107 protein-coding genes and 4 tRNA genes (1 of these 111 running past the window's edge) are annotated in these 115,343 nt (G+C 71.1%); 80 read left to right on the top strand and 31 right to left on the bottom strand.

Annotated features, from left to right (window positions below; translation table 11 throughout):
- Positions 1 to 111, top strand: partial view of an Fpg/Nei family DNA glycosylase gene (locus AC0682_RS19030; RefSeq protein ID WP_478534021.1) — the 3' end only. It extends 717 nt beyond the left edge of the window; 111 of the gene's 828 nt are visible here — the last part of the coding sequence; its start codon lies off the left edge, out of view; its stop codon occupies positions 109 to 111.
- 45 nt (positions 112 to 156) lie between these two features.
- Here the strand turns inward: AC0682_RS19030 and AC0682_RS19025 are convergent, their stop codons facing one another.
- Positions 157 to 1,392, bottom strand: a complete 1,236-nt coding sequence (locus AC0682_RS19025) for a GNAT family N-acetyltransferase (protein WP_478534020.1) — start codon at positions 1,390 to 1,392, stop codon at positions 157 to 159.
- A gap of 105 nt (positions 1,393 to 1,497) precedes the next feature.
- On the opposite strand from AC0682_RS19025, the gene AC0682_RS19020 reads away from it, so the two are divergent.
- A complete protein-coding gene (locus tag AC0682_RS19020; protein ID WP_478534018.1) occupies positions 1,498 to 2,643 on the top strand; it encodes a SpoIIE family protein phosphatase in 1,146 nt (381 codons plus the stop codon).
- A gap of 174 nt (positions 2,644 to 2,817) precedes the next feature.
- On the opposite strand, the gene AC0682_RS19015 is transcribed toward AC0682_RS19020, so the two are convergent.
- On the bottom strand, positions 2,818 to 3,957 hold the full coding sequence (locus tag AC0682_RS19015) for an acyltransferase family protein (protein ID WP_478534016.1): 1,140 nt from the start codon (positions 3,955 to 3,957) through the stop codon (positions 2,818 to 2,820).
- A 458-nt stretch (positions 3,958 to 4,415) separates the two neighbouring features.
- Between AC0682_RS19015 and AC0682_RS19010 the strand changes: the two genes are divergently transcribed.
- Entirely contained in the window at positions 4,416 to 4,610 is a 195-nt protein-coding gene (locus AC0682_RS19010) for a hypothetical protein (RefSeq protein ID WP_478534075.1), read from the top strand.
- A gap of 121 nt (positions 4,611 to 4,731) precedes the next feature.
- Here AC0682_RS19010 and AC0682_RS19005 read toward each other — a convergent pair.
- A tRNA-Gly gene (locus AC0682_RS19005) sits at positions 4,732 to 4,805 on the bottom strand.
- Between the two features lie 165 nt (positions 4,806 to 4,970).
- On the opposite strand from AC0682_RS19005, the gene AC0682_RS19000 reads away from it, so the two are divergent.
- From AC0682_RS19000 to clpX, 5 genes are all read left to right on the top strand, one after another.
- Positions 4,971 to 5,047 (top strand) — tRNA-Pro (locus AC0682_RS19000).
- Positions 5,048 to 5,197: 150 nt separating this feature from the next.
- Positions 5,198 to 6,574, top strand: a complete 1,377-nt coding sequence (gene tig / locus AC0682_RS18995) for a trigger factor (RefSeq protein WP_254812555.1) — start codon at positions 5,198 to 5,200, stop codon at positions 6,572 to 6,574.
- A gap of 274 nt (positions 6,575 to 6,848) precedes the next feature.
- Positions 6,849 to 7,454: an ATP-dependent Clp protease proteolytic subunit gene (locus AC0682_RS18990; protein WP_018487168.1), complete on the top strand. Its 606-nt coding sequence runs from the start codon at positions 6,849 to 6,851 to the stop codon at positions 7,452 to 7,454.
- A gap of 79 nt (positions 7,455 to 7,533) precedes the next feature.
- Positions 7,534 to 8,217, top strand: coding sequence for an ATP-dependent Clp protease proteolytic subunit (locus AC0682_RS18985; protein WP_018487167.1), 684 nt, complete (start codon positions 7,534 to 7,536; stop codon positions 8,215 to 8,217).
- A 157-nt stretch (positions 8,218 to 8,374) separates the two neighbouring features.
- Entirely contained in the window at positions 8,375 to 9,673 is a 1,299-nt protein-coding gene (gene clpX, locus AC0682_RS18980) for an ATP-dependent Clp protease ATP-binding subunit ClpX (RefSeq protein WP_254812556.1), read from the top strand.
- 83 nt (positions 9,674 to 9,756) lie between these two features.
- On the opposite strand, the gene AC0682_RS18975 is transcribed toward clpX, so the two are convergent.
- On the bottom strand, positions 9,757 to 10,788 hold the full coding sequence (locus tag AC0682_RS18975; RefSeq protein ID WP_478534014.1) for a hypothetical protein: 1,032 nt from the start codon (positions 10,786 to 10,788) through the stop codon (positions 9,757 to 9,759).
- 298 nt (positions 10,789 to 11,086) lie between these two features.
- Between AC0682_RS18975 and AC0682_RS18970 the strand changes: the two genes are divergently transcribed.
- From AC0682_RS18970 to AC0682_RS18870, 21 genes are all read left to right on the top strand, one after another.
- Positions 11,087 to 13,708 (top strand): valine--tRNA ligase, encoded by a 2,622-nt coding sequence (locus tag AC0682_RS18970; protein ID WP_478534012.1) that lies wholly within the window; start codon positions 11,087 to 11,089, stop codon positions 13,706 to 13,708.
- A gap of 188 nt (positions 13,709 to 13,896) precedes the next feature.
- On the top strand, positions 13,897 to 15,420 hold the full coding sequence (folC, locus tag AC0682_RS18965) for a bifunctional tetrahydrofolate synthase/dihydrofolate synthase (RefSeq protein WP_478534011.1): 1,524 nt from the start codon (positions 13,897 to 13,899) through the stop codon (positions 15,418 to 15,420).
- 8 nt (positions 15,421 to 15,428) lie between these two features.
- Entirely contained in the window at positions 15,429 to 15,782 is a 354-nt protein-coding gene (locus AC0682_RS18960; protein WP_254812558.1) for a DUF4233 domain-containing protein, read from the top strand.
- 114 nt (positions 15,783 to 15,896) lie between these two features.
- The gene (gene ndk / locus AC0682_RS18955) at positions 15,897 to 16,310 is read left to right on the top strand and encodes a nucleoside-diphosphate kinase (RefSeq protein ID WP_254812559.1); all 414 of its coding nucleotides are present in this window, start codon (positions 15,897 to 15,899) and stop codon (positions 16,308 to 16,310) included.
- A gap of 287 nt (positions 16,311 to 16,597) precedes the next feature.
- Positions 16,598 to 17,617, top strand: a complete 1,020-nt coding sequence (locus tag AC0682_RS18950) for a rod shape-determining protein (RefSeq protein ID WP_018487160.1) — start codon at positions 16,598 to 16,600, stop codon at positions 17,615 to 17,617.
- Positions 17,618 to 17,793: 176 nt separating this feature from the next.
- Entirely contained in the window at positions 17,794 to 18,849 is a 1,056-nt protein-coding gene (gene mreC / locus AC0682_RS18945) for a rod shape-determining protein MreC (protein ID WP_254812560.1), read from the top strand.
- A gap of 11 nt (positions 18,850 to 18,860) precedes the next feature.
- Positions 18,861 to 19,526 (top strand): rod shape-determining protein MreD, encoded by a 666-nt coding sequence (mreD, locus tag AC0682_RS18940; RefSeq protein ID WP_254812561.1) that lies wholly within the window; start codon positions 18,861 to 18,863, stop codon positions 19,524 to 19,526.
- 99 nt (positions 19,527 to 19,625) lie between these two features.
- Positions 19,626 to 21,845, top strand: a complete 2,220-nt coding sequence (gene mrdA / locus AC0682_RS18935) for a penicillin-binding protein 2 (RefSeq protein ID WP_478534009.1) — start codon at positions 19,626 to 19,628, stop codon at positions 21,843 to 21,845.
- The gene (rodA, locus tag AC0682_RS18930) at positions 21,845 to 23,038 is read left to right on the top strand and encodes a rod shape-determining protein RodA (RefSeq protein WP_254812563.1); all 1,194 of its coding nucleotides are present in this window, start codon (positions 21,845 to 21,847) and stop codon (positions 23,036 to 23,038) included. Before mrdA ends, rodA begins: the two co-directional genes overlap by 1 nt.
- Positions 23,039 to 23,067: 29 nt before the next feature.
- On the top strand, positions 23,068 to 24,591 hold the full coding sequence (locus AC0682_RS18925) for a CYTH and CHAD domain-containing protein (RefSeq protein WP_478534007.1): 1,524 nt from the start codon (positions 23,068 to 23,070) through the stop codon (positions 24,589 to 24,591).
- An 88-nt stretch (positions 24,592 to 24,679) separates the two neighbouring features.
- Positions 24,680 to 26,608, top strand: coding sequence for a TIGR03960 family B12-binding radical SAM protein (locus AC0682_RS18920; RefSeq protein ID WP_478534006.1), 1,929 nt, complete (start codon positions 24,680 to 24,682; stop codon positions 26,606 to 26,608).
- 70 nt (positions 26,609 to 26,678) lie between these two features.
- Positions 26,679 to 27,836 carry a hypothetical protein gene (locus AC0682_RS18915; protein ID WP_254812566.1) on the top strand — a complete coding sequence of 386 codons (1,158 nt, stop codon included), beginning with the start codon at positions 26,679 to 26,681 and terminating at the stop codon, positions 27,834 to 27,836.
- A 124-nt stretch (positions 27,837 to 27,960) separates the two neighbouring features.
- Positions 27,961 to 28,740: a TIGR03936 family radical SAM-associated protein gene (locus AC0682_RS18910; protein WP_254812567.1), complete on the top strand. Its 780-nt coding sequence runs from the start codon at positions 27,961 to 27,963 to the stop codon at positions 28,738 to 28,740.
- Between the two features lie 231 nt (positions 28,741 to 28,971).
- Positions 28,972 to 33,129, top strand: coding sequence for an Rne/Rng family ribonuclease (locus AC0682_RS18905; RefSeq protein ID WP_478534004.1), 4,158 nt, complete (start codon positions 28,972 to 28,974; stop codon positions 33,127 to 33,129).
- Positions 33,130 to 33,472: 343 nt separating this feature from the next.
- Positions 33,473 to 34,591, top strand: coding sequence for a DegT/DnrJ/EryC1/StrS family aminotransferase (locus tag AC0682_RS18900; protein ID WP_478534003.1), 1,119 nt, complete (start codon positions 33,473 to 33,475; stop codon positions 34,589 to 34,591).
- Positions 34,588 to 35,607: a Gfo/Idh/MocA family protein gene (locus tag AC0682_RS18895; protein ID WP_478534002.1), complete on the top strand. Its 1,020-nt coding sequence runs from the start codon at positions 34,588 to 34,590 to the stop codon at positions 35,605 to 35,607. Before AC0682_RS18900 ends, AC0682_RS18895 begins: the two co-directional genes overlap by 4 nt.
- Entirely contained in the window at positions 35,597 to 37,252 is a 1,656-nt protein-coding gene (locus AC0682_RS18890; RefSeq protein WP_478534001.1) for a glycosyltransferase family 4 protein, read from the top strand. The genes AC0682_RS18895 and AC0682_RS18890 overlap by 11 nt, the downstream gene beginning before the upstream one ends.
- The gene (locus AC0682_RS18885) at positions 37,236 to 38,873 is read left to right on the top strand and encodes a glycosyltransferase family 2 protein (RefSeq protein WP_478534000.1); all 1,638 of its coding nucleotides are present in this window, start codon (positions 37,236 to 37,238) and stop codon (positions 38,871 to 38,873) included. Before AC0682_RS18890 ends, AC0682_RS18885 begins: the two co-directional genes overlap by 17 nt.
- A complete protein-coding gene (locus AC0682_RS18880; RefSeq protein WP_478533998.1) occupies positions 38,870 to 40,156 on the top strand; it encodes a nucleotide sugar dehydrogenase in 1,287 nt (428 codons plus the stop codon). Before AC0682_RS18885 ends, AC0682_RS18880 begins: the two co-directional genes overlap by 4 nt.
- A 236-nt stretch (positions 40,157 to 40,392) precedes the next feature.
- Positions 40,393 to 41,703 (top strand): glycosyltransferase family protein, encoded by a 1,311-nt coding sequence (locus tag AC0682_RS18875; protein WP_478534067.1) that lies wholly within the window; start codon positions 40,393 to 40,395, stop codon positions 41,701 to 41,703.
- Positions 41,700 to 43,835 (top strand): glycosyltransferase, encoded by a 2,136-nt coding sequence (locus AC0682_RS18870; RefSeq protein WP_478533996.1) that lies wholly within the window; start codon positions 41,700 to 41,702, stop codon positions 43,833 to 43,835. The genes AC0682_RS18875 and AC0682_RS18870 overlap by 4 nt, the downstream gene beginning before the upstream one ends.
- 124 nt (positions 43,836 to 43,959) lie before the next feature.
- Here AC0682_RS18870 and AC0682_RS18865 read toward each other — a convergent pair whose 3' ends face one another.
- Positions 43,960 to 44,568, bottom strand: coding sequence for an acyltransferase (locus tag AC0682_RS18865; RefSeq protein WP_478533995.1), 609 nt, complete (start codon positions 44,566 to 44,568; stop codon positions 43,960 to 43,962).
- Between the two features lie 305 nt (positions 44,569 to 44,873).
- Between AC0682_RS18865 and rplU the strand changes: the two genes are divergently transcribed.
- The 6 genes from rplU to AC0682_RS18835 all read left to right on the top strand — a co-directional run bounded on the left by rplU (position 44,874) and on the right by AC0682_RS18835 (position 52,675).
- On the top strand, positions 44,874 to 45,194 hold the full coding sequence (rplU, locus tag AC0682_RS18860; protein WP_042812502.1) for a 50S ribosomal protein L21: 321 nt from the start codon (positions 44,874 to 44,876) through the stop codon (positions 45,192 to 45,194).
- A 14-nt stretch (positions 45,195 to 45,208) separates the two neighbouring features.
- Positions 45,209 to 45,466 (top strand): 50S ribosomal protein L27, encoded by a 258-nt coding sequence (gene rpmA / locus AC0682_RS18855; protein WP_015608479.1) that lies wholly within the window; start codon positions 45,209 to 45,211, stop codon positions 45,464 to 45,466.
- Positions 45,467 to 45,613: 147 nt separating this feature from the next.
- Positions 45,614 to 47,050 carry a GTPase ObgE gene (gene obgE, locus AC0682_RS18850; RefSeq protein WP_478533993.1) on the top strand — a complete coding sequence of 479 codons (1,437 nt, stop codon included), beginning with the start codon at positions 45,614 to 45,616 and terminating at the stop codon, positions 47,048 to 47,050.
- Between the two features lie 310 nt (positions 47,051 to 47,360).
- Positions 47,361 to 48,860: an SDR family NAD(P)-dependent oxidoreductase gene (locus tag AC0682_RS18845; protein WP_478533992.1), complete on the top strand. Its 1,500-nt coding sequence runs from the start codon at positions 47,361 to 47,363 to the stop codon at positions 48,858 to 48,860.
- A 241-nt stretch (positions 48,861 to 49,101) separates the two neighbouring features.
- Positions 49,102 to 51,240, top strand: a complete 2,139-nt coding sequence (locus AC0682_RS18840; protein WP_478533991.1) for a hypothetical protein — start codon at positions 49,102 to 49,104, stop codon at positions 51,238 to 51,240.
- Between the two features lie 184 nt (positions 51,241 to 51,424).
- On the top strand, positions 51,425 to 52,675 hold the full coding sequence (locus AC0682_RS18835) for a glycosyltransferase family 2 protein (RefSeq protein WP_478534065.1): 1,251 nt from the start codon (positions 51,425 to 51,427) through the stop codon (positions 52,673 to 52,675).
- A 104-nt stretch (positions 52,676 to 52,779) separates the two neighbouring features.
- Here AC0682_RS18835 and AC0682_RS18830 read toward each other — a convergent pair whose 3' ends face one another.
- A complete protein-coding gene (locus AC0682_RS18830) occupies positions 52,780 to 54,132 on the bottom strand; it encodes a polysaccharide pyruvyl transferase family protein (protein WP_478533990.1) in 1,353 nt (450 codons plus the stop codon).
- 281 nt (positions 54,133 to 54,413) lie between these two features.
- Here AC0682_RS18830 and proB point away from each other — a divergent pair, with 281 nt between their 5' ends.
- From proB to AC0682_RS18805, 5 genes are all read left to right on the top strand, one after another.
- Positions 54,414 to 55,532: a glutamate 5-kinase gene (gene proB, locus AC0682_RS18825; RefSeq protein ID WP_254812575.1), complete on the top strand. Its 1,119-nt coding sequence runs from the start codon at positions 54,414 to 54,416 to the stop codon at positions 55,530 to 55,532.
- Positions 55,533 to 55,659: 127 nt separating this feature from the next.
- Entirely contained in the window at positions 55,660 to 56,151 is a 492-nt protein-coding gene (locus AC0682_RS18820) for a hypothetical protein (RefSeq protein ID WP_254812576.1), read from the top strand.
- A 142-nt stretch (positions 56,152 to 56,293) separates the two neighbouring features.
- A complete protein-coding gene (locus AC0682_RS18815; protein ID WP_478533988.1) occupies positions 56,294 to 57,577 on the top strand; it encodes a glutamate-5-semialdehyde dehydrogenase in 1,284 nt (427 codons plus the stop codon).
- A gap of 54 nt (positions 57,578 to 57,631) precedes the next feature.
- Positions 57,632 to 58,189: an SCO2584 family spore wall biosynthesis protein gene (locus AC0682_RS18810; protein WP_254812578.1), complete on the top strand. Its 558-nt coding sequence runs from the start codon at positions 57,632 to 57,634 to the stop codon at positions 58,187 to 58,189.
- 235 nt (positions 58,190 to 58,424) lie between these two features.
- On the top strand, positions 58,425 to 59,591 hold the full coding sequence (locus tag AC0682_RS18805; protein ID WP_254812579.1) for an SCO2583 family membrane protein: 1,167 nt from the start codon (positions 58,425 to 58,427) through the stop codon (positions 59,589 to 59,591).
- Here the strand turns inward: AC0682_RS18805 and AC0682_RS18800 are convergent.
- Entirely contained in the window at positions 59,524 to 60,642 is a 1,119-nt protein-coding gene (locus tag AC0682_RS18800) for a M48 family metallopeptidase (RefSeq protein WP_254812580.1), read from the bottom strand. The two genes, AC0682_RS18805 and AC0682_RS18800, sit on opposite strands and share 68 nt — an antisense overlap.
- A gap of 111 nt (positions 60,643 to 60,753) precedes the next feature.
- On the opposite strand from AC0682_RS18800, the gene AC0682_RS18795 reads away from it, so the two are divergent.
- The 10 genes from AC0682_RS18795 to AC0682_RS18750 all read left to right on the top strand — a co-directional run bounded on the left by AC0682_RS18795 (position 60,754) and on the right by AC0682_RS18750 (position 65,944).
- The gene (locus AC0682_RS18795; RefSeq protein WP_018487131.1) at positions 60,754 to 60,906 is read left to right on the top strand and encodes a hypothetical protein; all 153 of its coding nucleotides are present in this window, start codon (positions 60,754 to 60,756) and stop codon (positions 60,904 to 60,906) included.
- An 84-nt stretch (positions 60,907 to 60,990) separates the two neighbouring features.
- Positions 60,991 to 61,152 carry a hypothetical protein gene (locus AC0682_RS18790; RefSeq protein WP_019763133.1) on the top strand — a complete coding sequence of 54 codons (162 nt, stop codon included), beginning with the start codon at positions 60,991 to 60,993 and terminating at the stop codon, positions 61,150 to 61,152.
- 38 nt (positions 61,153 to 61,190) lie between these two features.
- Complete coding sequence (gene nadD, locus AC0682_RS18785) at positions 61,191 to 61,808, top strand: nicotinate-nucleotide adenylyltransferase (RefSeq protein WP_029395131.1); 618 nt, start codon at positions 61,191 to 61,193, stop codon at positions 61,806 to 61,808.
- 19 nt (positions 61,809 to 61,827) lie between these two features.
- Positions 61,828 to 63,681 (top strand): LCP family protein, encoded by a 1,854-nt coding sequence (locus AC0682_RS18780; RefSeq protein ID WP_478533987.1) that lies wholly within the window; start codon positions 61,828 to 61,830, stop codon positions 63,679 to 63,681.
- Between the two features lie 96 nt (positions 63,682 to 63,777).
- Entirely contained in the window at positions 63,778 to 64,209 is a 432-nt protein-coding gene (gene rsfS / locus AC0682_RS18775) for a ribosome silencing factor (RefSeq protein WP_053563007.1), read from the top strand.
- The gene (locus tag AC0682_RS18770; protein ID WP_254813270.1) at positions 64,206 to 64,859 is read left to right on the top strand and encodes a histidine phosphatase family protein; all 654 of its coding nucleotides are present in this window, start codon (positions 64,206 to 64,208) and stop codon (positions 64,857 to 64,859) included. Before rsfS ends, AC0682_RS18770 begins: the two co-directional genes overlap by 4 nt.
- A 204-nt stretch (positions 64,860 to 65,063) precedes the next feature.
- Positions 65,064 to 65,136: transfer RNA gene (locus AC0682_RS18765), tRNA-Ala, on the top strand.
- 161 nt (positions 65,137 to 65,297) lie between these two features.
- Positions 65,298 to 65,486: a hypothetical protein gene (locus tag AC0682_RS18760; RefSeq protein WP_254812582.1), complete on the top strand. Its 189-nt coding sequence runs from the start codon at positions 65,298 to 65,300 to the stop codon at positions 65,484 to 65,486.
- A gap of 3 nt (positions 65,487 to 65,489) precedes the next feature.
- Positions 65,490 to 65,723: a hypothetical protein gene (locus AC0682_RS18755; protein WP_018487125.1), complete on the top strand. Its 234-nt coding sequence runs from the start codon at positions 65,490 to 65,492 to the stop codon at positions 65,721 to 65,723.
- 148 nt (positions 65,724 to 65,871) lie between these two features.
- Positions 65,872 to 65,944 (top strand) — tRNA-Ala (locus AC0682_RS18750).
- A 69-nt stretch (positions 65,945 to 66,013) separates the two neighbouring features.
- On the opposite strand, the gene AC0682_RS18745 is transcribed toward AC0682_RS18750, so the two are convergent.
- Together AC0682_RS18745 and AC0682_RS18740 are read right to left on the bottom strand one after the other, a co-directional pair.
- Entirely contained in the window at positions 66,014 to 67,594 is a 1,581-nt protein-coding gene (locus tag AC0682_RS18745) for an NADH-quinone oxidoreductase subunit NuoF family protein (RefSeq protein WP_254812583.1), read from the bottom strand.
- Positions 67,591 to 69,159, bottom strand: coding sequence for a ferric reductase-like transmembrane domain-containing protein (locus AC0682_RS18740; protein WP_478533985.1), 1,569 nt, complete (start codon positions 69,157 to 69,159; stop codon positions 67,591 to 67,593). The genes AC0682_RS18745 and AC0682_RS18740 overlap by 4 nt, the downstream gene beginning before the upstream one ends.
- Positions 69,160 to 69,625: 466 nt before the next feature.
- Between AC0682_RS18740 and leuS the strand changes: the two genes are divergently transcribed.
- From leuS to AC0682_RS18715, 5 genes are all read left to right on the top strand, one after another.
- Complete coding sequence (leuS, locus tag AC0682_RS18735; RefSeq protein ID WP_478533983.1) at positions 69,626 to 72,493, top strand: leucine--tRNA ligase; 2,868 nt, start codon at positions 69,626 to 69,628, stop codon at positions 72,491 to 72,493.
- A gap of 208 nt (positions 72,494 to 72,701) precedes the next feature.
- The gene (locus tag AC0682_RS18730; RefSeq protein WP_478533981.1) at positions 72,702 to 73,490 is read left to right on the top strand and encodes a hypothetical protein; all 789 of its coding nucleotides are present in this window, start codon (positions 72,702 to 72,704) and stop codon (positions 73,488 to 73,490) included.
- A 250-nt stretch (positions 73,491 to 73,740) separates the two neighbouring features.
- A complete protein-coding gene (locus tag AC0682_RS18725) occupies positions 73,741 to 74,586 on the top strand; it encodes a DegV family protein (protein ID WP_478533979.1) in 846 nt (281 codons plus the stop codon).
- 419 nt (positions 74,587 to 75,005) lie between these two features.
- Complete coding sequence (locus tag AC0682_RS18720; protein WP_478533978.1) at positions 75,006 to 75,851, top strand: ComEA family DNA-binding protein; 846 nt, start codon at positions 75,006 to 75,008, stop codon at positions 75,849 to 75,851.
- A 10-nt stretch (positions 75,852 to 75,861) separates the two neighbouring features.
- Positions 75,862 to 77,427, top strand: coding sequence for a recombinase family protein (locus tag AC0682_RS18715; protein ID WP_478533977.1), 1,566 nt, complete (start codon positions 75,862 to 75,864; stop codon positions 77,425 to 77,427).
- A 72-nt stretch (positions 77,428 to 77,499) separates the two neighbouring features.
- Here the strand turns inward: AC0682_RS18715 and AC0682_RS18710 are convergent, their stop codons facing one another.
- Positions 77,500 to 78,198 carry a hypothetical protein gene (locus AC0682_RS18710; RefSeq protein ID WP_478533975.1) on the bottom strand — a complete coding sequence of 233 codons (699 nt, stop codon included), beginning with the start codon at positions 78,196 to 78,198 and terminating at the stop codon, positions 77,500 to 77,502.
- Positions 78,199 to 78,314: 116 nt separating this feature from the next.
- On the opposite strand from AC0682_RS18710, the gene AC0682_RS18705 reads away from it, so the two are divergent.
- From AC0682_RS18705 to AC0682_RS18630, 16 genes are all read left to right on the top strand, one after another.
- On the top strand, positions 78,315 to 78,542 hold the full coding sequence (locus AC0682_RS18705) for a helix-turn-helix transcriptional regulator (protein WP_478533973.1): 228 nt from the start codon (positions 78,315 to 78,317) through the stop codon (positions 78,540 to 78,542).
- The gene (locus AC0682_RS18700; RefSeq protein ID WP_478533971.1) at positions 78,542 to 78,703 is read left to right on the top strand and encodes a hypothetical protein; all 162 of its coding nucleotides are present in this window, start codon (positions 78,542 to 78,544) and stop codon (positions 78,701 to 78,703) included. The genes AC0682_RS18705 and AC0682_RS18700 overlap by 1 nt, the downstream gene beginning before the upstream one ends.
- Positions 78,704 to 78,829: 126 nt before the next feature.
- Positions 78,830 to 79,270, top strand: a complete 441-nt coding sequence (locus AC0682_RS18695; protein WP_478533969.1) for a hypothetical protein — start codon at positions 78,830 to 78,832, stop codon at positions 79,268 to 79,270.
- A 110-nt stretch (positions 79,271 to 79,380) separates the two neighbouring features.
- Entirely contained in the window at positions 79,381 to 79,686 is a 306-nt protein-coding gene (locus tag AC0682_RS18690) for a hypothetical protein (protein ID WP_478533967.1), read from the top strand.
- Complete coding sequence (locus AC0682_RS18685; protein WP_478533965.1) at positions 79,683 to 80,717, top strand: bifunctional DNA primase/polymerase; 1,035 nt, start codon at positions 79,683 to 79,685, stop codon at positions 80,715 to 80,717. Before AC0682_RS18690 ends, AC0682_RS18685 begins: the two co-directional genes overlap by 4 nt.
- Entirely contained in the window at positions 80,714 to 82,405 is a 1,692-nt protein-coding gene (locus AC0682_RS18680; RefSeq protein ID WP_478533963.1) for a hypothetical protein, read from the top strand. Before AC0682_RS18685 ends, AC0682_RS18680 begins: the two co-directional genes overlap by 4 nt.
- Before the next feature lie 405 nt (positions 82,406 to 82,810).
- The gene (locus tag AC0682_RS18675; protein ID WP_478533961.1) at positions 82,811 to 83,158 is read left to right on the top strand and encodes a hypothetical protein; all 348 of its coding nucleotides are present in this window, start codon (positions 82,811 to 82,813) and stop codon (positions 83,156 to 83,158) included.
- Between the two features lie 83 nt (positions 83,159 to 83,241).
- Complete coding sequence (locus AC0682_RS18670; protein ID WP_478533959.1) at positions 83,242 to 83,619, top strand: hypothetical protein; 378 nt, start codon at positions 83,242 to 83,244, stop codon at positions 83,617 to 83,619.
- 459 nt (positions 83,620 to 84,078) lie between these two features.
- Positions 84,079 to 84,393, top strand: a complete 315-nt coding sequence (locus tag AC0682_RS18665; protein ID WP_478533957.1) for a hypothetical protein — start codon at positions 84,079 to 84,081, stop codon at positions 84,391 to 84,393.
- On the top strand, positions 84,383 to 84,793 hold the full coding sequence (locus AC0682_RS18660; RefSeq protein WP_478533955.1) for a helix-turn-helix domain-containing protein: 411 nt from the start codon (positions 84,383 to 84,385) through the stop codon (positions 84,791 to 84,793). Before AC0682_RS18665 ends, AC0682_RS18660 begins: the two co-directional genes overlap by 11 nt.
- Positions 84,790 to 85,488 (top strand): hypothetical protein, encoded by a 699-nt coding sequence (locus AC0682_RS18655; RefSeq protein WP_478533954.1) that lies wholly within the window; start codon positions 84,790 to 84,792, stop codon positions 85,486 to 85,488. The genes AC0682_RS18660 and AC0682_RS18655 overlap by 4 nt, the downstream gene beginning before the upstream one ends.
- A complete protein-coding gene (locus AC0682_RS18650; RefSeq protein ID WP_478533952.1) occupies positions 85,485 to 85,910 on the top strand; it encodes a hypothetical protein in 426 nt (141 codons plus the stop codon). The genes AC0682_RS18655 and AC0682_RS18650 overlap by 4 nt, the downstream gene beginning before the upstream one ends.
- Positions 85,907 to 86,176 (top strand): hypothetical protein, encoded by a 270-nt coding sequence (locus tag AC0682_RS18645; RefSeq protein ID WP_478533950.1) that lies wholly within the window; start codon positions 85,907 to 85,909, stop codon positions 86,174 to 86,176. The genes AC0682_RS18650 and AC0682_RS18645 overlap by 4 nt, the downstream gene beginning before the upstream one ends.
- Positions 86,177 to 86,377: 201 nt before the next feature.
- Complete coding sequence (locus tag AC0682_RS18640; protein WP_478533948.1) at positions 86,378 to 86,656, top strand: hypothetical protein; 279 nt, start codon at positions 86,378 to 86,380, stop codon at positions 86,654 to 86,656.
- A 1-nt stretch (position 86,657) separates the two neighbouring features.
- A complete protein-coding gene (locus AC0682_RS18635) occupies positions 86,658 to 86,987 on the top strand; it encodes a hypothetical protein (protein WP_478533947.1) in 330 nt (109 codons plus the stop codon).
- A 124-nt stretch (positions 86,988 to 87,111) separates the two neighbouring features.
- Positions 87,112 to 88,155, top strand: a complete 1,044-nt coding sequence (locus AC0682_RS18630; protein WP_478533945.1) for a tyrosine-type recombinase/integrase — start codon at positions 87,112 to 87,114, stop codon at positions 88,153 to 88,155.
- Positions 88,156 to 88,209: 54 nt separating this feature from the next.
- On the opposite strand, the gene AC0682_RS18625 is transcribed toward AC0682_RS18630, so the two are convergent.
- Together AC0682_RS18625 and AC0682_RS18620 are read right to left on the bottom strand one after the other, a co-directional pair.
- Positions 88,210 to 88,500: a hypothetical protein gene (locus AC0682_RS18625; RefSeq protein WP_478533943.1), complete on the bottom strand. Its 291-nt coding sequence runs from the start codon at positions 88,498 to 88,500 to the stop codon at positions 88,210 to 88,212.
- 31 nt (positions 88,501 to 88,531) lie between these two features.
- Entirely contained in the window at positions 88,532 to 88,822 is a 291-nt protein-coding gene (locus AC0682_RS18620) for a helix-turn-helix domain-containing protein (RefSeq protein WP_478533941.1), read from the bottom strand.
- Between the two features lie 136 nt (positions 88,823 to 88,958).
- Here AC0682_RS18620 and AC0682_RS18615 point away from each other — a divergent pair, with 136 nt between their 5' ends.
- Complete coding sequence (locus AC0682_RS18615) at positions 88,959 to 94,757, top strand: peptidoglycan DD-metalloendopeptidase family protein (protein WP_478533939.1); 5,799 nt, start codon at positions 88,959 to 88,961, stop codon at positions 94,755 to 94,757.
- 94 nt (positions 94,758 to 94,851) lie between these two features.
- Here AC0682_RS18615 and AC0682_RS18610 read toward each other — a convergent pair whose 3' ends face one another.
- The 3 genes from AC0682_RS18610 to AC0682_RS18600 form a co-directional block, all read right to left on the bottom strand.
- Positions 94,852 to 94,989 carry a hypothetical protein gene (locus AC0682_RS18610; RefSeq protein WP_478533938.1) on the bottom strand — a complete coding sequence of 46 codons (138 nt, stop codon included), beginning with the start codon at positions 94,987 to 94,989 and terminating at the stop codon, positions 94,852 to 94,854.
- 22 nt (positions 94,990 to 95,011) lie between these two features.
- Positions 95,012 to 95,491, bottom strand: a complete 480-nt coding sequence (locus tag AC0682_RS18605; protein ID WP_478533937.1) for a glycine-rich domain-containing protein — start codon at positions 95,489 to 95,491, stop codon at positions 95,012 to 95,014.
- Between the two features lie 209 nt (positions 95,492 to 95,700).
- A complete protein-coding gene (locus AC0682_RS18600; RefSeq protein WP_478534073.1) occupies positions 95,701 to 95,853 on the bottom strand; it encodes a hypothetical protein in 153 nt (50 codons plus the stop codon).
- Between the two features lie 169 nt (positions 95,854 to 96,022).
- On the opposite strand from AC0682_RS18600, the gene AC0682_RS18595 reads away from it, so the two are divergent.
- Positions 96,023 to 97,267, top strand: coding sequence for a Twin-arginine translocation pathway signal (locus AC0682_RS18595; protein WP_478533935.1), 1,245 nt, complete (start codon positions 96,023 to 96,025; stop codon positions 97,265 to 97,267).
- Between the two features lie 2 nt (positions 97,268 to 97,269).
- Positions 97,270 to 97,584, top strand: a complete 315-nt coding sequence (locus AC0682_RS18590; protein ID WP_478533933.1) for a 4a-hydroxytetrahydrobiopterin dehydratase — start codon at positions 97,270 to 97,272, stop codon at positions 97,582 to 97,584.
- Between the two features lie 82 nt (positions 97,585 to 97,666).
- Here AC0682_RS18590 and AC0682_RS18585 read toward each other — a convergent pair whose 3' ends face one another.
- The 14 genes from AC0682_RS18585 to AC0682_RS18520 form a co-directional block, all read right to left on the bottom strand.
- Positions 97,667 to 97,852, bottom strand: coding sequence for a DUF397 domain-containing protein (locus tag AC0682_RS18585; RefSeq protein ID WP_478533931.1), 186 nt, complete (start codon positions 97,850 to 97,852; stop codon positions 97,667 to 97,669).
- Positions 97,845 to 98,441 carry a DUF5753 domain-containing protein gene (locus AC0682_RS18580; protein WP_478533929.1) on the bottom strand — a complete coding sequence of 199 codons (597 nt, stop codon included), beginning with the start codon at positions 98,439 to 98,441 and terminating at the stop codon, positions 97,845 to 97,847. Before AC0682_RS18580 ends, AC0682_RS18585 begins: the two co-directional genes overlap by 8 nt.
- Positions 98,442 to 99,115: 674 nt before the next feature.
- The gene (locus AC0682_RS18575; RefSeq protein WP_478448636.1) at positions 99,116 to 99,502 is read right to left on the bottom strand and encodes a DUF6907 domain-containing protein; all 387 of its coding nucleotides are present in this window, start codon (positions 99,500 to 99,502) and stop codon (positions 99,116 to 99,118) included.
- Entirely contained in the window at positions 99,502 to 99,735 is a 234-nt protein-coding gene (locus AC0682_RS18570) for a hypothetical protein (RefSeq protein ID WP_084995747.1), read from the bottom strand. Before AC0682_RS18570 ends, AC0682_RS18575 begins: the two co-directional genes overlap by 1 nt.
- Positions 99,735 to 100,136 (bottom strand): hypothetical protein, encoded by a 402-nt coding sequence (locus AC0682_RS18565; RefSeq protein WP_175513521.1) that lies wholly within the window; start codon positions 100,134 to 100,136, stop codon positions 99,735 to 99,737. The genes AC0682_RS18570 and AC0682_RS18565 overlap by 1 nt, the downstream gene beginning before the upstream one ends.
- A gap of 308 nt (positions 100,137 to 100,444) precedes the next feature.
- Complete coding sequence (locus AC0682_RS18560) at positions 100,445 to 100,741, bottom strand: HNH endonuclease (protein ID WP_478448638.1); 297 nt, start codon at positions 100,739 to 100,741, stop codon at positions 100,445 to 100,447.
- A complete protein-coding gene (locus AC0682_RS18555; protein WP_478533927.1) occupies positions 100,738 to 101,043 on the bottom strand; it encodes a hypothetical protein in 306 nt (101 codons plus the stop codon). Before AC0682_RS18555 ends, AC0682_RS18560 begins: the two co-directional genes overlap by 4 nt.
- The gene (locus AC0682_RS18550; RefSeq protein ID WP_175513524.1) at positions 101,040 to 101,198 is read right to left on the bottom strand and encodes a hypothetical protein; all 159 of its coding nucleotides are present in this window, start codon (positions 101,196 to 101,198) and stop codon (positions 101,040 to 101,042) included. The genes AC0682_RS18555 and AC0682_RS18550 overlap by 4 nt, the downstream gene beginning before the upstream one ends.
- Entirely contained in the window at positions 101,195 to 101,392 is a 198-nt protein-coding gene (locus tag AC0682_RS18545; RefSeq protein ID WP_175513525.1) for a hypothetical protein, read from the bottom strand. Before AC0682_RS18545 ends, AC0682_RS18550 begins: the two co-directional genes overlap by 4 nt.
- Positions 101,389 to 101,805, bottom strand: coding sequence for a DUF6907 domain-containing protein (locus AC0682_RS18540; RefSeq protein WP_478533926.1), 417 nt, complete (start codon positions 101,803 to 101,805; stop codon positions 101,389 to 101,391). Before AC0682_RS18540 ends, AC0682_RS18545 begins: the two co-directional genes overlap by 4 nt.
- The gene (locus AC0682_RS18535) at positions 101,802 to 102,521 is read right to left on the bottom strand and encodes a DUF6907 domain-containing protein (protein ID WP_478533924.1); all 720 of its coding nucleotides are present in this window, start codon (positions 102,519 to 102,521) and stop codon (positions 101,802 to 101,804) included. The genes AC0682_RS18540 and AC0682_RS18535 overlap by 4 nt, the downstream gene beginning before the upstream one ends.
- Positions 102,522 to 102,625: 104 nt before the next feature.
- A complete protein-coding gene (locus tag AC0682_RS18530; RefSeq protein ID WP_478533923.1) occupies positions 102,626 to 103,441 on the bottom strand; it encodes a sigma factor in 816 nt (271 codons plus the stop codon).
- Complete coding sequence (locus AC0682_RS18525; protein WP_478533921.1) at positions 103,438 to 103,689, bottom strand: hypothetical protein; 252 nt, start codon at positions 103,687 to 103,689, stop codon at positions 103,438 to 103,440. The genes AC0682_RS18530 and AC0682_RS18525 overlap by 4 nt, the downstream gene beginning before the upstream one ends.
- A complete protein-coding gene (locus tag AC0682_RS18520; protein ID WP_018489408.1) occupies positions 103,686 to 104,090 on the bottom strand; it encodes a hypothetical protein in 405 nt (134 codons plus the stop codon). Before AC0682_RS18520 ends, AC0682_RS18525 begins: the two co-directional genes overlap by 4 nt.
- Positions 104,091 to 104,326: 236 nt before the next feature.
- Here AC0682_RS18520 and AC0682_RS18515 point away from each other — a divergent pair, with 236 nt between their 5' ends.
- The 3 genes from AC0682_RS18515 to AC0682_RS18505 all read left to right on the top strand — a co-directional run bounded on the left by AC0682_RS18515 (position 104,327) and on the right by AC0682_RS18505 (position 108,815).
- The gene (locus tag AC0682_RS18515; protein WP_478533920.1) at positions 104,327 to 104,617 is read left to right on the top strand and encodes a helix-turn-helix transcriptional regulator; all 291 of its coding nucleotides are present in this window, start codon (positions 104,327 to 104,329) and stop codon (positions 104,615 to 104,617) included.
- Positions 104,618 to 104,822: 205 nt separating this feature from the next.
- Positions 104,823 to 107,651: a ComEC/Rec2 family competence protein gene (locus AC0682_RS18510; RefSeq protein WP_478533919.1), complete on the top strand. Its 2,829-nt coding sequence runs from the start codon at positions 104,823 to 104,825 to the stop codon at positions 107,649 to 107,651.
- A gap of 279 nt (positions 107,652 to 107,930) precedes the next feature.
- Entirely contained in the window at positions 107,931 to 108,815 is an 885-nt protein-coding gene (locus tag AC0682_RS18505) for a YceI family protein (protein WP_478533917.1), read from the top strand.
- A gap of 51 nt (positions 108,816 to 108,866) precedes the next feature.
- Here AC0682_RS18505 and AC0682_RS18500 read toward each other — a convergent pair whose 3' ends face one another.
- Positions 108,867 to 109,112, bottom strand: coding sequence for a hypothetical protein (locus AC0682_RS18500; protein WP_254812587.1), 246 nt, complete (start codon positions 109,110 to 109,112; stop codon positions 108,867 to 108,869).
- 92 nt (positions 109,113 to 109,204) lie between these two features.
- Between AC0682_RS18500 and holA the strand changes: the two genes are divergently transcribed.
- Entirely contained in the window at positions 109,205 to 110,194 is a 990-nt protein-coding gene (holA, locus tag AC0682_RS18495; RefSeq protein ID WP_478533916.1) for a DNA polymerase III subunit delta, read from the top strand.
- 497 nt (positions 110,195 to 110,691) lie between these two features.
- Here holA and rpsT read toward each other — a convergent pair whose 3' ends face one another.
- Entirely contained in the window at positions 110,692 to 110,958 is a 267-nt protein-coding gene (rpsT, locus tag AC0682_RS18490) for a 30S ribosomal protein S20 (protein ID WP_018487114.1), read from the bottom strand.
- 227 nt (positions 110,959 to 111,185) lie between these two features.
- Between rpsT and lepA the strand changes: the two genes are divergently transcribed.
- Together lepA and AC0682_RS18480 are read left to right on the top strand one after the other, a co-directional pair.
- Positions 111,186 to 113,060: a translation elongation factor 4 gene (gene lepA / locus AC0682_RS18485; RefSeq protein WP_478533915.1), complete on the top strand. Its 1,875-nt coding sequence runs from the start codon at positions 111,186 to 111,188 to the stop codon at positions 113,058 to 113,060.
- Between the two features lie 263 nt (positions 113,061 to 113,323).
- Positions 113,324 to 115,213, top strand: a complete 1,890-nt coding sequence (locus tag AC0682_RS18480; protein ID WP_478533914.1) for an AMP-dependent synthetase/ligase — start codon at positions 113,324 to 113,326, stop codon at positions 115,211 to 115,213.
- Positions 115,214 to 115,343: the final 130 nt, after the last annotated feature.

Raw genomic sequence — 115,343 nt, 5'->3', positions numbered from 1 at the left:
CATCTGCCCTGCCACATCTGCTCCACCGGGATCCGGACGGCGGACCTCGCCGCCCGCAACCTCTTCTGGTGCCCGAGGTGCCAGGCCCCGGGCGGCCGGGCCGCCACCTGACGGCTCACGCCCCGACGGCCCCCTCGAAAGGCTCCGGCGCGCGCCTCAGAAGCCGTGCGGCAGCCACGGCTCCACATGCCACGAGAACGCCGACGAGACCTCCGCCAGCGCCCCCGGCCGCACTTCGCGCACCCGTCCGGCCGCCGCCAGCGAGGCGAACGGCACCCCGCCCAGATAGGCCGCGCCCAGCTCCCGTACCGACAGCTCCAGATCCGGCGCGCGATCCGGCGCACGCCGGCACGAGGCGCCGCCCTTCGCATCCGCCACCAGGTGCCAGCGCCCCGCGTTCCACGGGCAGAAGGCGTCCTCGACCTCCAGCACCACATCCACCGGCGTGCGGTACGCGCGCGCCTCCAGGGCCGCGCCGACCTCCACCAGCCGTACGTGCAGCGAGTCCTGCACCCGCGCCCCGCACCGCCGCACGTCCGAGACCAGATGCATCAGCGGCTCGTCCACCGGCCGCGACCCCGTCTCCAGGGCCGACGTCAGGTCGATGCCGAAGAGGAACCGCCACAGCGCCGCGTAGGACGCCGGGTCCAGCGCCCCCAGATCCCGGAGCGCCACCGTGCCCTTGGGCCCCGCCCGGTCCCAGTCGGGCCGCACCCGGAAGGTGGCGTACCCCGTCACCTCGCCGTCCCGCTCGGCCAGCACGCACTGCAGGGGCGAGGCGCCCGCCCGGTCCTGTGCCGGGTCCACCACCGCGGTCCGCTCCCACTTCGGCTGCCGCACCGGCGTGCCCGGACGCTCCGCGGCGAGCCGCCCGTACACCTCCTCGCACGCGGGCAGCGCCGCCACGGGGTCCGTGTACCGCACCCGCACCCCGTCGGTGCCCGGCGGCACCGCCAGACTCACACGGGCGGTGTCGATGTCCAGGTTCAGGGCGCGGGTCGCCGCTCCGTAGCCGAAGCGCCCGTAGATGGCCGGTTCCGACGCCGTCAGCACGGCGAGCGGCTCACCCCAGGACCGTACGTCGTCCAGCTGGCGGCGCATCATCGACCGCAGCAGCCCGCGCCGCCGGTGCGTCCCCGCGACGCTCACCATCGTCACCCCCGCCGTGGGCACCGCGGCGCCGCCCGGCACCGTCAGCCGGAAGCTGTACGCCCCCGCCGTACCGACACACGCCTCCCCCTCCCAGAGGCCGATGCACCTCTCGTGCTCGGTCAGCTCCTGCCAGAGTTCGCGCGACTCCGGAGCACTTTCCGCGCCCCCGAAGGCGCGCTCCAGACAGGAGAACCAGGGGTCCCATTCAGCAGGTCGCAGCACACGTAGTTCGGAAGCCATGACCCATGCCTACCAGGGCGGGCGGAAACGGACGACCCGATTTCGCGCGCCTTGTCACCGGGGTCCCCCTGCACCGGAGCCGCCCGGGTGGATAGGGTCCGGGCAATGGCACGTCGCGCAGGAGTGGACGACTTCTGGGCCCGGTGGCGGAGATCGGCGCACCGGGCCCGTATCGGGCTGCGCAGATCCGGGGTGGACTACTTCCGGGGCGACGGCTCCGACTGGATCGCGCTGGCCGGTCTCCTGCTGACGATTCCGGCCATCACCCTCGCCACCATGACCAGCCCGGTCTGGGTCGACCCGGCCGCCCTCGCCCTGCCCATCGTCGCGGGCGGCCTGCTCCTGCGCCCCGCCAGCCTGCTCGGTCTGTACGCCACGGCCGCGGCCGCCCTGATCGTCGAGGCGCTCACGCTGGGGCCGTACGCGGACGGGCCGGCCCGGGTCACCCCGGGCACCGTCCTCGTGGTCGCCGCCTGCGGGTTCTTCGGGCTGATCCTCGCCCAGTTCCGGGCCCGGGTCGGCGTGCCCTGGCGTCGTGGCGGCACCATGCTCTTCGACCTGCGCGAACGCATCCGGGTCCAGAGCGCCCTGCCCCGGCTGCCCCAGGGGTGGCACCGTGAGATGGCCCTCCGCCCGGCCGGCGGCCAGTCCTTCTCCGGGGACTTCGTCGTCGCGGCCCGCACCAACGGCGGCCGGACCCTGGAGGCCGTCCTCACCGACGTCTCCGGCAAGGGCATGGACGCGGGCTCCCGGGCCCTGCTGCTCTCCGGCGCCTTCGGCGGGCTGCTCGGCTCGCTGCCGCCGCACGGCTTCCTCGCCGCCGCCAACGGCTACCTGCTGCGCCAGGACTGGGACGAGGGATTCGCGACCTCGATCCACCTGGTGCTGGACCTGGAATCCGGCGACTACGAGATCTACTCGGCGGGCCACCCGCCCGCCGTCCAGCTGCACTCCGGCAGCGGAGAGTGGGAGGAGAAGTCGGGGGAGGGCCCGCTCCTCGGGGTCTACGACGGGGCCGAGTTCGACGCGGTCAAGGGATCGCTGGCGCCGGGGGACGTGCTGATGCTCTTCACGGACGGCCTGGTGGAGGCGTCCGACCGGGATATCGCCGAGGGTATCGACCGGCTGACCGGCGAGGCCGACCGCTATGTCTCCACCGGCTTCGAGGGGGCGGCCTGGCATCTGATCGAGGCCTGCGCCAAGGACGTCAACGACGACCGGGCACTCCTGCTGCTCTCGCGCAAGCCCTGAGGGGCGACGGCCGCAGGGGCGAGCAGCGGCGCATCGCCGGGCCGTTCCGCGCACCGGCGGCCCCGAGGGCCGGCACCGCCGATGGACCGAAAGGATTCGGCCAACCCGGAAACACGACGATCCACCCGCGGCGGGTGCCGCGGGTGGATCGGGAACCGGGGAGCGGGGGAGGGGTCAGCGCTTGGCGGGGTCCTTCCGGAAGGCCCACCGCATGTCCGGTTCGGTGGCGAACTTCAGGGCCCGGCGCACCGGCGGCGAGCACATGAGCGTCACCGCCACCGCGGCGGCGATCGAGACGACGACCAGGCCGACGGGTTTCGAGAGCCAGGGGTACTCGTCGAACAGGCCCGAGTACCGGGCGCCCTTGATCAGGAAGCCGTGCAGCAGATAGCCGCAGATCGTCCCGGCGCCCAGCACCGTGAACCAGGTCCTCCGGCCCGGCACCAGGGCCAGGAAGGCGATGGTCAGCACCAGGCCGCAGCCGAACAGGATCACCGTGATGACCGGGCCGGACCACCACGGCGCACTCAGCTCCTGGGCGCTGTTGGCGCGGTAGAGCCAGCTGAGCCAGACATGCGGGGCGATCCAGTAGGCGAGGACCAGCGTGCCCGCGAAGAGCGGCAGGGCGAGCAACCGCACCTCACGGCGCCGCACCAGTTGGAAGTGCTCGGGCTTCAGCAGCAGGCCGAGGACGAAGAACGGCAGGAACTGGAAGACGCGTTGGAGGTCCAGGTCGTCGCCGATCGTGGGGGAGACCGTGGCCAGCATGGCGATGGCGAGCGCCACCGGCAGCGGATGGCGCAGGGTGAGCCAGATCGGCGTGGTGATCCGCCAGATGAACAGGGCGGCCAGGAACCAGGTCAGGTACCACGGGTCCGTCAGGCTGACCTCCGCGTCCGTCTGGCCCCCCGCGTACCGCCGGAAGACCGTGTAGGCCGTCTCGAACAGGATGTACGGCACCACGACACCGGTGAGCAGCCGCTTCACCTTCGGCGCGGACATGTCGAACGTACGGGAGAAGTAGCCGGAGACGAGGATGAAGGCCGGCATGTGGAACGTGTACACGATCATGTAGAGCGCCCGGGTGGCCCGGCTGCCGTCCATCACCGGTTCCCAGGCGTGCGCCACCGCGACCAGCACGATGGCCAGGTACTTCACGTTGTCGAAGTAGGGGTCCCGCTTCCCCGCCGCCGCGGCGGGAGCGGGCGCGGAGGCCGGAGCGGTGGCCTTCGGCGGCTGCTCGCGTCTGGGCTCCGACTCCGGGGTCGCCGGGGGGAGCGGGGCCCTTGTGAATACGCTCGGAGCTTGGAACATCTAAGGCACCTTAGACCTGTCGATTGCGCCGCGTAAAACCACGACGGGATATCGCGTGTTCCCCTCCATTTGAATGCGAAACCGTCGAACAGTGTCCGTTATGGCATGCTTGATCCATCTTAAACAGGGCATATGGGTCCGAGAGTTGGGTGTGTGGATTATCTCCCTCGTGACGCCGCGAATTACCTGTGAACGACCTGTGAGGAAAAGGAAACGGGTGACGCCGCGGAGGGTCGGCGGCGTTCGATGAATATGTGCCGCAAAGGATTGGGCGACCCGGGCCCGGCCGGCCCGGCGTAGACCACCCGTGAGCTGGGCATGATGGCGGGATCCGGTCAGTGTGATCCGTCACCCGGCAGCAGACACCGGGGAGTTGGTGGCACGATGGACGCGACGGGGCGTGCGCTCGTGCACGTTTCCGGGCCGGCAAGGCGGACCGACCGAGGGTGTGATCAGACGTGGCTGTTTCGCTGTCTATGGTGCTGCTGTTCGCGGTCATCCTGGTGGTGCTGATCCGCGGCGGCTCCATCAAGCCCGGCCCCGCGCTCGTCGCCGCCCTCTTCGGCTTCTTCCTGGCCTCGACCGGCATGGCCCCGTCGATCAACAGGTTCATGAACTCGATAGCGGACACCATCAACCAGATCAGCTTCTGAGGCCGCGCCAGCCCTCCGCGCCCGGCCGCGTCCGCCACGCGGCCCGCGGCGCTCGCCCGCGCCCGGACGGCCCCCGAACGCGAGAGGCCCGGTCCGACGTGAGTCGGACCGGGCCTCGGCATGGAGCGGGCGACGGGAATCGAACCCGCGTAGCTAGTTTGGAAGACTAGGGCTCTACCATTGAGCTACGCCCGCGAACGCGCACCGCGGGTCCGTCGGACCGCGGCACGAAGAGCATCGTAGCGGGTCGGCGGCGGTGTCCGCACACCCGTTGGTCCCGGCCCCGGCCACCGCGGCCCGGACCCCGCGCAAAGCGGCCGACGGGCGGCTCCGGCCCATGTACCCTACGTCTCGCACCGACGGGGTGTGGCGCAGCTTGGTAGCGCGTCCGCTTTGGGAGCGGAAGGTCGTCGGTTCGAATCCGGCCACCCCGACCACCGGCAAGATCGCATTGTGGGAGTCCTCCCCCTTGCCGTTACTATGCAAATTGCGTGCCCGTGTGTCTGATGTACCGGGCTCGGTCCGCGAAGCCGCCGATCGGCGGCCCAGCAGAACCCCAAGAAGTCAGCCACCAAGGAGACCGAACCGTGAAGAGCGCCGTGGAGACCCTGAACCCGACCCGGGTTCGGCTCAGCATCGAGGTGCCCTTCGAGGAGCTCAAGGACAGCCTCGACGCGGCGTACAAGAAGATCAACCAGCAGGTCACGGTGAAGGGCTTCCGCAAGGGCAAGATCCCCGCCCGGGTCATCGACCAGCGGTTCGGCCGCGGTGCTGTGCTGGAGGAGGCCGTCAACGACGCCCTTCCGAAGTTCTACACCGAGGCGGTCAACGAGGGTGAGCTGAACGTCCTCGGCCAGCCCGAGGTCGACATCACCGAGCTGAAGGACGGCGAGCTGCTGGCCTTCACCGCCGAGGTCGACGTGCGCCCCGAGATCGAGATCCCGGACTACTCCGGCATCGAGGTCACCGTCGACGCCCTCGAGGTCACCGACGAAGAGGTCGAGAAGGCCGTGCAGCAGCTGCGCGAGCGCTTCGCCTCCACCAACCCGGTCGAGCGTGCCGCCGCCGAGGGCGACGTCGTCACGATCGACCTGGAGGCCAAGGTCGACGGCGAGGTCCTGGAGGACGGCGTGGCCGCGGGTGTCTCGTACACCATCGGTTCCGGCGAGCTCCTCGACGGCATCGACGAGGCCGTGACCGGTCTGGAGGCCGGTGGCGAGGCCACCTTCAGCTCGCAGCTGAAGGGCGGCTCCGCCGAGGGCAAGGACGCCGAGGTCACCGTCAAGGTCACCGCCGTCGCCGCCCGCGAGCTTCCCGAGCTGGACGACGACTTCGCCCAGATGGCCAGCGAGTTCGACACGCTGGAGGAGCTGAAGGCCGACAGCCGCAAGCGCCTGGAGACCACCAAGCAGTACGACCAGGCCACCCAGGCCCAGGAGCGCGTCCTGGAGGAGCTGCTGAAGCTCGCCGAGGTCCCGATCCCGGAGAAGCTGCTCGCGGACGAGGTCCAGACCCGCAAGCACAACCTGGAGCACCACCAGCTCGGTCAGATGGGTCTCGACCTGGAGAAGTACCTCGAGATCCAGGGCAAGACCCTGGAGGAGTTCGAGAACGAGACCTCCGAGCAGGCGATCAAGGGCATCAAGACCCAGTTCATCCTGGACGAGCTGGTCAACAAGGAGAAGCTGAACGTCAACCAGGAGGAGCTCACCGAGCACCTCATGCGGCGTGCCGCCTCCTCCGGCATGAGCCCCGACCAGTTCGCCCAGGCCGTCGTCGAGGGCGGCCAGGTGCCGATGCTCGTCGGCGAGGTCGCCCGCGGCAAGGCGCTCGCGGTGGTCGTCGAGGCCGCCAAGGTCGTCGACACCAACGGTGAGATCGTCAACCTGGACGACGACGAGGACGAGGCCGCCACCGAGGCCAAGGCGGACGACGCCAAGGCCGAGGAGAAGAACGAGGCCTGAGCCTCGCGCTGAACTCCCCGACGGGCCCCGGACGCACCACGCGTCCGGGGCCCGTCGCCGTGTCCCCCGTACCGCCGTACGGCCCCGGAACCCCTGTGCCCCCGGCGGACCTTGCGCTCCCAGCGAACAGTTGCGGAACCGGGATGGCGTTGTCCCACCTGCGCGTTAGGGTCCATGAAGAGGAAGGGTGGGGGAGTGACTCACCCACCCGGTACGAAGAAGCTGAGACGGCCGGAGCCGTCAGAGACGAGCAGGTGGATACGTGACGAATCTGATGCCCTACGCCGCCGGTGAGCCGTCCCTCGGTGGAGGCCTCGGTGACCAGGTCTACAGCCGACTGCTCGGCGAGCGCATCATCTTCCTCGGCCAGCAGGTCGACGATGACATCGCCAACAAGATCACCGCACAGCTCCTGCTCCTTGCCGCCGACCCGGACAAGGACATCTACCTCTACATCAACAGCCCCGGTGGCTCCGTGACCGCAGGCATGGCGGTCTACGACACCATGCAGTACATCCCGAACGACGTGGTCACCATCGGCATGGGCATGGCGGCCTCGATGGGCCAGTTCCTGCTCACCGGCGGCGCCGCGGGCAAGCGCTTCGCGCTCCCGAACACCGACATCCTCATGCACCAGGGTTCGGCCGGCATCGGCGGTACGGCCTCGGACATCAAGATCCAGGCCCAGTACCTGCTCCGCACCAAGACGCGCATGGCCGAGATCACCGCCCACCACTCCGGCCAGACCGTCGAGACGATCATCCGCGACGGCGACCGCGACCGCTGGTACACGGCGGAGGAGGCCAAGGACTACGGCCTCATCGACGAGATCATCACGGTCGCGTCGGGCATCCCGGGCGGCGGCGGCACCGGTGCCTGACCCGGTCCCCACCGGACCGGCCGCACCGCCCGCACCCTTCTCGTACGCCGAGACCCCCAGCCCACCGAACGCCACCAGGATGGTGAACACCCACATGAACAACTTCTCCGGCGCCTCCGCGAGCGGCCTCTACACCGGCCCGCAGGTGGACAACCGCTACGTCGTCCCGCGCTTCGTGGAGCGCACCTCGCAGGGGGTGCGCGAGTACGACCCGTACGCGAAGCTCTTCGAGGAGCGCGTGATCTTCCTCGGCGTCCAGATCGACGACGCCTCGGCCAACGACGTCATGGCGCAGCTGCTCTGCCTGGAGTCGATGGACCCGGACCGCGACATCTCGATCTACATCAACAGCCCCGGCGGCTCGTTCACCGCGCTCACCGCGATCTACGACACGATGCAGTTCGTGAAGCCGGACATCCAGACGGTCTGCATGGGCCAGGCCGCCTCCGCCGCCGCCATCCTGCTGGCCGCCGGCACCCCGGGCAAGCGCATGGCGCTCCCGCACGCCCGCGTCCTCATCCACCAGCCGTCCTCGCAGACGGGCCGCGAGCAGCTCTCCGACCTGGAGATCGCGGCCAACGAGATCCTCCGCATGCGGACGCAGCTGGAGGAGATGCTGGCCCGGCACTCGACCACCCCGCTGGAGAAGATCCGCGAGGACATCGAGCGCGACAAGATCCTGACGGCCGAGGACGCCCTGGCGTACGGGCTCGTCGACCAGATCGTGTCCACCCGCAAGACCACCGCGGGCGCATCGCTCTGACGTCGGTCTTTCCCCTTGGCACATTCCGTTCGCACGGTCTCGACGGTGTGAACCGTGCCAAGGGGGGCCCGAACGGGGGCCCAGGCAAGGTACCGTCGGATAGAGGCACCAGGAGCCGCTGAACCAGGCGGCCTCCCAGGCGAAGGGGAAGCACCTCGTGGCACGCATCGGTGATGGCGGCGACCTGCTCAAGTGCTCGTTCTGCGGCAAGAGCCAGAAGCAGGTGAAGAAGCTCATCGCGGGACCCGGTGTGTACATCTGCGACGAGTGCATCGATCTCTGCAACGAGATCATCGAGGAGGAGCTCGCGGAGACGAGCGAGGTCCGCTGGGAAGAGCTTCCCAAGCCCCGTGAGATCTACGAGTTCCTGGAGGGGTACGTCGTCGGGCAGGAGCCCGCGAAGAAGGCCCTCTCCGTCGCGGTGTACAACCACTACAAGCGGGTCCAGGCCGGGGAGAACGGCGGCGCCGCCGGTCGTGACGACGCGATCGAGCTGGCCAAGTCGAACATCCTGCTGCTGGGCCCCACCGGCTCGGGCAAGACGCTGCTGGCGCAGACGCTGGCCCGCATGCTCAACGTCCCGTTCGCCATCGCGGACGCCACCGCCCTGACGGAGGCCGGCTACGTCGGCGAGGACGTCGAGAACATCCTGCTCAAGCTGATCCAGGCGGCCGACTACGACGTCAAGAAGGCCGAGACCGGGATCATCTACATCGACGAGATCGACAAGGTCGCCCGCAAGAGCGAGAACCCGTCGATCACCCGCGATGTCTCCGGCGAGGGCGTCCAGCAGGCCCTGCTGAAGATCCTGGAGGGCACCACCGCCTCCGTACCGCCGCAGGGCGGACGGAAACACCCGCACCAGGAGTTCATCCAGATCGACACGACGAACGTGCTGTTCATCGTGGGCGGCGCCTTCTCCGGTCTGGAGAAGATCATCGAGTCCCGGGCCGGCGCCAAGGGCATCGGATTCGGCGCCACGATCCGCTCCAAGCTGGAGATCCAGGCGAGCGACCAGTTCCAGGAGGTCATGCCGGAGGACCTGGTGAAGTTCGGGATGATCCCCGAGTTCATCGGCCGTCTCCCCGTGCTGACCTCGGTCCACAACCTGGACCGCGAGGCCCTCCTCCAGATCCTCATCGAGCCGCGCAACGCCCTGGTCAAGCAGTACCAGCGCCTCTTCGAACTCGACGGTGTGGAGCTGGAGTTCGAGCGCGAGGCCCTGGAGGCCATCGCGGACCAGGCGATCCTGCGCCAGACGGGCGCGCGCGGCCTGCGCGCCATCATGGAGGAAGTTCTCCAGTCCGTGATGTACGAGGTCCCGTCCCGCAAGGACGTCGCCCGCGTCGTCATCACCCCGGACGTCGTCCGCGACCACGTCAACCCGACGCTGGTCCCGCGCGAGCCGCGCACGATCGGCAAGAACGACGGCGGCCGGCATGAGAAGTCCGCGTAGCGGCACGGCGGTCACCTACGCCGAAGGGGCGCCCCCGGTCGAACCGGTGGGCGCCCCTTCGGGGTTGAGGCGGGCCAGGCGCGTCAGATCTTGGTGCGCGAGGTGTTGTAGAGCTTGGCGGCGAGGGCAGCGACCTCGTCCTGTGCCATGGCCTTGCCGGTCAGGGCGCTGCCGACGTCCACGCCGACGACCATCCCGACGGTGCTGTAGTCGGCCCAGATGCAGACCGGGGTGATGACCTCCTTCGGCCCCTTCGCGAGGGTGCCGTCGGCCTTCTCATTGATCGTCTTGAGGTCCTGGCACCGCATCAGGGCGCCGTCGAAACCGGCCGGCTCGACGTCGTTGGGGCTGCCGACGAGAGAGACCTTGCCGCCGTTGCTGCTCTCGCCCATCTTCTTCTCGGCGTCGCTGAAGAAGTTGTTGATGACCTTGGCCGGGTCCTCGACCTCACCCCAGTAGCCCTGGAGCAGGAGCATCTTCTGCGTGAGCGGGTTGTCCTTCGAGCCGCTCTTGTACTGGGCGCCCGCCTGCTGCGGGTTCTTGACCCCCGCCGCCTCGGCGTCGGCCTTCGACTGCCCCGTCAGCGGGCCGGAGCGCTCGGGCTTGGACGGGTCCTTCGTGTAGTCGTCCACCGATGCGGCCGGTGTCAGCTTGTAGCCCCGCGTCGAGTCGGCCACGTCACTGTTGCTCGCGCCGCCCGCCGCGAAGTACCAGACACCCGCCCCGATGACCGCGAGCGCCAGCACGGACGCGCCCACGATCAGCCCGGTCTTCTTCTTCGGCGGCTGCGGCGGGTACGGGGGCTGGCCGCCGTACACCGGCTGGCCGCCGTACGGGGGAGTGGGCGGCTGCTGGCCGTAGGGCCCCGGCTGCTGCGGCTGCGGGTAGCCGTAACCGGGCTGGCCCTGCGGCGGGGTGCCGTAGCCGGGCTGCCCGTACGGGCCCGGCTGCTGCGGCGGGACGCCCTGCGGGGCCTGCTGGGGGTAGCCATAGCCGGGCTGGCCCTGCGGAGGACCCTGCGGCGGGCCGCCGTACGGCCCGGGCTGCTGTCCGTACGGTCCGGGCTGGCCCTGGGGCGGCTGCCCACCGTACGGGCCCGGCTGGTTGTAGCTCATCGAGGTGTCCCCTCCAGAATCCTTGGACCGACCGGCACGTGGAGGGCGGCGTCGCGGGGTTGGGCACGCGCATCTGCGGCGTTGTCGTCAATCACCAACGCTCCGCGTTGGCTCAATCCTCCGCCTTGCAGCTGCACGCACCCAACCCCGCTCCTTCTTCCGCCCTCCACGTGCCGGTCGGTCCTGTGCGTTGCGAACATCCTGACGGAAGCCGCCCTGACATGGGGGATCGGCCCCGACACCGTTACTGAACCAATCCGTTTCAGTGCAGACCTGTGACGGCCCTAAACTGTCCCCCGTGACCGAGAACTCATCGCAGCAGCCAGCCAGCAACCCCGAACTGCCGACCACGTACGCGCCGGCCGATGTAGAGGGGAAGCTGTACGAGCGCTGGGTAGAGCGTGGTTACTTCGAAGCCGACGCGAAGAGTGAGAAGCCTCCGTACACCATCGTCATCCCGCCGCCCAACGTCACCGGAGCCCTCCACCTGGGCCACGCCTTCCAGGTCACGCTGATGGACGCCCTCACCCGCCGCAAGCGGATGCAGGGGTTCGAGACGCTGTGGCTGCCCGGCATGGACCACGCCGGCATCGCCACCCAGAACAAGGTCGAGCAGCAGCTCGCCGAGGAGGGCAAGTCCCGGCATGACATCGGCCGTCAGGCCTTCGTCGAGCGGACCTGGCAGTGGAAGGAGGAGTACGGCGGCCGCATCCTCGGCCAGCTGCGCCGCCTCGGTGCGGGTCTGGACTGGTCGCGTGAGCGCTTCACCATGGACGAGGGCCTGTCCCAGGCCGTCCAGACGATCTTCAAGAACCTCTTCGACGACGGCATGATCTACCGCGCCGAGCGCATCATCAACTGGTGCCCGCGCTGCATGACGGCGCTCTCGGACGCGGAGGTCGACCACCAGGACGACGCCGGCGAGCTGGTCTCCCTCACGTACGGAGAAGGGGACGAGACGGTCGTCGTCGCGACCACCCGCGTCGAGACGATGCTCGGTGACACCGCCGTCGCCGTCCACCCCGACGACGAGCGCTACGCGCACCTGATCGGCAAGCGGATCAAGCTGCCGCTGACCGACCGTACGATCCCGGTCGTCGCGGACACCCACGTCGACCCGGAGTTCGGCACCGGCGCGGTCAAGGTCACCCCGGCCCACGACCCCAACGACTTCGCCATCGGCCAGCGCCACGGCCTGGAGTCCGTCACGATCATGGACGGCCGCGCGGTCATCACCGTCCCCGGCCCCTTCGAGGGGCTGGACCGCTTCGAGGCCCGTTCCGCGATCGTCGAGGCGCTGCGCGAGCAGGGCAGGGTCGTCGCGGAGAAGCGCCCGTACATGCACTCCGTCGGGCACTGCTCCCGCTGCAAGACCACCGTCGAGCCGCGCCTCTCGCTCCAGTGGTGGGTCAAGGTCGAGACGCTCGCCGCCGCCGCCGGCGACGCGGTCCGCGACGGCCGGGTCGAGATCCACCCCAAGGAGCTGGAGCGCCGCTACTTCGACTGGGTCGACAACCTCAACGACTGGTGCATCTCGCGCCAGCTCTGGTGGGGCCACCGCATCCCCGTCTGGTACGGCCCCGACGGCGAGGTCGTCTGCGTCGGACCCGACGACGAGCCGCCGACCGGCGAGGGCTGGGTCCAGGACGAGGACGTCCTCGACACCTGGTTCTCCTCGGGCCTGTGGCCGTTCTCCACGCTCGGCTGGCCCGAACAGACCCCGGACCTGGAGAAGTTCTACTCCACGGACGTCCTGCTCACCGGCCACGACATCATCTTCTTCTGGGTCGTCCGGATGATGATGTTCGGTCTGTACGCGATGGACGGCGAGGTCCCGTTCAAGACGGTCGCCCTCACCGGCCTCGTCCGCGACGAGTTCGGCAAGAAGATGTCGAAGTCCAACCCGAACGCCGTCGACCCGATCGACTGGATGGACGCGTACGGCTCCGACGCCGTCCGCTTCACCCTGGCCAACGGCGCCAACCCGGGCGCCGACGTCCCGATCGGCGAGGACTGGGTCAAGGCCTCCCGGAACTTCGCCAACAAGATCTGGAACGCCACCCGTTTCGCCCTGATGAACGGTGCGACGGTCGAGGGCCCGCTGCCGGACCCGTCGCAGATGACGGCCACCGACCGGTGGATCCTCTCGCGCCTCAACGAGACCGTCGCGGACGTCGACCGCTTCTACGACGACTTCCAGTTCGCCAAGATCTCCGACGCGCTCTACCACTTCGCGTGGGACGAGGTCTTCGACTGGTACGTCGAGCTGTCCAAGACGACCTTCTTCGCGGGCGGCGAGCAGGCCAAGGTCTCCGGCCGGGTCCTCGGTGAGGTCCTCGACGTCACCCTGCGCCTCCTCCACCCGATCGTCCCGTTCGTCACGGAGACCCTGTGGACCACGCTGACCGGCGGCGAGTCCGTCGTGATCGCGCCGTGGCCCGCGGACTCCGGCTTCCGTGACGAGGCGGCCGAGAAGGAGATCGAGCTGGTCCAGCAGGTCGTCACCGAGGTCCGCCGCTTCAAGGGCGACCAGGGCCTCAAGCCCGGCCAGAAGGTTCCGGCCGAGCTGACCCTGACCGGCACGGCACTCGCCCCGCACGAGGCGGCCATCCGCCAGCTGCTCCGCCTGGAGCCGGCCGGCGAGGGCTTCAGCGCCACCGCCTCCCTCCCCGTCGCCGGGGCCACCGTCGCGCTGGACCTCTCCGGCACGATCGACGTCCCGGCCGAGCGCAAACGCCTCACCAAGGACCTGGAGGCCGCGCGCAAGGAGAAGGCCCAGGCGGAGGGGAAGCTCGGCAACGAGGCGTTCCTCGCCAAGGCGCCGGACAACGTGGTCGACAAGATCCGCGGTCGGCTCGCCAAGGCCGAGGCCGACATCGAGCGGATCTCCGCCCAGCTGGCGGCCCTCCCCGCGAGCTGATGAGCCAGGGGGCGTCCGGCCCTTCGGCGCGGGCGGGCGACGCCGAATGGCCGGACACTCCCGCGCGAAGCCCCCGCACCCCGACCGACCGGGGATGCGGGGGCTTCCCCGTACCGTCTCCCGGCCGTCCCCCGGACCGTACGCCGGGCGCTGCGCGCGATGTCGGTGCCCATCCGTAGACTGGCCCCGTGAGTGAGCCCCGCCCTTCAGACCGGCCCGACGCGTCCGAGCCCGACGACACCTTCGCGGAGATCGTCGGCGAAGAGACCCAGCGCGACCCCGACCTGGCGGTGATCGAGGCCGGGAGCCGCACCCTGCGCACCTACGGGGGCGCCCCCCAGGCCGACGTGGTCCCCGCCCGGCCCGCCGACCCCGAGACCGACCGGGCGCTGCGCGCGGTGGAGCAGGAGCTCGCAGGACGCTGGGGCGAGACCAAGCTCGAACCCTCCGTCACCCGCATCGCCGCCCTGATGGACGTCCTCGGTGAGCCGCAGCGCGCCTACCCCTCGATCCACATCACCGGCACCAACGGCAAGACCTCCACGGCCCGCATGATCGAGGCCCTGCTCAACGCCTTCGAGCTGCGCACCGGCCGGTACACCTCGCCGCACGTCCAGTCGATCACCGAGCGGATCAGCCTCGACGGCGCCCCGATCCCGCCCGAGCGCTTCATCGAGACGTACGGGGACGTCAAGCCGTACGTCGAGATGGTCGACGCCCAGCAGCCCTACCGCCTCTCCTTCTTCGAGGTGCTCACCGGCATGGCGTACGCGGCCTTCGCCGACGCGCCCGTCGACGTGGCGGTCGTCGAGGTCGGCATGGGCGGCACCTGGGACGCCACCAACGTCATCGACTCCACGGTCGCCGTGGTCACCCCGATCTCCCTGGACCACACCGACCGGCTCGGCGCCACGCCCGCCGAGATCGCGGGGGAGAAGTCCGGGATCATCAAGCAGGGGGCGACCGTCATCCTGGCCCAGCAGCCGGTGGACGCGGCGCAGGTGATGCTGAAGAAGGCCGTCGAGGTGGACGCCACCGTGGCCCGGGAGGGCATGGAGTTCGGCGTCACCTCCCGTGAGGTGGCCGTCGGCGGGCAGCTGCTGACCCTGCGCGGACTGGGGGGTGAGTACGAGGAGATCTTCCTGCCGCTGTACGGGGCCCACCAGGCGCACAACGCGGCCGTCGCGCTCGCCGCAGTGGAGGCGTTCTTCGGCATCGGCGCCGAGCAGGCCCGTTCCCTGGACATCGACGCCATCCGCAAGGCGTTCGCCTCGGTGGTCTCGCCCGGCCGCCTGGAGGTCGTGCGCTCCAGCCCGACCGTCGTCCTGGACGCTGCCCACAACCCCGCGGGGGCCAGGGCCGCGGCGGACGGCATCTCCGAGGCGTTCGGCTTCTCCCGGCTGATCGGCGTGGTCGGCACCAGCGGCGACAAGGACGTGCGAGGGCTCCTGGAGGCCTTCGAGCCGATCTTCGCCGAGGTCGTCGTCACGCAGAACTCCACCGACCGCGCGCTCGACGCGGACGAGCTGGCCGCCATCGCCGTCGAGGTCTTCGGTGACGACCGCGTCCAGGTCGAGCCGCGTCTCGACGACGCGCTGGAGGCCGCGATCACGCTGGCCGAGGAGGAGGACGAGTACGCGGGCGCCGGGGTGCTGGTGACCGGATCGGTGATCACGGTCGGCGAGGCCCGGCTGCTGCTCGGAAGGGGCTGAGAAGAAGGATGCGTACGCTCTGCGCCTCGACGCTGCTGGGTGAGTTCTTCGTGATCGGCTTCGCCGGTCTCGTCGCGATGAAGCTGGACGACGTCTCCATGGCCGCGGTCTGGACGGTCTGCGGGGTCGGCATGGTGCTCTCCCTGCTGCTCTGCGGGATGATCACCCGCCCCGGCGGCGTCCAGCTCGGCTGGGCCCTCCAGGTCGCGCTGGTCCTCAGCGGCTTCGTGGTCCCGATGATGTTCATCCTCGGGCTGGTCTTCGGCGGGCTGTGGTGGGCCTCGGTGCACTACGGCCGCCGGATGGACGAGGACAAGGCCCGCTGGGCCGCCGAGCGCGAGGCCGAAGAGGCCGCCGCCTGACGCGCGGCGGCGCCCGGGGCCCGGGGGTGACTCTGGGTGAACCCGGGCGCCGACCCGTTTCCGTGCCCCTGTAATCTCGCCTCACCGCACCCGTATGCCTGCAAGGAGCCGCACATGACCCAGCGCACCCTCGTCCTGCTCAAGCCCGACGCGGTCCGCCGCGGCCTGATCGGCGAGATCGTCGGCCGGATCGAGCGCAAGGCGGACTGGCGGATCACCGCGCTGGAGCTGCGCACCCTGGACCACGACACGCTGGAGCAGCACTACGGCGAGCACAAGGGCCGCCCCTTCTACGAGCCGCTCATGGAGTTCATGGCCTCCGGCCCCGTCGTCGCCCTGGTGGCCGAAGGCGAGCGGGTCATCGAGGGCGTCCGTGCCCTGGCCGGCCCGACCGACCCGATCGCCGCCGCGCCCGGGTCGATCCGCGGTGACTTCGGCACGATCACCCGGGAGAACCTCATCCACGCCTCGGACTCGCCGGAGTCCGCAGAGCGAGAACTGAAGCTCTTCTTTCCGGGACTTTCCTGACCCGATCGGCCAAACAGCGCTGCTCGCCCGGGGCGACCGAAGTAATTCGGTCGCCCTTCGGCATAGGGTTCCCTCTCGCGGGAACGCATCCCTCCGACGTAACGTCACCATGGGTAGAACGGCCACCCGTTCCGCTCACATGGCGAAGGACCCTCGCGCTGTGTCCGTGCATACGGCACTACGATGGAAGCTTCCACGCCCGCAGCGCCAACCTCGCCTACCAGAACAAGCCATCTTCGCTTCCTGGGAAGGCCCGACGCATCCTCATGGGGAACAAGGGGAACTCAATGTCGTTCATCGGCCGTGACATGGCTATCGACCTCGGGACTGCCAACACGCTGGTGTACGTCAGGGGGCGCGGCATCGTCCTGAACGAGCCGTCCGTCGTGGCCATCAACACCAACACCGGTGGAATTCTGGCGGTCGGCTCCGAGGCCAAGAAGATGATCGGGCGGACGCCGGGCAACATCGTTGCCGTGCGGCCGCTGAAGGACGGCGTGATCGCCGACTTCGAGATCACGGAGCGCATGCTCCGCTACTTCATCCTCAAGATCCACAAGCGCCGTTATCTGGCCCGCCCCAGGGTCGTCGTCTGCGTGCCCTCCGGTATCACCGGGGTCGAGCGCCGTGCCGTCATCGAGGCGTCCACGCAGGCCGGCGCGCGTCAGGTGCACATCATCGAGGAGCCCATGGCCGCCGCCATCGGCTCCGGCCTGCCGGTCCACGAGGCCACCGGCAACATGGTCGTGGACATCGGCGGCGGCACCACCGAGGTCGCGGTGATCTCGCTCGGCGGAATCGTCACCGCCCAGTCGATCCGGACCGCCGGTGACGAGCTGGACAACGCGATCATCCAGCACATCAAGAAGGAGTACTCGCTCCTCCTCGGTGAGCGGACCGCCGAACAGATCAAGATCACGATCGGTTCCGCGTACGACCTGGACAAGGACGAGCACACCGAGATCCGCGGCCGCGACCTGGTCTCCGGACTGCCCAAGACGGTCGTCATCTCGGCCGCCGAGGTCCGCAAGGCCATCGAGGAGCCGGTCAACGCGATCGTCGACGCCGTGAAGACGACGCTCGACAAGTGCCCGCCCGAGCTGTCCGGCGACATCATGGACCGCGGCATCGTCCTCACCGGCGGCGGCGCGATGCTCCGCGGCCTGGACGAGCGGCTGCGCCGCGAGACGGGCATGCCCATCCACATCGCCGAGGACCCGCTCGACTCCGTGGCGCTCGGCTCCGGCAAGTGCGTCGAGGAGTTCGAGGCGCTCCAGCAGGTGCTGGACGCCCAGCCCCGCCGCTGAGGCGCGGGCAGCGGAGTGTCACCCGATCCGGCGCGCGGACGCTGCGGTTCCGCCCGCCGGATCGTTGATATAGATCGTTGACGTACACGTACTGACTGACAGCACGACAGCCACGTACGCCCAGAGAAGAACACTTAGGCACGAACATTCCGACGAGGAAGGCACGGCCGCCGCACGTGAGGGACACACGAGAGAGCCGGCTGCTCCTGGTGCTGCTGATCGCCATCGCATTCGCCCTGATCACGGTGGATATCCGAGGCGGCGAAGGCTCACCGGTCGACGGCGCGCGGCATGCCGCGGCCACGGTCTTCGGACCGGTGGAGAACGGCGTCGCGGCAGCGGTCGACCCGGTGGGCAACGCCATAGGAGCGGTCCGGGACTCCGGGAAACGGCACGACCGGATCTCCGTCCTGGAGCAGGAGAACGCCGCGCTGAAGGCGAAGCTCGGCAGCGACGACCGGACCGACAGCCGCGTCCGCCAGCTCGACACGATGCTGAAGACCGCGGGCGCCGGACAGTACGGCATCAAGGGCGCCCAGGTCATCGCCATAGGAGCGGCCCAGGGCTTCTCCTGGACGATCACCATCGACGCCGGCTCCGACGACGGCATCCGCCGGGACATGACCGTCCTCAACGGTGAGGGCCTGGTCGGCCGGGTCACCACCGTCGGCCCCAGCACCTCCACGGTCCTGCTGGCCAACGACCCCTCCTTCACCGTCGGTACCCGGATGGAGAAGACCGACGAACTGGGCTTCGCCACCGGCCAGGGATCCCGCCCGCTCTCGGTCCAGTTCCTCAACGGCAAGGCCAAGGTGAAGGCGGGCGACCGGCTCGTCACCTTCGGCTCCAGCAAGGACAAGCCCTTCGTGCCCGGCGTCCCGGTCGGCGAGGTCGTCCGCGTCGACCCCGCGGGCGGCGCGCTCACCCGGACCGTCCATGTGAGGCCGTACGTCGGGTTCACCAAGCTCGACATCGTCGGCGTCGTCGTCCAGGCCCCGCGCTCGGACCCCCGCGACACGGTCCTGCCGAAGCAGCCCGCCACGACCAAGCCCAAGCCGACCCCCACGGTCACCGTCACCGTCCAGCCCAACGGCGATCTCGTCGACGGCTCCGGCAACGTCGTCGGCAACGTCAACGAGAACCCGGGCGACGGCCAGGCGGCCGGGGACGCGGCAGCCGACCCCCAGGGCAACGCCCAGCAACCCGACAACGCGGCAAGCGACCAGGAGTAGAGCTGATCCCCATGCGCCTGAACCGGACTCTGCTCTCCACCGCCCTGGTCGTCGTCGCCCTCGTCGTCCAGGTCTCCGTCCTCGCCCGTCTCCAGCTCCCCGGCGCCGTCCCCGACCTGCTGCTCCTCACCGTCCTCGGACTCGCCTTCGTGTACGGCCCGGTCAGCGGCTCGCTCATCGGCTTCGGCGCCGGACTCCTCGCCGACCTCGCACCCCCCGCCGACCACGCGGCCGGGCGCTACGCCCTGGTGCTCTGCGTCATCGGCTATCTCGCCGGTCTGGTCCGGCCGGAGAACGGGCAGCTGAAGTCGGCCTTCGCCCCGATGGCCGCGGTGGTCGCCGCCGCGCTCGGCTCGACCCTGCTGTACGCGGGCGTCGGCGCCCTCGTCGGGGACACGGCCGCCCGCCATGTGGGCCTGGGCAGCCTGCTGCTCACCGCGGCGATCTACGACCTGCTGCTGGCCCCCTTCACCGTCCCGCTGATCATGGCCCTGGCCAGACGCACCGAGAACGACCCGGTCTCCGAGGCCGCGGGCGGCAGCAAGGACGTCGCCGCCGGCTGGCTCGCCTCGGGCACCGGTCTGCGCATCGGCAACCAGCGCGGCGGTCTGCGCATGAAGGCCGCCCGCAGCCGTGCGTCCCGTGCGGGCCGCATCAAGGGGGTCAAGCGCCTGTGAAGCCGTACGTTACCGAGGGCACCGGGGGCGCCCCGTGAGGCCGCGTCTTCCGGGGGCCGACCCCCGTACCCCCAGCCGGACCACCACCGGGGGCGCCCCGTGAGCAACATTCCCGAGACCGGGCGGACCCAGCGGGTCCAGATCCGGCTGATCGTCATCCAGGTGCTCGTCTTCTCGCTGCTCCTCACCCTCGGCGGGCGCCTGTGGTACCTCCAGATCCGCAACGGCGAGGAGTACACCACCAAGGCGGCGGGCAACGGCGTCCAGCAGGTCGTCCAGCCCGCCGTGCGCGGCTCGATCCTCGACGCCCGGGGCGTGCCGCTCGCCGACAACGAGACCCGGCTCGTCGTCTCCGCCAGCCGCACCGAGCTGCTGAAGATGAAGGACAACGGCGTCGGCGTCCTCACCCGGCTCGCGGACGTGCTGGACATGGAGCCCCAGGAGGTCCGGGACAAGGTCCGCCTCTGCGACTCCAAGACCCCGCAACCCTGCTGGAACGGCTCGCCCTACCAGCCGATCCCGGTCACCGACGAGGCCACCACCCAGCAGGCCCTCCAGATCCGCGAGCGCGCCGAGGACTTCCCCGGCATCACCGCCGAGCCCACCGCCGTACGCCGCTACGCCGCACCCGGCAAGGCGAAGACCGCGCAGGTCCTCGGCTACCTCTCGCCCGTCACCGACGAGGAGATCCAGAAGGCGCTGGACGGCCCCTCGCCCTATCTGCGCTCCGACCAGGTCGGCCGCTCGGGCCTGGAGCGCACGTACGACAAGGAGCTGCGCGGCAAGGCGGGCGTCACCCGCTACGAGGTCGACAACCTCGGCCGTGTCATGGGGGAGGCCGAGAGCGACCCGGCGGTGCCCGGCTCCAACCTCGTCACCAGCCTCGACGCCCGGGTCCAGGCGGTGGCCGAGTACGAGCTCGCCGCCGCGATGAAGCTGGTGCGGGGCGAGACCGACAAGATCACCGGCCGCAAGTACGAGGCCGACGCCGGCGCCGTGGTCGTCATGGAGTCGAAGACCGGCCGGGTCGTCGCGATGGCCTCCCAGCCCGACTACGACCCCAACGCCTGGGTCGGCGGCATCTCCGGCAAGGAGTACGCCGAGCTCACCAGCAAGAAGTCCAACTACCCGCTGCTCAACCGGGCCATCCAGGGCCAGGCACCCGCCGGCTCCATCTTCAAGGTGGTCTCCGCGAGCGCCGCCGTCCGGGCCGGGCACGCCTTCAACGACCGGTACAACTGCAGCAGCTCCTACAGCCTCGGCAGCCAGACCTTCGCCAACTTCGAGTCCCAGGGGCACGGGCCCATCACCCTCGGTGAGGCGCTCAAGTACTCCTGCAACACCGTGTTCTACCGCCTCGGCCACGAGGAGTGGGCCCGGGACGGCGGCATAAAGCCGAAGAAGGACGCCAAGAACTGGTTCTACACCACCGCGCGCGACTTCGGCCTCGGCTCCGAGACCGGCATCGACCTCCCCAACGAGGTCAAGGGCCGCATCCCGGACCGCGAGTGGAAGCAGAAGTTCTGGGAGGCCAACAAGGACGCCTGGTGCAAGGAGGGCAAGAAGGGCGGCACGTACGTGCAGCAGATCGCCTACGAGAGCTGCCTCGAAGGCAACCAGCTCAAGGCCTACGACAGCATCAACTACGCCATCGGCCAGGGGGACGTGCTGGTCACCCCGATCCAGATGGCCACCGCCTACGCCGCCATCAGCAACGGCGGCACCCTCCACGAGCCCACCGTCGGCAAGGCCGTGATCAGCCCCGACGGCAAGACCGTCCGGGAGATCAAGCCCAAGGCGAGCGGCAAGCTGCCGGTCAGCGCCCAGACCGTCAAGGACCTCGACAAGGGCCTGCGGGCCGTGGTCGAGCCCGGTGGCACGGCGGCCTGGCGGTTCGGCGGCTGGCCGCAGGACAAGATCCCGATGCGCGCCAAGACCGGCACCGCCCAGGTCTACGGCAAGCAGACCACCTCGTGGCTCGCCACCTACACCGACGACTACACGATCGTCATGACGATCTCCCAGGGCGGCACCGGCTCCGGCGCCTCCGGGCCCGCCGTCCGCAAGATCTACGACGCGCTCTACGGCCTCGACGCCCAGGGCAACCAGGATGTGAGGAAGGCCCTGCTGCCCACACCCCAGAAGGCGCTGCCCAAGATCCAGCCCGACGGCTCGATCCACGCCCCGAAGATCGAGCCGTACCAGCCCGTGCCCACCGAGCAGGAGGGCCAGGCGGCCGACCCCGAGAACCTGCTGCCGCAGCCCCCGGGGCAACCAGGGCTCACCGGATCCCCGGCCACGACAGGGAGGCAGCCCTGATGGCAGGTGGCTTCTCCGTCGCCCGGTACGGCCCCGAGCGGGGCTCCTGGGCCAAGCTGACCGCCCGCGACTCCCTCGCCCGGCGGCTTGACTGGCCGCTGCTCGGGGCCTCGCTCGCGCTCTCCTTCATCGGTGCGCTCCTGGTCTGGTCCGCGACCCGCAACCGCGACTACCTCACCCAGGGCGACCCCTACTTCTTCCTCATCCGGCACTCCCTCAACACCGGCATCGGCGTCGCCCTGATGATCGGCACGATCTGGCTCGGCCACCGCACCCTGCGCGGAGCCGTCCCGGTCCTCTACGGCGTCTCAGTGCTGCTCATCCTCGCCGTACTCACCCCGCTCGGCACCACCGTCAACGGTGCCCACGCCTGGATCAAGCTCCCGGCCGGCTTCTCGATCCAGCCCTCCGAGTTCACCAAGGTCACCATCATCCTGGTGATGGCGATGCTGCTCGCGGCCCGCGTCGACGCGGGTGACCAGGCCCACCCCGACCACCGGACCGTCGCCAAGGCGCTGGCCCTCGCCGCGATCCCCATGGGCATCGTCATGCTGATGCCGGACCTCGGGTCCGTGATGGTGATGGCCGCGATCGTCCTCGGCGTCCTGCTCGCCTCCGGCGCCTCCAACCGCTGGGTCTTCGGCCTGCTCGGCTCGGGCGCCGCCGGGGCGGTGGCCATCTGGCAGCTCGGGCTCCTCGACGACTACCAGATCGCCCGCTTCGCCGCCTTCGCCAACCCGGCGCTCGACCCGGCCGGAGTCGGCTACAACACCAACCAGGCCCGCATCGCGATCGGCTCCGGCGGCCTCACCGGCACCGGGCTCTTCCAGGGCACCCAGACCACCGGACAGTTCGTTCCCGAGCAGCAGACCGACTTCGTCTTCACCGTCGCCGGCGAGGAGCTGGGCTTCCTCGGTGCCGGGCTGATCATCGTCCTGCTCGGTGTCGTCCTGTGGCGCGCCTGCCGGATCGCCCGCGAGACCACCGAGCTGTACGGGACGGTCGTCGCCGCCGGCATCATCGCCTGGTTCGCCTTCCAGTCCTTCGAGAACATCGGCATGACGCTCGGCATCATGCCGGTGTCCGGCCTGCCGCTGCCCTTCGTCTCCTACGGAGGGTCCTCCATGTTCGCCGTCTGGATCGCCATCGGGCTGCTCCAGTCGATCAGGGTGCAACGGCCGATGTCCGCCTGAACCCGCCCCGCGCGGGTAGGTGTCCGTATATGACGGACACCAAACGCGAGATCGAGCGGAAGTACGAGGCCACCGAGGCCACCCGGCTGCCCGACCTGAGCCGGGTGGCGGGGGTCGCCCGGGCCGTCCCCCAGGGCGTCACCGAACTCGACGCCGTCTACTACGACACCCCCGGCCTCCGCCTCGCCGCCGACTCCCTCACCCTGCGCCGCAGGACCGGCGGGGCCGACGAGGGCTGGCACCTGAAGCTCCCCGTGGCCCCCGGCATCCGCGACGAGCTGCACGAGCCCCTGGGCGACACCCTGCCGCACTCCTTCGCCGCCCTCCTCCGCTCCCGCCTCCGCCACGACGAGGTGACCCCCGTCGCCCGCCTGCTCTCCTCCCGCGACGTCCAGCACCTCACCGGCCCCGACGGCACCCTCCTCGCCGAGGTCAGCGTCGACACGGTCTGCGCCGAACGGCTCGCGGGGAAGGGGAGCGGCACCACTACCACCTGGACCGAGATCGAGGTCGAACTGGCCGACGACGGTGACCCCGCCTTCCTGGACGCGGTCGAGAAGCGGCTCCGCAAGGCCGGGGTGCGCCCCTCGGAGTCGTCCTCCAAGCTCGCCAGGGCGCTGGCGGAGACCACCCCCGTACGCAAGGAGAAGCGGGAGGAGGACGGGCCGCACACCGCCGGAGACCACGTCCTCGCCTACGTACGCGAACAGATCCGCACCATCGTCGAGCGCGACCCCGCCGTCCGCCGCGACCTCCCCGACTCCGTGCACAAGATGCGCGTGGCCACCCGCCGGCTGCGCAGCGCCTTCAAGACGTACCGCAAGATCCTGGACCGCGAGGTCACCGACCCCGTCGGCGCCGAGCTGAAGTGGCTCGCCGGGGAGCTGGGCGTCGACCGCGACCAGGAGGTCCTGGACGAGCGGCTGACCACCCGGATCGAGGCCCTGCCCACCACCCTGGCCCTCGGGCCCGTACGCGGACGGCTCCAGGTCTGGTCGACCGCCCGCCGCACCGGATCGCGCCGCCGGATCCTCGACGTCCTGGACGGGCAGCGGTATCTGGACCTCCTCGACACCCTGGACGCCCTCGCCGCCGACCCGCCGCTGCGCCCCGCCGCATCCCGCGCGCCGGGGAAGGCCCTGCCCCGCGCGGTGCTCAAGGACTACGAACGGCTCGCGCGCCGGATGGACCGCGCCCTGGATCACCCGCCGGGGCCCGAGCGGGACGCCGCCATGCACGAGGCCCGCAAGGCGGCCAAGCGCGCCCGGTACGCCGGTGAGGCCGCCCGGCCCGCCCTCGGCAAGCCCGCGAAACGCTTCGCCAAGCGGACGAAGGCCCTCCAGTCCCTCCTGGGCGACCACCAGGACAGCGTGGTCGCGCGCGAGTCCCTGCGCGCCCTCGCCGTCCAGGCACACGCGGCCGGGGAGACCACCTTCACCTGGGGGCTGCTGTACGGCCAGGAGGAGGCGACCGCCGACCGCCGCGAGCGCGAGCTGCCCGAGGTGTGGGCCCGTGCCTCCGATCCCGTACTGCGCGCGGATCTCGCACCGTGAGGCAGTGAGGCTCTGCGGGCGGATCCGAAGGGCCGGGGCGCGGGGTACGCTTGATGGTCACCCCTGCCGGCTCACGAAGGTTCGCGAGATGTCTGCCGCATCGGTCTTCCCACAGCTCGAAGCTCTGCTCCCGCATGTGCAGAAGCCCATCCAGTACGTCGGCGGTGAGCTGAACTCCACCGTCAAGGACTGGGACAGCTGCGACGTCCGCTGGACCCTGATGTACCCCGACGCCTACGAGGTCGGGCTGCCCAACCAGGGCGTCATGATCCTGTACGAGGTACTCAACGAGCGCGAGGGCGTCCTCGCGGAGCGCACGTACAGCGTCTGGCCGGACCTCGAAGAGCTGATGCGCGAGCACGGCGTGCCGCAGTTCACCGTGGACAGCCACCGCCCCGTCGGCGCCTTCGACGTCTTCGGCCTCAGCTTCTCCACCGAGCTGGGCTACACCAACATGCTCACCGCCCTGGACCTCGCGGGCATCCCGCTGGAGTCCAAGGACCGCACGGTGGACCACCCGATCGTCCTCGCGGGCGGCCACGCGGCCTTCAACCCCGAGCCGATCGCGGACTTCATCGACTGCGCCGTCATCGGCGACGGCGAGCAGGCCGTCCTGGAGATCACCGAGATCATCCGCGCCTGGAAGGCCGAGGGCCGCCCCGGCGGCCGTGACGAGGTGCTCTTCCGGCTCTCCAGGACCGGTGGCGTCTACGTCCCGCGCTTCTACGACATTGAGTACCTCCCCGACGGCCGCATCGGGCGGGTCGTGCCCAACCGGTCCGGAGTGCCGTGGCGCGTCTCCAAGCACACCGTCATGGACCTCGACGAGTGGCCCTACCCCAAGCAGCCCCTCGTCCCGCTCGCGGAGACCGTGCACGAGCGGATGTCCGTGGAGATCTTCCGCGGCTGCACCCGCGGCTGCCGTTTCTGCCAGGCCGGCATGATCACGCGCCCCGTGCGGGAGCGAAGCATCACCGGCATCGGCGAGATGGTCGACAAGGGGCTCAAGGCGACCGGTTTCGAGGAGGTCGGCCTGCTCTCCCTCTCCTCCGCCGACCACAGCGAGATCGGTGACATCGCCAAGGGGCTCGCGGACCGCTACACCGAGGACAAGGTCGGCCTCTCGCTGCCCTCCACCCGCGTCGACGCGTTCAACGTGGACCTGGCCAACGAACTGACCCGCAACGGCCGCCGCTCCGGCCTCACCTTCGCCCCCGAGGGCGGCTCCGAGCGGATGCGCAAGGTCATCAACAAGATGGTGTCGGAGGAGGACCTCATCCGGACCGTCGCCACCGCCTACGGCAACGGCTGGCGCCAGGTGAAGCTGTACTTCATGTGCGGCCTGCCCACCGAGACCGACGAGGACGTGCTCCAGATCGGTGACATGGCGGTCAACGTCATCGCCAAGGGCCGCGAGGTCTCCGGCCAGAACGACATCCGCTGCACGGTCTCCATCGGCGGCTTCGTGCCCAAGCCGCACACCCCCTTCCAGTGGGCCCCGCAGCTGAGCGCCGAGGAGACCGACGCCCGGCTGAAGAAGCTCCGGGACAAGATCCGCGGTGACAAGAAGTACGGCCGCTCCATCGGCTTCCGCTACCACGACGGCAAGCCCGGAGTGGTGGAGGGCCTGCTCTCGCGCGGCGACCGGCGTGTCGGCTCCGTCATCCGCGCGGTCTACGAGGCCGGCGGCCGTTTCGACGGCTGGCGCGAGCACTTCAGCTACGACCTCTGGATGAACTGCGCGGGGAAGACGCTCCCCGAGTACGGCGTCGACGTCGACTGGTACACCACCCGCGAGCGCACCTACGAGGAGGTCCTGCCCTGGGACCACCTGGACTCCGGTCTGGACAAGGACTGGCTCTGGGAGGACTGGCAGGACGCGCTCGACGAGACCGAGGTCGAGGACTGCCGCTGGACCCCCTGCTTCGACTGCGGAGTCTGCCCGCAACTCGACCTGGACATCCAGATCGGCCCGACGGGCAAGAAACTGCTGCCGCTGAGCGTGGTCGACAAGTAGCGCCCTCGCACGTCCACGCGCGCAGGCCCGGTCCGGCAACCACGGACCGGGCCTGCGCGTCATGGAGGGCATGGACGACCGCACGCCCCAGCCCCTCGACCGGTACGCGCCCGAGACCGCCCTGACCCGGCTGATCAGGATTCCGGTGCGCGTCGTGGTGCTGGTCGTGGTCCTGCCCGTCCGTATGGTCTGGGACCTGCTGGCCGCCGGCTGGTACGCCGTCGACCGGACCGTGCTGCCCCCGGCCCGACGGGCGCTCGAAGCCTCGGTCGGCGCGCTGGGGCGGGGCCTGGAGTGGCTGTTCGCCTCCGTCGGCCGGGTGCTGGGGTGGCTGATCGCCGTTCTGGTGCTGATCCCGCTGCGGTGGCTGTACACCTCGCTCCTCACCCCGCTCGGGCACGGCCTGCGGTGGATCGCCACCGCCCTGCTGGCCCCGGCGGCCCGTGGCATCGGGACGGGGCTGGCCTGGCTGCTCACCAAGGCGCGACAGGGCGCCGCCCGGCTGCTCGCCGTGCTCGTCGTCGCGCCCGCGGCCGGCCTGTGGCGGTACGTGCTCGTGCCGGTGGCACGGTACGGCGTGGCCGTCCCGCTGGTCTGGCTGTACGGGGCCGTCCTCACCCCGGTCGGCCGGGGGGCGGGCCGGCTCCTCGGCGCGATGGGGGAGGGCGCGGCCTGGGTTCTCGGCGGCCTGTGGCGGGGGCTCTCTGCCGTGGGGCGTGGGCTGTGGAGCGCCGCGATCCGGCTGGTCACGACGCTGGTCGTCACCCCTGCCTCCTGGACGTACCGCCGGATCCTCACCCCCGTGGGCCGGGAGATCGCGGAGGCCGCCCGGGTCGCCTGGCGGATCGCCGGGTACCTCTCGCGGGCGGTGGGCCGGGGGATCGCCTGGCTGGCCCGGCACCTGATCGGCGTACCGGCCGCCTGGGCCTACCGCACGGTGTGCACCCCGGTCGGCCACCTCGTCCGGGACGCCCTCTGGGCCCCGGCCCGACGCGCCGCCGCCGAGGCCGGCCGCGCAGCCCGCTCCGCCCTCGCCACCGCCCGGGAGACCGTGCGCCAGGCCCGCCGGGACGCCTGGCGCGCACTGGTCGGCAGAACGGCCGGCGCGCGGTCCGGGGAACCGCTGGGGGTGCCTGCGCGTACTCTGGGTAGTACAACGACTGTCCCCAGCGCGGTGCAGGCGTCCGAGACCTCCCTGCCGGGCGAGAAATTCGTCAAGCGGGGGTGAGCCGGCGCGGTATCCCGGGGACCACCCCGTATTTCGTGGGCGGCGCTCCCCGGCGCCCGCCCCGCACCGAGGAGAAGAACCACTGGGCAAGCGACAGCCCGAAGGCCCGCCGCCCGCACCGGCGGTGCAGCGCATCCGACTGCGCTACACCAAGCGCGGCCGCCTCCGGTTCACCAGTCACCGCGACTTCCAGCGGGCCTTCGAGCGGGCACTGCGCCGCTCCGAGGTGCCGATGGCGTATTCGGCGGGCTTCACCCCGCACCCCAAGGTCTCCTACGCCAATGCCGCCCCCACCGGCACGGGCAGCGAGGCCGAGTTCCTGGAGATCGCCCTCACCGAGGCGCGCGACCCGGACCGACTGCGCGAGCTGCTCGACAGCTCACTTCCGGACGGTCTCGACATCACCGACGCGGTGGAGGCCCGCACCTCCGGCCTCGCCGAGCGGCTGACCGCCTCCGTCTGGGAGCTGCGCCTGGACGGCGTCGACCCCGACGAGGCGCGCAGAGCCGTCGACGCGTTCAACGCCGCCGAGGCCGTCGAGGTCCAGCGCAAGGCGAAGAACGGTATCCGCACCTTCGACGCCCGCGCCGCCGTCGCGGACCTCCAGGCCCTTGATCCACCGGCCGATAGGCCGGGAGACCGGCCCTGTGCGATACTGCGCCTGGTTGTTCGGCACGTGACACCCGCCGTGCGACCCGACGACGTCCTGTCCGGTCTCCGCGCTGTGGCCGACCTGGCGCCGCCCGTCCCCGCCGCGGTGACGAGGCTGGCGCAGGGGCTCTTCGACGAGGAGTCCGGCACGGTGACCGACCCGCTCGCGCCCGACCGCGAGGCCGCCCCGACCGCACAACCCGCGGTCGCAGCAGCCGTCGCGACGGCGCCGGAAGGTGCAGGTTCCGCGTAGGGCGGACGTTGGAGCGCAGCCCTGCGACTCGGGAGCCACCTGGGTCGGGCCGCGCAGTGTGACCCATAAGACTTTCGCCAGGCCGTCCGCAACACCGCGTACGGAACCGGCGAGCCAGACATCAGCTCCCGTGCGGCGCCCGCGCCCCGGACGGCCCTGCCGCACCCCTGCGGACCGTGCCGGACCGGAATCAGACGCGGCGCCCGGGAGCGCGACGGGAGAACCGCCCGCATGCCTCAGTCGAACGAGCCCGCTGCCAACGGGAACAACGAAGAGAACACCCCCGGGGACAAGCTGCCGCCGCGCCGCAGGCGCCGCGCCGCTTCCCGCCCCGCCGGGCCGCCCGGCGGGGCCGTGGCCCCCGCCGCCGAGGAGACCGCCGCACCGGCCGCCGAGGCCGCCGCCGTGGAGACCCCGGCCGCCCCGCCCGAGGAGACCGCCCCGCCCGCCCGTACGCGCCGCCGCGCCGTACGCAAGGCCACCGCGCCCGCAGGCGCTCCGGTGACGGCCGAGGTGGTCGAGCCGGCCGCCGCGGAGCCCGTCGCCGCCGAGGAGCCCGCTGCGGAGACCGCCGCCGAGGAGACCCCGGCGCCGCGTACCCGCCGTCGTGCGGTCCGTAAGGCCACCGCTCCGGCCGGTGCCCCGCAGGCCGCCGAGACCGTGGAGGCCGTGGCGGTCGTCGAGACCCCGGCCGAGCCGCTCGCGGAGGACGAGGAGGACGAGGAGAACGAGGAGCCGGTGGCCGTCGAGGCCGAGGCCGCCCCGGAGCCCGCCGCCCCGCGCCGCCGCCGCGCCTCCCGCAAGGCCACCGCGCCCGCCGGTGCCCCGCAGGCCGCCGAGACCGAGGTGATCGTCGAGCCGGTCGCCCCCGCCGAGCCGGTGGCGGAGCCCGCCGCCGCGGCCCCGCGCGGCCGTACCCGCCGCCGCGCCTCCGCCCCGGCCGGTACCCCCCAGGCCGCGACCGCCCCCGAAGCGGTGGACGAGCCCGCGGCCCCGTCGGCCGCCGCTGAGCCCGCCGCGGAGGCCCCGGCGCCGCGCAGCCGCCGCCGTGCGGTCCGTAAGGCCACCGCCCCCGCCGGCGCCCCCGCCGCCGAGGAGACCGTGGCTGTCGAGGAGCCCGCCGAGACCGGCGAGAGCCTGCCCGCCGCCGTCGCCGAGGAGCTGGCCGCCGAGGCCGACGAGGTCGAGGAGGCCGCCCCGCGCGGCCGCCAGCGCCGCCGGGCCACCGCGGCCGCCGGACGCCCCGAGTTCACCACCAAGGCCGAGGAGCCGAGCCGCAGGGGCCGCCGCGCCACGCGCCCCGCCGTCGCCGTGTTCCAGGCCCCGGTCTTCGCCGAGCCGATGTTCCAGACCCCCGAGACGGCGGCCGCCGCGGCTGCCGCGGCCGGTTCCTCCTCCCCGTACGGTGACGCCGACGTGGCCGAGGAGGAGCAGAGCACCCAGGCCGCACAGGTCTCCGCGCCCGACGAGGCCGCGCCGCAGGGCGGCTCGCGCCGCCGTCGCCGCCGCCGTGGTGAGGCCGCCGAGGCCGAGCAGGCCGCCGTGCCCGCCGCCCCGGTGGAGGAGCCCGCCGATGAGGCACCCGAGGCCGAGGCGGACGAGCACGAGGGCGACGAGAACGACGAGTACGGCGACCGCCCCTCGCGCCGCCGTCGCCGCGGTGGCCGTCGCCGCCGCCGGGGCGAGGCCCACGACGCGGACGAGGCCGAGCAGCAGGCCGAGGAGGCGCCCGCCCCGGCCCGCGCCGACGAGGCCCGCACCGAGGACGAGCAGCCCCGGACCGAGGAGGCCGACGACGAGGAGGAGGGCGACAGCGACTCCACCGCCTCCGGTTCGAGCAGCAGCCGCCGTCGCCGTCGCCGCCGTCGCCGCAGCGGTGACGCCTCCCCCGAGAGCGACAACGGCACCGACGACCCGGAGCGTACGGTCGTCAAGGTCCGCGAGCCCCGCAAGAAGGAGGAGCGCGAGCCGGGCACCGGCTTCGACGAGGTCCAGTCCATCAAGGGCTCGACCCGCATGGAGGCCAAGAAGCAGCGCCGCCGCGAGGGCCGCGAGCAGGGCCGCCGCCGCGTTCCGATCATCACCGAGGCCGAGTTCCTGGCCCGCCGCGAGGCCGTCGAGCGCGTGATGGTCGTCCGCCAGAGCGGCGAGCGCACCCAGATCGGCGTCCTTGAGGACAACGTGCTCGTCGAGCACTACGTCAACAAGGAGCAGGCCACCAGCTACGTCGGCAACGTCTACCTGGGCAAGGTGCAGAACGTCCTGCCCTCCATGGAGGCCGCCTTCGTCGACATCGGCAAGGGCCGCAACGCCGTCCTGTACGCCGGTGAGGTCAACTTCGAGGCGCTCGGCATGGCCCACGGGCCGCGCCGCATCGAGACCGCGCTCAAGTCCGGCCAGTCGGTCCTGGTCCAGGTGACCAAGGACCCGATCGGCCACAAGGGCGCCCGCCTCACCAGCCAGGTCTCGCTGCCCGGCCGCTACCTGGTCTACGTGCCCGAGGGCTCGATGACCGGGATCAGCCGCAAGCTCCCCGACACCGAGCGCTCCCGCCTCAAGACGATCCTCAAGAAGATCGTCCCCGAGGACGCGGGTGTCATCGTGCGCACCGCCGCCGAGGGCGCCAGCGAGGACGAGCTGCGCCGCGACGTCGAACGGCTCCAGCAGCAGTGGGAGGACATCCAGAAGAAGGCGAAGGGCACCAGCGGCTCCAACGCGCCGACGCTGCTCTACGGCGAGCCGGACATGACCGTCCGGGTCGTCCGCGACATCTTCAACGAGGACTTCTCCAAGGTCATCGTCAGCGGTGACGACGCGTGGGAGACCATCCACGGGTACGTCTCGCACGTGGCGCCCGACCTCACCGACCGTCTCTCGCGATGGACGTCCGAGGTCGACGTCTTCGCGACGTACCGCATCGACGAGCAGCTGATGAAGGCGTTGGACCGCAAGGTCTACCTGCCCAGCGGCGGTTCGCTGGTGATCGACAAGACCGAGGCGATGGTCGTCGTCGACGTCAACACCGGCAAGTTCACCGGCCAGGGCGGCAACCTGGAGGAGACCGTCACCAGGAACAACCTGGAGGCGGCCGAGGAGATCGTGCGCCAGCTGCGCCTGCGCGACCTCGGCGGCATCGTCGTCGTCGACTTCATCGACATGGTGCTGGAGTCCAACCGGGACCTGGTGCTGCGCCGACTGCTGGAGTGCCTGGGCCGGGACCGCACCAAGCACCAGGTCGCCGAGGTCACCTCGCTCGGCCTGGTCCAGATGACCCGCAAGCGGGTGGGCCAGGGTCTGCTGGAGTCCTTCTCCGAGACGTGCGTCCACTGCAACGGGCGCGGTGTCATCGTCCACATGGAGCAGCCGACGTCCGTCGGTGGCGGCGGTGGCGGCAAGAAGTCCCGCAAGCGCGGCCGTGGCGGCGCCGGTCAGGACCACGAGCACGAGGACCCCACGGCCGTCGAGCCGGCGGAGACGGAGGCCGAGCTGGCCGCCGAGGTCGCCGCCCCGATCGCGGTGGAGCCCGAGGCCGCCGCGGACGAGGAGTTCTACAGCAGCCCGGCCGAGGCCGAGGCGGCTGCCTCGCGCCGGGGCCGCCGCCGGGCGTCCCGCAAGGTGTCGGCCCCGGCCGGTGCCCCGAAGACCGAGACGCCCGTCCCGGTGGCGGAGACGGTCGTGGAGCCCGTGGCGGAGCCGGTCGTCGAGCCGGTCGGCGAGTCGGCTGCCGCCGAGCCCGCGGCCGTCGTGCCCGCGTCGGGCGTCACGGAGCCGGAAGCCCCCGAGGCCCCGGCCGCCGAGGCCGCGCCCCAGGGCCGTACACGCCGTCGGGCCACCCGTAAGGCGACCGCCCCGGCGGGCTCGCCGCAGCAGGCCGAGCCGGCGGAACCGGTGCGGCCCGCCGAGCCCACCACGGACCCGGCCGCCGTCGAGGACCCGGTCGTCGAGGCGCCCGCCGCGCCCGCTCCCGTGACGGAGGCACCCGAGGCGGAGGCGCCCAAGGAGGCCGCACCGCCGCGGGCCCGTCGCCGGGTGACCCGTAAGGTCACCGCCCCGGCGGGTTCGCCCACCGGCGCGGAGGCGGCGGCGGTCGTCGTCGTGGAGTCGGCACCGGAGGCCAAGGCCCCGGAGGCCGCCCCGGAGACGGATGCCGACGCTTCCGGAGAGCCCGCCCCGGCGAAGAAGACGGCCCGCAAGGCCGCCGCCAAGAAGGCCCCGGCGAAGAAGGCGGCGGCCAAGAAGACGGCCGCGAAGAAGACGGTCGCCAAGAAGACCGCCGCGAAGAAGACGACGGCGAAGACCGCTGCGAAGAAGGCGACGAAGAAGACCGTCGCCGCCGAGCAGTCGTCCTCCGCCGTCACCGCTTCGGCCCCGTCCACCGACGGCGAATAATCGAACAACTGAGTAATTCTCACTCGTTTGTTCTTTTCCCGTGGCCCGTTCCGATACTTTCGGAGCGGGCCACGGGCCTTTTTTCTGAACTGTCGCAACGGGCGGTCAACAGCGCCGAATTGATGCCGGTAAACCCTGATACCGTGACCGCGGTCGCTGGACCGCCGGAGTTCTTTCGCGAAAGCCGTATATCGACGATCGGCCCGGTGACGCACAGACGGACCGGATTCCTCGGCAGGGCGTCGGCATCACGCCGATGAGGTGTCGCGCGGTCGTGAAAGATGTCCCGCACCTCGGAGTTCCGCCCTCTGCCGAGCTGTCGCGGTGTTCAAGGAGGAAGTCCATGACGGTCATCAACGAGCAGCCCATCCCCGCTGCCCGTCCGGTCATCGGGGAAGAGGAGATCGAAGCGGCCGTACGCGTCCTGCGCAGCGGCCGGGTCGTGCAGGGGCCCGAGGTCGCGGCGTTCGAGGAGGACTTCTCCCGGCTGGTCGACGGACGGCACTGCGTCGCCGTCAACTCGGGCACATCGGCGCTCCACCTGCTGCTGCTCGCGCTGGGCATCGGACCCGGCGACGAGGTGATCGTCCCCTCGTTCTCCTTCGCGGCCTCCGCCAACGCGGTCCGCCTGACCGGTGCCGACGTGGTCTTCGCCGACATCGAGCCGGGCTCCTTCGGCCTCGATCCGGCGGCCGCCGAAGCCGCGATCACCCCGCGGACCGCCGCGATCATGCCCGTCCACCTCTACGGCCACCCGGCGGCGATGGACCGGATCGTGCCGGTCGCCGCACGGCACGGGCTCGCCGTGGTCGAGGACGCCTGCCAGGCCCATGCCGCGTCGCTGCACGGCACCCCGGTCGGCGCGTTCGGCGCGGGCGGCACCTTCAGCTTCTACCCGACGAAGAACATGCACTCCCTGGAGGGCGGCATGGTCACCACGGGCGACGCCGAACTGGCCCGCACGCTCCGCCTCCTGCGCAACCAGGGCATGGAGCAGCGGTACGCCAACGAGATCGTCGGCGCCAACATGCGGATGACCGACGTCTCCGCCGCCGTCGGCCGGGTCCAGCTCTCCCGGCTGGCGGGGTGGACCGAGCAGCGCCGTAGCCACGCCGCCCACCTCGACGCCCACATCACCGCACCGAACGTCACCACCCCGCCGGTGGCCGAGGGCGCCCGGCACGTCTACCACCAGTACACCGTGCGGATCCGGGGCGACCGGGACGCCGCGATGGCCGCGCTCACCGGGGCGGGCGTCGGCAACGCGGTCTACTACCCGACACCGATCCACCGTCTCAAGCCCTACTGGGAGCCGGACCAGAAGGCGGGCCGGGTCTGGGAGCTGCCCGAGACCGACCGGGCGGCCGCGGAGGTCGTCTCGCTGCCCGTGCACCCCTCGCTCACCCCGTCCGACCTGGAGCGCATCGTGGCCGCCGTGAACTCCCTGGGGGAGCAGCTGTGAGTGCCGTACTGAAGGCCGGGCTCATCGGCCTCGGCTCCATGGGGCGCCACCACGCCCGGGTCCTCGCGAGCCTGGAGGGCGTCGAACTGGCCGGTGTCGTCGACCCGATGGGCGACCGGAACGGCTGGGCCCAGGGCGCTCCCGTCCTGACCACCGTCGACGAACTCCTCGCGCGCGGTGTCGACTACGCGGTCGTCGCCTGCCCCACCGGTCTGCACGAGAAGATCGGCCTCCAACTCGCGGACGCGGACGTCTGCGCGCTGATCGAGAAGCCCCTCGCGGACTCCGTCGGGGGCGCCCGCCGCCTCGTCGAGGCGTTCGAGTCCCGCGGTCTGGTCGCGGACGTCGGCCACATCGAGCGCTGCAACCCGGCCCTCCTCTCGCTGCGCAGCCGACTGGAGGCAGGCGAGCTGGGCGACGTCTACCAGGTCGTCACCCGACGCCAGGGCCCCTTCCCGCACCGGATCGCGGACGTCGGTGTGGTCAAGGACCTCGCCACCCACGACATCGACCTCACGAGCTGGGTCACCGGCCAGGAGTACACCTCGATCGCCGCCCACACCGTCTCCAAGTCGGGTCGCCCGCACGAGGACATGGTCTCCGTCGTCGGCCGGCTCTCCGCGGGCACGATGGCCAACCACCTGGTCAACTGGTTGAGCCCGCTCAAGGAGCGGTTCACCTCGGTCACCGGGGAGCGCGGCTGCTTCATCGCCGACACGCTCACCGCCGACCTCACCTTCCACTCCAACGCCGCGGTCACCACCGAATGGGAGGCGCTGCGGGCCTTCCGAGGGGTCTCCGAAGGCGACATGGTCCGCTACGCCATCTCCAAGCGGGAGCCGCTGCTCGTCGAGCACGAGCTGTTCCGCGACGCCGTCCAGGGCAAGCCCGCCGATCTCTGCACCCTGCGGCAGGGGCTGCTCACCGTCGAGGTGGCCGAAGCCGTGCTGGAGTCCGCCTCCAGCCGCACCACCGTCACCCTCACGGCTCCGGAGCGGACCGGCCATGGCAGCTGACCTTCCCGATCCGACGGAGAACACCGAACCCGCCGGGAGAACCGAGAACACCGTGCCCGCCGAGGCCGACGGGACCACCGCCCCCGCTTCCCGCCCCCGCCGGGGCACGCGCGGCCGGATCGTCATGCTCGTCGACAACAGCGTCCACGGCGACTCCCGGGTGCAGAAGCAGGCGGCCTCGGCCGCGGCGGCGGGCTGGGACGTCGTCCTGCTGGGCAAGTACTCCGGCAAGGAGGAGGAGACGGTCTGGACGCTGGGCGAGGCCGAGGTCCGCCTCATCGGGGTCAAGGCCAAGATGTCGACCCGCCCCAAGGACCTCCGCGGGGCCCCGATGCGCCGCCCCCTGGCCTACCCCTCCGAACGGGTCGCGGACTTCCGGTTGCAGCAGGTCAAGGCGTGGCGGGCGGATCTCCGGGTCCGCGGTGCCGCGCTGAGGACGGGCGAGGACCGCTCCCGCCTCGGGACCGTGGGCGGTCAGGTCTGGCTCGCGGCGCGCCGGGGCGCGGCCAGGGCCACCGGCCGCTGGGTCAAGCTGCGCACGCGCCACACCAGGAAGCTGCGCACCCTCCGCCGGACCCGCTCCACCCCGCTCGACAAGGCGGCCACGGCCTTCTGGCTCACCACCATGGGGGACCGCGCCTGGCGGCGGCTCGACCCCTCGGTCTGGGACTTCGAGCTGGCCTACGGGCCCGTCATCGACGAGCTGCGGCCGGACGTCATCCACGCCAACGACTTCCGCATGCTGGGCGTCGGCGCCCGCGCCAAGCTCCGCGCCCGCGCGGCCGGCCGGCGGGTCTCGCTGGTCTGGGACGCCCACGAGTACCTGCCCGGTGTGCGCTCCTGGTCCAACCAGCGGAAGCTGCCGGCGATGGTGGCGTACGAGCGGGAGCACGCCAAGTACGCCGACGCGGTGGTCACCGTCTCCGGCGGCCTGGCCGATCTGCTCCAGCGGACCCACGGACTGCCCGAGCGTCCGGCGGTGGTGCTGAACGCGCCGGAGGCGGCGGACGCGTCCCGCTTCACCGACCTGCCGGTGCCGGACCTGCGCGCCCTGTGCGGCATCGGCCCGGACGTACCGCTGCTCGTCTACAGCGGGCTCGCCGCCCGTCAGCGCGGCCTCGACATCATGGTGGAGGGACTCCCCGAGCTCCCCGGAGCCCATGTGGTGTTCGTGGCGAGCCACCCCGAGCTCCCCTACCTCCTGCGGCTGATGGAACGGGCCGAGGAGCTGGGTGTCCGCGACCGGGTGCACGCCCTGCCGTACGTACCGCACTGGCAGGTCGTCTCGTTCCTCTCCACCGCCGATGTCGGGGTCATCCCGATCCACCACTGGCCGAACCACGAGATCGCCCTGATCACCAAGTTCTTCGAGTACTCGCACGCCCGGCTGCCGCTGGTGGTCAGCGATGTGCGGACGATGGCGGAGGTGACCCGGCAGACCGGTCAGGGCGAGGTCTTCGAGGCCGGGAACGTGGAGGACTACGTACGGGCCGTACGGGCCGTGCTCGATGCGCCCAAGCGCTACACGGCCGCCTACGAGGTGGAGGGCCGGCTCGACGCGTGGGTCTGGGAGGCCCAGGCGGAGGTTCTGGACGGGGTCTACTCCCGGCTGATGCGAGGAGCAGGGGATGGCCGCAACCCCTGACGTCCCCGACGTCACCGTCGTCGTCGCCGTCTACAACACCATGCCGTATCTGACCGAGTGCCTGGACTCCCTCGTGGGGCAGAGCATCGGCCCCGGGCGGATGGAGGTCATCGCGGTGGACGACGGGTCGACCGATGACAGCGGCCGCGAGCTGGACCGGTTCGCGGCCGAGTACCCGGACGTGATCACCGTGGTCCACCAGCCCAACTCGGGCGGACCCGCGGCTCCGAGCAACCGGGCGCTGGAGCTGGCCACCGGCCGGTTCGTCTACTTCATCGGCTCCGACGACTATCTGGGCGAGGAGGCGCTGGAACGCATGGTGGCCTGCGCCGACGCCGACGGTTCGGACGTGGTCGTCGGCAGGATGGTCGGCGTCAACGGGCGCTATGTCCACCAGAAGCTCTATCAGGAGGGGCGGCGGGAGGTCACCCTCTTCGACTCGGCGCTGCCCTTCACGCTCGCCAACACCAAGCTCTTCCGCCGGGAGCTGGTGGAGAAGTACGGGTTGCGGTTCCCGGAGGACATGCCGGTCGGCAGCGACCAGCCGTTCACCGTAGAGGCGTGCGTCCGGGCCCGCCGGATCTCCGTCCTCGCGGACTACACGTACTACTACGCCGTCAGACGCGGCGACGCGAGCAACATCACCTACCGGGCGGACCATCTCTCCCGGCTCCGGTGCACGGCACGCATCATGGACCACACCGCCGGACTCATCCCGGCGGGGCCCCGGCGCGACGCCGTGCTCCGGCGCCACTTCGAGTGGGAGCTGTCCAAGCTCATGCTCGACGACTTCCCCGCGCTGCCTCTGGCCACCCGGCGGGAGATCTGCGAGGGGCTGGCGGTCCTGCTGGACGCCTACTTCACCGACGGCCTGCGTGAGGCGACCGGGGTGAAGAGACGGGTCCGCTTCGGTCTCGCCCGGCGGGGCGCCGTCGAGGAGCTCACCCGTGCCATCGCGGACGAGGCCGAACACGGGGCGCCGCCCTTCCTGCTGGAGGGGGACCGCGCCTTCGCGCCCTACCCGGGCTTCCGGGACCCCGCGATCGGTCTCGACGACCGGTGGTACGAGGTGCGGGAGCCGGTCGCGGGCAGACTCGGAGCCGGTACGGAGCTGGAGTCGGCCGCCTGGGAGCAGGAGGGGGACGAACTCACCCTCGCTCTGAAGGTGTGGATCGGCGTCATCGGCGACACCGCCTCGGCCGTCGTCGCCCTCGCCCGGGGCGCCCTGCCCAAGAGCGCCGACAGACCCGGGGCGCGCAGGCTGCCCGAGAGCGCCGTACGCCCGGAGGCGGTCGGTGAGTTCACCAGGGAGCCCGCCGACGACGGCACCGGCACCCTGCTGAGCGCCCGCATCCCGGTCGACCGGGTCCGGGCCGAGCGCGGGGTACGCGTCTATGTCGACGTGGCGGGTACGACGTACGAGATCCCGGTCCGCACCGGGGGGCTGCCGCTGCCGCTGGCCCGCCGGTGGGGGCGGGCCGCGCCCTACCGGGCCTCGGCCAACCGGAATCCGAAGGGGCGGCTCGTGGTCACCACGGCCCTGCTGTGGGAACCCGCGCCCCCCGTGGGCGCCCGGCTGCGCCGCATGCTGTCCAGGCTGAAGAGGAAAGTGACCCGATGAAGATCTGTGTAGTCGCGCTCGGCAAGATCGGGCTGCCGCTCGCCGTGCAGTTCGCCGCCAAGGGCCATCACGTCGTCGGCGCGGACGTCGACGAGAGGGTCGTGGAGCTGGTCAACGCGGCCACCGAGCCGTTCCCCGGCGAGCACGACCTCGACGTGAGACTGAAGGAGGCGGTCGGCGCCGGTCTGCTCTCCGCGACCACCGACACCACGGCCGCGGTCGCCGCGTCCGACGCCGTCGTGGTGGTCGTGCCGCTCTTCGTGGATGCCGAGGGCACCCCGGACTTCGGCTGGATGGACGCCGCCACCAAGGCCATCGCGGCGGGCCTCAAGCCCGGCACGCTGGTCAGCTACGAGACCACGCTGCCGGTCGGCACGACCCGTACGCGCTGGGCGCCGATGCTGGCTGAGGGATCGGGTCTGACCCCCGGCGAGGAATTCTCCCTGGTGTTCTCCCCGGAGCGGGTGCTCACCGGCCGGGTCTTCGCCGACCTGCGCCGCTACCCGAAGCTGGTCGGCGGCATCGACGAGGCGTCCGGCGCGGCGGGCGCCGCCTTCTACGAGGCCGTCCTCGACTTCGACGAACGGCCCGACCTGCCCCGCCCCAACGGCGTCTGGGACCTGGGCACGGCGGAGGCCTCCGAGCTGGCGAAGCTGGCCGAGACCACCTACCGGGACGTCAACATCGGCCTGGCCAACCAGTTCGCCCGGTTCGCGGACCGGAACGGCATCGACGTCAAGAAGGTCATCGAGGCCTGCAACAGCCAGCCCTACAGCCACATCCACCAGCCCGGCATCGCCGTCGGCGGCCACTGCATCCCGGTCTATCCGCGGATGTACCTGTGGAACGACCCGGAGGCGACCGTCGTGCGCGCGGCCCGCGAGGCGAACGCGGCGATGCCCGAGTACGCCGTCGACCTGCTGGCCGCCGCCTACGGGGACCTGGAGGGCGCCGGGGTCCTGGTGCTGGGCGCGGCCTACCGCGGGGGCGTCAAGGAGACCGCGTTCTCCGGGGTCTTCGGCGTCGTCGAGGCGCTCAGGGCGCGGGGCGCGGTGCCGTTCGTCTCGGACCCGCTGTACACCGCCGAGGAGCTGACCGCCCTCGGTCTCGTCCCGTACGACGGCCACCAGGCCGTCACCGCCGCGATCCTCCAGGCCGACCACGCCGAGTACCGCGAGCTGTCCGCCGCCGGTCTGCCGGACGTCCGCGTCCTGGTCGACGGCCGCCGGACGACGGACCCGGAGAAGTGGGCCGGGGTGCGCCGGGTCGTCATCGGCGGCTGAATTCCCGTACGAGTTCCGTAATTCCGCGCGAATTCCCCGCGAGGTTTCCTGTGGGGGAGGGTCGGTGAATTCCTTCGCCGGCGGCCCTCCCCCTGTGAACTCCTGTACGAAATTCATGCGACTGGCGGTGAGATTCACCGTGCTAGCGTTTTTGGGTGCCCAAAACCCCTGCTCCTCACCATGTGACGTATCTGGCCATCGGGTTTCCCCCGGCCGCGAAGAGCTGCGCCTATCGGATGCGGGAAACCGCCAACCAGTTCGTCTCACAGGGCTGGGACGTCACGGTGGTCACCATCGCCGACGCATCCTGGGAGCGGGACTTCGGCCTGGACCACACCCTCTCCGAGCGCGTCGACCCCCGCGTACGCGTCGTGAAGCTGCCGCTGGTGCGCGAGGACCTGGAGACCGACATCCGGACGTTCTCCGAGGAACGCGCGCTGCGGCCGACCCAGTGGGCCACCGCCTACCGGGAGAAGGGAATGGCGGACTTCCCCGAGCCGATCTACGGCGGCTGGAAGGCCGACCTCGAACGGGCCGTCGAGCGCATCCACCGGGAGAAGCCGGTCGACCTCGTCCTCGCGACCTGCGTGCCGTACGTGAACATGGCCGCGGCCCTCCATCTGTGGGAGACCCACCGGGTGCCGTACGCGATCGACTTCCGCGACGGCTGGTCCGTCGACGTCCTCGGCGACGGCGAGGCCTTCACCCCCGACTCGCCCTCCGGGGTCTGGGAGCGCGAGGTGCTGAGCCAGGCGCTCTCCCTCTGGCTCGTGAACGACCCGATCGCCGACTGGTACCGGCAGCGCCACCCCGACCTGGCCGCCCGCTTCCACGTCGTACGCAACGGGTACGACGAGGACAGCGTCCCCGCCCGGACGCGCACACCCGACCCGGCGGCCGGGCTGACCTTCGGGCACCTCGGGGTGGTGACCTCACCGCCGCGCATCCTCAAGGCCGTCCTCGACGGCTGGCGCACCGCCCGCGAGCGCGATCCTCTCGTCGCCCGCTCCCGCCTGGAGATCCGCGGCCAGATCGGCTCCGGCGCGGCCCGCGAGGCCAACGCCCACATGGAGATGATCCGCCAGGCGCAGGCCCGGGGGGAGGCGGTGAGCTTCGGCGGGGCCGCCCCCAAGGCCGAGGTGCCGGACATCTTCGCGAGCTGGGACGTCCTCCTCCTCATGATCATGGGAGGGAAGTACATGACCTCCGGCAAGGTCTACGAGTACGCCGCGACCGGCCTCCCGGTCATGTCCGCGCACGAGGTCGAGCACGACGCGAGCACCGTGATGACCGGCCACCCGCTGTGGACGGGAGCCTTCGGCTTCGACGAGGAAGCACTGGCCACGGCCTACTCGACGGCCGCGAAGCTCGCCGTCGAGGCGACCGACGAGGACCGGGCCGCCGCCCGGGCGCACGCCGCCCAGTACGCGCGGTCCGCCCAGCTGGGCCCCGCCGTCCGCCGGCTCGTCGGCCAGGTCGCCGGCACACCGGACGACCCCGGGGCGCAGGCCCCGGGCACCCACGAGGTGGAGGACCTCTCGGTATGACGCAGGTACTTCTGATCGCCGGAGCACCGCCGCAGGAAGCGGTCCTCAGGGCGTCGGTGGAGCAGTTCCGGGCGGCGGGCGCCACCGTCGAACTGGTGGGTCTCTTCGCCCCGGACGACATCGAGCCCGGCCTCGGCCTCGCCGCACTGCGCTCCCTGAAGGCGGCCGCGGCCGAACGCGGCAAGGCATTCGAGAAGCGCGTCGCCAAGCTCTCCGCCCCGCGCCGCGTCTGGGCCTCGGCCGAACGCGACCGGCAGGTCCGCCGCGCCGGGCGCCGGGCCCACGTCCTGGTCGCCCTGGACGCCTCCGCCGTCTACACGGTCTGGCGACTGGCCCAGGTCAACCGGAAGGCACACGCGGTCTTCGGTATCGCCCCCGCGCTCAAGGCGGTCGAGGAACGCCGCGCCCGTCCCCTCCACCACGCCCTGCGGGATGCCGCCCGGACCGTGCCCACCCCCGTCACCGTCGGCCGCTCCACCCGGGGCGCCGCCCGGCGTGTCGTCGGCGGGGCGCTGCGCCGGGCCTCCTCCCCGGCCGTCATGCGCACCGCGCTCGGCGCCCGCTCCTGGCGCGGGGTGGTGGCCGCGCCCAGGGTGCCGGACCGGCTGCGGGCCAAGCTCGCCCGCCGCGTCAGCCTCAGCATGGCCAAGGGGGGCCGCAAGGCGGGCGCCGCCCTGGTGCTCGGCGACGCGGCCCGCCGCACCGCCGACGAGGCCCTGCGCGCGGCCCTGCTCGCGGAGGCTGCCCAGGCCGACCTGGCGCGCGGCCACGACGACCCGGCGCTGCGCCGGTCCGCGTACGAGGCGGCGCTCGCCCTCGCCGACCGGCGGCACGCCAAGGGCGACGCCAAGGGAGCGGCGGCCTCGCTCTCCTCGGCGCTCACCCTGGCCTTCCCCCGGGCTGTCCACTTCGACTCACTGTCCTCCCCGCTGGCCGACGACCCCGCCGGATACCTGGCCCCCTTCCGTGCGAGCACCGCCTTCCAGGCCCTGACCGCACCGCGCGGACGCACCGAGCCCACCGCCCCCGTACCGGCCGACCGGCCCCTGCGGCTGCTGGTCACCACGTACTCCAACGCCAACTTCCTCCAGCCGATCCGCGAGCGGTACGCCGACCACCCCGGCGTCGAGATCCGCTTCCTGGACCTGAAGGAGGACGAGACGCTGCGCCCGCTGGCCCGGGGCGGCCAGCGGATGACGGAGTACGCGCTCGGCGGCGCGCCCGCCCTCGGGGAGCAGGCCGAGGCGGCGCTCCGGCCGCATCTGGAGTGGGCGGACACGGTCTTCGTCGACTGGTGCACCAACGCCGCCGCCCTCTTCACCCTGGTCGACCCGGGCGCCACCAGGATCGTCGTACGGCTGCACAGCTACGAGGCGTTCACGCTCTGGCCGCATCTGGTCGCGTGGGACCGGGTCGACGACCTGGTCTTCGTCGGGGACCACCTGCGCGATCTGGCCGTCGCGTGCCTGCCGCCCCTGGGGGAGCCGGGCGGCCCGGCGCTGCACGTCATCGCCAACGCCATGGACCTGGGGCGGTTCCGGCGGGAGAAGACCGACCCCGAGGCGCGCTTCACCGTCGGCCTGATCGGCGCGGGCGTCGTCGCCAAGGACCCGCGCTGGGCCCTGGAGGTCCTGCGGCTGCTGCGGGAGCACGACGAGCGGTACCGCCTGGTCGTCATCGGGGACGGGCCGGACCGCGAGGCGAGCCCCGCGGCCCGCGCCTACGACGACCTGTTCCGCGAGGACCTGGCCGAGCTGGAGCCCACGGGGGCGGTCCGGATGCTGGGGCGTACCGAGGACGTGCCGGCCGCGCTCACCGGGGTCGGGGTGATCCTCAGCAGCTCGGTGCGTGAGAGCTTCCACTGCGGGCTCGTCGAGGGCGCCGTCAGCGGTGCGGTCCCGGTGGTCCGCGACTGGCCGTTCTTCGCGGGCAGGGAGCACAGCGCCCGGACCCTCTTCCCCGCCGACTGGGTGGTCGCCACCCCGAGGGAGGCCGCCGACCGCGCTCTCGCGCTGACGGCGACCGAGGAGAAATGGCGCAAGGCGGCGGCCGACGCGGCAGAGCACGCGCTGACGACCTGGGACTGGCCGGTGATCGCCCCCGGCTTCGACCGACTGCTGCTGGAGGGCTGACCACCCGTCGTACGGGGGCCGACCGCTCCCCGGACGACGGCTGCCCGCTCCGGTGTGCGGGGACCGAGCGCGCCCTCCCCGTACACCGGCCGGACGTCCCGGCCCGCGGGGGCGCCGGGGTCCCTCAGGCCAGACCGAGCCGCTCTTCGAGGATCCCGTCCTCCTCCTCGTACACCGTCCCGTCCTGCGGGCACTCCCACACGCCCGGCTCACCCTCGCGCGCGGTCAGGCGCTCCCCGCTGCGGCCCACCCAGCCGATCCGCCGGGCCGGTACGCCGACGACCAGGGCGAAGTCGGGGACGTCCCGGGTCACCACCGCGCCCGCCGCGACCATGGCCCACCGGCCGATCCGGACCGGCGCCACACAGACGGACCGGGCCCCGAGCGAGGCGCCCTCCGCGACCCGGACGCCCACGGCCTCCCAGTCGCCGCCGCGCTTCTGCCTGCCCTCGGGGTCCACCGAGCGCGGGTTGCGGTCGTTGGTGAGGACCACCGCCGGTCCGACGAAGACGCCGTCGGCCAGCTCGGCGGGCTCGTAGACGAGGGCGTAGTTCTGCAGCTTGACGTTGTTCCCGATGCGGACGCCCGAGCCGACGTACGCGCCGCGGCCCACCACGCACCCCTCGCCGAGCTTCGCGCCCTCCCGGATCTGCGCCAGCTCCCAGACGCTGCTGCCCGCCCCGATCTCGGCGCTCTCGTCGACCTGGGCGGTGGGCTGGACCCTGTAGTTCACGTCGTACGCCTTTCACGGAAGCCGGAAGCCTGCCGGTCCCGGGCAGCATAGGGCGGGGGGCGGGCCCCGCGGTGGCGGTGCGGCCGGTGGCGCGACCCCGGTTTGACCCCCGGAACCCGTCCCCGTAACCTTGACCCCCGGTGTGTCTCCGTACGCACCTGCCCCTGAGCACATCCCTCCCGGTCCCGGTCGGTGTTCGCGCCGTCCGCCAGGAGAGGCCGCTCATCCTTCCGGATCGTCCCGGGCCCCGGCCCGTGCGAGCGGCTGGCATCAGGGGATCCGTTCCGAGCGAAAGAGAGATCCGCGTGTACGCCATCGTGCGCAGCGGTGGTCGCCAGCACAAGGTTGCTGTCGGCGACATCGTTGAGGTTGACAAGATTTCCACCGCCAAGGTTGGCGACACGGTCGAGCTCTCGACCCTGCTCGTTGTCGACGGCGACGCCGTGACCAGCGACCCGTGGGTCCTGGCCGGGATCAAGGTCCAGGCCGAGGTCGTGGACCACCACAAGGGCGCGAAGATCGACATCCTTCGCTACAAGAACAAGACCGGCTACCGCCGTCGCCAGGGTCACCGCCAGCAGTACACGGCGATCAAGGTCACCGGTATCCCCGCGGCTGCGAAGTAAGGGACTGAGAACACATGGCACACAAGAAGGGCGCATCGTCCACCCGGAACGGGCGCGATTCCAATGCTCAGCGGCTCGGCGTGAAGCGCTTCGGCGGCCAGGCCGTCAACGCCGGTGAGATCCTGGTCCGCCAGCGCGGCACCCACTTCCACCCGGGCACGGGCGTCGGCCGTGGCGGCGACGACACGCTGTTCGCGCTGACCGCCGGTGCGGTGGAGTTCGGTACCCACCGTGGCCGCAAGGTCGTGAACATCGTTCCGCTCGCCGTCTGAGTTCTTCCTCAGCGCGCGCAGAACGGCACACAGCACCTTCCGAGGGCGGATCTCAGCTTTCCCGGCGAACGGGGAAGCGGGTCCGCCCTCGGCGTGTTACGACAGAGACAATTCCGTATTTTTCTGCTGTACCTGGAGGCACCCACCATGACCACCTTCGTGGACCGCGTCGAGCTGCATGCCGCCGCGGGTAACGGAGGCCACGGCTGCGCCTCCGTACACCGGGAGAAGTTCAAGCCGCTCGGCGGCCCCGACGGGGGCAACGGCGGCCGGGGCGGCGACGTGATCCTCGTCGTCGAGCAGTCCGTGACCACGCTGCTGGACTACCACCACAGCCCCCACCGCAAGGCCACCAACGGCCAGCCCGGTGCCGGTGACAACCGCTCCGGCAAGGACGGCCAGGACCTGATCCTGCCCGTCCCCGACGGCACCGTCGTCCTCGACAAGGCCGGCAACGTCCTCGCGGACCTGGTCGGCCAGGGCACCACCTTCGTCGCCGGCCAGGGCGGCCGCGGCGGGCTCGGCAACGCGGCGCTGGCCTCCGCCCGCCGCAAGGCGCCCGGCTTCGCGCTGCTCGGTGAGCCGGGGGAGAGCCGGGACATCGTCCTGGAGCTCAAGACCGTCGCGGACGTGGCGCTCGTCGGCTACCCGAGTGCGGGCAAGTCCTCGCTGATCTCGGTGCTCTCCGCAGCCAAGCCGAAGATCGCGGACTACCCCTTCACCACGCTGGTGCCCAACCTCGGTGTCGTCACGGCGGGCTCGACCGTCTACACCATCGCGGACGTCCCCGGGCTGATCCCCGGCGCCAGCCAGGGCAAGGGACTCGGCCTGGAGTTCCTGCGCCATGTCGAGCGCTGCTCGGTGCTCGTGCACGTCCTGGACACCGCGACGCTGGAGTCCGACCGCGACCCGGTCTCCGACCTCGACATCATCGAGGAGGAGCTGCGCCAGTACGGCGGCCTGGAGGACCGGCCCCGCATCGTCGCGCTGAACAAGGTCGACATCCCCGACGGCCAGGACCTGGCCGACATGATCCGCCCCGACCTGGAGGCCCGTGGCTACCAGGTCTTCGAGGTCTCCGCGATCGCGCACAAGGGCCTCAAGGAGCTGAGCTTCGCGCTCGCCGGGATCATCGCGAAGGCGCGGGCCGCCAAGCCGCAGGAGGAGGCGACCCGGATCGTCATCCGCCCCAAGGCCGTCGACGACGCGGGCTTCACGGTCACCGCGGAGGGCGAGGACCTCTACCGCGTACGGGGCGAGAAGCCCGAGCGCTGGGTGCGCCAGACCGACTTCAACAACGACGAGGCCGTCGGCTACCTCGCGGACCGGCTCAACCGCCTCGGTGTCGAGGACGAACTGGTCAAGGCGGGCGCCCGGGCCGGTGACGGGGTCGCCATCGGCCCCGAGGAGAACGCGGTCGTCTTCGACTGGGAGCCGACCATGCAGGCCGGTGCCGAGATGCTGGGGCGCCGCGGTGAGGACCACCGCCTGGAGGCCCCGCGTCCGGCGGCCCAGCGCCGCCGGGAGCGCACTGCGGAGCGTGACGACGCACAGCAGGAGTACGACGAGTTCGACCCCTTCTAGAGGGTGCACGACCTCCAGGACCGGAAGGCCTGGCTCCGATCGGAGCCAGGCCTTCCGGTGGTTTCGGGGGCGGGTCAGGGCTGTTCGAGCGCCCGAATAGGGTTTTAGGGGGCGTGAGCGTGTGGAGATTATGAAAGTTATCCATCGGTTCGGTCTCCCGTGGAACCTCACGGGATCATTCAACATCCCTGGCCAGGCGATGAACTGCGGGTTTCCAGGGGGTGTGGCACGGGGGGTGTCCGCCTTGCGGGACGGTCACGGAGAGTGCGAGCATCGCGCTGTTCCACCCCCGTAGCGAAGTAGGTCGTCAGTGTCTCTGCCCCACGAAGCCAAGCTCCGGACCACAGCGGTCGTGCTCGCCGGCGGCACCGGGCAGCGGGTGGGGCTCTCGATCCCCAAGCAGCTACTGAAGATCGCGGGCAAGGCCGTCATAGAGCACACACTGACGATCTTTCAGAACGCCGAGGACATCGACGACATCATCGTGATGATGGCGCCGGGCTTCGTGCCGGACGTCGAGAAGATCGTCGTCAAGGCCCAGTTGACCAAGGTCACCCGGATCATCGAGGGCGGCAGCACCCGCAACGCGACCACCGAGCGCGCCATCGCGGCCGTCGGCGAGGGTCTCGCCGAGAACGAGGACCGCAACGTCCTCTTCCACGACGCTGTGCGCCCCCTGTTGTCACAGCGTGTCATCAGGGACTGTGTCGCCGCCCTCGACCGCTACCAGGCCGTCGACGTCGCCATCCCCTCCGCGGACACGATCATCGTGACCCGCACCCACGGCGAGGACGGCGAGTTCATCACCGAGGTCCCCGACCGCTCCCGGCTGCGCCGCGGCCAGACCCCGCAGGCGTTCAAGCTCTCCACGATCCGCAAGGCGTACAGAATCGCGGCGGGGGACCCCAACTTCCATGCCACGGACGACTGTTCGGTGGTCCTCAAGTACCTCCCCGACGTGCCGATCCATGTGGTCGCGGGCGACGAGTACAACATGAAGGTCACCCAGCCGGTCGACGTCTTCCTCACCGACAAGCTCTTCCAGCTCGCCTCCACCGCCGCCCCCCGCCAGGCCGACGAGGCCGCCTACCGGGAACTGCTCTCGGGCAAGACCGTCGTCGTCTTCGGCGGTTCGTACGGGATCGGTGCCGACCTCGCGGCGATGGCGGAGAGTTACGGGGCGAAGGTCTACGCGCTGGGCCGATCCACCACCGGCACCCATGTGGAGAACCGGGCCGACATCGACGGGGCGCTCGCCCGGGCGCACGCCGAGACCGGGCGCGTCGACTACGTCATCAACACCGCGGGTGTCCTGCGTATCGGCAAGCTGGCCGAGACGGACGACGCGATGATCCAGGAAGCGCTGAACGTCAACTATCTGGCCCCCGTCCAGATCGCGCGCGCCTCCTACCGGTACCTCGCCGAGACCCAGGGGCAGCTGCTGCTCTACACCTCCAGCAGCTACACCCGGGGCCGTGCCGAGTACAGCCTCTACTCCTCCACCAAGGCGGCGATGGTCAACCTGACCCAGGCGCTCGCCGACGAGTGGGCGGGGGAGGGCGTCCGGGTGAACTGCGTGAACCCGGAGCGGACCGCGACACCGATGCGCGCCAAGGCCTTCGGTCAGGAGCCGGAGGGCACACTGCTCTCCTCGGAGGCCGTGGCCCGCACCTCGCTCGACGTACTGCTCTCCGAGCTGACCGGGCACGTCATCGACGTACGGCAGCAGGACCCGACGGCGGAGGCATCCGCTTCGTCCGGGTTCGATCAGGCGCTGGCCTCCGCGCTGGACCGCCAGGGGGACGTGTAGTCATTCTCGGCACTGACGCGACAACGGGCCTCGGTCACCGCTCCCTGCGATGACCGAGGCCTTCTCCGTATACGCGCATCTTCATATTTTCCTCATTACATGAATCTTGTGACGTGAAACCAGCCGGCACCACCCTGGAGCAGGTTCTTCCATGATTTCGAAAGCCATTCGCCTCGTCCGTGTGGGCAGCAGGTCGGAATTGGCGGCAGCGTTGCTCATGGGGCTCGGATACCCCTGTGTCATGCTCGCCGCGCTCATTCCGAACGTGTGGCTCTTCGCGGCGGCGGCAGCCGTCACGTACCTCGCGGACCGGTATCTGCATCAGCGGGGCAGCTATGTGATCAACCGGCTCGGCCGGGTGCGAGCCGGGCTGTCCATGCGCTTCCTGCTGCGCCAGCTGATGATCATCCTGCTGCTCGCCCGGCTGGACCTCTCCGAGGGGCCGCTGTTCTACACGGCGGCCGCCTGCTTCCTGCTCTTCTTCGGGCTCCAGGTCCCGCACGGAGCCCTGACGACCCTGATCAGGCTGCGCCGCACGATGCCGGTCCTCACCCGCAACGTGGACCTGAACGCCGTACGCATCCCCGACGCCCCGCCGAGCGCGCTGCTGCGCCGCTCGGGCGAGAAGATGCTGCACCTCGACATCCCCGCGATGGCCGGCATCCTGATCGCCGCCGGGACCGGCGAGGACGCCGCCGCCTACGCCGGTGCCGCGCTCACCCTGCTGCTCGCCCTCCTCTACGTCGCGGCGCTCGCTCCCTACCTGCACCGCAGCCGGCAGGCGCCCCGTCCCGCCGCCGTGCTGAAGGCCGTCGACACCTGGCTGAGCGAGTACCAGCCGACCGTGGTGCTCTACTTCTCCGGCTCCGACGAGTCCGCCTACCAGGGCAACATGTGGCTGGAGACCATGGCCCGCATCGAGGGTCGACCACTGATCATCATGCGGGAACGCGGTCTGGTCCCGCAGCTGGCCGAGACCTCCGTCCCGGTGATCTGCGTCCCTGCGGGCACCCATCTGATGAACCTGGACCTCTCCACCGTCCGGGTCTGCCTGTATCCGGCCAACGTCGGCAAGAACATCCACATGCTGCGCGTGCCGACCATGAAGCACGTCTTCATCGGCCACGGTGACAGCGACAAGCTCGCCAGCGTCAACCCGTACTCCAAGGTCTACGACGAGGTCTGGACGGCCGGCCGGGCGGGCCGCGACCGCTACGCGCTGGCCGATGTGGGCGTCCGGGACGAGGACATCGTCGAGGTCGGCCGCCCGCAGCTGGAGCCCATCGAGAGCGGGACCGGCTCGCTCCGCAACCCCATCCCGACGGTGCTGTACGCCCCCACCTGGGAGGGCTGGGACGACCACCCCGGCAACACCTCGCTGCTGCTGGCGGGCGAGAACATCGTGCGCGGGCTGATCGACGCGGACGAGCCGGTCCGGATCGTCTACAAGCCGCATCCCTTCACCGGCATCCGCAACGCCAGGGCCAAGGCGGCCGACGCCCGGATCCGGGCCATGCTGGAGAAGGCCGCCGCCGAGCGCGCCGCCCAGCCCCGCTGGGTGCGGGAGGCCGAGCGGACGGCCGCAGACCGGAGCGCCGCCGAGGCCGAACTCGTCACCATCGGCGCCCGGCTGGCGGAGCTGGCCGTGGTGGGCCGCCCCGGCGCGGACGAGGCGGAGGAGTCGCGGGTCTCGCTCGCGGACCCCGCCCGCGAGGCGGAGACGGCCCGGCTGCGGGCCGAGTGGAACGACGCCTACTGGCGCTCCTGCGGCTGGTGGGAACACCGCACGGTGACGGGCCCGCAGCCCACGTTGTACGACTGCTTCAACGAGTCCGACGCCATGGTCTCGGACATCTCCAGTGTGGTCTCCGACTTCATCGCGAGCGGCAAGCCGTACGCGGTCACCGACTCCGCGGGGCTGGGCGCCGAGGAGTTCCGGCGGCAGAACACCGCCGTACGGGCCGCGGTCGTCCTGTCCAACGGTGCCGAGGAACTCGACGAACTGCTGGCCGCCGTCGCGGACCCGGCGGCCGACGCCCTGGCCGAGGCGCGCCGGGAGCTGAAGGCGTACCTCCTGGGCCCGGACGAGCCGACCTCCATGGAGCGGTTCGACGCCGCGGTGCGGGCGCTCGCCGCCAAGGCGGAGGCCCGCAACGCCGGGGTCGCCCAGCGGATCGGGGGCCAGGCCGTGGCTGTACCGGACCGGGAGGCGGACTCCAGCGGTGTCGGTACGGGCGAGCCGGAGGCGACGGCGGCGGCCGTCGCCGCGGAGGATCCGGACGCGGTGACCGTTCTCGGCGGCGAGGCGGAGGTGGCGGCGCCGACGGCGCTCGCTCCGGAAGCCGGGGTCGCCGCGCCGGAGGCCACGACGGCGCGCTGAGTCGGGCGGCCGATCCCGCCCAGGCGGGCAGTCGGTCGGGCTGTCCGGAAAGAGGCGCAACCCTGACGACGACCTGTACGTCTCCTTCCCGTGAGGGGATGTACGGGTCGTTCGGCGTGTTTGTGTGCAAAGAGTGCAGAGTCGAGTAATTCACCCCCCTTCGTGATCAAATCAGCGGGTGGATATGGCCGACATGCCCAGGACGAACCACGAGCCCGATGTCAGTGTGATCATCGGGGCGTATGAAGCGATGCCCTACCTGATCCGGTGTCTGGAGTCGCTGGACGCCCAGACGATCGGCCCCGCACGCATGGAGGTCGTCGCGGTCGACGACGGCTCCACGGACGGCACGGGCGAATACCTGGAGGAATTCGCCGCCCGTACGGCGATCCCCATGCGCGTCGTCCGGCAGGAGAATTCCGGCGGCCCCAGCGGCCCGCGCAACCTCGGTCTCGGACTGGCCCGGGGCCGGTACGTCTTCTTTCTCGACGCCGACGACTATTTCGGCGAAGAGGCCCTGGAGCGCATGGTCGCCATGGGCGACCGGGCGCGCACGGACGTTGTTCTCGGAAAGGTCGTCGGTGTCGACCGCGGTGCGCCCAAGTCGATGTGGGGCGAGACCGTCGAGCGCGCCGATCTCTTCGATTCCTCCATCAAATTCACCCTGAGCGCGCAGAAACTGTTCCGGCGCGACCTCCTCGTACGGCTCGGCATGAGCTTCGACGAGAAGCTGCGGACGGGCGAGGACGCCCTGTTCACCATGGAGGCCTATCTCCGCGGCAACGGGGTCTCCGTCGTCGCCGACCCCACCTGCTACTACCTGGTGGGCCGCAAGGACGGCAGACAGCTCACCAAGAGCGGCGGCTACGAGCTGCGGTTCGACTCGGCCAGGGCGCTCATGAAGCTCATCGCCGACCATGTCCCGCCGGGACCGCGGCGTGACACCCTGATGGTCCGGCCCTTCGTCATCACGCTGCTCCCGCAGTTCGGCCCCGCCCTGCTCGGGCAGAGCGAGGCCGTGCGGAAGCACAAGCTGGAGCTGGCGGCCCCGCTGATGCGGGCCTACTGGACGCCCGGGCTGGCCCGCCGACTCAAGGTCCAGGAGAGGTTGCGGCTGACCTGCGTCGCCCAGGGGCGGCTCGATCTCCTGCTGGACGTCCTGCGGTTCCTGAAGGACAAGGAGAAGCCGAAGGCGGTCCGCAAGGGCCTGCGGGGCCGCCTCCACCTCACCTACCCGCACTTCGGGGAAGGCGCGGGGCTGCCGGACGCGGCGTACGAGCTGACCGTGCCGGAGCGGATCGGCGGCGGCAGGCCCGTGGTGCCGGTGCCCCAGACCCCGACGATCTTCGTACGGCGCCTGATGCGCAAGGCCCGCCGGGCGGCCGGAGCGCTCCGGACCGCGCTGCGCGTCCCGCGGCGCGCGTACCGCAGCTGAACGAGAGGCGTTCGCGAGGTCTGCGGGTCTGCGGGTCTGCGGGTCTGCGTGGCCTGTGCCGGGCGGGGTGTTTCGTACGGCCTGCCGGTCGCGCCCCCGGGGGCCTACTCCTCCGGCCGCAGCAGCCTGCGGACCGGGCGGCCCACCACCCTGCGGGCCCGCCTGTAGAGGGTCGGGAGGGCTCCTGCGCCCCGGCCGATCGGGATCCGGACACCGGCAGGGGGCGTCCTCCCCGCGAGTTGGCCGCGCAGCTGCGCGTTCTGCGCCGCCAGCTCCTCCATGCGGCTCCGCAGCCAGCCGAACCGGCCGCTCAGCGCCTCGGGATCGGCGCCGATCCAGGGGCGGACGGCGGGCGGCAGCGCGACTTCGGCCAGCCGCGCGTCGAACGCGGCGCCCCCGTCGCCGTGCGTGAACGTGTTCTCCAGGCCGTTGCGCTCCAGGAACCCGATGAAGCGGAGGAAGCGCTCCTTGTGCCCGTTCACGAGACCGCCGAAGTCGGCCGCCTCGTACAGCTCGGCGGGATCGACGGTCCCGGGCACCTCGGAGATCCTGCGGTGCGGGATCTCGAAGTACCGGCACAGCTCCAGGGTCCGCGAGTCGCTGCACAGGACGGTGCTCGGGACACCGGCCAGCAGCGCCGCGATGTTGCCGTGGATGCGGGAGCCGAAGGAGAAGTCGAACGCGCGGAGTTCGTCGATCCAGGTGGCCGGGTCGATGTAGAGCCGCACCTTGTCCTCGCGGTACATCGGATGGGACGGATGCGTCGGCATCGAGGTCTGCGAGCCGTCGGGGTGCGAGGTCTCGCGCCAGTGCAGCAGCTCCGCCTCCAGCAGGTTCTGCCCGATGAACCGGAGGTGCGGATAGCGGCCGTGGGCCCGGCGGATGATCGCGTCGAGCCCGTGCGCGCGGACGGCGCTGTGCGAGCCGTTCACCGCGATACGGGACCCGGTGGTGAGCGACTCCACACGCTTGGCGAGTGTGAACGTCCCGCCGTTCAGGAACATCGAGGGACAGCCGATGACCTCGACGTCCCGGAACCCCAGGTCGGCCAGGTACCGCGCGGTGAACTCGCCCCGCACGCCGATGGAGGCGCTGCGGTCGAGGACCGCCGCGACGAACTGCCGGACCGTCGGCTCCATCGGCTCCAGCCGCTTCGCGTCGTACGCCAGCGAGGCCTGCGCCCCCACGCCCAGCACGATCACGGGGATCCGCAACCTCCTGATCAGCTGCGTCATCCGGGCCAGGGACCGTTCGAACGTCGGGCGGAAGGCGTTGGCCAGCGGGACGACGAAGACGTCGAACTCCTCGTTGATGCGCTCCGCCTCGGACGGGACCGCCCGGATCCCGTTGGAGAACACGTCCGTCCGGGGGGTCGTCAGGATCTTGTGCGCCGCGTCGCTGAAGATCAGGTTCCCGGTGTTCGTCGCGAAGACGTCCCGGTGGAGGGAGTCCTCCACGGAACCCGTATCGAACGGACTTTTGCCCGATCGCGGAAGTAAGCGGCGTTTCCGGGACGGTCCGGCGGTCCCGCGCACAGCGTAGCCCGGTGCCACACTGCTGGAGAGGGCGTCGTACCACCTGCGCTGAGACGGTCCGACGTCCCGCGGACGCCTCGCGTAGATTGTGGGCGCCGATGAGGACGACATGATGGGGACGGGCGTACGTGTCAGGGGCAAGCGAATTCGAAGGTGCACTGCGCACATCCTCCGACCGGGGTGACTTTGGACGGCGGGCGGAGGTGACCGGCGCCCGCAGGATCGTCGTCAAGGTCGGCTCCTCCTCGCTCACCACCGCCTCCGGCGGCCTCGACGCCGACCGGGTCGACGCCCTCGTCGACGTCCTGGCCAAGGTCAGGGACGGCGGCGAACGCGAGATCGTCCTCGTCTCCAGCGGAGCGATCGCCGCCGGGCTCGCCCCGCTCGGCCTGGTCCGCCGCCCCAAGGACCTCGCCCGCCAGCAGGCCGCCGCCAGCGTCGGCCAGGGCCTCCTGGTCGCCCGCTACACCGCCTCCTTCGCCCGCTACGGCGTCCGCGTCGGCCAGGTGCTCCTCACCGCCGACGACACCAGCCGCCGCGCCCACTACCGCAACGCCTTCAGCACCCTGGACCAGCTGCTGGAGATGGGCGCCGTCCCCGTCGTCAACGAGAACGACACCGTCGCCACCGACGAGATCCGCTTCGGCGACAACGACCGGCTCGCCGCGCTCGTCGCCCACCTCGTCCACGCCGACCTCCTCGTCCTCCTCTCCGACGTCGACGGCCTCTACGACGGACCGCCCGGCACCCCCGGCGCCTCCCGCATCGCCGAGGTCACCGGCCCCGGCGACCTCGCGGGCGTCACCATCGGCAGCGCCGGCAAGGCGGGCGTGGGCACCGGCGGCATGGTCACCAAGGTCGAGGCCGCCAACATCGCCACCGCCGCCGGGGTCCCCGTCGTCCTCACCTCCGCCAGCCGGGCCGCCGACGCGCTGGCGGGCCGCGACACCGGTACGTACTTCCACCGCACCGGCCGCCGCTCCGCCGACCGGCTGCTCTGGCTCGCCCACGCCTCCACCCCGCAGGGCGCGCTCACCCTGGACGACGGCGCCGTACGGGCCGTGGTGGAGCGCCGCACCTCACTGCTGCCCGCCGGGATCTGCGCCGTCGAGGGCGAGTTCAGCGCCGGCGACCCGGTGGAGCTGCGCGATGTGCGCGGCACCCCCGTCGCCCGGGGGCTCGTCAACTTCGACGCGAAGGAGATCCCCCAGCTGCTCGGCCGCTCCACCCGCGATCTCGCCCGTGAGCTGGGTCCCGCCTATGAGCGCGAGGTCGTACACAGGGACGATCTGGTCATCCTCGTGCCGCGCCTCACCCCCTGAAACGGCTGAAAGTCCCGCCATAGGGCAGGGACCTTTACCAAAACCGCCCCACGCCCGGCCGTTGACTGGTCCACTTTGTAGCGGGGAAACAGGGGACCGCACAGCAACACACCACAGGAGGCCGCCGGTGAGACGAGCGCGCCCGGGGGCGTCGCCCCGAGGCACGGGCAGCCGTGCCCTGACGAGCGTCGGAGCGGGCGCCGGTTTCGACCGGAACCCGCCCCTGGGAGGCACCGCCGAACAGGAGCCGGCGCCGGAGCGGCAGGAGGAGCGCCCGCAGTCGAAGCTCTGGCACATCACCCTCAGCGTTTCGGGGGCCGAGACACCGCTGAGGGAGGTCAGACGCGGTCTGGAACAGCTCGCGCACGACCATCCCTTCCTGCTGACCAGCCGGTACGCAGGCGACCACGCCGAGATCCGCTACTGGGAAGAGGCCCGCGACCTGCACGACGCCGCCGCGGTCGCCCTGCGGCTGTGGGGCGAGCACCGCTCAAGCGCCCAGCTCCCGCCGTGGAAGATCGTCGGCCTCGAGGTCATCGACCGCGAGACCTACCACCAGCGCATCGCCGAAGGGTACGGACCACCGCCCGCCGCGCCCGTCGGTGTCCACCCGTACTGACCCCGCGAGGCCCGGGGCCGGCTACAGGGGGCGCCGCCCTCGGGACCTGGACCGGTCCGGAGGGCGTCCGCTCCTCGGGTCGGCCGTCTCGCATCACGGGATACGTGCCGTATGCCCGCAGAGCGCGCATTACCCTGCGGGCATGACCACGCTCTCGCCCTACGACAACCTGTCCCCGGTCGCGCAGACCGCCTACCGGGCCCGCGCCGCCGCCGCGGATATCGCGCCACTTCCGCGCGCTGCCAAGGACGACGCGCTGCTGGCCATCGCGGACGCCCTCGAGGTGCGGACCGCCGAGATCGTCGAGGCCAACGCGCAGGACGTCGAGCGGGCCCGGGAGGCCGGCACGAGCGAGGGCATCATCGACCGGCTCACCCTCACCCCGGAGCGCATCCGGGCCATCGCCGCCGACGTACGGGACGTGGCCGCGCTGCCCGACCCGGTCGGTGAGGTGGTGCGCGGCTCGACCCTGCCCAACGGCATCGACCTCCGCCAGGTCCGCGTCCCCCTCGGCGTGGTCGGCATCATCTACGAGGCCCGCCCCAACGTCACCGTGGACGCCGCCGCCCTCTGCCTGAAGTCCGGCAACGCGGTCCTGCTGCGCGGCTCCTCCTCCGCGTACGCCTCCAACACCGCCCTGGTCCGCGTCCTGCGCGACGCCGTCGGCGGCTCGGGCCTCCCCGCCGACGCTGTGCAGCTCGTCCCGGGCGAGAGCCGCGACTCCGTCCGGGAGCTGATGCGGGCCCGCGGCCTGGTCGACGTCCTCATCCCGCGCGGCGGCGCCTCCCTGATCCGTACGGTCGTCGAGGAGTCCACGGTCCCCGTCATCGAGACCGGCACCGGCAACTGCCACGTCTACGTCGACGCCGAGACGGACCTGTCCATGGCGGTCGACATCCTGGTCAACTCCAAGGCCCAGCGCCCCAGCGTCTGCAACGCCGCCGAGACCCTGCTCGTCCACAAGGACGTCGCGGACGCCTTCCTGCCGCTCGCCCTGGACGCCCTGGCCGAGGCCGGGGTCACCGTCCACGGCGACGAGCACGTCCTCGTCCACGCCGAGGGGACCAAGGCCACCGTGGTCCCGGCGACGACCGAGGACTGGGAGACCGAGTACCTGTCGTACGACATCGCGGCGGCGGTCGTGGACTCCCTGGACGCCGCCGTCGCGCACATCCGCCTCTGGTCCTCCGGCCACACCGAGGCCATCGTGACCACGTCGCAGGCCGCCGCCCGCCGGTTCACCCAACTGGTCGACTCCACCACGGTCGCCGTCAACGCCTCGACGCGCTTCACCGACGGGGGGCAGTTCGGCTTCGGCGCGGAGATCGGCATCTCCACCCAGAAGCTGCACGCCCGGGGCCCGATGGGCCTGCCGGAGCTGACCTCGACGAAGTACATCGTCACCGGCGACGGTCACACCCGGTAGCCCGACTTTCCGGAGCACCTGCGCGGAGCCGTCCGGCACGGCTACGCTGAACCCGTGCCGGACGACGTGGGGGGCAAGCCGTTCCCGGACGGCTGGGAGCCCGACGACGACCGCGGGGGCGCGGACAAGGACTTCGCCTCCGTGGTGTTCGACGAGGACTTCGTCCGGGCCGCCGTCGTCCATGAGCCCACCGCCGTGGAGCGCCTGCTCGCCGCCGCGGAGGCCCGGGCGCAGGCGGACGCCGCCCGGGCCCGCCGCAGCCGCCGCCCCACGGACGGCGAGTACGGCTCCCACCGCCGCCCCCGGCCCCCGCACGACCCGCAGGACCTGGACTACGACCCCGACGGCCAGGACCGCTCCGGTCCCTACGGCCATGGCGGGTACCGGGGCGCCGCCCGCTGGCACCGCCCGGTTGCGTGGCTGCTCGCCCTGGTGATGGGCGTGGGCATGGTCGCCCTCGCCTTCTCCGCCGTCCACCGCACCGCCTCCGCGAACCGCGAGGACCAGGTGGTGCCGCCCGCCACCAGCGGGGTGGACCAGCCCGGTGCGATTCCACCGGCCGCCGTGGACCACCCCCGCCCCACGGTCTCCGCCACCCCCTCCACTCCCTGAGCCGCGCCCGCGCCGCGCGCCTCGGACCGGGGAGGCGGCCCGTCCGTCACCCGTACGGCGGTGACGGCGGCTGCCACTTCCCGCCGCTCTCCGCGTTTACGTCACCGCCGATCGACCTACTCTGAAGATGTGACCCCTCGCTTCCGGGGGGCTTCTCGCTGCCGGACGCCCGACGGCCGAAGCAGACCGTGGCGCACCGAGCAGACCGGTGCGGCGGAGATGCGGGAGAGACGTCATGACAGGCCGCTCAGAACCACCGAACGGCCCGCCCGAGAACCCCGAGGGCGGCGAGGACGAGTACCGCTCGCTCGTCTTCGACGAATCGTTCATCCGCAGTGCCCGCATGCAGGAGTTCTCGGCCCAGGAACGGATGGGCGAGCCCGCCCGCGCGGTGCGCACGCTCCCGGCACCGGTGGCCCCGTCGGGCCACGGCTCCCGCGCCGCCATCGTGCTGGTCGTCCTCATCGCCCTGGCCTTCGCCACGGCCGTCTACATCGGCTTCCGCAACCCCTACCCGCAGCCCGTCACCCGGCGGGCCGAACCGCTGCGCACCACCGTGGTCCCCCTCGCCCCACGCGGCGCCGTCCCCGCCGGATCACCCGAGCAGCTCTACCGGGCCGCTCCGCTCTCCGGCTTCCGGACCGGCGCGGCCGGCATCAACTTCCCCTCCGTGCGGCGTACGCAGAACTTCTCCGACAGCCAGATCACCACCGCCCTCGCCACCGTCAAGGACTACCTGGTGGAGTCCTCGCTCAACCCGGACGTCCTCACCGGCCAGGTCCGCCGCCCCGTCGAGCAGCTCCTCGACCCCGACCAGCGGGGCCAGTTCGAACGGTCCCTGAGCAACCCCGCCGACGACGGGCTCCACGCCGCCACCGGCTGGCTGGTGCGCTTCGACCCGGCCCAGGTGGAGCTGGCCGACCCCCAGGTCCGGGTCCAGGGCACCCTCACGTACGCGGAGGACGGCGCGGGCACCCTGGAGATCGTCTCGGACCACACCTTCACCTACGCCCTGCGCCCGGCGGGCGGCGCACCGAAGGAGGACGGCGCCTCCCTCTTCACCGTCCGGCGCGAGCTGCGCTTCCGCCTCGACCGGGAGGATCTGCGGCTGCACCGGCTGGAGCTGCGCACCGCCCACGTACAGGCCGGGCCGCAGTCCTGCTCGGCCGACGTGACGGGGTCGCTGCGCCCGCTCCTGGCGGGGGAGCGGGCCGACGCCCGGGGCCCCGCGGCCACCGACCCCTACGCCCCGGGCCGGCCCCGGGCGGCGCTCTGCGGGACCCTGGCACCCCTGGGCACCCCCACCCCCGCCGCCTCGGACGCCCCCGGCGGGACTACGCCTTCCGGGGCCCCTCCTCCGGGTTCTGCGGCCCTTCGGGACTACCGCCCCCGTCCGGCGTAGCGGAACCGCCCGGACCGCCCTTGGCCCCGCCGCCACCGGTGAACTTGTCGCGCAGCCTGCCGCCCAGGTCTCCGGCGCCCCCGGCGATGTCACCGACCAGCTTCATCAGCGGGTCCTTGCTCGTGCGCACCGTGTCGGCGTAGTGCGAGGCCGACTCCCGGAAGGAGTCCGACACCGAGGTGTCCTTGTCCTCGTCGCGCCGGGGGTAGTGGCCGTCCATGATCCGCTGGTAGTCGCGGGTCTCCGACCACTTCTTCAGCTCGGCCGCCCGCACCGTGGTGAAGGGGTGCGACCGGGGCAGCACGTTGAGGATCTTGAGGACCGAGTCCCGCAGATCCCCGCCCTTCTCGTACTCGTCGGCCTGGGCGAGGAAGGCGTCCACGTTCATCTCGTGGAGGTGGTTGCCCCCGGCGATCTTCATCAGACCGCGCATCGACGCCTGGATGTCCTGGCCCACCAGCAGCCCGGCCCGGTCGGCGGAGAGCTCCGACTTGCGGAACCACTCGCGCAGCGCCGTCACTATCGCCATGATCGCCACGTTGCCCAGCGGGATCCAGGCGACCTTCACGGCCAGATTGGTGAGGAAGAGCAGGATCGTCCGGTACACCGAGTGGCCGGAGAGGGCGTGGCCCACCTCGTGGCCGACCACAGCCCGCATCTCCTCCTCGTCGAGCAGTTCGACCAGGCCGGTGGTGACCACGATGATCGGCTCGTCCATCCCGATGCACATGGCGTTGGGCTGCGGGTCCTGCTTGACGTACATCGGCGGGACCTTCTCCAGATCCAGGATGTAGCAAGCGTCGCGCAGCATGTCGTTGAGGTGGGCGAACTGCGCCTCGCTCACCCGCACGGAGTCGGAGAGGAAGAGCAGCCGCAGGCTCCGCTCCGGGAGCAGCCCGCTGAGCGCCTTGAACACGGTGTCGAAACCGGTGAGCCTGCGCAGGGCCACCAGGGCCGAGCGGTCCGCCGGGTGCTCGTAGGCCCGGGACGAGATCCCCGGGAATCGCCTGCGCGCCCTGCTCGGCACGTTCTCGTGACTGGTGTCGGTCATGGATGGCCCCCTGTTCGTACGAGACGTTGCTCGCCCCCCGGACGATTCCCAGCGTAGGCGCTGGCGCTACGGTGTGCGGAGGGCTGTGGATAACTTTGAGGAGCGCCCGGAATGCCGCACATCGCCGTAACCCTCGCTGCCGCCTCCGCGGAACAGGGGCCGGGGGCCACCCTCCGGATCGTGCTGCTGGTCTCGATCGTCGGAGCGGTGCTCCTGGCCTGGTTCCTGCTGCGCGGATACCGCAACAACGACGACAACGACTGAGTCGGCGTGAGCGTGCCCGAAGGCCCCGCATACGATGGGCCCGACGTCTTCCTTCCGCCTCACGATCGATAGGTCCTGCCGAAGATGAGCCTCACGAGCACCGCACACGAGCTGGTCACCCTCGCCTCCGGAGGCGAGGGCGGCGGCAACCACGAAAGCCTCAACCCCTACCTCATCGGCGGCCTGGCCTTCCTCGCGCTGATGTTCCTGCTCTGGGTCACCACCCGCTTCAACCGCGACCGCTGAGACAGAGGCGTACAGCTGTGCCAGTAGGCTCTGCACGCATGGGAGAGCAGGAAGTGCCTACCGGCCCCGGCAAACGCCGCATCGGCGTCATGGGCGGGACATTCGACCCGATCCACCATGGACACCTGGTGGCGGCCAGTGAAGTGGCCGCCCAGTTCCATCTCGACGAGGTCGTGTTCGTCCCGACCGGGCAGCCGTGGCAGAAGAGCCACAAGAAGGTCTCCCCGGCCGAGGACCGCTATCTGATGACGGTCATCGCCACCGCGTCCAATCCTCAGTTCTCGGTCAGCCGCAGTGACATCGACCGTGGCGGACCGACCTACACCATCGATACGCTGCGGGACCTGCGCGAGGTCCACGGCGACGCGGACCTCTTCTTCATCACCGGCGCCGACGCGCTCGCCCAGATCCTCACCTGGCGCGACGCGGAGGAGCTGTTCTCGCTCTCCCACTTCATCGGTGTGACCCGGCCGGGTCACGTGCTCACGGACGACGGGCTTCCCGAGGGCGGCGTCTCCCTCGTGGAGGTGCCCGCGCTGGCGATCTCGTCCACGGACTGCCGTGAGAGGGTCGCGCAGGGGGAGCCGGTCTGGTACCTGGTGCCGGACGGCGTGGTCCGCTACATCGACAAGCGCCAGCTGTACCGCGGCGACTGAGCCACGGAGAGGGGCACCGGTGAACGACCGACAGTACCCGTACGGCCACGACCCGTACTACCAGCAGCCGCAGATCATCGGCTACGACGAGTACGGGCAGCCGGTGTACCAGCAGCACGGGCAGGAGCAGGGCGGGCAGCAGTACGACCCCTACGCCGCCCAGCAGGGCCAGGGACAGGGCCAGAGCCAGGTCCCGGACACGGAGTACGGCTACGACCCGTACAACCGGTCCCAGCAGTACCCGGCCCAGCCGTACGACCCCTACGCGGCCCAGCAGCAACAGCAGCACCCGAGCGGAACCGACCAGGGATACGCCCAGGGGCAGGGACAGAGCCAGGGCCAGGGCCAGGGGTACGGATACGGCGGCTACACCGACTACGGATACGCCGCTGGTCAGCAGCCCGCCGCCGTCGACACCGACCAGTGGAACATCCCGCAGCAGGGCACCGCCCCCGCGCCGGAACAGGCACCTCAGCACACACCCCAGGAGCAGCAGCCGACGGCCCGGCCCGCGGCCGACCGGGGGGCCGACCGGGCATCCGAGGGGGGCTCCGGGCCCTCGTCGCGGGCGGAGACCGGGGCCGACCCCGCCGTTCCCGGGCAGCGCCGCCCCGCGCCCGACTACCGCACCGAGCAGTTCTCGTTCATCGAGGAGCCCGACGAGGACTCCGAAGACGTCATCGACTGGCTGAAGTTCACCGAGAGCCGCAGCGAGCGGCGCGAGGAGGCCCGGCGCAAGGGCCGTAACCGGATGATCGCGCTGATCGTCGTCGGCGTGCTCGTGGTGGTCGGCGGAGTCGGCTACCTCTGGTCCGCCGACCTGATCCCCGGCCTCTCCGGCCCGCAGGAGAAGAAGACCGTCGCCGCCGGTGCGCAGCAGCGCGACGTGATCGTGGTCCACCTGCACAACACCAAGAAGGGCGGCACGTCGACGGCCCTGCTCGTCGACAACGCCACCACCAGACAGGGCACCACCGTCCTGCTGCCGAACACCCTCGCCGTGGCGGGCGACGACGGTTCCACCATCACGCTCGGCAAGTCCGTCGACGACGACGGCCGGAGCGGCACCCGGGAGGCCGTCGAGACGCTTCTGGGCACCAGGATCAGCGGCACCTGGCGGCTGGACACCCCGTATCTGGAGATCCTCGTCGAGCAGGTCGGCAACATCGAGATGGACACCGACATCGATGTGCCCGACGCCAAGAAGGGTGCCGATCCCCTGGTGAAGAAGGGGGAGGCGCAGACGCTCAGCGGTCCTATGGCCGTCGCGTACGCCACCTACCTGGCCCCCGGCGAGGCCGAGGCCAAGCAGCTGACCCGGTTCGGGGAGGTCATGCGCGCGGTGCTGCGCAAGATCTCGGAGGACCCCAAGGCGGCGACCGTCACCGTGGAGACGCTGGCCCAGGTCCTGGACCCGTCGCTGCCGGAGAAGGACCTCGGCGCCTCGCTCGCCAAGCTGGCCTCGCGGGCCAAGATCGGTGACTACAAGACGATGCTGCTGCCGGTCCAGGACGACGGCACGCTCACCGACGCGGCCACCCGCAGCGTCGTCAAGGACGTCCTCGGCGGCACGGTGAAGGCCCCTGAGGAGGGCGCCCCCCTCAGGGTCGCCGTCCGCAACGCGACCGGGAACACCAAGGCCCCGGAGTCCGCCCGGATCTCGCTGGTCAACGGCGGCTACGCCTTCGTGGACAGCGGCAGGGCGGAGGACGAGGCCGAGTCCGTCGTGATCTACCGGAGCGCCGAGGACAAGGAGAAGGCCACGGAGGTCGCCAAGACCCTGGGGCTGCCCGCCGGGGCCGTGAAGCAGGGCGAGCCCGCGGCCAACGCGGACGTGTCCGCCGTACTCGGCCGGAACTACAAGATCAAATAGCCGGAGGCGGAAAGGCCGACGTCGGCGGGAGGGAAGGGTTGTCGGCGGTCCGTGAGACCCTGGGGGTTGTATCCGACCGCCGACGAAAGCCTGCATGTGACCGCCACGGACCGCTCCATCGAGCTCATCAACGCCGCCGCCCAGGCGGCCGCCGACCGGCTCGCGCACGACATCATCGCCTACGACGTCAGCGATGTGCTGTCGATCACCGACGCCTTCCTGCTCGCCTCGGCCCCCAACGACCGCCAGGTCAAGTCGATCGTCGACGAGATCGAGGAGCGGCTCCAGAAGGAGCTGGGCGCCAAGCCGGTGCGCCGCGAGGGCGACCGCGACGCCCGCTGGATCCTCCTCGACTACGTCGACATCGTCATCCACGTCCAGCACAGCGAGGAGCGCGTCTTCTACGCGCTGGAGCGCCTGTGGAAGGACTGCCCGGAGATCGCCCTTCCCGAGGACGCGGTCAAGACCCGCGGCAAGGCCGAGGAGCACGCACAGCTCAACGGCGGCACGGAAGGCGACCCGAGCTGAACGGCAGTCGCGGCGGCAGGGGCCGCAGGATCGTCCTCTGGCGGCACGGCCAGACCGCGTGGAACCTGGAGCGCCGCTTCCAGGGTTCCACGGACATCGAGCTGACCGAGGAGGGCGTCGCGCAGGCCCGCCGGGCCGCCCGGCTGCTCGCCTCGCTGAAGCCCGATGCCGTCGTCGCCTCCGATCTCCGGCGGGCGGCGGCCACGGCCGCCGAGCTGGCGGCGGTCACCGGCCTCACCGTCGCCCATGACTCCGCGCTCCGCGAGACGTACGCGGGCGCCTGGCAGGGGCTGACGCACGAGGAGATCGTCGAGCGGTACGGCGAGCAGTACGCCGCGTGGAAGCGCGGCGAGCCGGTCCGCAGGGGCGGCGGCGAGCTGGAGACCGAGGTCGCCGACCGGGCGGCCCCGGTCGTCCTGGAGCACGCCGACAAGCTGCCCGTCGACGGCACGCTCGTGGTGGTCAGCCACGGCGGCACGATCAGGACGACGATCGGTCGGCTGCTGGGCCTGGAGGCGCACCACTGGGAGGGGCTCGGCGGGCTCACCAACTGCTGCTGGTCCGTCCTGGGCGAGGGCGCGCGCGGCTGGCGCCTGCTGGAGCACAACGCCGGCACCCTGCCGGAGCCGGTGCTCGGCGACGACGACTAGGACGTGTCGGGCCCCGCCGGTCCTGATCCGCCGGACACGCCCCGGGGCCTCGACCGGGGCCGCCGGGCCATGACGGCCGCCCGACGGGATCTCCGGGCCCGCCCCCCCCGGGGTCGCCGGGGCCGGATTTCACTTTCCGGCAGGTCACAGGCTAGAGTTCTTCTTGTTCGCAGCGCGGAAACGCAGGGAAACAGAGCGAACAGCGGGGCTATAGCTCAGTTGGTAGAGCGCCTGCATGGCATGCAGGAGGTCAGGAGTTCAATTCTCCTTAGCTCCACAATCGAGGATCCCGTCCCCAATCTGGGGGCGGGATCTTCTGCGTGAGGCCCCCACGTGGGGATCTTCCGCGAGGACCTGTGAAGCGGGCTGACCCCCTTGCGGGGTCATGGCAGAATCGGAGCGCCGGAGGGGGCGACGGACCGATCGGGAGGGAGCGCGATGCCTGCGAGTCGCGAACACGTCCCCGACCTGCCCCTGGTCATCGCCCCGTCACCCGGCCCCGTATCGTCCGACGACCGATCCCGGCTCGGCCGCCCGTCCTGTGGTTCGTTCCACGTGGCCCAGGTCCTGGGCGGCGACGGAGGGGTCTCCTGCGCGTGTACGGCCTGCGGCCACAGCTGGAGCTGACTGATGGGTGCCCACAGGCGTAAGTGCGACTGGTGCGGCAGCGGCACGCCCATTGTCAGGGACATGGACCCGATCAACGCCGAATACCAGTACTGGTGCGAGGAATGCGCGCGGGCGCTGATCATAAAAGGCGACCCCATCGAGACCTACCGCGAGCTGGAGGGCGAGCCGATCTACGGGCGGCTCCTGGAGGAGCACTGCACCCTCAAGCGGTTCTACTCCTTCGCGACGGCCTGACGTCCCACCCCTCTGACCTGCGGGTGACGGCTCAACGCACGGAATAATTCGGGCATATGTGCACGCATGGGAAACGATTTGGTGGAGCACCGGGGGGACCGTGTAATGTTCTCGATGTCGCCAAGGGGAACCGGGCGGCGGACAGCAAGGGGCTATAGCTCAGTTGGTAGAGCGCCTGCATGGCATGCAGGAGGTCAGGAGTTCAATTCTCCTTAGCTCCACAGTGAGGAAGCGGGCCACCCGGATCGGGTGGCCCGCTTCCTTCGTGTCAGCACCTGCCCGCCGGGCGCTCAGCCTCGTCCGCCACCGCCCAGGGCCCGCCGGTTGACGGCGGGCAGTGCGGGCCGCTGTTCGGCGGCCGACTGCTCGATCCGGAGCGCCAGCGCCGGGCAGCGCCGTACGGCCCGCTGGGCACGCCCGCGCAGATGCATCGGAACCGAGGCGTCCGCCAGCGCCGGATAGCCGTCGGGGCCCAGCCGGATCAGCTCGGGAACGAGGTCCGCGCAGAGGCCGTGGCCCTGGCAGAGCGTCCAGTCCACCGCCAGCTTCTCGCCGCTCGGGATCGACTCCTCCAGGTCCTGGTAGCCGGAGGCGGGCAGTGGCAGCACACCGGCCGTCTCACGGCCGCAGCCGCCGTCCAGGACATGGGCCGCCAGGTCGTCCGTGAACGCGGACAGCGTCGACATGAGGAACCGCGCCGACCCGTCCGGATGCTTGCACGCCCCCCGCCCCTTCACGGCCAGGGTCACCTCGCGCAGGGCCTCCAGCGCGGCCGGCCCACCGCCGTTCAGTACGTCGGAGAGCCCGCCCGCCGCGGCCGGAAGCCCGAGCTTGCACGGACCGCACTGCCCGGCGGTCTCGGCTGCCAGCCAGTTCGCGATCCTCAGGGACTCGCCGAGCGGGCAGGTCTCCGGCCCGATCGGCAGGACCGCACCCGCGCCCAGCGCACCGCCGACGGTGGCCAGGGACTCGCGGGAGATGACCGCGTTGTGGCAGGCGGCCGCGTCGATCCAGTTGCCGTGGTAGCCGCCCGTCAGCACCCCCTGGGGCAGCGGCGGGGCCCCGGCCAGCTGGAGGATGTACCGCAGCGGCACCCCCGTCGGTACCTCGATGACCATGGGCCGCGCCACGGCGCCGGACACGGTGAGCAGCACGGTGCCCGGCTCGCTCGGCAGCCCTGTGTGCCCGTAGCGGCGGGGGCCGATCCGGGCGGCGACGGCGAGCTGGGCGTACGTCTCCGCGTTCGACAGCAGGGTCGGCGCACCGCCGACCCCGGCCTCCGCCGCCCGCTCGCGCCGGCCCGGGGGGAGTGCGGGGCCGCCGTTCGCCGCCCGGATCACCGAGGACGCCTCACCGGAGACCATGCGCTCGGGGGTGCGGACCACCCGGGCGCGCAGCTGCTGGCCGCGCCGGTCGGAGAGGCCGCGCTCTGCCAGCGCCGCGCGTACGGAGACCTCGGTGGAGTTGCGGGTGACGGCGACGACCAGCGTGCGCGCGCCGAGCGCCTCGGCGGTCAGCAGGGCCCCGTCCAGGATCAGGTGCGGGGCGCGGTTGAGCAGGACGGTGTCCTTGCGGCAGGCGGGCTCGCCCTCGCTCCCGTTGATCACGACGACCGGCCGCACCCCGCGCCGGACGGACGCCTTCGCCACCGCCCGCAGCTTCCTGCCGAAGGGGAACCCGGCACCGCCCCGCCCCCGCAGGGATATCGCCTCGGCCAGCTCGGCCAGCCGCTCACCGGTCACCGGTTCGAGGGGCCCGTGCACCTTCAGGTGCATGGCGAGGTCGAGCCGCTCCACCAGGTCGAAACCGGTGGTCAGTTGCGGCAGGCCGACGACGCGGACCTCGGGCACGTCGGGAAGGGGGACGTTCACGGTCGATCTCCTGCGGGTGCGTGCCAGGGTTCGCCGGCCGCCGGGGGCGCGGAGAACGCCCCGGCGCCGGCGCCGGGCGAGGCTGTGGGCAGAGGCGTGGGTATGTCGGTGTGGGGTTCGGGGGCCGGGGCCGCTGCCCGGTAGGGATGGAGCGCTTCCTCGGCGGGGCCGGCGGGGCCGGCGGTGCCGGTCGGGGCGGTGTCGAAAGAGGGTGTCGCGCCGGCTGTGCCGTAGGCCGGTGCGCCATAGGAAGGCGTGGTGGGGAGCGGTGGCGTCGCCTGGAGCGGCGGTGTGTACAGCGGTGGTTCCTGTGGGGGCGCGTAGGTGTGCTCGGCCCCCTGCGGGCCGTGGTGGGCCTGTGCGGGCGGTGCGGGGGACGGGGCGGGCCATCGGGCGCCCGGCGGGCGTACCGGGCCGCCCGCCCGTGAGACGGCGCGGTATCCGGCCGAGATCCCGGGCCCGCCCGCAGGGCCGTCGGCGAGCCGGTCGGAGGGGCGCGGCGGCGGTTCGTACGCCGGGGGCTGGAACCCGTACGACGGCGCTGTCCCGTACAGCACCTCCGTCGGCGCCTCGTGCGGAGGAGGCGCCGCGTCGAAGGGTGGTGCTGCGGGGAGGGGCTGCGTCTCATGCAGGGGCAGAGGCCGCGTCTCGTTCGGTGGGCGGGCCCCGTACGAGCCGGAGAGCGGCACGGGCGGCGGCATCGGCGGAGCCGGCGGCGCCGAGAGCGTGCGCGGGCGCACCGGGGTGCCCCGGACCTCCCCCTCCGGCTCACGCCACCCCACGGGGTCGCCGGGAGATACACCGCGCTCAGGGTCGGGCCGAGCGGGGCCGCGCAGTACCGGGTCCGGCACGTCGAACCCCGCGTCCGGGTCGAGCAGCGCGACGATCCGGTCGGTGATCCGGCGCTTCGTCGGCGGGGGCAGCAGCCGCAGGCACAGGGCACCGGCGACGCCGGTGAGGCAGAGCCCGTACATCACGACGCCCCAGGTGGCCGGGGGCCGCCCCGCGTAGAGGCCGTGGATCAGCGCGGCGCACCAGGCCGGATAGGCCAGGGCGTGCAAGGCGCGCCACCGCCCCGCGATCCCGCCCGCCTCCCTGGGGGAGCCCAGCGACTGGCCGAGCCGGGTGGCCGTGGCGGAGGGCTGCGCGAACGCGCTGCGCAGGGCGCCGGTCGCGGCCGTGACCACCATCAGCAGTCCGGCCAGCGAGCCGAAGCCGATCAGCCCCGCCGTCCCCGTGACACCCAGGCCGAAGGGTATGAGGGCACCGACCAGGGAGACATGGCCGAGGGCGATCTTCACGGTTCCGTGCAGCAGGAGGAAGCCGAGCGCGGCCACGGCCGTGGCCCGATGGACGCCCTGGCAGACGATCCGCTGCCGCGTGGAGAGGAACAGCCGGTCCGTGGCCAGCAGGCCCCAGGCGACGGCCGCGCTGAGCGACACCAGCGACAGGACGCCGGTGGTGAAGTCGAGGGTCGCACGCAAGGCGTCGCTCCCCGCGACGGCGAGCAGAGGGATGAATATCAACGCGACGACAGTCAGACCGCCTTGTACCGGCCGACTCATTCCGGGGCTCATGGAGGGGGATACGCGGATCTTGCGATGAGGGTTCATGGGGGCGACTCCGAACAGTTCGGCAAAGCGGTCCCGTTGCCGCATGCTAGGGCGCCCCATACCGACCAGTACGGGCTTTGCGCGGTTGCCCCGATAGAAGTCGGTACGCCGAGTAACCTCTTTGTCCCGCGCCTTCAGGAGGCCGTTCTCCCGGCCCTGCGGAACCGTCGCCGGGCGCCACCGGCCCCGTTTCCGTGCGCCACGGGGGAGTGGCGTCCGCCCTCCGGTCGCTCCCCGCTCCCCTCCGGGCACGTGCGGTACCCTGGCGCCATGCGTGCCGTACGCCTTCTGCTTAGCGAGCCGCGCTGAACAGTCCCGGCCGGTGAGAACGCCTGGTCGGAGTCAGCGCGGCGTCCCCTCCTGTGCGAGGGGATTTTTCGTTTCCCGGCAGATGACGATCGATGGAGCTTTGAGGATCATGAGCGAGACGAATTCCGCTGCCGAGACGGCCGCGCCGCACCGCTACACGGCGGCGATGGCCGCCGACATCGAGGCACGCTGGCAGGACTTCTGGGATGCCGAGGGGACGTACGAGGCGCCGAACCCGACCGGTGACCTGGCGGGCGACCCGGAGCTGGCCGCCAAGCCCAAGAAGTTCATCATGGACATGTTCCCGTACCCCTCGGGCGCGGGGCTGCACGTCGGACACCCGCTGGGCTACATCGCCACCGATGTCTACGCCCGTCACCAGCGGATGACCGGCCACAACGTGCTGCACACCCTGGGCTTCGACGCGTTCGGCCTCCCCGCCGAGCAGTACGCCGTCCAGACCGGCACGCACCCCCGGGTCTCCACCGAGGCCAACATGGAGAACATGAAGGTCCAGCTGCGCCGGCTGGGCCTGGGCCACGACAAGCGCCGTTCCTTCGCGACGATCGACTCCGACTACTACAAGTGGACGCAGTGGATCTTCCTCCAGATCTTCAACTCCTGGTACGACACCGAGGCCGACCGGGCCCGCCCGATCGCCGAACTGGTCGAGCAGTTCGAGAACGGCACCCGCGCCACCCCCGACGGCCGTGAGTGGAGCGCCCTGAGCGCCGCCGAGCGCGCGGACCTGCTGGGTGAGTACCGCCTGGCGTACGCCTCCGACGCCCCCGTCAACTGGGCGCCCGGCCTGGGCACCGTGCTGGCCAACGAGGAGGTCACCGCCGACGGCCGCTCCGAGCGCGGCAACTTCCCCGTCTTCAAGGCCAAGCTGCGCCAGTGGAACATGCGCATCACCGCCTACGCCGACCGGCTGCTGAACGACCTGGACGGGCTGGACTGGCCCGACGCCATCAAGCTCCAGCAGCGCAACTGGATCGGCCGCTCCGAGGGCGCCCGGGTCGAGTTCCCGGTCGACAGCGCGGGCGGCATCACGGTTTTCACCACCCGCCAGGACACCCTGTTCGGCGCCACGTACATGGTGCTGGCCCCCGAGCACGACATGGTCGAGCGGATCATTCCGGCCGCCTGGCCCGAGGGCACCCACCCGGTGTGGACCGGCGGCCACGCGACGCCGGCCGAGGCCGTCACCGCGTACCGCAAGCAGGCCGCCGCCAAGTCCGACGTCGAGCGGCAGGCCGAGGCCAAGGACAAGACCGGTGTCTTCACCGGCGCGTACGCCACCAATCCGGTCAGCGGGGAGAAGGTCCCCGTCTTCATCGCGGACTATGTCCTGATGGGCTACGGCACCGGCGCGATCATGGCCGTACCGGCGCACGACGCGCGCGACTTCGCCTTCGCGCGTGCCTTCGAGCTGCCGATGCGCTGTGTCGTCCAGCCCTCCGACGACCGCGGCACCGACCCCGCCACCTGGGACGACGCCTTCAGCTCGTACGACGCCAAGCTGGTCAACTCCGCCAACGAGGAGATCTCGCTGGACGGCCTGGGTGTCGTCGAGGCCAAGGCGAGGATCACCGAGTGGCTGCGGGAGCACGGCGTCGGCGAGGGCACCGTCAACTTCCGGCTGCGCGACTGGCTGTTCAGCCGCCAGCGCTACTGGGGCGAGCCCTTCCCGATCGTGTACGACGAGGAGGGCATCGCCCACCCGCTGCCCGAGTCGATGCTGCCCCTGGAGCTGCCGGAGGTCGAGGACTACTCCCCGCGCACCTTCGACCCGGACGACGCCTCCGCCCAGCCCGAGACCCCGCTGTCGCGCAACGCCGACTGGGTCGACGTGACGCTGGACCTGGGCGACGGCCCCAAGAAGTACCGCCGCGAGACCAACACCATGCCCAACTGGGCCGGTTCCTGCTGGTACGAGCTGCGCTACCTGGACCCGAACAACGACCGCCAGCTGGTCGACCCGTCGATCGAGCAGTACTGGATGGGTCCGCGCGAGGGGCAGCCCACCGGAGGTGTCGACCTGTACGTGGGCGGCGCCGAGCACGCCGTGCTGCACCTGCTGTACGCGCGCTTCTGGTCGAAGGTGCTGTACGACCTGGGTCACATCTCCTCGGCCGAGCCGTTCCACAAGCTGTACAACCAGGGCATGATCCAGGCCTTCGTCTACCGCGACAGCCGGGGCATCGCCGTCCCCGCCGCCGAGGTGGAGGAGCGCGACGGCGCCTTCTTCTACCAGGGCGAGAAGGTCAGCCGCGTCCTGGGCAAGATGGGCAAGTCCCTGAAGAACGCGGTCACCCCGGACGAGATCTGCGCCGAGTACGGCGCCGACACCCTGCGCCTGTACGAGATGGCCATGGGCCCGCTGGACGTGTCGCGCCCCTGGGACACGCGTGCCGTGGTCGGCCAGTACCGGCTGCTGCAGCGGCTGTGGCGCAACGTGGTGGACGAGGAGACGGGCGAGGTCACCGTCGTCGACACGGAGCCCGGCGAGGACACCCTGCGCGCCCTGCACAAGGCCATCGACGGGGTGGGCCAGGACATGGCGGCGATGCGGTTCAACACCGCCATCGCCAAGGTCACCGAGCTGAACAACCACCTGACGAAGGCGGGCGGCCCGCTGTCGCGGTCCGTGGCCGAGCGGCTGGTCCTGCTGATCGCCCCGCTGGCCCCGCACATCGCGGAGGAGCTGTGGCGCCGACTGGGCCACACCGACTCCGTCGTCCACCAGGACTTCCCGGTGGCCGACCCGGCGTACGTGGTGGACGAGACCGTCACCTGCGTCGTCCAGATCAAGGGCAAGGTCCGGGCCCGCCTGGAGATCTCGCCCTCCATCACGGCCGAGGAGCTGGAGGCGCTGGCCCTGGCGGACGAGGCGGTCGTCGCGGCGCTGGGCGGGGCGGGGATCCGCAAGGTGATCGTGCGCGCGCCGAAGCTGGTGAACATCGTCCCGGCATGACGGGCGTCGGGTGACGGTCGCCGCGGCGACCGTCACCCGGGCGTGAAAGCCGCCGCGGGCGGTGCCGCGGGTGGTTCCCGTACGTGATCAGGGCCATCCCCTACGGGCAGGTTGGGGGTTCCGGGGGAACCCTCGGTCCGCCCGTTCCGTTTACCGTGGAGGGGGCGACCGGTACCGGCGGGCCGCATCGAGACAGCGAGGGGCGTTCATGGAAGCCGCGATCACGATCCTGGCGCTGCTCTTCGTCGCGTTCGTCGCGTTGGGTGTCTATCTGACGGTCAAGGCCGTCGGCGCGGCCAAGCGCGGGATGGACCGCACCATCACCCAGGCCCGGCGCACGGTGGAGGACACCACGCTGCGCGCCAAGAGCTTCGGCCAGACGGGTGTGGCCGGGGAGCTGGCACAGCTCCGGCTCTCCCTGCGGACCTCGATGCGCGCCACCCAGGACGCCCTGCACGCCGGAGTGGCGGAGGACCCCTCGCTCGCGGAGTCGGTGGACCTCTTCCGTCGGCTGAGCGCCCACGGCCTGGAGCTTGACGAGGAGCTGAAGCGCCTGGAGCGCGAGCCGGACCGGGCGACGGTCGCCGGTCTGCTCCCGCAGCTCCGGGAGCGCACACAGCGGATCACGCACTCGGCGGACTCGCTGCGCTGGGCGGCCCGGGACCGCGCCCGGCAGTTCGCCGACGACGACCTGGACGCGCTGAACGCGCAGATCGACATCGAGGCGGGGGCCCTGCGGCACTGGGCGGTGGAGGAGCCGTCGGGTACCGGGGCCGCCTCCGGCGGAGAAGGCACTTCCCGGGGCCGGGGCGCCGGGGCCGACACCGGGGCGGACTGGCCCGCACCGGCCTCCGGGGCGGGCGACAGCAGCACGGCGGACGAGCCCTGGGGCGGCCCGGCCCGCGAGGGCACCCCACAGGCGATCACCGCGCCCGACCCGCACGTGCGGACACGGTATCCGTGGCAGAAGTCGGCCAGACCGGAGACGACCAACTGAGGGCGGACGGGCCTGCCCGCACGGCGGTGGAATCCCGTGGGGGCGGTGGGTGGCGCCCTGCTGTGTGACGGGGAGGGGGCGTCTCGCGGTGTCGGGGGGCGCCCGCGGTGGTGCGTGGCCGAGTGTGGTGGGGGAGGCGACCGGATGTCCGTGGCCGAGGGTGACAGGACGTGTTCCGAAGTGACCGTGGATGATCGGACGGCCGGGGCCGGACTCCCGGACACCCACCGCGGCAGGTAACCTCCGGCACATGTCCCGCCATGTCGCTGTCGTCACTGATTCAACGGCCTATCTGCCGCCCCGGACGATGGAACGGCACGGCATCACCGCGGTGCCGCTGACCGTCGTCCTGGGCGGTCAGGCGCTGGAGGAGGGCACGGAGATCTCGGCCCGCTCACTCGCCCAGGCCCTGCAGAAACGCCACTCCGTCACCACCTCCCGCCCCAGCCCCGAGGTCTTCGCCGCGACCTACCGGGCGGCGGCCGGGGCCGGGGCCGACGCCGTGGTCTCCCTGCACCTGTCGGCGGAGTTCTCGGGCACGTACGACGCCGCGCTGCTGGCGGCGAAGGACGCGCCGATCCCGGTACGGGTGGTGGACACCGGCATGGTCGCCATGGCCCTGGGGTTCTGCGCGCTCGCGGCGGCGGAGAGCGCGGAGGCGGGCGGAAGCCTGGACGAGGTCGTGGCGGCGGCGGAGAAGCGGGCCGCCGGGACATCCGCCTACTTCTACGTCGACACCCTCGAGTACCTCCGCCGGGGCGGCCGTATCGGCACAGCACAGGCGCTGCTGGGTTCCGCGCTCGCCGTGAAGCCGATCCTCCAGCTCGACGGGGGCCGGATCGAGATGCTGGAGAAAGTCCGGACGGCCTCCAAGGCCATCGCACGCCTGGAGGAGATCGTGGCGGAGCGGGCCGGGGGGGCGACGGTGGACATCGCCGTCCACCACCTCGCCGCACCGGAGCGGGCGGAGCGGCTGGCGGAGCGGCTGCGGGAACGGGTGCCGGGCCTGGCCGACCTCCATGTCAGCGAGGTGGGCGCGGTGATCGGGGCGCACACGGGGCCGGGGCTGCTGGGCGCGGTGATCTCGCCCCGGTGACGGTTCCCCAACCCTCGTACGGGTGGCCGGGATATCCACAACTGGCCTGTTGTCCACAGGAATCGGGGCTGCTCAGCGGGTTCTCGTGATGGTGCCTAACGTCGTGAGGCATGGCCCTGCGAACTCCTCGGGTGTTGCCTCCCGACCACACGTCCACGCCGTCTCCGTCGTCGGTTCCGTCTCCGTCGTCGGTTCCTTCTCCCTCCCCGCCTGCTCCTTCGGGTGGTGCGGAACCGGCTGCTGCTGACAGCGCTCCGGCGGCCGGGCCTCGGAGGCGCCGGGGTCCCGGCCTCCGTCCGGGCGGCCGGGCGGGGGCTCGCCCCGGCGCTTCGCCCGGCGTCCGTTTCGGCGGGAGGGGGTCCGCGCGAGGCCGGGCCGCCCTTGCCGCCGCGGCGGCTCGACGGCGGGCGGACGCGCTGATGGCGGACGCGCAGCCCCCGGAGACGGACCCCCTGCTTGAGGACAGGACGGGGGCGGGCACCCAGGAGCAGGCCGAGGTCCAGGGGCACGAGCAGGCCGACGGGCCGACGCAGGCGCGGAAGCAGGCGCAGGCGCTGGGGGCCGTGCGGGCCGGGCGCGCGTCGGTGGGGCTCGGGGACCAGGTGCTGTTGTGGGTGCGGCTCAGATGGGGCCTGGCACCACGGGCGCTCGCGGCCCTGACCGTGGTGCTGCTGGTGGCCGTCGGCCTCGCCGCGCTCCACTTCTGGTCCGTACGCCCGCAGGAGGTGCGGGCGCCCGAGGCGGTGGGGGATGCGGCGGTGGCCGAGGATTCCTTACGGGCCGGAGCCGGGGGCGCGGCACCCCGTCCGGTCGCGGGCGCCCCGCCTGCGCCTCCTCCCGAATCGGCGGCGGAGATCGTCGTGGATGTCGCCGGCAAGGTGCACCGGCCTGGCGTTCAGCGTCTTCCGGCCGGTTCCAGGGTGGCGGACGCGCTGCGGGCGGCGGGCGGAGTGCGCGCCGGAGCCGATGACACGGGGCTCAACCGGGCGCGCGTGCTCATGGACGGTGAGCAGGTCCGGGTCGGACTGCCCCGGGCACAGGCCGACCAGGATGCCTCCGGTGCGGCGGACGGGGCGGGTCTGCCCGGCCCGGCGGCGCCGCTGAGCCTGAGCACGGCGACCAAGGAGCAGTTCGAGACCCTGCCGGGGATCGGGCCGGTGTTGGCGCAGCACATCATCGACCACCGCACGGCGAGCGGCGGGTTCCGGTCCGTCGACGAGCTTCGGCAGGTCAGAGGCATCGGTGAGCCGACATGGTGCAGCTAACCTACAAAGCATGACGCCTGAGAGAGCGATCCTCCTCCTCCGCATCAGCTACCGGAAGCCCGAAGGCGAGGCCGACGAGACCGAGGGAACCCCGCACCTCACCGTGGTCCCGGCCAAACGCCGACAGACGCTCAGCAAAGGCATCGGACGGCAGGAAGAAGACGGCCGGGCCCTCGCCGCCCGCCTCGGCTGGACCGTCACCAAGGTCATCGTCGAAGACGACACCAGCGCCTTCAAGCGCCGCAAGGTCCAGCTCCCCGACGGGTCGACAGGGCTGCGCACGGTACGGCCAGGGTTCCGCGAGGCCATCGACCTCCTCACCTCCGGCGCGAATGACGGCCTGATCGCCGACGACCTCGACCGCGTCGCCCGTGACCCCCGGGACCTCGAAGACCTCATTGACGTCGTCGAAAGCCGAACCCCGAACATCCCTGTCGCCTCGGTGACCGGATCCCTCCGCCTCGACTCCGACGCCGGAATCTCGATGGCCAGGATCATGTGCACGATCGCCAACAAGTCCAGCCGCGACACCGCCCGCCGCGTCGCCCGCAAGCACCTTGAACTGGCCGCCGAAGGCAAACCGGGCGGAGGAGGATTCCGCCCCTACGGCTTCACCGCCAAGGACCGCACCCTGGTCCAGGCCGAGGCGGACGTCGTGAAGGAGATCGCCGCCCGCATCCTGGGCGACTGGGACGGCTGGACCACCGAACAGCACGCCAGGATCGATCCGAACGTGGGGGAGACCCTGACGTCGATCGCCAAAGACCTCAACCGGCGCAGCATCCCCACCGCCACAGGTGTCCCGTGGTCAGACCGGTCGGTGCGGTCCGTTGTATCGAAAGCCTCCGTCGCAGGGCTCCGCGAACACCGCGGAGAAGTCGTTGGTAAGGCCGTGTGGCCGGCGATCCTCGAACCCGCCCGCTGGGAACAGGTGGTCGCCCGCCTGACGGGCCGCAACCGGATCGTCGACCTCACCCTGCAACGCTGGCTCACCGGCGTTCTCCGCTGCTCCCAGTGCCGGTTCATGCTCATCGGCGGCCAAGGCAACCGGGGGCCGCAATCCGTCCGCTACTGGTGCGCCACACCGGAGGGCGGCTGCGGAAAGATCGCAGTGAAGGCATCGTTCGCCGAAGGGGAAGTCGAGCGGCAGATACTCGAACTCCTCGCGCAACCGGACGTCCTCGCCGGCCTGCGGACCCTCGCCGACACCAAGGTCACCGACACCGCCCGCACCGGCCTGGCCGAGGACGAAGACCAGCTGCGGCAGATGGCCGCGATGTGGGCCCGCCGCGAGATCACGTTCATCGAGTACACCGAAGCCCGGCGGATCGTCGAGGCCAGGGTGAAGGAGTCCCGGGCCCTGCTCGTGTCCCGGGCACCGCGGGTGCTGCGGACCCTGCTCGCCGGGAACGTGGCCGAGGGCTGGAAGGGGCTGACCCCGGCGGACAAGCGGGAGGTCGTCCTTGCCCTGGTGCCTGGCTACGACGTGATGCCACACGATCCCACCATGGGTAACCGGTTCGACCCCGGCCGGCTCGTCCCCTTCCCCGAGGAGTCGACCGAGGGCGGCGCGTAGCCGCCCCAAAACGCCTGCCCATGGCAAGAGGCCCCCGCCGGCAACCGGCGGGGACCTCAAGCGCGAGTGGTCTTAGCGATCCGGGCGGCTGAGGTCGTCAAGTTCCTCGGCCGTGATCTCGATCTGCTCCAACTCGGCCTCCAGCTTCCGGAGCCTCAAGCGCGCGGCCCGCAAGGTGCGCTTGACGGAAGCCGAGTCACCATCGAATGACACCCCCGAGACCTGCACCAGCCGCTCCACCATCCTGGCGAGTCCCTCGGCTTCTCGGTTAGCCGGGTGGTCCGCAGCGCGACGTTGCTCAGCCGGCAGTGCAAGCGCACGGAACTCCTCTTCGGTCTTGTAGTAGTCGCGCCCTCGCTGCTGGGCCGTCTCAACGGACTCATCCTCGACTGCCGCAGGCGGGTCCTCGGCTGGCGTGAGCCCTTGACCCCAGAGCCATGCAGTCCGCGACTCCACGCGGCGGCGCTCCGCAAGCCAGACCTTGTCCTCTCCCCATGAGTCGGGCAGCAGGAGCGTCAACGGTGAGACGTTCAGCGCCACGGCGAAGGCGACCAAGTCATCGACGTCCACGCGGCGTTCGCCTGACTCGGTCTTGATGACGCCTGTGGCGGGCAGGTGGCGCCCTAGCGCCGCCATCTCCTCGCGCAGGCGGGGCATCGGCCAGCCACGAGCCTTCCTGATGCTGGCCAGGTTCTCCGCGACGCGACGCCCGGTCGGGCCGATTTCGTTTGCGCGCCTGTTGCCTTTGGGGGCGTCATTCGAGGTTCCCATCTTAGGAGTATTGCATCCCGTCTCCCTCTCGCCAACTCCCCCCTGCTTGCCCGGGGATGCGCTCCGCTGTACAGTTCCGTACATCGAAGGGATCACTCCTAAGAAAGGAACGTTCGATGGAATCACCCTTTCGTGTTGCCCTCGATGAGTGGCTCACCCCTGCCGAGACCAGTCGCCTGACCAAGCTTTCGGTGTCCACCCTGAAGGACAAGAGGTGGCGCGGTACTGGCCCCAGCTATCGGAAGCTGTCGCCCGGAAAGGGCGGCCGGATCCGGTATCGGCGAGGCGATGTCCTCGCCTGGCTGGAGAACGGCGACGCGACCCGCGCCGAGCAGGTCGCCTGATGCCACCTCGGAAGCAGATCACCCTCCTCGACATCTACCGGGAGCGCGGGTTCAAGCTCACCCCCGCCCAGGCCCGCAGGCTCGTCTTCTTGTTGAAGCTCACCGAAGAACGACCGGCCAGCACCACCACGCCCGAGCCGAAGCGCGACACGGCCGCATAGAAACGGCCCCCACCAAACCGCAGGTGCTCGAACACCAGCGAGGCAGGGGCCACCAGCCCACACACACCGAAGCCCCGGCGCGACCTACCACAGCCAACCGGGGCAACGACGAAAAGGACTACACCCATGGTGACACAGCAGGCCGCCGACTTCGACGGCATCAGCTTCACCTTCACCAACTGCGGAGCGCTCCGCCGCGCCGTCGACGCCGCCACCTCCAAGGCCCGCCGCGAAGGCAAGAGCAGCTGGGCCGACACCCTCGTCTTCGACGCCTGGCTCAGCCTGCCGGACAACGAGCAGCGCGCCGCGATCAAGGATCTCTGCACCGCCTACTTCCTCAAGCTCAACGAGGAACGCCGCGCCCACGAGCACGACGCGCTCGGCACCTCCGGCACCTACCTGGAGCCCGACGACCTGCCGCTCATCCATGAGGTCCTGATGAACGCGGCGCCGATCGATGAGGACACCGTCATCGACGGGTTCCTCGGCGACTCCATCGACCGGCTCCTGAAGGAGCTGGAGCTGCTCCGGTACCGGCTCGGCATCGCCCAGCACGAGAACCACTGACGTGCCCCGGCCCGGCCTGCACACCCGGGGCCGGGCCCCTGCCCCACCCCTTTCGCGAGACGCCGATGAGCCCCCGCCCCGTCTCGCAGCACTCGCGAACGGAAACCCACATGAACCACCCCAACGGCCAATGGCCGGTCAACACCCCCGTCGACCTCGACGAAACCGAGCAGCAAGGCGCCCAGCACCTCCAGCTCGTCAAGGAACGCGCCCGCTGTCTGATCGTCCGCGACAGCATCCGCGCGCACCTGGCCGAACAGCCCAGCCCCCGCGCCGTGCGGCTCGTGCAACGCCTCTACACCGACGACGTCGACCGGATGGCCGCAGACGCCATCACGGCACTCACCAGCACGGAGACCCATCCAGTGAGCCGCAGCCACACCCCGCGCGACGCCGCCCCCGGCGGTGCGGCATGAACATCGACATCCCCCTGTGGTTCGCCCGCCAGGACGTCTACGTGTTCCCTTACCGGCCTGACGACAACAAGCCCTACGGCAACTGCACGCACTGCTCACCCACCCTCCGGGGCACCAACACCCCCAACCCGGACTACGTGCCGCACGACCCGCGAGACTGCCTCTGCATCGCCAACGGCGGACGCTGCCACGGGCTGCACGCAGCCACGAATAGGCCGCAAACCATTCGCAAGTGGCACAAGGAAACCCCCGACGCCAACTGGGGCGGCCACTGCGGGCGTTCCAACATCGTCACCATCGACCTCGACGCCCACGGCCACGAACCCCCGCAGGACGGGGTGTTCATCCGCGGCGAGACCATCGACCCCGCAGGGATCAACGACGGCCTCGACGTGTTCGCAGCCCTGTGCGAACTCCGCGGCCGGTGCCTGCCATGGATCGAGCACAACACCCTGACCGTGCTGACCAAGTCCGGCGGGCTCCAGGCCTGGTTTCGGGTGGCCAACGGGTACGAGTGGCGCGGCGGCGACTCCGTCCGGGCCGGGTTCGGATGGCAGGCCGACTTCAAGGCCGGCGACCAGTCCATCACCCTGCCTGGCACCGTCGTCCCGAAGGGCACCTACCGGGCGCTCGGGGACTCCCGGACCATAGCGCCGCTGCCCGGATGGCTGCGCGTCGAGCTGGAGCGCCTCGGCCGGTGGGTCGACCCCAACCCGCGCCCCCGGTACGTCGCGCCCCCGGAACCGCCCAAAGACCTCAGCCGGTACACCGCGACGGCCCTGGAACGGGAACTCGCCGACCTGGCGTCAGCCCAGCCCGGGGCACTCCACGAGTCCGTCCTCACCTGCTCGTACAGCATCGGCCAACTGGTCGGCGCCGGGCTCATCAGCCAGGACGACGCCCACCAGGCCATCACCGCCGCAGCCGCGCAAGCCGGAGTCAGCCCCGACGAACGCAAAGCGCAGAGCACCATCCGTGACGGCCTCAACGCCGGAATGCGGTCGCCCCGCCAGATCGGAGAACTCGTATGACAGCCGTATTCGATCCGGCCACGATCGCCGCCCAGCTCACCGGACACCTCGGCCAGCAAGCCCGCTGCCAACGCCACCCCGAACAGGTACAGCCCTGCCAGCACATCGTGTGCCGACCGCACGTCGAGCCGGAACCCGAGCTCGACCAGGCTGACGGCGGAACGGGCGACGCACATGAGGAGGCGGAAACCGAGCTGGCCCGACGCATCACCGAACTCTCAATCCCCGAGCACCTGTGGGAACTCCCACACCTCAAGTGGATCAAGCAAGAGGCGGATGCGATCAACGTCAAGCCCGAAGGGCTCCTGCTGAAGGTCGGCAACCGGGCGGCGTGCATCGCCGGGCCGCGACTCGTCGGCTACATCGACGCGCGAGGCAACTTCCCCCTTACCGGGATCGCCGCAACCGTGGGTCGATCCTCCGCCGGATCCGGCACCTCGGACAGCGCCGTGAACCGGCTCCTGCCCATCCCGTCCGAGCTGAAGGAGCCGCCCACAGCGGTCGACTTCGCCAACCAGGCAGGGAAGGTAGACCTCGGCTACCTGAGCCTCAACCCGTCCAGCGGTTCCGCGCTGCTGGACCGGATGCAGAAGCGTCTGCCCGTCCTGCAGAAGGACGACGACGATGCCGAGGCGGAGACGGTGACCGTGTTTGTCCCCCGGGTGGAGATGAACTACGGAGAGGGGTCCACGCTGCTCAACACCATCGACAAGTCCAAAGGATCCGGGAACAGCGGTGCCGGACTGGAAAACATCATCCTGGACGGGTTCTTCGGCGCCGAGCTGAAGTACGACACAACCGGCGAGAAGAGCCGCGCGGCGATCCCCGCAGGCTCGTATGTGATGGCCGTCAACGCCTACTTTCAGGTCGAGTTCATCGGCCAGGCCCTCGGTCACACGCACGGCCTGGTGCAGCGCATGCCGATCGTCCCCATCGTCAAGCCGGCCGGTGACGCCGAAGTAGCTAAGGCTGGGCTGCGGGTGGCGAACGGTGAAGGGTTCACCGTGGAGGAGGCCGAGAGGCACCTCACCGGTATCCCTAAGCGCCCCGACTCGCCCGGAGAGATGCCAGGGGTCATCGACTTCCTGATGCAGCAGAACGGCGCCCCTGACACCCCGTACAAGCGGATGACGATGTGCCGCCTGATGGCCGTGAACCTGCGGCTGATGGAGGCTGAACGGTCCGGTGTCGCCGACCTGGACCCGCTGAAGGGGCACGCCGGACAGGTGCAGTACCGCATCGCGTCCTGGATGGCGCTCCTACGGCGCTCCTACCACATCAACGAGGAGGACTGGGAGGTCGCACAAGCCTTCGCGAAGGTGAGCGCACAGGCAATCGAACTCTGCCGGGAGTGGGCCGCCGCCGAAGACCGAAAGGCCGACTCCGAGGACAACACGAAGACCGCACGGCGGGCCCGCGTCTCCGAAGAAGCTCGCGCGCTGGCCCGCGGTGAAACACCCCGGATCGTGAAGATGATCGCCGCGAGGATGAGGGACAAGCTGAAGAGTAAGGGGGATCTTCCGGCATCGGACCTGACCGTGAGTGCCAGTGGGACGGACGCCAAGGCGTGGGCGGAGATCGGCGGCGAGGGCGGCCGGAGCGGTCTGCGGAATGCTGCACTGGACTGGGGTCTCCAGCAGGGGTACTTCGTGCGAGTGGGCCGCCGGTACAGCGTGAACGCCAACTAGGAAACGTCACCCTACGTAGCTGTTGGGGGTGTCGGTCGAAGCGTCCGGCTGGACCCCCGACCGATACCCCTGACACCCCTGACACCCCTGACTGTTGGCGGACTCTCGAATGGGACATAAGGAATGCGCTGACCAGTGACTATTGGTTTTCAATAGGCGATTTTTGATGTCCGTTTTATAGGTTTTCGTTGCGGTAAAACCCGAGACTTTTTTCCGGCCTAGCAGTCAGGGGTGTCAGGGGTGTCAGGGGTTGAGAGTCAGGGGTTCAGACCCAAGCCCGGCCGCAACGCATCCCGTCACCCTCCGTAGAACCCGCTAAGGCCCGCAGAAGCCAACCGACCGCACCCAAGACCCCCCTGCTGCTCCTCCACTCGCCCTCTCCGTACCAACCACCAAGGAGTCCCCGTGACCGACCTCATCGCCTTCCACCCCGCGCCCCGCCCGGTATGGGTGCTGTTCGGTGACGCCGACGGAGTCACGTTCGCCCTCATGCCCGGCTGGGCCACCGTCGAAGGTGACAGCGGCTTCAGGTGGGCTGGCCTCACCTGGCAGAACCTGCACAACTTCGAGGTCGAAACGCTCGACGTAGACACGCACACCCTGCTCGGCATGTGGGACTCCGCCATCCACCCCGCGCCGGGGCTCGACGAAGTCCTCGCAGCGCTTCGCACGCAGAGGAACGGCACCAACGAAGAGGAACTGGAGTCGGCCGAGAACGACTACCGGATGCTCTTCCCCCAGCCGACCGCCTGACCGCCACCGAAAACGGCCGAACCCGTAGCGCGGACACCCGAACCCGGACAACATCGACACCCCACCCACACCAGGAGGAACCAGTGATCGAATACGTCGCCCGCTCCGGCCCCCCGGAAGCCATGAACTGCCCCGCCTTCATCTGCGACGCCTGCCGCAAGCAGGTCGTCGGCCAGGGCATCGCCACCTGGTGCACCACCATCGCCGACGAAGGCAGGCCCGGCCCCCACCGCCAGTCGCCGATCTATGTCGCCCACAAGGGTCGCTGCGGGCGGGCCCTCGAAGCGTGGCTGGAGAAGACCTACTCGCACGCTGACGGCTGGACCGACCTGTGGAGCGACCTCGACGAGTTCACCCGCCAGCTCACCCACAACCTCGTCAACGCGTTCGCCGACGACCCCGACGGCGAATACCACCGCCACAACCTCGCCCTCCCCAAGGCGCCGGACGCCGGCGCCTGACCCGCACCACGGCCGGGCCCGCAGCAACCGGGCCCGGCCACCCCGCAAGGCCATCATCCGCCCCAGCCCCCGCCCGGAACCTGGAACGCAGATGAACACCGACGACGTCGTGGCCGAGAAAGTTGAGGCCGCACGACGCAAGATCGCCAACGACAAACGGCGGCGGGCTGAACTCGCCGAAGCACGCAAGCACGGTCTCGCCCGGCGACACGCACAGAAGCTCGCCCACCTGGCCCGGCCCAAGCAGCCACTTACTTCCTCGAAGGAAATGAGTCAGGAGACCACGGTCCCGACACCCTCCGAGGGTGCCGCAGACGACTCGGGTCCTTCAGGGACCCCAGTCATGGGCGAGACGCCCACAACCCCCCTGACCGGTCAGCACCCCACCCGCGCGAGAGGGACCGGTCATGGGCCGGATTTGCTCACACACGCGCGGGAGACAGAGATAGGAGAAGCCCAGTGAAGCTGTCGCCGAAGGATCTGAAGTGGCACATGGAAGTCACCGCCCTGGCCCGCCGGCTGGGGTGGACAGTGCTGGAGGGGCAGGCTGAGCGGCAGCGCCTGGAGGATCCGTCGTTCGTCGCGGTGCGGGGCCGTGAGCTGATCGCGGTGTGGTTGCGGTCGTCGACGCCGCGGGCGCAGCGGGTGCCGATGACGGACCGGTTTCCGGGGGTGCCGGGGTTCGTGTGGTCGCCGCCGGACTTGGTGTCGGCGCGGGTGGTGCTGACGGTGGGTGCCGGGCCGGATGAGGGGGGTGGTTCGGATGCGGCTTGATGTGGGGGAGGCGGCCCGCCGGCTGCTGCGGGAGGACGGCACGGTGATCGTCCCGGCGGAGTTGGCGGCCCCGGTGCTGCGGGTGCTCCTGCGGGATGTGGGGGCCCGGTTGAAGGCGGACCGGGGGGCGGTTCCGTTGTCGACGTCCAGCCTGCTTTGGGCGTTGGCGTTGGCCGCGGAGCAGGCCGAGGCCGAGGAGGGTTCCGCGCCCGGAACTTCTGCTGAACGGCCGGTCAGTGTGGAGATCAGCACCGCAGCAGCAGCCCGTGAACTGGGTTGCAGCGAGTCGTATGTGAGGCGCCTGGCCCGTGCTGGCCGCCTCCAGGGCCGGAAGGTCGGCCCGATCTGGTTGGTGGCCGAGGCGACGATCGTCGCCCCAGAGACGGAGCGTGCAGCGTGACGACGGAACTGACGGAAGCACAACGGGAGTTGGCCGATACCCGGGCGGAGATCGCCGAGATGCAGGGCGTCATCGACGTCCTCGAAGAGCAGGTGCGGGAGGGCGAGGCCGCGGCGGAGGCGCAGCAACTGGCGGAGCGGTACGGGCTGAAGCGCCTGGCGGAGCTGCGGCAGGAGGCGGCGGAGCGGAAGCTCGCCAAGGCCGAGGCCGTAGACCTGGCCCGCCGCCGGAGTGAGGCCGAGGCGGCGGCCCGCGCGGACATGGTGGAGCTGTCGGATGCCGCCCTGGCCGTGAAGTACGCCGCGGCTGTTGCGGCGTTGGATGACCTGGCCGCGGTGTGTGTGCGGCGCGAGGACGCGATGCGGGGCCACTTGAAGGCGTTCGTTGAGCTGGGCATGGAGAACGTGATCGCGAACGCTCCGCCGCAGCACATCTTCGCTCTGGACGGTGAGCTGTTCGAGGTGGGGACGCGTCGGCCGCAGGATCTCGTGACCCGTGCGACGGCCCACGTGTTTCGGGTGCTGGCCCTGCGGGATGCGCCGCGTATCGGTGATCGTGCCCATCCGGTCGAGCGGGTGCTCGCTGCGGCTGCGGGCATGAGCGAGCAGGAGACGAAGGCGGCGGGGGAGTCCGGGGCTCTGGCTGGGCGGCTCGTCGAAGCGGCCCGCAAGGGTGTGAAGGGGGCGCGGCGATGAGCGAGCAGCTGACGGCCGAAGATGTGGCCCGCATGTCTGCGGGGGAGATAGTGGCGGCGAACGATGCCGGTCTCCTGGAGTCGTACAAGAGCAAGCCGACGTCGCACGCCCGCCCGTACACGGTGCCGGACGATCCGGCGACGGGCCGACCGGTGCCGCAGTTGGGCGCGGCGGAGGTGGCGAAGCTGGGGCCGGAGGAGCAGCGGGCGGCGATCAGGGCGGGGAAGCTCAACGCCTACCTGGCCGGGCACGATGTGCCCGCGTCTCCGCCGGAGGTGCCAGCGCCGGCCCCGGTGCGGTTCGGTTTCCAGTTCGGTGCGCAGCACATCGAGCACATGACCTCCGAGGAGGTCGACGCGTATCGGGCGGCGGGCAACTTCTACGACTACGACCAAGCGCAGGCCGCTGGAGGTGCGGCGTGACGGGCAACGAGGGTGACGTCGATGTGACGGATGTTCGCCGTCGGGCCGCGGCGTTGGGTCTGGCTGCTGCGGATGGTGAGCTGGAGCGCTGGAACGAGATTCTGGCCGGGGCCGACCAGGACACGCTGGGTGCGGTCATGGTGGCGCTGGCGCAGGCGTGGGTGGGGGCGCTGGATATGGCTGCGGGGGCGTCCGGTGCTCCGGAACCGCGTGCGCTGGTCAGGGAGTGGCTGTACGAGGAGCTGGAGAAGGCCACCAGCTTGTAGGCGAGGAATCACTAGAGCGCCCGTTCCCGATCGTGGGGGCGGGCGCTTTTCGCGTGTTGGGTCATTCCCGGTCCGGTCGCCCCCGGTTACGCTGGTCGTAGCTCAGGGCACGGCATGGCGCGGAAAGGCGCCGCACGAGGACGGGCGTTCTCATCACTGGGCAGTGCGGCGTCTGGTTCCCCATGCCGGACAGGAGTCCCAGTGCCTTCTTTGATCTCTCTCCAGGAAGTCGAGACCGTCGCCGCTCTGCGAATGAGCCGGACGAAGTGGCTCGACTTCCGCCAGGTGCATGAGCGCACCTTCCACACCGCGCCCCGTACCGTGCGGGCCGTGCTGGCGAAGCTGGCCAGGCGCGGCGTCGTTGACTACGTCGAGGTGTACCCCGGCCGCCGGTACCGGCTGCACTCGGATGCCGAGACCGACCACGCCGCCTACTTCGCCGCCATCGACCTGGCTGCCGAAGCTCTGCGGGGCGAGTGACATGACCACCTACTTCCACACGACGGATGCTGCCGCTGCGATCCTGCGGGACGGCTTCCGAGATGGCGACGGCGGTTACATGCTGATCGGGCTGGGCCTGTGCGGCGTGTTCCTGGCGGATGAGCCGGTCGGCCCCAACGAGGGCGCGAAGGGTGACGACGTCCTCGCGGTCGTCCTGCCGGACGGGATGGCCCTGGACGACTACGAGATCATGGAAGACCTGAAGGGCTACCGCGAGTGGTGCATCCCGGCTGACGTGATCAACCGGCTCGGTCGGGTGAGGCGGTTGACCGAGGAAGAGGCGTTGGAGGCGAGCAGCGCCCGCTGGTGAAGCTGAGAGCGCCCGCCCGGCATTGGGCGGGCGCTTTCTGCGTTTTGGGTGCTTCGGTCGGTTCGGGAATCGTGCTTCCTAGGAAACCCCAGAAATACAGAATAATGACCCTTATCCTGTAGTCATGGATTCTCTGCCTGCTGTACCCGATCCGGGGCTCAACCCCGAGGCGATCACGGCACCGGCCGTGAAGCTCAGGGGGACACCGCCCGCCAACTCACCGGCATCCCTCATCGAGCTTCTTCGCGGCGCCGGCGCGGCCCCGGCCGTGATCGAGGCAACCGACACCTGGCTCATGCGCCGTCCGTCGACCAACAGCCAGACCGCCTACGCCAAGGACGCCGCCTGGTGGCTCGCATGGTGCGCGGCCACCGGCACCAACCCGGCCAGGGCCCGCGGCATCGACGCCGACCGGTACGCCACCGCCCTGCACGCTTCGCAGCTCGCCAAGTCGACCCGCGGGCGACGCCTCGCCGTCGCATCCGCCTGGTACGAGTACCTCATGCGAGCAGACCTCGCCGAACGGAACCCGTTCGCAGGCATGGACCGCCCCTCGGTGTCCGCCGACGACTCCCCGACCCGGGGCATGACGGCCGCGCAGCTCGGTGCTCTCCTCAACTACGCCAAGACGTCGGAGAGTCCGCGTACCTACGCGCTGCTCGTCACCCTCGCCACGACGGCCGGGCGCATCGGGTCCGTGCTCGGCGCCACCATCGGGGCGCTGGGGGAAGACGAGGGGCACCGGGTCATCGACCTCCTTACCAAGGGCGACAAGAAGAAGCGGTTCGTCCTCGTGCCGCTCGCCGTCCAGGCGATCGACGCGTGCCTTGAGGGGCGTGACCGGAGTGACTCCGCCGCGTTCATCTTCGCGACCCGCACCGGGAAGCCTATGGATGAGCCGGCCGCCTTCAGGACCCTGCGGCGCGTCGCGAAGGCTGCGGGCATCCCGCACGCCGACCAGTTGTCGCCCCACTCGTTGCGCCACTCCTACGCGACGACGATGCTCGGCAAGCAGGTTCCCCTCGCCGACGTGCAGGATGCCCTGGGGCACGCCGACCCCCGCACCACTCGCCGTTACGACCGGGCCAGGGGTGCGCTGCACCGCTCGCCCAGCTACCGGATGCAGGAGGAGCTGACCAAGGCGATGCGCGCTGACGACGACTCCTGACGGCGGCACCCTGAGAGATTGAAGCCCCCACCACCGGTGGGGGCTTCGTTGTGTTCAGCTGTACGCGACGAATTCGAGGCGCACCCGAACGCTTGCGCCTGTGGTGTCGGACCCCATCGACCAGTCCACGCCGCGCACGACGTACTCCCGGTACCTCTCCCGCTCCACGCCCTCAACGGTGACTGTGTCGGTCCACAGCACGTTGTCCCCCACCCTCGGCAGTGCCTCCAGGTCGCGAGCTTCCTCAAAGTCCAAGAGGCCGTCGACCGGCGGACCGGAGTGGCAGAACACCAAGTCAACTTGCACGGACACCCACCCCTGTAGGTCTTGCTTCGGCGTTTTCATCGCGGTTGCGCCACTGTAGCGAGGCGGCCCTTCAGGCGGCTTGGCGGGCGGGGTGGGAGTACCCGGCGTCGGTGACGGCCGCCGCGTACAGCACCCTCCGTTCCTGGTCGGTGAGTTGGAGGACGTCGGCGAGGCGTTCCGCGGCGACTCGGGACGGGGTGCGGTGCCCGCCCTCGATGAGGCAGACGTAGGAGCGGCCGAGGCCGGCGGCGATGGAGACGCGGCGTTGTGTGTGGCCGGTGCGCTCCCGTGCGGCGGCGAGCATCGGCCCCAGCTCGGCCGGTGGTGTCCTGCGGATGCGGATGCGGGCCTTGGATGCCATCGCCAGACCACCCCTTCCCCTTAGGTTCATAGCTTCGAGGTTACCTAGGAAGTACCATTCAAAGGATAGTCACGCCTATGGCCTTTGAATGTGCCCCTCTATGGGGGGTGGGGGGCTGGGATCGAAGGAGTGCACCGTGGCGGAACCGACCCTCGTAGGGCGCACCCGGGTCTCAGTGGTGCCCGACGTCCGGAAGTTCGGGCCGCAGCTCCTCACGGAACTCCCCAAGGCCGTCCGGCCCGGCGCCGAGCGGGCCGGAGACGTCATCGGGCAGGTCATCACCCGGAAGGTGAACGCCGCCGTCGCGAAGATGCGGCCACGCATCAAGGTCGGTCTCGACCTCGACACCACCAGGGCCAGGGCCGGGCTCCGGGACCTGACCAAGAACCGCACCGTGAAGGTCACCGCCGAACTCGACGACAAGGCCGCCACCACCCGGCTGCGGAAGCTCACCGCGGACCGCACCGTCAAGATCACAGCCCAGCTCGACGACAAGGCGGCAACATCCGCCCTCAACAAGCTGGTTGCCGACCGCACCGTCAAGATCACCGCGAAGCTTGATTCCCGGGCCGCTGAACTCGCCCTCGGGAAGCTGACCCGGGACAGCGCAGCCGACATCGACATCGTCGCGAAGATCAACGACCCCGCGTACAAGCGGGTCGAGCGGGCCCTCGACAAGCTCACCGCGGACCGCACCGTGAACATCCGGGCCACCACCGATACCCGGGTCGCCGCCGGCGAAATCCAGAACCTCATCCGCCGCCGCGTCGTCCAGGTCCGGGCCAACGCCGACACCCGTGTTGCTGCGAACGACCTGGCGAACCTGGCCCGTACCCGCATCGCCCGCATCACCGCCAGGGCAGACACGGCCACGGCCAACAACGCCCTGCGCTACCTCACCCGCGACCGCACCATCGACATCCGCACCCGGCTTCTCGGTGTCGGATCCCTCACCACCGCCCTCGGATCCCTCGGGAGCAGCGCAGGCGACAGCGGCGGCGGCCTCGGCAGGCTCCCGAAGAAGATCCTCCTCATCGGCGGGGCGATCCTCACGACCCTCCCGACGATCGCCTCCCTCGGCTCCGCCCTGGCCCAGCTCGGGCCGCTCGCCGCCCTTGCCGCCCCGGCGATCCTCACCCTCGGCTCGGCGTTCGCGGCGATCAAGGTCGGCATGTCGGGTGTTGGTGACGCCATCAAGGCGACGTTCGCGGACACCGCCGCAGAGGCCGCAGCAGCGGCCACGGCGACCCGGCAGGTGGAGAACGCGCAGCGGTCCCTCGCCAACGCCCAGCGGGGCGTCAGGGACGCGGAGAGGGGCCTCAGCGAAGCCCAGCGGTCCGCCCGCCAGGCACAGCAGGAGCTGTCTGCCGCGCGGCGTGAGGCGGCCCGGGACCTGGAGGACATGAACCGCCGTCTGCGGCAGGGGGCGCTGGACCAGCGGCAGGCCGCCCTCGATGTGCAGCAGGCCGAGGTGGACCTTGCCGCGGTGCGCTCGGACCCGGCCGCGACCCAGTTGCAGATCCAGCAGGCGGACCTGGCCCTGGCGAAGGCGAAGGCGTCGGCCGACGAGCAGGCCCGGCAGCAAAGGCGCCTCCAGGTCGATACCGCGGCGGCGAACAAGGCGGGGGTGTCCGGTGCTGCGGGGGTCGTCCAGGCGCAGGAGCGGATCCGCACGGCGGGGCTTCAGGTCGAGCAGCAGCAGCGGGCCGTGCAGGACGCCCACCGGGCGGTTGCGGACGCGGCCCGCACGGTGGCGGACGCCCAGTCGGCGGCAGCGGCGCAGACGTCGAAGCTCGACGAAGCCATGGCGAAGATCAGCCCGAACGCCCGCATCTTCGTGAACGTGCTGCGGGACCTGGCCCCGGCCTGGACCGCCCTCAAGCTCGATGTGCAGGACCGGCTGTTCGCCGGGCTCGGGGAGCGGCTGCGGCAGGTCTCCGGCAGCGTCCTGCCCGTGCTGCGCCAGGGGCTCGCCGGTACGGCCGGGGTGCTGGGCACGATGGGCAAGAACGCCCTGACGATGGTGGAGAACCTGGCCAAGTCCGGCCAGCTGAAAGCCGCGTTCGACGTCGTCCGTGACGGCCTGGACAACATGAACAGGATCCCGGGCCAGATCCTGACGGGCCTGTCCCAGCTCACCATTGCGGCCAAGCCCGCATGGGACCGGATCACGGCTGGTGCGGGGTCGGCCATGGACCGGGTGATGACCCGCCTGGCCAAGTCCCTGGAGAACGGGAAGCTGACCGCGGCGATCAACACCGCCCTCGATGTGGCGGTCGCGTTCGGGAAGGTCATCGCGGACGTCTTCGGGATCCTGAAGAACGTCATGGGCGCCGCGGCAGCAGCCGGCGGGGACTTCTTCGCCGTGATCGGGTCGGCGCTCAAGGAGATCCGCCGGGTCACCGCACTGCCCGAAGTACAGGACGCCCTGAAGTCGATCTTCACCGCGCTGAATGCGGTTGCCGGTCTCCTCGCCGGCGCCCTGGGCAACGCCCTCCAGGCGCTCATGCCGGTCCTTGCCGCCCTGGCCCCGGCCGTGACACAGGTCGCGAAGCTCCTCGGGCCCGCCCTGGCCGACCTGTTCAAGACCCTCGGCGAAGCCCTCATGCCCGTCGCCCAGGCCCTCGGCCCCGTGCTCGTCGCCGCAGCCGGATCGCTCATCGCCCTGGTCGAGGCGGTGTCGCCGGTCCTGCCCGTACTGGGCAAGCTCATCGGCGACCTGCTGCCGCTGGTGATCCCGGTCTTCACCATGCTGACCAACGTCTTCAACGCCCTGGCCCCGGTCATCACGCAGATCGCCTCACAGCTCGGCCCGATCCTCACCCCGATCATCGAGGGCCTGGCCGCCGTCATCGGCGAGCTGACGCAGCAGTACGCCGCCCAGTTCCTGAACCTCCTCCGGCAGCTGATGCCGGTCCTGCCCATGCTGATCCCGGCGTTCATCCAGCTGGCCGACTCCATCGGGCAGATCCTCATAGCCCTGGCCCCGCTCCTGCCGCAGCTGCTGCTGCTGACCACGCAGGTGCTGGTGGAACTCCTCCCGGCGCTGCTGCCGTTGATGCCGCCGCTGATCACCCTGTCGACGCTGATGACCGAGCTGGCGGTGAAGGTGCTGGCCGGGTTCGTCATCCCGGCGCTGGTGCGCCTGGTCGAGCACCTGGCGAAGCTGCGGGAGAAGTTCCAGCCCGCGATCAACGCGGTCACGTGGCTGACCGAGGGCATAGCCAAGTCGTTCAAGTGGCTCGACGGCGACCTCCTCGGGGGCAAGGGCCGCATCCCGGGTCTCATCGGCGGGGCCTTGAAGTGGTTCACCGATCTGCGGGACAAGGTGGGCCTGCTCTTCACGGCGATGAAGGAGAAGGTCACGGGCACGTGGGCGCGCCTGTGGGACGACGTGAAGCAGGTGGCGTCGGCGGCGTGGGCGCTGGTCCGTACCGGCTTCGATGGTTTCGCGGACAAGCTGACCAGCGCCTTCGAGACCCTGAAGAAGGGGCTGGGGAAGGTCTGGGAGGGGCTGAAGGGCCTGGTCAAGTCCCCGGTGAAGTTCTGGATCGAGACGGTCTACAACCAGGGCATCGTCAAGGTCTGGGAGAAGACCGCGGCGAAGATCCCGGGCATCGAGCCGCTGAAGGAGATGCCCCTTCCCCGCGGCTTCGCCCGCGGCGGGATCCTCCCCGGCTACAGCACCTGGCGCCAAGGAGACGACCAGCTCGTCCCCATGCGCCGCGGCGAAGGCGTCTACGTCTCCGAGGCCATGCAGGACCCCTACGAGCGGGCCCGCCTGCACGCGGTCAACCAGGCCGCCATGCAGGGGCGCAGCCTCCGCCAGTTCCGCGGCTTCGCCGAGGGCGGCATCTTCGACGGGATCACCAGCGCGGTGGGGAGCGTCCTGTCGAAGGGTGCCGATGTTGCCCGGGGCGGGTTGGCGAACCTGGCGGACGCGGCGTTCAAGCCGGTCAAGTCCGGCATCCGCAAGGCCCTCGGCGAGAACACCAACACCTACCCGGGTCTCGTCGGGGCGCTGCCGATCGGCCTGCTGAACAGGGTCGTCGACTACATCCGGGGCAAGGACATCCTTGAGTCCACCGGGCAGTGGCTGAAGCCGGTCGACGCCCCGTATGGGACCCCGTTCGGCAAGCCGGGCCTGATGTGGTCCTCCGGCCGTCACACGGGCCTGGACTTCCCCGCGAAGACCGGGGCAAGCATCCGGGCCGTCGACAACGGCCAGGTCCGCACAGCGGCTTCCAGCGGCCCGTATGGGCAGCACATCGAGATCACCCACGGCGGGGGCCTGTCGTCCCTGTACGCGCACATGTCGGCGATGGTGGCGAAGGTGACCGAGGGGGTCACCCGCGGCCAGGTGATCGGGAAGGTCGGGGCGACGGGCAACGTGACGGGCCCGCACCTGCACCTGGAGGCCCGGCAGGGCGGCAAGACCGTCGACCCGATGCGCTACCTGGAGGGCGGTACGGGGGGCGACGCGGGCGCCGGCGTCGAACGCTTCCGGGGCGTGGTGACGCAGGCGCTGGGGCAGGTGGGGCAGTCCCTCAGCCTGGTCAACACGACGTTGCGGAGGATGAACCAGGAGTCGTCCGGCAACCCCAGGGCCGTGAACCGGAATGACATCAACTGGATCAACGGCACGCCGTCGGTGGGGTTGATGCAGGTGATCCGGCCGACGTTCGAGGCGTTCGCCGGGAAGTACCGCAAGACGGGCCCGTTCCTGCACGGGGTGTCCGTCGACCCGATGGCGAACGTGTACGCGTCGATGCGGTACGCACTGAAGACCTACGGCAGTCTCTCCGCCGCCTACAACCGGATCGGCGGGTACGCCCGCGGCGGCATCGTCGGCGGTGTGCAGATCAGCACCGGGCTGCGCCGGGGTGGCGGGTACGCCACGGGCGGCATCATCCGGGTCGGTGGCAAACGCATCGACACCGGGCCAATCGCCGCCTCCGTCGGGGCGAACTTCTTGAAGACGCTGGCTGGTACGGCGTCCGCGATCGACAAGGCCATGACCACCGTGGCCACCGCGGTGAAGAACGCGTTCAAGGGTGTCAAGACCACCCTCGACGACCGGCTCATCAAGAACCTGAACGCCCAGAACAAGACCCTCCAGAGCTTGGCGGGGAAGCGTGACGCGCTCCGGGCCCGCATCGCCCAGGCCAACACGTTCGCCGCGGAGACCACCGCGTCCGCCTCGTCGTTCGCCTCCCTTACCGGGCTGCCCAACTCCGGTCTGCCGTTCGGGGCGGACGGCATCCTCAACGGGCTCAAGGTGCGCCTCGGGCAACTTCAGGCGTTCTCCTCCAACATCGCGACGCTCGGCAAGCGCGGCCTGTCCAAGGAGTTCCTGAGCCAGCTCATCGCCGCGGGCCCGGACCAGGGCGCACCGTATGCGGCGGCCCTGGTCAAGACGACCGATGCGCAGCTGAAGAGCATCAACGCGACGCAGGTGCAGATCGGGAAGGCCGCCGCCGCCTACGGGCAGAACGCCGCCGACGTCATGTACGACGCCGGGGCGATGTCCGGGAAGGGCTACCTGGCGGGGCTGAAGGCGCAGGAAGCGTCGATCGTGAAGGCGATGGCCGACCTGGCGAAGAAGATCCAGAAGACCATCAAGGTCGAACTGCGCATCAAGTCGCCGTCGCAAGTCCTCCAGGCGCTCGGCCGGTTCACCGGGCTTGGCTTCGCCCGCGGTGTCCGCGACACCATCCCGCAGGCCGCCGCCGCAGCCGCCACCATGGCCCGCACCGTCCGATCCACGGCCGCAGCCACAGTCGCCCGCACTGAGACACGGACCGTCAACAACCATGGTGGTGACCGGCACCTGCACTACAACGCTCACGTCACCGAGGTCGCTTCTCGCCGGAGCATCCTCGACGCGTTGGACCAGGAGGCGATGATGCGCCGCGGGATCCTGATGGTGGGGTAGCGAACGTTGGAGCCCCGGCCGCGCGATGGCCGGGGCTCCTGTCGCCCGCAGCACCTTGGGGGGTACTGAGCTGCGGACACTGACGCTGGGCGGGCTACGCCTCCGGTTTCGTAGGGATCAGGAATCCCCGTACCGGCCGGGGCTCCTCCGGGTCACGGGAGTCCGGCTGCTGCCCGGCCTTCCACGCGGCCACCATGTCCGCGTACCGCGGGTCGATCCATTCCTTCGCCATGAGGCACCTCCTGCCCAGAAGGCTACGGCCACTCCGGCTTCGGCATCGGCCGGATCGTGCACTCCGGGGCGTGCTGGCACCGAGCTGCGACCACGGCGAGGGTCTCGTCGGACGGGTCGCCCCACAGCTCCGCATCCGGCACGTACCCCAGGCCGGTGATGGCCTGCCGGGTCCGGCCCAGGATGGCGGGGTCGTAGTTCGTCGGGTCGTACCCGGGGAAGTGGTGCACGAAGTTCCCCCCGAGTTCCTCGCACAGCTCGGCGTACATCGCGGTGTGCAGCAGCAGGGCGTGCCAGCCCTCGTCGACGATCCGCGAGGGGGCCAGGCCGACGCCGGGGTTGCGGGAGCAGGCAGCCACGAACTTCAGCGCCTCCTCGACGATCCGCCCGGCCATGTCCTGGGGCATGTCGGGGTTGGCGTCCATGACGGTGGTGCGGCAGCTGGTGAACCGCTCGTCGGCGATGAGCCCTCGGGCGATGACGGGTAACTGGCCTACGCTCATGGTGATCTCCTTCTTCTGGTTGGGGGCCGCCCGCCTGGTCGCGGTCCTGCCAGGGAGTGCGCGGCCGGGCGGGAATCAGTGGCGCCGGGCCTGGCGGACGGCTGCGCGGAGACGGGCAGCGGCCGGGCACGGGTTGTCGGCGCGGCAGGTCGGGCAGCTGATCGTGTGGCCGAGGAGCGCCCGGTACTCGGTGTCCTCCGCGGCCGTTTTCACGACGCACCGCCGCGGCACTCGGGGCACTCGCAGGCGGGGAACCGGTCGGTGGTCTCCGGCCGCTCAAGCGGTACGACCTCGGCTTCCGGCCGGATCACACGGGTGACCCCGTCGCGGTTCACCTCGTAGACCTTCAACGTCATCGCCACGCCCGGCTCCCTGGATCGGTGGGCTCTCAGCCATTCCGCTGCACGGCCCGCTGTCACACCCTGATGATGTGTGTGCACGCCGAGTAGGGAATAGGTCGCCGGGTGGCCATGCGTGGCCACGTAGCGGCCATGGCCGGGAGCGCGGACGATGACACCCCACACTGAACGCATGGGCCGCAACGACGCGCTGAGAGCCGCCCGGCTCCGCCGAGGCTGGCGCACCATCGAGGCTGCCGCCGCAGCGCTCACCGACCACGGCCAGCAGCTCCTGGACGACCGCCAGTTCACCGTGTCCGCGAGAACCTGGCGGCGCTGGGAGGGCGAGCGCCCCGGCTGGCCGGCGGAGGAGACCGCGGTCGTCATCCATGACGCCCTCGGGCGCTGGCCCGAAGACCTGGGCTTCACGACACCGCCGGGCTGGATCCGGCCCGAGCACCACGAAGAGGAACAGGTGAACCGCCGCGCCTTCACCTCCGTCACCGCGGCCGCACTGGTCGCGGGCCCGATCGCCCCGCAGCACGTCGACCCCGCGCTCGTCGACTACTTCCAGCAGCAACTGGAAGGTCACTACCGGGCCGACATGTTCCTCGGCCCCCACGACCTGATCGGCACCGTGTCCGCCCAGTACCAGCTCATCGACAAGCTGGTGCGGTCCGCGCGCGGCGAGACCCGGCGGGGGCTGCTGCGGGCAGGTGCGGCCTACGCGGCGCTCGTCGGGTGGCTGTACCAGGACGCGGGCGACCTGGACGGGGCGGCTTTCTGGCGGGGGGTGACACAGGAGATCGCCATACGGTCCAGGGACCCGCACCTGATCGGGTACTCCCTCGTGAACCAGGCGCAGGTGCGCACCGACCTGGGCGACGGGCACGCCGTTGTGGACCTGTGCGAAGCGGCCCTGGATGACGCTGATCGGCTGGTGCCAAAGGTGCGGATCATGGCGATGCAGCAGCAGGCGCACGGGGCTAGCCTCACCGGCGAGCGGCGGGCCGTGGACCAGCTGCTCGACCAGGCCGACCGGCTCCTCCCCAGGGTCGATGACGACCTGCCGTGGGGCAACGCCTGCCGCCGCACGCCGGGGTACCTGGAGGTCCAGCGGGCCACCTGCTACGGGCGTCTGGGGCTCGGCGAGGAAGCCGGATCGCTGTGGACGCAGGTGCTGGCCGGTGTCCCGGAGACGGCCCGCCGCGACCGCGGCGTATACATGGCCCGGCAGGCGACCGCTGCGGCTGCCGCTCGGGAGCCGGACCAGGCGGTCGAGATCGCCCGCACAGTGGCGACCATCGCCGTGGAGACCCGCTCTGCCCGGATGCGCCGGGAGCTGGGCACCCTGATGCGGGCGATGCGCCCGTGGCACGATGCCCCGGTCGGCCGGGATCTCGCTGAGATCCTGGCACCGGTGACCGAGGGGAGCTGACCGTGGACAAGACGCCGTTGACGGACGAGGAGATCACGGAGCGCCTGGCAGCACTGCCGGGCTGGGAGCGCGAGGGAGACGAGATCACCCGCACGTTCGGGATCCGCTACCACGGTGGCATCGCGATGATCGTGCACGTGGCGGACGTCGAGCGGCTGATCGGACACCATGCGGATATCGATCTGCGGTGGGACCGCGTCCGGTTCGGGATCACGACACACGATGCCGGGCATCGGCTCACCGAAGCCGACTTCGACCTGGCCGCACGCATTGACCGGATCGCCGCCGCCCATGAGGCCAAGCCGCAGGGCGTCTGATCCAGACATACGAAAGCGCCTCCTGCCCGGCCGGTGAAGGCTCAGGCAGGGGGCGCCGTGACGTATTGCGTGACGTATTTCGTTACAGCGGGCGGTCCTTGACCCAGTCGACGAGGTCGGCGAACGTGCCGGGGGTGATGCTGATGCGGGGTCCGGTGCGCCGCTTGGAGTCCCGGACGAGTACTTCGCCGGCCGGGCGGGCGACCTCAACACACGCCCCGGTGTCGGTGTAGCTGGACAGCTGCCAGGTCAGTTCGTCGTCACGCATGGGTGAGTCGCCTTCTCGCTGCTTCGATCATCCGAAGCGAGTCCACCGGGCTTGCCGCCCGCTCCTCCACATGATCGCAAGCGTGGATGAACGACAGGGCCTTTTCCGGGGTGTTGATGACCGCGGTGCCTGCCAGGTGCTCGATGAACACGGCGCGCCCGGGGCGTCCCTGGTAGACGGTGAACGGGCCGTGCAGCCCGGCATGCGCCTCGCCCCGGGGCAGGACCCGCACGTCGAGGGTGGGGCGCAGGGCGAGGAGCGTCATGAGGTGGTCGAGCTGTGCGGCGAGGGTGGCCGGCCCGCCGACAGGCTGAGTGAGAACTGCTTCCCCGATGACGAAACGGGCTGTACGGCCCGCTGCGCGCCCCAGGGAGTCGATGCGCACGGTTCGGCCGGTGGCCCGCTTCTCGACGTCGTGCGGGGGCAGGGCGGGCGCTGCCGTGGTGATGGCGGCGCGGGCGTAGTCGGCGGTCTGGAGCATCCCCGGCATCAACGTGGGGTGCCATCCGTGGATGTGGTCCGCCGCGGTCTCCAAGGCGAGCAGCCGGTCAAGGTGCTCGTCGAGGCTCTGGGGGTCGGTGACGGGCATGGGGTCCTTCCTGGTGTCAGTCGGGAGTGACGGTCTCGCGCGCGCACACGCGTTGACCTAAGGGAATCGGGGTGAAATCGGGGTCTGACACCCCGGTCTGACACCCGACTGACGGTGGTCAACTGCCATTCAGGTGTCAGAAGTGGTGTCATCGCAGGTCAGATGGGGTGTCAGGGGTCTGACGGGGGTCTGACAGGGGGTGCTCACGGGGTGCTCAGCGCTGCTCCGTCGCAGGTCACAGCCGCTCAGACTGCTGCTCAAGTAACTGCTCACCAGATTTTTGAGCACCGCGTGAGCAGTGCCTTGAGCGGCTGTGACCTGCGGTCGAGCACCCGTGAGCACCCCGTGAGCAGTGGGCGATATCGGGGCATAGTGGCCTGGTGGAGCCCCTGGCGGGCGGGCGCTAGGGGCAGGGTCGGGGCACGGTGGCAGACCCGGCAGATGCCCGGTTTGCACCCGGCGCAGACCCGGCGGAAACCCGGCGGAACCTTGTATGCGATGCAAGGTTCGCCGGGCTGTTGCCGGGGTCCTGCCGGGTCCCCGCCGGGCGTCTACCAGCCCGACTAACCCCCGTCTACAGGCCGACTATGGCCCGTCTAAGACCCGCCTAGGTGACGATCACTAGACGGGCCATAGCCGGGTTCAAGACGGGCCCAAGACGGGAGGCAGACGGGTCAGCGACGCTCGGCGTCGATCCGGGCCAGCAGGCCCCGCAACCGCACCAGGCCCGTCCGGTACGAATCGACCGCGGCGAGCAGCTGGTCAACCCCGGGAAGGCTCAGCTCGGTGCCGTCCGCCTTGTGCTCCGTGTTGTTCAGCCACACGATCGCCCCGGCCGGAGTCGGATCCGTCGAGTGCAGGCGCAGCGTCGCCCCCATCGCCGGAGGGGCCAGCCGGCCCGGCATCACCCGATCCCTGGGGATCGCGATCTCGACCAGGTCGGACTGGTGGAAGCAGTCGTCAGCCTTGTCCTCCCAGTACGCGTGATCCGTCACGCACCACGACGGGCAGCTGATGGTTGAGGTTCCGCCGGCCAGCGTCGGTCCGGTGTAGGTACGCATCAGTGGTTCTCCTTCGGGGCGATCAGGTAGGCGGTGGGTAGGCGCTGGTCGAGCGGGATCGGCAGGCCGCTGCATTTCTCGTGGGCCGCGTCCCTGTACGACGGGATGTCGCACACCGAGCAGAACCAGCAGGAGTCACCCCAGTAGGCGTCCATCACCCAGCTGTGCGTGGACCACAGGGAACCCGGCCCGTACTTGGCCTCGGTAGCGATGAGGCCGGTAGCGGCGGCCATCAGATGTTTTCCTTCGGCGCCATGTGCGGGTACGCGCGGTCGATCGCGCGGTACTCGGACCGGATCAGCTCCGCAACGCTCCGGTCGTACAGCAGGTCCGAGAAGCTGGCGCCGTCCCGCATCAGGTCCCACGGGGACTCCATGTGCAGTGACAGCTCGACCCGGTGCCGAATCTCCTCGACGGGCAGCTCGTCGATGTTCTCGTCGTAGGCGCCCCGCATCGCCAGGTCGAACGCCGCGGCGAGCATGTCCCGGGTCATCGCGACCTTGAGCGTGACGACCGCGTGGACGTCTTCGGCGCCGAGGATGTCGTTCGTGTCGCTGGCACCGAAGACGTAGTCGGTCGGGACGGCCGGCGGCAGCGCTACCGGCCGGGTCTCGGTGTGGGAGAGGATGGTCATGGTTCTGTCCTTCCAGGAGCGGACCACTGGCGGGCCCCGGGGTGCGATCCCGGGGCCCGCATGACGTTCGGGGATTGGGCCGGAACCCTTTACGCCCAAGGGCTGTGCGGGTGCTTCCCGGGCCTACGGGAAGCAGGTTGTGCGGGGTGGGGGGACTTGCGATGCACGCTGCGGCGACGCCCCGAAAACAGGGGGACCTTTTGGGACTCGACCTGCGACGCGACGGTGGGGGGTCGATGGGATTTGACCTGCGGTCCAAGGCCCTCCGAAACCGGGGGAACACTTGGGTCGCACGCTGCGAACTTTCGCTACGCGGCCACGCCGAACCGGTCCGGGTCGACGGCCGCCAGGTGCAGCAGCAGCGAGGCGAACACCACCGGCAGCGCGTCGGCCTTCGCCTGGTTGCACGGGTCGCATGCGAGCACCAGATTCCGGGGCTTGCTCGTCGGCCACACAGACCACGGGATGTAGTGGTCGAGGGTCACCGCGGACACGTCCTCGAACGGCTGGCGGCAGTAGTGGCACTGCCAACCGTCGCGCTGCCCGACGTAGTCGCGGATGGCTCGCCGCGTCTTCCCGTGAAGCCAGTCACCTTTGCGCCTCACGATGCCCCCACCCTCGGCGGAAGGTCGAACGGGTAGGGCAGTGACGGGCCGCCCTCCCACCGGAACGAGTACTGGAGCCACGCCTCACGTACCGCGTCCAGGGCGGCCTGGTAGGAGTCGGTGTCCGTCCTCGAACCGTCCAGGAGACGCTGCCGCCAGTCGACGAGCACGACGAGCAGCTGTTCCACGTACTCCTGCGGTGCGTCACCGTTCGCGCTCCCGCCCTCCCCGTCGGGGTACTCCAGGGCGAAGAGGGTGTCGGAGGTGACGCCCTCGAAGCGGTCGGGGTAGTTGATGCTCATCGACCCTCTCCGTTCGTCCGGTTCGCTTCGAAGTCGGGGGCGAGGTTCCTGAGGTTCGGGGCCTCGAACGCCATCGTCCGGGGCACGTACACCGGCCCGAAGTCGAAATCGTCCGGCACCGCCACCAGATCCCCGCCACGCTCGATGAGGATCACAGCGCCTCCCCCGCGGTCAGCCCGAGGGCCCGGTCGAGCATGCAGTCGAGGATGTGCGCCCCGTACCGGTCGCCCGCATGCCGGGCCTCGATCAGGAGATCCGCCAGGACCACCGCCGGGGGCGTCCGGACGTTGTGGGGGACGGACCTGAGGGCAGCGTTCTCCGTGGGCCGGTGAACGAGTGCGGTGCTCACTGGCCCTCACCGGCCCGGAGGTTGACCAACTCGGCGGCCATGAGGTCGATGTGGTCGGCCTGGCCCCGGAGGGCGGCGGCGATGCGGTGGGCGCCGGTCGGGCCGACCTCCAGGAAGCCGTCATCGGTCTCGACACCGAGGAACACGGCGTCGCGGTCGCTGTACGGCCACTGGACGAGAGACACCTCGACCAGGCTGGTCGGCCCGTGCTCGGGGGTGTCGGCCAGCGCCCAGACGGGCTCACTGCGGTGGGTGATCTCCGCCTTCGCCGGCGGGACGCTGTACCCGTGCTCGACGAAGCACCACGTGGGGCAGGCGACCCGCACGGTCCCGGCGTCCAGCGTCAGCACGCTGGTCGTACCGTCCGCGTTCCTGCGGGGCTCGGGGGCCACGATGGGCATGTCGGCACTCACCGGCCGGCCGCCTTCGCCGTCATGCTGCGCAGGGAGGCGGCGAACTCGGTCAGCTCCGTGCAGAGTTCCACCGACTGCATCAGCGGCAGGAAGTACAGCGACTGCTCGTCGTCGATGACGATGTGCGGCTCCCGCTGCACCACGTCCACCGCGAACGGGTCGACCGCGATGTGCGCGTACAGCAGCGCCATCGGGCCGTTCTCGGTCGGCAGCTCCAGCGTGATGCGGGAGCTCTGGTGAACGATGTTCTCGATGTTCCCGGTGTGCTCGTGGTGCGGCTCGCTGCACCAGTCGAAGCACTGGATCGTGCCGGTGATCTGCTTGGTGACGCGGTAGCTGGCCGGCCCCTTGGTGCGGGTCGCGGGCTCGGGGGTGATGGTGTTCAGGAACTCCCGGACGATCGGTTCACGCTCGTCCTGCGGCAGCGACCGCGACAGCTTGATGTCAGCGTCCCCGATGCGGCCGTGGATCGTGGCGTGCACGCCGATCGGCAGCTCCTCGGGCTCGACCTCCTCGACGGTGACCCCGAGGAGGGTCAGCAGCTTGGGGAGGGGGGTGGCTGCGGTCTCCCCGATCGTCATGCCCTGCCACATGGCGTACAGGTCGGCGGTTGCGGTGGGCGACGCGGTGGTGGGCTCGGCGGTCGGCGGGGTGACGGGCGCCCCGGACTGGCGGAACGCGGCGGGGATGGACGTGGTGCGGGCGGTGTCGCTCATGGCGGGTCTCCTCAAAGGCTGTGAGGGGCCCCGGCCGGGCGGACGACACACGTCCGGCCGGGGCAGTCCCGGAACCGCGGGACACGGTGGTGGAGCAGGGGCCGTCAGGCCGAGGTGAGCTGGCGGCCGGAGCGGACGGAGTAGCAACCGCCCGACTGCTCGACCGGCTGGTTCGCGTACTGCCAGGCCGTGGGGTCGGTCGCCGTCTCGACGGTGTTCCGCTTCACCCGGTAGTGGTCGATGACCGTGTGCCGGGCGATCGTCCGCAGCCACGCCTTCACCTGGGCGTCGGTGGTGGCCCGGCACTTCGGCCACGCCTTCCACGCCCGGATGAACACCTCGGCCGTCAGATCCTCCGCGAGAGCGAAGTTCCGATCGCGGACCTCGGCAAGGACCACCCCGGTCACGAAGCCCTGCTGCGCCGCGTACAGGGCGCCGAACGCCTGCTTACGCTGCTCGGCACGCTCAGCGCTCCGCAGCCTGGAGGCCGCCGCCCGGTGCCGGTGGCAGGTGCGGCACTGGCGGGAGCCCGACTTACGGACCGCGGTGTTGGCCTCATCGAACGGGTGACCCTGGGCACAGTGCGTCCAGTCACGGCCGGTCCCGGCGATGCTGCGCCCCGACCTGCCCGCCTCGGCGCGGGTCATGGCGAACAGATGGGCGGGGTTGATGCACCGGCGGTGCAGGCACGTCACCCCGCCCTTGCACGACAGGTCGACCTGGTGGCAGGTCCGGCCGACGGTGTGCCCCTCGGGGATCGGGCCGACGAACTGCTCGTAGGCGATCCGCTGGGCGTTCACGGCACGACCGTCGATCGCGAGCCGGGGGTACCCGTTGTTGTTGGTGTTCCCGGTCCAGATCACGCAGCCGCTGGGGCCGGGGGTGGTCTTGGTCAGGAGCCGCTCGGCGAGGGTCTTCACAGGGCCACCGCCGATCCGGTGGTGTCGGGGATGGCGACGATGGTGTCGAGGAAGCCGGGGTCAGCGATCCGCACGATGCGCAGCGGGCTGCCGTCCCGGTCGGTGACGTTCCACTCGTCGACGGGGGCGCCCTCAAGGCGGGCCTCGACGATGCCGAGCAGGGCCTGCGTGGCGGGCTCGGTGCCCCACACGGAGCCGTGGTTGTCGAAGTTCACGGCCATGCCGGGGGCCCAGGGGATGGTCTTCACAGGGCCACCGCCAGACCGGCGGTCGCCAGGGTGAAGCGGGCGACGGCGGCCTTGAACTCGGCCTTCCGGGGGGCGTAGGCGGCGACTAGGCGGACCAGCTGGGCGAGGGTGTACCGGTAGACGGTGCGGGTCTTGCGGGACCGGCCGCCGTTCACGGTGCGGCGGGTACGGGCGACCCGGGCCGGGGCGATACCGAGGCGCTTCGCGACGGACCGGAGGCCGTTCGCGGCACCGCCGGCGGTGGCGGGGTCGGTGCCGGTGGCGATGAGGTGGGAGGCCAGCGAGCGGGGGCGGCGGCGGCAGGAGGCGGCGAGCCGGTTGAGGGCGGTGCGCTGGCGGAGGGTCTTACGGGCCGTGCGGCGGTTCGCCCGACGCTGGCGGGGGGTGAGAGACTGCGACATAGCGGTACTCCTGTTCAGGCAGGTGTTTCCGTCAGGCCCTCGTTCGGTGCTAGAGACACCGAGCGGGGGCCGCTTGCGTAAGCGGCGCCTCCGGGAACCTTGCCCCGTTGACATTGACAACGTTAGGGCGTCAGGGGAACCTTGTCAATGTCAGTACGGCGAAGTTCTTTGGAGGGTTCCAGCCTGTGATCGCTACCGCACTAGACCTTGTCAACGCCGATGGGACAATGAGACCCATGGCCGACCTGAACGCTGACTACTGGACCGTTGAAGACATTGCCGACCACTGGGGCGTTGCGGTCCAGACCGTCCGCAGTTACCGATCCCGCAAGCGCGGCGAGCTTCCCGAAGCCGACAAGATGTTCGGGCGCTCCCCGGTGTGGCGTCCTTCAACGATCCTCGCGTTTCAGAGGCCGGGGCGAGGCGCGCGAACCGACCTCAAGGACGCGCAGGCTGCTGCGCCGGCTGAGAGGGCGAACGCCGACCAGGCGGACGGCGAGCGCTCGCCGTCTGTCGGCAACGGATAGCAGAACTGGCCGCAGGAATGCCCTGGTCTCTTGACCAGGGCATCTTTGTAGGTGGGCAAGGATGCATCGGTGACCGCCGGTTCGCCGACCTCCGACCGCTCGTGCAGCCGTGAGCGGCGGCGGGGAGGGGTCCGAGCCGGGACGCGGGGTGCCCGGGAACGTCGGCCGGGCACCGGGGGCGGCCCGGGCACGGGAGGAGGGGCCGGTGGACCTGCGGCTCGTCCCCCCGGCCCTGGCGGTGTGGGCCTCGGCGGCCCTCGCACTGGGACAACCCGGCCACCGGGTGGCCGCGGGGGTGGCGGTCTGCGTGGTTGCGGCGGTGGTGCTTCTGACGGCGGCGTCCGGCGGGCGCAGCCGTGCGGCGGTGCCCGGTGGCGGGAGCCGGAACGCCCTGCCCGACGGGGGTGGGCGCCTGACCGGCGCCTCCGGCCCCTGCGAGCGCGGAGCGGTGGCCGGGGTCGCTGAGGGCAACCGGGTCGCCGTGTCCGCTGATGGCGAGCGTGCCGCCGGAACCGCAGGGCCCGCCGGATCCGTCGGCTTCGCAGAGGACGTCAGGTACAGGGCGCCCGCCGAGCCCGCCGAGCCCGCCGAGCGCGGGGCGTCCGGCAGGGGCGGTCGGCCCACCGACTCCGCCGCCGCCCCCAAGGCCGGAAGGCCCGGGCGGACCGGGTCGCCTGAGTCCGGGCTGTTCGCCCCGCCCGCGTGGTCCGGACGGCCAGGGCGGCCGGGGCGGCCGGGGTGGTCCCGGCGGACCAAGGCGGTCGGCTCACCCGGGCGGTCCGCGTCGGCTGTCGTGGTCGGGGCCGTACTGCTCTGCGCTGCGGCCGGTGGGGCCACGGCCGGGTTGCACGGGGCCGATGTGCGGCGTGGGCCTGTCCCCGGGCTGGCGCAGGAGCAGGCGCGGGTCGGCGCCGAAGTGCGGGTGACCTCCGACCCCCGGCCGACCCGTCCCGGTGTGCGGGGCAGCCACAGCACCCCCGCCACACTCCTGATCAACGCCGACATCACCGAGGTGGCGGCCCCCGACGGCCGACGCGCCCGGGTCCGTACGCCCGTGCTCCTCATGGTCGCGCCCGGGGACGACCGGGCGGCGTGGCAGGGGCTCCTGCCCTCCACCCGGCTCCGGGTCGACGGGCGCCTCTCACCCCCTGCCCACGAGGGTGAACGGCTGGCCGCCGTCCTGCGGGTGGAGAACGAAGGGCCGCCCAGAATCGTCGGGAACCCGACGGCGGTCCAGCGGGCCGCCGGCGGTCTGCGCTCGGGGCTGCGGGAGGCGACGGACGGGCTCGACGCGGACGCGCGGGCGCTGCTGCCGGGGCTGGTGGTCGGAGACACCTCCCGGGTCCCGCCGGACCTCCACGACGCCTTCAGGGCCACCGACCTCACGCACCTGCTGGCTGTGTCCGGGGCCAATCTGTCGATTCTGCTCTTCCTCCTCATCGGGCCGCCCGGATCGGCCCTGCACCGCGAACGGCGCGGCCTCGCACCGAAGCTCGGCATCTCCCTGCGCGCGACCGCGCTGCTCGGCGGGGCACTGACGCTCGCGTTCGTCGTCGTCTGCCGCCCCGAGCCGAGCGTCCTGCGCGCGGCGGCCTGCGGTCTGATCACCCTCCTCGCCATCGGGACCGGCCGCCGCAGGTCGCTGATCCCCGCCCTGGCGGCGGCCGTGGTGTTCCTGGTGCTGTACGACCCCTGGCTGGCCCGGAGTTACGGGTTCCTGCTCTCGGTCCTGGCCACGGGCGCCCTGCTGACGCTCGCGCCCCGGTGGAGCGCGGCGCTGCAACGACGGGGGATGCCCGGCCGTTTGGCGGAGGTGCTGGCGGCGGCAGCGGCCGCGCAGGCGGTGTGCGCGCCCGTCGTGGTCGTCCTGGCCTCGCGGATCAGCCTGGTGGCGATTCCGTGCAACCTGCTGGCGGAGTTCGCGGTGGCGCCCGCGACGGTCCTGGGGTTCGCGGCGCTCGCCGTCGCCCCGGCGGCCCCGCCGGTGGCCGAGTTGCTGGCCCGGGTCGCGGGCTGGCCGGCCGGGTGGATCGCCCGGGTGGCCCGTACGGGGGCGGACCTTCCCGGTGCGGAGGCCCCTTGGCCCGGGGGCTGGGCCGGTGCCGCTCTCCTGGCGGGCCTCACGGTGCCGGCCGTGCTGCTCGCCCCTCGGCTGGTACGGCGCCCCTGGCTCTGTGCCGCCGCCGCGCTGCTGCTGGTCCTGGTGGTGGTGCGGCCTGCCCCGTTGGCCCGGGTCGTCACCGGGTGGCCGCCGCCGGGCTGGGCGTTCGCGCTGTGCGACGTCGGGCAGGGCGATGCGATGGTGCTCGCGGCCGGGGAGGGCACGGGGGTGGTCGTCGACGCCGGCCCCGACCCCCGTGCGGTCGACCGCTGTCTGCGGGACCTCGGCGTCACCCGGGTGCCCCTGGTCGTCCTGACCCACTTCCACGCCGACCACGTCCGCGGCCTGCCCGGCGTGCTGCGGGGCAGGGCGGTGGGCGCGATCCAGACGACGAGCCTCGACGAGCCTCCCGAGCAGGCCGCGTTCGTCCGGCGTACGGCGGCCGAGGCCCGGGTCGCGACGGTACGGGCGGCACCCGGTGAGCGGCGCAGGGCGGGGCCGGTGGAGTGGCAGGTCCTCTGGCCGCGCGCCGGACCCGGGGGAGTGGCGGCGGTGAAGGGGGCGGGCGGGCCCAACGACTCCAGCGTGACCTTGTACGTACGGGCCGCGGGCGGGCTGACGCTGCTGCTCCTGGGCGACCTCGAACCACCGGGTCAGCTGGGGCTGCTGCACGGCCCGGCGGAGCTGCCCCGGGTGGACGTCCTCAAGGTGGCCCACCACGGCTCGGCCTTCCAGGAGGCGGGGCTGCTGGACCGCGTGCGACCCAGGCTGGCGCTGATCTCCTGCGGCGCGGACAACCCGTACGGCCATCCCTCGCCCCGGACCGTGGACGCGCTTCGGGCGGCCGGTGCGCAGGTCCTGCGGACCGACACCGACGGGGCCGTCGCGGTGACGGGCGCGGGCAGGGAGTTGCGAGCGGTGGGCCGCTCATGACGGGAGGCGACCGGGCCACGCGCTCGCACAGGCACACGCACAGACGCCGGCGCAGGCAAACAAGAGCGCAAGTACCCAAATGCGTACCTACAACCGCAGCTGCGTATGACTCGTATCACCCCTGCACAAGTCCTGACCAGACCTTCCTAGGCCCTCTGTTTGCCTCGAACGCCTCAACAGTGATCGAATGCCTACTCGTCGGCGGGCCGCTGGTTCCGACAACGACGTCCACCTGCCAGAGGCCCCGAAGCACGGAACGCCCCTGGGGGTACGGAGAAGATGTTCGGCCGTTGGCTGGGAAGCAGGAGCCAGGCGGGCGCGGGGCGCGGTGGGGCCCTCGCCGGACTGCAGGTGCACCGTTCGGCGGGCGTCCTCGGCTGCCGGGTGCTGGACCCGGTCGGCGAGCCGGTCCGGCAGGCCGAGTTCGTCATCACGGACGGGGTCGGCCGCAAGGTCGTGGGCGGCGAGACGGACCCGTTCGGCAGTGTGCTCGCCACGGTCGCGGAGGGCGACTACCGGCTGGCCGTCACGGCCGAGGGGTACACGCCCTTCCACGGGGCGGCCACGGTGGTCGCGGGGGGCCACGCGAACCTGGGCGATGTCGTGCTCCAGTCGGCGGCGCCCCCGCAGCTGCCCGAACCGGGGGACTGGGAGGTCGAGCCGAACCACTCGCAGATCGGGTTCACGGCCCGGCACATCGGCCTGGCCCGGATCCACGGCCGGTTCAACACCTTCGCCGGTGCCGTGCGGATCGCCGACCGCATGGAGGACTCCGCCATGCACGTGATCATCGACGCGGCGTCGATCGACACCAATGTCGGGATGCGCGACGACCACCTGCGCTCCGGCGACTTCCTCGACGTCGCCCGCTTCCCGACGCTGGAGTTCTACAGCGAGCGCTTCGTCCACCGGGGCGGCTCCCGCTGGGGCGTCACGGGCGCCCTGACCCTGCACGGGGTCAGCCGTACGGTCACGCTCGACACCCAGTACCTCGGCCTCGGCCACGGCCTCCAGGGCGAGCGGCGGGCCGCCTGCCGGGCCACCACCGAACTGCACCGCGAGGACTTCACCCTCACCTGGCAGACGATGCTGGCGAAGGGCATCGCCGTGGTCGGCCCCAGCATCGCCATCGACCTGGACATCCAGATCGTCCCGAAGGGCTGAGCCGGGGACCGGGCCCGCCCGAGGGGTAGGCCCAGGGTTCGGGGCCCGGCCCTACGGCTTCTCCAGCCACCCCTCGTACTCCGCGGCGAACGCGTCCAGCGCCCCGGCGTCCAGCCGCCGGGCCGGGTCCTCCACGACCACCAGCCACTGGGCGTCCTCGGCGTCGTCCTCACCGGCCAGGGCGTCCCGTACGAGCTGGGGCTCCTCGGTGACCCCGAAGCGGTCGGCCAGCTCCTCGGCCACTTCCTCCGCCGCGTCGCGGTCGGGCAGCACCAGTACGTGTCTCACATCGCTCACCCGGTCATTCTCCGGTACGGGCCCTGGTGCCCCGGGCCCCGGGGGCGGCGGCGAGACCGGACTGTCGGTGGGGCATGGGATGCTGGATCGCGATGGCCACCAGGAAGAGTTCCACCGACGATCCGCTCGCCCCCGTCACGCTCGCCGTGGGCCAGGAGGACCTCCTCCTGGACCGTGCCGTGCAGCAGGTGGTGGCAGCCGCCCGTGCCGCCGACGCCGACACCGACGTACGCGACCTGACGTCCGACCAGCTCCAGCCCGGCACCCTCGCCGAGCTGACCAGCCCCTCGCTCTTCGCCGAGCGCAAGGTCGTGATCGTGCGCAACGCGCAGGACCTCTCGGCCGACACCGTCAAGGACGTCAAGGCGTATCTGGGCGCCCCGGTCGAGGAGATCACACTCGTCCTGCTCCATGCGGGCGGGGCCAAGGGCAAGGGGCTCCTGGACGCGGCGCGCAAGGCGGGCGCCCGGGAGGTCGCCTGTCCGAAGACGACCAAGCCGGCCGAGCGGCTCACCTTCGTGCGTTCCGAGTTCCGCACCCACGGGCGGTCCGCGACACCCGAGGCATGCCAGGCACTGGTCGACGCGATCGGCAGCGATCTGCGGGAGCTGGCCAGTGCGGTGTCGCAGCTGATCGCGGACGTCGAGGGCACGATCGACGAGGCGGTCGTCGGGCGCTACTACACGGGGCGGGCCGAGGCGTCGTCCTTCACCGTCGCCGACCGGGCCGTCGAGGGGCGGGCGGCGGAGGCGCTGGAGGCGCTGCGGTGGTCGCTGTCGACCGGGGTCGCGCCCGTGCTGATCACCAGTGCGCTGGCGCAGGGCGTCCGGGCGATCGGGAAGCTGTCCTCCGCGCGGGGCGGGCGGCCGGCCGACCTGGCCCGGGAGCTGGGGATGCCCCCGTGGAAGATCGACCGGGTGCGGCAGCAGATGCGGGGGTGGACGCCGGACGGGGTGGCCGCCGCCCTGCGGGCCGTGGCCGCGGCGGACGCGGGGGTGAAGGGCGGGGGGGACGATCCGGAGTACGCCCTGGAGAAGGCCGTCGTCGCTGTTGCGCGGGCCGCGCGCGCGGGGGGTCGGTAGCCCCCTCGCGGAGGTGCGCGGCTGTGAGGGCCGTCGACCGCGGGGCCCTGCGGTCACCGGTTCCGTGAGCCGTCGACCTCGGGGCCCTGCGGTCACCGGTCCCGTGAGCCGTCGACCTCGGGCTCTGAGGTCACCGGGTCCCCCGCGGTCAACGGTTCCGTCCTCAAACGCCGGACAGGCCGGGACCGGCCGTGCGGGCGCACCGCAGCGTGCGGGAACTCGTCCGAGCGCCCGCCTCCGTTCTCGAACGCCGGACGGGCTGGACAGGCCCCGAACGGCCCGGAAGCGAGCCCTGGGCGGCAGCCCGGAAATGCCGAGAGCCCCGGGCTCCGACCTGGGGAGATCGGGGTCCGGGGCTTCGGGTCATGCTCTGGGTTGCGCCGCACCCGCGTGGCGAACGCAGGTTCGGTGTGCGGCGCGGGGGCCGGGCAGGGGCGGGAGAGAGGGCCCGCTGGTCCGTTCCGGCGAAGTCACATCAGTGAGCTTCGGGAAGAAGCTCAGGCCTGCAGGGAGGCAACCTTGGACGCCAGCGCCGACTTCTTGTTGGCGGCGGCGTTCTTGTGGATGACACCCTTCGAGACAGCCTTGTCGAGCTGACGGGAAGCGTCGCGAGCGGCCGTGGTGGCCTTCTCGACGTCACCGGCGGCGACGGCCTCGCGGGCCTTGCGGATCGCGGTCTTGAGCGACGACTTGACGGCCTTGTTGCGCAGGCGCGCCTTCTCGTTGGTCTTGTTCCGCTTGATCTGGGACTTGATGTTCGCCACGAAAGAGCCTTTTCAGGTTCGATGAATCTACGAGTTGTCCTCACCGGCCCACAGGAGCCACTGAGCACAGCTGTCCACGGTAGCAGTCACCCTCCGACCGGCCCAAACCGGTCGCTGTCGCGCGGGCGTGGGACGATGGAGCCTACGTATCGATCCGACCGACGATCCGACCGACCCGACATCGACCCGAGACACGGCGTTCGGCGTCTCAAGAATCAGGACCCTGCGTGCCCGCGACTCCTTCCAACGTGCCCGAGCCGAGCCGTACCGACCCGGCGCTGATCCGCAATTTCTGCATCATCGCGCACATCGACCACGGCAAGTCGACCCTTGCCGACCGGATGCTCCAGCTGACGGGCGTGGTCGACCAGCGGCAGATGCGCGCCCAGTACCTCGACCGGATGGACATCGAGCGCGAGCGCGGCATCACCATCAAGTCCCAGGCGGTCCGGCTGCCCTGGGCGCCCACCGAGGGCGAGGACCAGGGCCGCACCCACGTCCTCAACATGATCGACACCCCGGGCCACGTGGACTTCACCTACGAGGTCTCCCGTTCGCTCGCGGCCTGCGAGGGCACGATCCTGCTGGTCGACGCCGCGCAGGGCATCGAGGCCCAGACGCTGGCCAACCTCTACCTCGCGATGGAGAACGACCTCACCATCGTCCCGGTGCTCAACAAGATCGACCTGCCCGCCGCCCAGCCGGAGAAGTTCTCCGAGGAACTGGCCAACCTCATCGGCTGCCAGCCCGAGGACGTGCTGAAGGTCTCGGCCAAGACCGGTGTCGGCGTGGACGCGCTGCTCGACCGGGTCGTGCGTGACGTGCCGGCCCCGGTCGGTGTCGCGGATGCCCCCGCCCGCGCGATGATCTTCGACTCGGTCTACGACTCCTACCGCGGTGTCGTCACCTACGTCCGTGTCGTGGACGGCCAGCTCAACAAGCGCGAGCGCATCCGGATGATGTCGACCGGCGCCACCCACGAACTGCTGGAGATCGGGGTCTCCTCTCCGGAGATGACCCCGGCCGACGGCATCGGCGTGGGCGAGGTCGGCTACATCATCACCGGTGTGAAGGACGTCCGGCAGTCCAAGGTCGGTGACACGATCACCTCCCTGCACAACGGGGCGACCGAGGCGCTCGGCGGTTACAAGGACCCGAAGCCGATGGTGTTCTCCGGGCTCTACCCGCTGGACGGCTCGGACTACCCGGACCTGCGCGAGGCGCTCGACAAGCTCCAGCTCAACGACGCCGCCCTGGTCTACGAGCCGGAGACCTCCGCCGCGCTCGGCTTCGGCTTCCGCGTCGGCTTCCTCGGCCTGCTCCACCTGGACGTGGTCCGCGAGCGGCTGGAGCGCGAGTTCGGTCTCGACCTGATCGCCACCGCGCCCAACGTGGTCTACCGGGTCGAGATGGAGGACGGCACCGAGCACACCGTCACCAACCCGAGCGAGTTCCCCGAGGGCAAGATCGACAAGGTGCACGAGCCGGTCGTCCGCGCCACGGTGCTGGCCCCCAGCGAGTTCATCGGCGCGATCATGGAGCTGTGCCAGGGCCGGCGCGGCACCCTGCTCGGCATGGACTACCTCTCCGAGGACCGGGTCGAGATCCGCTACACCCTGCCGCTCGCGGAGATCGTCTTCGACTTCTTCGACCAGCTGAAGTCCAAGACCCGGGGTTACGCCTCCCTCGACTACGAGCCCACCGGCGAGCAGACCGCCCACCTCGTCAAGGTCGACATCCTCCTTCACGGCGACAAGGTGGACGCGTTCTCCGCGGTCACCCACAAGGACAAGGCGTACGCGTACGGCGTACGGCTCGTCGCCAAGCTGCAGAAGCTCATCCCGCGGCAGAACTTCGAGGTGCCGATCCAGGCCGCCATCGGCGCCCGGGTCATCGCCCGCGAGACGGTCCGGGCCATCCGCAAGGACGTCCTCGCCAAGTGTTACGGCGGTGACATCTCCCGTAAGCGGAAGCTGCTGGAGAAGCAGAAGGAGGGCAAGAAGCGGATGAAGATGGTCGGCAACGTGGAGGTCCCGCAGGACGCCTTCATCGCGGTGCTGTCCACCGACGAGTCCGCAGGAGAGAGCAAGAGCAAGAAGTAGTCCCGGCCCGCCGCCCCTCCCGGCGACGTCCGGCCGAAGGGCCCTCACACCGCAGTACCGTGCGGTGGTGAGGGCCCTTTCGTTATGAAAGCGGCGGCCCGTTGCCTCTTACGTGGGGGGCGCGTGCGCTCTACTCTGATCACGCATCGATGGTTACTCGCCAGTTAAACAAGCCGAACAAGCAGGTTGCGCAGCAGGGCAGTAGTAGTAGTCGCAGGATCAAAGAAGCCGGTCGTAGCAATGCCGCAGGCCCGGAGGACGTCGTGAGCGACACACAGACCAAGATCGATAACCGGCCGCCCTCCGTGGCGGCCCTCTTCATCGACCGCGTGGCGGCGACCCCGGACGGGGAGGCGTACCGCTACCCGGTCCCGTCGGCCTCGGGCGAGGGCCCCGACGACTGGAAGTCCCTGAGCTGGGGCCAGGCCGCGGAGCGGGTCTACGCCATCGCCGCCGGGCTGATCGCGCTCGGCGTGCAGCCGGAGGAGCGGGTCGCCCTCTCCTCCGCCACCCGGGTGGAGTGGGTCCTCATCGACCTCGGCGTCATGTGCGCGGGCGCCGCGACCACCACGGTCTACCCCTCCACGAACGCGGAGGAGTCCGCGTTCATCCTGGCCGACTCCGAGAGCCGCGTCCTCATCGCCGAGGACGCCGAGCAGCTGGCCAAGGCCCGTGAGCGCCGAGCCGAGCTGCCCGACCTCGCCCATGTCGTCGTCATCGACCCGGCCGGTGCCGAGCCCACCGACGACGACCCCGAGGGCTGGATCATCACCCTCGCGGAGCTGGAGGCCCGGGGCAACGAGCTGCTCGCCAAGACCCCGGACGCGGTCACCGAACGGGTCGCCGCCATCACGGCCGACCAGCTCGCCACCCTCATCTACACCTCCGGCACCACCGGCCGCCCCAAGGGCGTGCGGCTGCCGCACGACAACTGGTCGTACATGGCCAAGGCCACCGTCTCGACCGGGCTGATCAACGCCGACGACGTGCAGTACCTCTGGCTGCCGCTCGCCCACGTCTTCGGCAAGGTCCTCACCTCCGGCCAGATCGAGGTCGGCCACGTCACCGCGATCGACGGTCGCATCGACAAGATCGTCGAGAACCTGCCCGTCGTCCAGCCGACCTACATGGCCGCCGTCCCCCGGATCTTCGAGAAGGTCTACAACGGGGTCGCCTCCAAGGCCCGCGCGGGCGGCGGCGCCAAGTACAAGATCTTCCAGTGGGCGGCCGGGGTCGCCCGCGAGTACGCCAAGGTCTCCCAGGACAACTTCCGCCGCACCGGCAAGGCCTCCGTCCCCTTCGCGCTCGGCGCCAAGCACAAGGTCGCCGACGCGCTCGTCTACTCCAAGATCCGCGACGCCTTCGGCGGCCGGCTGCGCGCCTGCGTCTCCGGCTCCGCCGCCCTCGCCCCGGACATCGGCTACTTCTTCGCGGGCGCCGGCGTCCACATCCTGGAGGGGTACGGCCTCACCGAGACCAGCGCCGCCTCCTTCGTCAACCCGGGCGAGGCCTACCGCACCGGCACCGTCGGCAAGCCGCTCCCCGGCACCGAGGTGCGTATCGCGGACGACGGCGAGATCCTGCTGCGCGGCCCCGGCGTCATGGAGGGCTACCACAAGCTCCCCGACAAGACCGACGAGGTGCTGGAGCCGGACGGCTGGATCCACACCGGTGACATCGGCGAGCTGTCGGCCGACGGCTATCTGCGCATCACCGACCGCAAGAAGGACCTGATCAAGACGTCCGGCGGCAAGTACGTCGCCCCGGCCGAGATCGAGGGCCGGTTCAAGGCGGTCTGCCCGTTCGTCTCCAACATCCTGGTGCACGGCGCGGACCGTAACTTCTGCACCGCGCTCATCGCCCTGGACGGCCCCACCATCCTGGGCTGGGCCGCCGAGAACGGTCTGGAGGGCAAGGAGTACGCGGAGGTGGTCGCCGCGCCGCAGACCGTCGAGCTGATCGACGGCTACGTGCAGCGCCTCAACGAGGGGCTCCAGCGCTGGCAGACCATCAAGAGGTTCCGCCTCCTGCCCCGCGACCTGGACGTCGAGCACGGCGAGCTGACCCCGAGCCTCAAGCTGAAGCGGCCGGTCGTCGAGCGGGAGTACCAGGAGCTGATCGAGGAGATGTACGCGGGCTCGCGCGAGGCGTAGCGACTGCGCGCGCACCTGCGAGGCGCTCTGCGTCCGCGGGGGGGGGGGGGGGGGGGGGGGGGGGGGGGGGGGGGGGGGGGGGGGGGGGGGGGGGGGGGGGGGGGGGGGGGGGGGGGGGGGGGGGGGGGGG

Source organism: Streptomyces sp. NPDC043746 (genome assembly GCF_056436485.1).
Note: the sequence above shows the minus strand (reverse complement) of the source record. Positions and strands in the feature narration are given on the sequence as shown.

Coding starts and splice junctions, on each gene's coding strand:
- AC0682_RS19025 (WP_478534020.1), bottom strand. CDS start 1,392: ATGGCTTCCGAACTACGTGTGCTGCGACCTGCTGAATGGGACCCCTGG.
- AC0682_RS19020 (WP_478534018.1), top strand. CDS start 1,498: ATGGCACGTCGCGCAGGAGTGGACGACTTCTGGGCCCGGTGGCGGAGA.
- AC0682_RS19015 (WP_478534016.1), bottom strand. CDS start 3,957: ATGTTCCAAGCTCCGAGCGTATTCACAAGGGCCCCGCTCCCCCCGGCG.
- AC0682_RS18990 (WP_018487168.1), top strand. CDS start 6,849: ATGCCCTACGCCGCCGGTGAGCCGTCCCTCGGTGGAGGCCTCGGTGAC.
- AC0682_RS18985 (WP_018487167.1), top strand. CDS start 7,534: ATGGTGAACACCCACATGAACAACTTCTCCGGCGCCTCCGCGAGCGGC.
- AC0682_RS18975 (WP_478534014.1), bottom strand. CDS start 10,788: ATGAGCTACAACCAGCCGGGCCCGTACGGTGGGCAGCCGCCCCAGGGC.
- AC0682_RS18960 (WP_254812558.1), top strand. CDS start 15,429: ATGCGTACGCTCTGCGCCTCGACGCTGCTGGGTGAGTTCTTCGTGATC.
- ndk (WP_254812559.1), top strand. CDS start 15,897: ATGACCCAGCGCACCCTCGTCCTGCTCAAGCCCGACGCGGTCCGCCGC.
- AC0682_RS18950 (WP_018487160.1), top strand. CDS start 16,598: ATGTCGTTCATCGGCCGTGACATGGCTATCGACCTCGGGACTGCCAAC.
- mreD (WP_254812561.1), top strand. CDS start 18,861: ATGCGCCTGAACCGGACTCTGCTCTCCACCGCCCTGGTCGTCGTCGCC.
- rodA (WP_254812563.1), top strand. CDS start 21,845: ATGGCAGGTGGCTTCTCCGTCGCCCGGTACGGCCCCGAGCGGGGCTCC.
- AC0682_RS18925 (WP_478534007.1), top strand. CDS start 23,068: ATGACGGACACCAAACGCGAGATCGAGCGGAAGTACGAGGCCACCGAG.
- AC0682_RS18920 (WP_478534006.1), top strand. CDS start 24,680: ATGTCTGCCGCATCGGTCTTCCCACAGCTCGAAGCTCTGCTCCCGCAT.
- AC0682_RS18915 (WP_254812566.1), top strand. CDS start 26,679: ATGGACGACCGCACGCCCCAGCCCCTCGACCGGTACGCGCCCGAGACC.
- AC0682_RS18905 (WP_478534004.1), top strand. CDS start 28,972: ATGCCTCAGTCGAACGAGCCCGCTGCCAACGGGAACAACGAAGAGAAC.
- AC0682_RS18900 (WP_478534003.1), top strand. CDS start 33,473: ATGACGGTCATCAACGAGCAGCCCATCCCCGCTGCCCGTCCGGTCATC.
- AC0682_RS18890 (WP_478534001.1), top strand. CDS start 35,597: ATGGCAGCTGACCTTCCCGATCCGACGGAGAACACCGAACCCGCCGGG.
- AC0682_RS18885 (WP_478534000.1), top strand. CDS start 37,236: ATGGCCGCAACCCCTGACGTCCCCGACGTCACCGTCGTCGTCGCCGTC.
- AC0682_RS18880 (WP_478533998.1), top strand. CDS start 38,870: ATGAAGATCTGTGTAGTCGCGCTCGGCAAGATCGGGCTGCCGCTCGCC.
- AC0682_RS18875 (WP_478534067.1), top strand. CDS start 40,393: ATGCGGGAAACCGCCAACCAGTTCGTCTCACAGGGCTGGGACGTCACG.
- AC0682_RS18870 (WP_478533996.1), top strand. CDS start 41,700: ATGACGCAGGTACTTCTGATCGCCGGAGCACCGCCGCAGGAAGCGGTC.
- rpmA (WP_015608479.1), top strand. CDS start 45,209: ATGGCACACAAGAAGGGCGCATCGTCCACCCGGAACGGGCGCGATTCC.
- obgE (WP_478533993.1), top strand. CDS start 45,614: ATGACCACCTTCGTGGACCGCGTCGAGCTGCATGCCGCCGCGGGTAAC.
- AC0682_RS18840 (WP_478533991.1), top strand. CDS start 49,102: ATGCTCGCCGCGCTCATTCCGAACGTGTGGCTCTTCGCGGCGGCGGCA.
- AC0682_RS18835 (WP_478534065.1), top strand. CDS start 51,425: ATGGCCGACATGCCCAGGACGAACCACGAGCCCGATGTCAGTGTGATC.
- AC0682_RS18815 (WP_478533988.1), top strand. CDS start 56,294: ATGACCACGCTCTCGCCCTACGACAACCTGTCCCCGGTCGCGCAGACC.
- AC0682_RS18805 (WP_254812579.1), top strand. CDS start 58,425: ATGACAGGCCGCTCAGAACCACCGAACGGCCCGCCCGAGAACCCCGAG.
- AC0682_RS18800 (WP_254812580.1), bottom strand. CDS start 60,642: ATGACCGACACCAGTCACGAGAACGTGCCGAGCAGGGCGCGCAGGCGA.
- AC0682_RS18795 (WP_018487131.1), top strand. CDS start 60,754: ATGCCGCACATCGCCGTAACCCTCGCTGCCGCCTCCGCGGAACAGGGG.
- AC0682_RS18790 (WP_019763133.1), top strand. CDS start 60,991: ATGAGCCTCACGAGCACCGCACACGAGCTGGTCACCCTCGCCTCCGGA.
- nadD (WP_029395131.1), top strand. CDS start 61,191: ATGGGAGAGCAGGAAGTGCCTACCGGCCCCGGCAAACGCCGCATCGGC.
- AC0682_RS18760 (WP_254812582.1), top strand. CDS start 65,298: ATGCCTGCGAGTCGCGAACACGTCCCCGACCTGCCCCTGGTCATCGCC.
- AC0682_RS18755 (WP_018487125.1), top strand. CDS start 65,490: ATGGGTGCCCACAGGCGTAAGTGCGACTGGTGCGGCAGCGGCACGCCC.
- AC0682_RS18740 (WP_478533985.1), bottom strand. CDS start 69,159: ATGAGTCGGCCGGTACAAGGCGGTCTGACTGTCGTCGCGTTGATATTC.
- leuS (WP_478533983.1), top strand. CDS start 69,626: ATGAGCGAGACGAATTCCGCTGCCGAGACGGCCGCGCCGCACCGCTAC.
- AC0682_RS18730 (WP_478533981.1), top strand. CDS start 72,702: ATGGAAGCCGCGATCACGATCCTGGCGCTGCTCTTCGTCGCGTTCGTC.
- AC0682_RS18725 (WP_478533979.1), top strand. CDS start 73,741: ATGTCCCGCCATGTCGCTGTCGTCACTGATTCAACGGCCTATCTGCCG.
- AC0682_RS18720 (WP_478533978.1), top strand. CDS start 75,006: ATGGCGGACGCGCAGCCCCCGGAGACGGACCCCCTGCTTGAGGACAGG.
- AC0682_RS18715 (WP_478533977.1), top strand. CDS start 75,862: ATGACGCCTGAGAGAGCGATCCTCCTCCTCCGCATCAGCTACCGGAAG.
- AC0682_RS18710 (WP_478533975.1), bottom strand. CDS start 78,198: ATGGGAACCTCGAATGACGCCCCCAAAGGCAACAGGCGCGCAAACGAA.
- AC0682_RS18705 (WP_478533973.1), top strand. CDS start 78,315: ATGGAATCACCCTTTCGTGTTGCCCTCGATGAGTGGCTCACCCCTGCC.
- AC0682_RS18700 (WP_478533971.1), top strand. CDS start 78,542: ATGCCACCTCGGAAGCAGATCACCCTCCTCGACATCTACCGGGAGCGC.
- AC0682_RS18695 (WP_478533969.1), top strand. CDS start 78,830: ATGGTGACACAGCAGGCCGCCGACTTCGACGGCATCAGCTTCACCTTC.
- AC0682_RS18690 (WP_478533967.1), top strand. CDS start 79,381: ATGAACCACCCCAACGGCCAATGGCCGGTCAACACCCCCGTCGACCTC.
- AC0682_RS18685 (WP_478533965.1), top strand. CDS start 79,683: ATGAACATCGACATCCCCCTGTGGTTCGCCCGCCAGGACGTCTACGTG.
- AC0682_RS18680 (WP_478533963.1), top strand. CDS start 80,714: ATGACAGCCGTATTCGATCCGGCCACGATCGCCGCCCAGCTCACCGGA.
- AC0682_RS18660 (WP_478533955.1), top strand. CDS start 84,383: ATGCGGCTTGATGTGGGGGAGGCGGCCCGCCGGCTGCTGCGGGAGGAC.
- AC0682_RS18650 (WP_478533952.1), top strand. CDS start 85,485: ATGAGCGAGCAGCTGACGGCCGAAGATGTGGCCCGCATGTCTGCGGGG.
- AC0682_RS18635 (WP_478533947.1), top strand. CDS start 86,658: ATGACCACCTACTTCCACACGACGGATGCTGCCGCTGCGATCCTGCGG.
- AC0682_RS18630 (WP_478533945.1), top strand. CDS start 87,112: ATGGATTCTCTGCCTGCTGTACCCGATCCGGGGCTCAACCCCGAGGCG.
- AC0682_RS18625 (WP_478533943.1), bottom strand. CDS start 88,500: ATGAAAACGCCGAAGCAAGACCTACAGGGGTGGGTGTCCGTGCAAGTT.
- AC0682_RS18620 (WP_478533941.1), bottom strand. CDS start 88,822: ATGGCATCCAAGGCCCGCATCCGCATCCGCAGGACACCACCGGCCGAG.
- AC0682_RS18610 (WP_478533938.1), bottom strand. CDS start 94,989: ATGGCGAAGGAATGGATCGACCCGCGGTACGCGGACATGGTGGCCGCG.
- AC0682_RS18605 (WP_478533937.1), bottom strand. CDS start 95,491: ATGAGCGTAGGCCAGTTACCCGTCATCGCCCGAGGGCTCATCGCCGAC.
- AC0682_RS18595 (WP_478533935.1), top strand. CDS start 96,023: ATGGGCCGCAACGACGCGCTGAGAGCCGCCCGGCTCCGCCGAGGCTGG.
- AC0682_RS18585 (WP_478533931.1), bottom strand. CDS start 97,852: ATGCGTGACGACGAACTGACCTGGCAGCTGTCCAGCTACACCGACACC.
- AC0682_RS18580 (WP_478533929.1), bottom strand. CDS start 98,441: ATGCCCGTCACCGACCCCCAGAGCCTCGACGAGCACCTTGACCGGCTG.
- AC0682_RS18575 (WP_478448636.1), bottom strand. CDS start 99,502: ATGCGTACCTACACCGGACCGACGCTGGCCGGCGGAACCTCAACCATC.
- AC0682_RS18570 (WP_084995747.1), bottom strand. CDS start 99,735: ATGGCCGCCGCTACCGGCCTCATCGCTACCGAGGCCAAGTACGGGCCG.
- AC0682_RS18565 (WP_175513521.1), bottom strand. CDS start 100,136: ATGACCATCCTCTCCCACACCGAGACCCGGCCGGTAGCGCTGCCGCCG.
- AC0682_RS18555 (WP_478533927.1), bottom strand. CDS start 101,043: ATGAGCATCAACTACCCCGACCGCTTCGAGGGCGTCACCTCCGACACC.
- AC0682_RS18535 (WP_478533924.1), bottom strand. CDS start 102,521: ATGAGCGACACCGCCCGCACCACGTCCATCCCCGCCGCGTTCCGCCAG.
- AC0682_RS18520 (WP_018489408.1), bottom strand. CDS start 104,090: ATGTCGCAGTCTCTCACCCCCCGCCAGCGTCGGGCGAACCGCCGCACG.
- AC0682_RS18515 (WP_478533920.1), top strand. CDS start 104,327: ATGGCCGACCTGAACGCTGACTACTGGACCGTTGAAGACATTGCCGAC.
- AC0682_RS18505 (WP_478533917.1), top strand. CDS start 107,931: ATGTTCGGCCGTTGGCTGGGAAGCAGGAGCCAGGCGGGCGCGGGGCGC.
- holA (WP_478533916.1), top strand. CDS start 109,205: ATGGCCACCAGGAAGAGTTCCACCGACGATCCGCTCGCCCCCGTCACG.